This is a genomic window from Lysobacter sp. CA196 (assembly GCF_052078695.1).
Classification (GTDB): domain Bacteria; phylum Pseudomonadota; class Gammaproteobacteria; order Xanthomonadales; family Xanthomonadaceae; genus Lysobacter.
This window is the reverse complement of the sequence record NZ_JBQJIN010000006.1, coordinates 1-110899: the sequence shown is the minus strand read 5'-3', so window position 1 is coordinate 110899 and position 110899 is coordinate 1. Positions and strand designations below refer to the sequence as shown.

114 protein-coding genes, 2 tRNA genes and 1 other RNA gene (1 of these 117 cut by a window edge) are annotated in these 110899 nt (G+C 65.9%); 48 read left to right on the top strand and 69 right to left on the bottom strand.

What is annotated here, in order from left to right; all coding sequences use genetic code 11:
* A protein-coding gene (locus tag ACTOWK_RS08035; protein ID WP_441329659.1) for a galactose-binding domain-containing protein crosses the window boundary here: on the top strand, window positions 1-654 show its final stretch. 885 nt of this gene lie to the left of the window's left edge; only the last 654 of its 1539 coding nucleotides appear in the window; its start codon lies beyond the left edge, outside the window; it ends in the stop codon at window positions 652-654.
* 163 nt (window positions 655-817) lie between these two features.
* On the opposite strand, the gene ACTOWK_RS08030 is transcribed toward ACTOWK_RS08035, so the two are convergent.
* The 28 genes from ACTOWK_RS08030 to tpiA form a co-directional block, all read right to left on the bottom strand.
* Window positions 818-1813: a TraB/GumN family protein gene (locus ACTOWK_RS08030; RefSeq protein ID WP_441329750.1), complete on the bottom strand. Its 996-nt coding sequence runs from the start codon at window positions 1811-1813 to the stop codon at window positions 818-820.
* A gap of 279 nt (window positions 1814-2092) precedes the next feature.
* Window positions 2093-4201, bottom strand: coding sequence for a polyribonucleotide nucleotidyltransferase (gene pnp, locus ACTOWK_RS08025; protein ID WP_441329658.1), 2109 nt, complete (start codon window positions 4199-4201; stop codon window positions 2093-2095).
* A 256-nt stretch (window positions 4202-4457) separates the two neighbouring features.
* Window positions 4458-4718, bottom strand: a complete 261-nt coding sequence (gene rpsO, locus ACTOWK_RS08020) for a 30S ribosomal protein S15 (protein WP_031370860.1) — start codon at window positions 4716-4718, stop codon at window positions 4458-4460.
* A 225-nt stretch (window positions 4719-4943) separates the two neighbouring features.
* Entirely contained in the window at window positions 4944-5618 is a 675-nt protein-coding gene (locus ACTOWK_RS08015; RefSeq protein WP_441329657.1) for a hypothetical protein, read from the bottom strand.
* A gap of 58 nt (window positions 5619-5676) precedes the next feature.
* Window positions 5677-6609: a tRNA pseudouridine(55) synthase TruB gene (truB, locus tag ACTOWK_RS08010; protein ID WP_441329656.1), complete on the bottom strand. Its 933-nt coding sequence runs from the start codon at window positions 6607-6609 to the stop codon at window positions 5677-5679.
* Complete coding sequence (locus ACTOWK_RS08005) at window positions 6593-7177, bottom strand: GlcG/HbpS family heme-binding protein (RefSeq protein WP_441329655.1); 585 nt, start codon at window positions 7175-7177, stop codon at window positions 6593-6595. The genes truB and ACTOWK_RS08005 overlap by 17 nt, the downstream gene beginning before the upstream one ends.
* Window positions 7178-7253: 76 nt before the next feature.
* Window positions 7254-7670, bottom strand: a complete 417-nt coding sequence (rbfA, locus tag ACTOWK_RS08000; protein ID WP_441329654.1) for a 30S ribosome-binding factor RbfA — start codon at window positions 7668-7670, stop codon at window positions 7254-7256.
* A 184-nt stretch (window positions 7671-7854) separates the two neighbouring features.
* A complete protein-coding gene (infB, locus tag ACTOWK_RS07995; protein WP_441329653.1) occupies window positions 7855-10497 on the bottom strand; it encodes a translation initiation factor IF-2 in 2643 nt (880 codons plus the stop codon).
* A 207-nt stretch (window positions 10498-10704) separates the two neighbouring features.
* Window positions 10705-12192 (bottom strand): transcription termination factor NusA, encoded by a 1488-nt coding sequence (gene nusA / locus ACTOWK_RS07990; RefSeq protein WP_441329652.1) that lies wholly within the window; start codon window positions 12190-12192, stop codon window positions 10705-10707.
* Between the two features lie 76 nt (window positions 12193-12268).
* Window positions 12269-12865: a ribosome maturation factor RimP gene (rimP, locus tag ACTOWK_RS07985; protein WP_441329651.1), complete on the bottom strand. Its 597-nt coding sequence runs from the start codon at window positions 12863-12865 to the stop codon at window positions 12269-12271.
* Between the two features lie 282 nt (window positions 12866-13147).
* Window positions 13148-13224: transfer RNA gene (locus tag ACTOWK_RS07980), tRNA-Met, on the bottom strand.
* A gap of 751 nt (window positions 13225-13975) precedes the next feature.
* Window positions 13976-15421 (bottom strand): NADH-quinone oxidoreductase subunit NuoN, encoded by a 1446-nt coding sequence (gene nuoN / locus ACTOWK_RS07975; RefSeq protein WP_441329650.1) that lies wholly within the window; start codon window positions 15419-15421, stop codon window positions 13976-13978.
* A 157-nt stretch (window positions 15422-15578) separates the two neighbouring features.
* Entirely contained in the window at window positions 15579-17096 is a 1518-nt protein-coding gene (locus tag ACTOWK_RS07970; RefSeq protein ID WP_441329649.1) for an NADH-quinone oxidoreductase subunit M, read from the bottom strand.
* A 19-nt stretch (window positions 17097-17115) separates the two neighbouring features.
* The gene (gene nuoL / locus ACTOWK_RS07965) at window positions 17116-19257 is read right to left on the bottom strand and encodes an NADH-quinone oxidoreductase subunit L (RefSeq protein ID WP_441329648.1); all 2142 of its coding nucleotides are present in this window, start codon (window positions 19255-19257) and stop codon (window positions 17116-17118) included.
* A gap of 6 nt (window positions 19258-19263) precedes the next feature.
* Complete coding sequence (gene nuoK / locus ACTOWK_RS07960) at window positions 19264-19590, bottom strand: NADH-quinone oxidoreductase subunit NuoK (protein WP_441329647.1); 327 nt, start codon at window positions 19588-19590, stop codon at window positions 19264-19266.
* Complete coding sequence (locus ACTOWK_RS07955) at window positions 19587-20240, bottom strand: NADH-quinone oxidoreductase subunit J (RefSeq protein WP_441329646.1); 654 nt, start codon at window positions 20238-20240, stop codon at window positions 19587-19589. The genes nuoK and ACTOWK_RS07955 overlap by 4 nt, the downstream gene beginning before the upstream one ends.
* Window positions 20241-20251: 11 nt before the next feature.
* Entirely contained in the window at window positions 20252-20740 is a 489-nt protein-coding gene (gene nuoI, locus ACTOWK_RS07950) for an NADH-quinone oxidoreductase subunit NuoI (protein WP_031370873.1), read from the bottom strand.
* Window positions 20741-20753: 13 nt separating this feature from the next.
* Window positions 20754-21830, bottom strand: coding sequence for an NADH-quinone oxidoreductase subunit NuoH (gene nuoH / locus ACTOWK_RS07945; RefSeq protein ID WP_441329645.1), 1077 nt, complete (start codon window positions 21828-21830; stop codon window positions 20754-20756).
* Between the two features lie 5 nt (window positions 21831-21835).
* Complete coding sequence (nuoG, locus tag ACTOWK_RS07940; protein WP_441329644.1) at window positions 21836-24067, bottom strand: NADH-quinone oxidoreductase subunit NuoG; 2232 nt, start codon at window positions 24065-24067, stop codon at window positions 21836-21838.
* Between the two features lie 133 nt (window positions 24068-24200).
* Window positions 24201-25565, bottom strand: coding sequence for an NADH-quinone oxidoreductase subunit NuoF (gene nuoF, locus ACTOWK_RS07935; protein WP_441329643.1), 1365 nt, complete (start codon window positions 25563-25565; stop codon window positions 24201-24203).
* An 11-nt stretch (window positions 25566-25576) separates the two neighbouring features.
* A complete protein-coding gene (gene nuoE, locus ACTOWK_RS07930; protein ID WP_057970500.1) occupies window positions 25577-26104 on the bottom strand; it encodes an NADH-quinone oxidoreductase subunit NuoE in 528 nt (175 codons plus the stop codon).
* 157 nt (window positions 26105-26261) lie between these two features.
* Complete coding sequence (locus ACTOWK_RS07925; RefSeq protein WP_441329642.1) at window positions 26262-27572, bottom strand: NADH-quinone oxidoreductase subunit D; 1311 nt, start codon at window positions 27570-27572, stop codon at window positions 26262-26264.
* Window positions 27572-28291: an NADH-quinone oxidoreductase subunit C gene (locus ACTOWK_RS07920; protein ID WP_441329641.1), complete on the bottom strand. Its 720-nt coding sequence runs from the start codon at window positions 28289-28291 to the stop codon at window positions 27572-27574. Before ACTOWK_RS07920 ends, ACTOWK_RS07925 begins: the two co-directional genes overlap by 1 nt.
* Window positions 28288-28875, bottom strand: coding sequence for a NuoB/complex I 20 kDa subunit family protein (locus ACTOWK_RS07915; protein ID WP_435395773.1), 588 nt, complete (start codon window positions 28873-28875; stop codon window positions 28288-28290). The genes ACTOWK_RS07920 and ACTOWK_RS07915 overlap by 4 nt, the downstream gene beginning before the upstream one ends.
* Entirely contained in the window at window positions 28866-29222 is a 357-nt protein-coding gene (locus ACTOWK_RS07910; RefSeq protein WP_031370881.1) for an NADH-quinone oxidoreductase subunit A, read from the bottom strand. The genes ACTOWK_RS07915 and ACTOWK_RS07910 overlap by 10 nt, the downstream gene beginning before the upstream one ends.
* Window positions 29223-29400: 178 nt before the next feature.
* Window positions 29401-29485: transfer RNA gene (locus ACTOWK_RS07905), tRNA-Leu, on the bottom strand.
* Between the two features lie 123 nt (window positions 29486-29608).
* Window positions 29609-30103 (bottom strand): preprotein translocase subunit SecG, encoded by a 495-nt coding sequence (gene secG, locus ACTOWK_RS07900; protein ID WP_441329640.1) that lies wholly within the window; start codon window positions 30101-30103, stop codon window positions 29609-29611.
* Between the two features lie 73 nt (window positions 30104-30176).
* A complete protein-coding gene (gene tpiA / locus ACTOWK_RS07895; protein ID WP_441329639.1) occupies window positions 30177-30929 on the bottom strand; it encodes a triose-phosphate isomerase in 753 nt (250 codons plus the stop codon).
* A 174-nt stretch (window positions 30930-31103) separates the two neighbouring features.
* Between tpiA and ACTOWK_RS07890 the strand changes: the two genes are divergently transcribed.
* A complete protein-coding gene (locus tag ACTOWK_RS07890; protein WP_441329638.1) occupies window positions 31104-31646 on the top strand; it encodes a DNA-deoxyinosine glycosylase in 543 nt (180 codons plus the stop codon).
* 538 nt (window positions 31647-32184) lie between these two features.
* On the top strand, window positions 32185-33333 hold the full coding sequence (locus ACTOWK_RS07885) for a trypsin-like serine peptidase (RefSeq protein ID WP_441329637.1): 1149 nt from the start codon (window positions 32185-32187) through the stop codon (window positions 33331-33333).
* 383 nt (window positions 33334-33716) lie between these two features.
* Here the strand turns inward: ACTOWK_RS07885 and ACTOWK_RS07880 are convergent, their stop codons facing one another.
* Window positions 33717-34652: an isopenicillin N synthase family dioxygenase gene (locus ACTOWK_RS07880; protein WP_441329636.1), complete on the bottom strand. Its 936-nt coding sequence runs from the start codon at window positions 34650-34652 to the stop codon at window positions 33717-33719.
* 470 nt (window positions 34653-35122) lie between these two features.
* Between ACTOWK_RS07880 and ACTOWK_RS07875 the strand changes: the two genes are divergently transcribed.
* A complete protein-coding gene (locus ACTOWK_RS07875; RefSeq protein WP_441329635.1) occupies window positions 35123-36982 on the top strand; it encodes a DUF3413 domain-containing protein in 1860 nt (619 codons plus the stop codon).
* Between the two features lie 1296 nt (window positions 36983-38278).
* Here ACTOWK_RS07875 and glmM read toward each other — a convergent pair.
* The 30 genes from glmM to ACTOWK_RS07725 form a co-directional block, all read right to left on the bottom strand.
* Window positions 38279-39619, bottom strand: a complete 1341-nt coding sequence (glmM, locus tag ACTOWK_RS07870) for a phosphoglucosamine mutase (RefSeq protein WP_441329634.1) — start codon at window positions 39617-39619, stop codon at window positions 38279-38281.
* Window positions 39620-39826: 207 nt separating this feature from the next.
* Window positions 39827-40717: an acetyl-CoA carboxylase, carboxyltransferase subunit beta gene (gene accD, locus ACTOWK_RS07865; RefSeq protein ID WP_441329633.1), complete on the bottom strand. Its 891-nt coding sequence runs from the start codon at window positions 40715-40717 to the stop codon at window positions 39827-39829.
* Between the two features lie 116 nt (window positions 40718-40833).
* Window positions 40834-41634, bottom strand: a complete 801-nt coding sequence (gene trpA / locus ACTOWK_RS07860) for a tryptophan synthase subunit alpha (protein WP_441329632.1) — start codon at window positions 41632-41634, stop codon at window positions 40834-40836.
* A 234-nt stretch (window positions 41635-41868) separates the two neighbouring features.
* Window positions 41869-43083: a tryptophan synthase subunit beta gene (gene trpB, locus ACTOWK_RS07855; RefSeq protein ID WP_441329631.1), complete on the bottom strand. Its 1215-nt coding sequence runs from the start codon at window positions 43081-43083 to the stop codon at window positions 41869-41871.
* 156 nt (window positions 43084-43239) lie between these two features.
* Complete coding sequence (locus ACTOWK_RS07850; protein WP_441329630.1) at window positions 43240-43908, bottom strand: phosphoribosylanthranilate isomerase; 669 nt, start codon at window positions 43906-43908, stop codon at window positions 43240-43242.
* Entirely contained in the window at window positions 43905-44732 is an 828-nt protein-coding gene (gene truA, locus ACTOWK_RS07845; protein ID WP_441329629.1) for a tRNA pseudouridine(38-40) synthase TruA, read from the bottom strand. The genes ACTOWK_RS07850 and truA overlap by 4 nt, the downstream gene beginning before the upstream one ends.
* 94 nt (window positions 44733-44826) lie before the next feature.
* Window positions 44827-46845: a FimV/HubP family polar landmark protein gene (locus tag ACTOWK_RS07840; protein WP_441329628.1), complete on the bottom strand. Its 2019-nt coding sequence runs from the start codon at window positions 46843-46845 to the stop codon at window positions 44827-44829.
* A gap of 340 nt (window positions 46846-47185) precedes the next feature.
* Complete coding sequence (locus tag ACTOWK_RS07835; protein ID WP_441329627.1) at window positions 47186-48208, bottom strand: aspartate-semialdehyde dehydrogenase; 1023 nt, start codon at window positions 48206-48208, stop codon at window positions 47186-47188.
* Between the two features lie 106 nt (window positions 48209-48314).
* Window positions 48315-49355: a 2-hydroxyacid dehydrogenase gene (locus tag ACTOWK_RS07830; protein WP_441329626.1), complete on the bottom strand. Its 1041-nt coding sequence runs from the start codon at window positions 49353-49355 to the stop codon at window positions 48315-48317.
* A complete protein-coding gene (aroC, locus tag ACTOWK_RS07825; protein WP_441329625.1) occupies window positions 49342-50457 on the bottom strand; it encodes a chorismate synthase in 1116 nt (371 codons plus the stop codon). Before aroC ends, ACTOWK_RS07830 begins: the two co-directional genes overlap by 14 nt.
* A gap of 651 nt (window positions 50458-51108) precedes the next feature.
* Window positions 51109-52038, bottom strand: coding sequence for a 50S ribosomal protein L3 N(5)-glutamine methyltransferase (gene prmB / locus ACTOWK_RS07820; RefSeq protein WP_441329624.1), 930 nt, complete (start codon window positions 52036-52038; stop codon window positions 51109-51111).
* A gap of 535 nt (window positions 52039-52573) precedes the next feature.
* Window positions 52574-53338 carry a competence protein CoiA gene (locus ACTOWK_RS07815; protein WP_441329623.1) on the bottom strand — a complete coding sequence of 255 codons (765 nt, stop codon included), beginning with the start codon at window positions 53336-53338 and terminating at the stop codon, window positions 52574-52576.
* A 91-nt stretch (window positions 53339-53429) separates the two neighbouring features.
* Window positions 53430-53798 (bottom strand): Mor transcription activator family protein, encoded by a 369-nt coding sequence (locus ACTOWK_RS07810; RefSeq protein WP_441329622.1) that lies wholly within the window; start codon window positions 53796-53798, stop codon window positions 53430-53432.
* Complete coding sequence (locus ACTOWK_RS07805; protein WP_441329621.1) at window positions 53785-54234, bottom strand: gp16 family protein; 450 nt, start codon at window positions 54232-54234, stop codon at window positions 53785-53787. Before ACTOWK_RS07805 ends, ACTOWK_RS07810 begins: the two co-directional genes overlap by 14 nt.
* An RNA gene (locus ACTOWK_RS07800) (hammerhead ribozyme type II) lies at window positions 54232-54304 on the bottom strand. The genes ACTOWK_RS07805 and ACTOWK_RS07800 overlap by 3 nt, the downstream gene beginning before the upstream one ends.
* Window positions 54305-54577: an HU family DNA-binding protein gene (locus tag ACTOWK_RS07795; RefSeq protein ID WP_441329620.1), complete on the bottom strand. Its 273-nt coding sequence runs from the start codon at window positions 54575-54577 to the stop codon at window positions 54305-54307. It lies immediately after the preceding RNA gene.
* Between the two features lie 70 nt (window positions 54578-54647).
* Window positions 54648-55244, bottom strand: coding sequence for a hypothetical protein (locus tag ACTOWK_RS07790; protein WP_441329619.1), 597 nt, complete (start codon window positions 55242-55244; stop codon window positions 54648-54650).
* Window positions 55244-55474: a hypothetical protein gene (locus tag ACTOWK_RS07785; RefSeq protein ID WP_441329618.1), complete on the bottom strand. Its 231-nt coding sequence runs from the start codon at window positions 55472-55474 to the stop codon at window positions 55244-55246. Before ACTOWK_RS07785 ends, ACTOWK_RS07790 begins: the two co-directional genes overlap by 1 nt.
* Window positions 55471-55836 carry a hypothetical protein gene (locus ACTOWK_RS07780; RefSeq protein WP_441329617.1) on the bottom strand — a complete coding sequence of 122 codons (366 nt, stop codon included), beginning with the start codon at window positions 55834-55836 and terminating at the stop codon, window positions 55471-55473. The genes ACTOWK_RS07785 and ACTOWK_RS07780 overlap by 4 nt, the downstream gene beginning before the upstream one ends.
* A complete protein-coding gene (locus ACTOWK_RS07775; RefSeq protein ID WP_441329616.1) occupies window positions 55833-56243 on the bottom strand; it encodes a hypothetical protein in 411 nt (136 codons plus the stop codon). Before ACTOWK_RS07775 ends, ACTOWK_RS07780 begins: the two co-directional genes overlap by 4 nt.
* Entirely contained in the window at window positions 56230-56430 is a 201-nt protein-coding gene (gene csrA, locus ACTOWK_RS07770; RefSeq protein ID WP_441329615.1) for a carbon storage regulator CsrA, read from the bottom strand. Before csrA ends, ACTOWK_RS07775 begins: the two co-directional genes overlap by 14 nt.
* Complete coding sequence (locus tag ACTOWK_RS07765) at window positions 56424-56954, bottom strand: host-nuclease inhibitor Gam family protein (RefSeq protein WP_441329614.1); 531 nt, start codon at window positions 56952-56954, stop codon at window positions 56424-56426. Before ACTOWK_RS07765 ends, csrA begins: the two co-directional genes overlap by 7 nt.
* Complete coding sequence (locus ACTOWK_RS07760; RefSeq protein WP_441329613.1) at window positions 56951-57739, bottom strand: hypothetical protein; 789 nt, start codon at window positions 57737-57739, stop codon at window positions 56951-56953. Before ACTOWK_RS07760 ends, ACTOWK_RS07765 begins: the two co-directional genes overlap by 4 nt.
* Window positions 57732-57938 (bottom strand): hypothetical protein, encoded by a 207-nt coding sequence (locus tag ACTOWK_RS07755; RefSeq protein WP_441329612.1) that lies wholly within the window; start codon window positions 57936-57938, stop codon window positions 57732-57734. Before ACTOWK_RS07755 ends, ACTOWK_RS07760 begins: the two co-directional genes overlap by 8 nt.
* On the bottom strand, window positions 57931-58212 hold the full coding sequence (locus ACTOWK_RS07750) for a hypothetical protein (RefSeq protein WP_441329611.1): 282 nt from the start codon (window positions 58210-58212) through the stop codon (window positions 57931-57933). Before ACTOWK_RS07750 ends, ACTOWK_RS07755 begins: the two co-directional genes overlap by 8 nt.
* Window positions 58213-58286: 74 nt before the next feature.
* Complete coding sequence (locus tag ACTOWK_RS07745; protein ID WP_441329610.1) at window positions 58287-59462, bottom strand: ExeA family protein; 1176 nt, start codon at window positions 59460-59462, stop codon at window positions 58287-58289.
* Window positions 59456-61243, bottom strand: a complete 1788-nt coding sequence (locus ACTOWK_RS07740; protein ID WP_441329609.1) for a hypothetical protein — start codon at window positions 61241-61243, stop codon at window positions 59456-59458. The genes ACTOWK_RS07745 and ACTOWK_RS07740 overlap by 7 nt, the downstream gene beginning before the upstream one ends.
* A gap of 4 nt (window positions 61244-61247) precedes the next feature.
* A complete protein-coding gene (locus ACTOWK_RS07735) occupies window positions 61248-62183 on the bottom strand; it encodes a DUF3102 domain-containing protein (RefSeq protein WP_441329608.1) in 936 nt (311 codons plus the stop codon).
* A gap of 11 nt (window positions 62184-62194) precedes the next feature.
* Window positions 62195-62518, bottom strand: a complete 324-nt coding sequence (locus ACTOWK_RS07730; RefSeq protein ID WP_441329607.1) for a hypothetical protein — start codon at window positions 62516-62518, stop codon at window positions 62195-62197.
* 26 nt (window positions 62519-62544) lie between these two features.
* A complete protein-coding gene (locus ACTOWK_RS07725) occupies window positions 62545-62736 on the bottom strand; it encodes a DNA-binding protein (protein ID WP_441329606.1) in 192 nt (63 codons plus the stop codon).
* Between the two features lie 86 nt (window positions 62737-62822).
* Between ACTOWK_RS07725 and ACTOWK_RS07720 the strand changes: the two genes are divergently transcribed.
* From ACTOWK_RS07720 to ACTOWK_RS07660, 13 genes are all read left to right on the top strand, one after another.
* The gene (locus ACTOWK_RS07720; protein ID WP_441329605.1) at window positions 62823-63287 is read left to right on the top strand and encodes a hypothetical protein; all 465 of its coding nucleotides are present in this window, start codon (window positions 62823-62825) and stop codon (window positions 63285-63287) included.
* 202 nt (window positions 63288-63489) lie between these two features.
* Window positions 63490-64005 carry a hypothetical protein gene (locus ACTOWK_RS07715; RefSeq protein ID WP_441329604.1) on the top strand — a complete coding sequence of 172 codons (516 nt, stop codon included), beginning with the start codon at window positions 63490-63492 and terminating at the stop codon, window positions 64003-64005.
* Window positions 64006-64079: 74 nt separating this feature from the next.
* Window positions 64080-64637: an N-acetylmuramoyl-L-alanine amidase gene (locus tag ACTOWK_RS07710; protein WP_441329603.1), complete on the top strand. Its 558-nt coding sequence runs from the start codon at window positions 64080-64082 to the stop codon at window positions 64635-64637.
* On the top strand, window positions 64634-64912 hold the full coding sequence (locus tag ACTOWK_RS07705; RefSeq protein WP_441329602.1) for a DUF7940 domain-containing protein: 279 nt from the start codon (window positions 64634-64636) through the stop codon (window positions 64910-64912). The genes ACTOWK_RS07710 and ACTOWK_RS07705 overlap by 4 nt, the downstream gene beginning before the upstream one ends.
* Window positions 64909-65583: a hypothetical protein gene (locus ACTOWK_RS07700; RefSeq protein WP_441329601.1), complete on the top strand. Its 675-nt coding sequence runs from the start codon at window positions 64909-64911 to the stop codon at window positions 65581-65583. The genes ACTOWK_RS07705 and ACTOWK_RS07700 overlap by 4 nt, the downstream gene beginning before the upstream one ends.
* Window positions 65580-65939 (top strand): hypothetical protein, encoded by a 360-nt coding sequence (locus ACTOWK_RS07695; RefSeq protein ID WP_441329600.1) that lies wholly within the window; start codon window positions 65580-65582, stop codon window positions 65937-65939. The genes ACTOWK_RS07700 and ACTOWK_RS07695 overlap by 4 nt, the downstream gene beginning before the upstream one ends.
* Window positions 65936-66316 carry a hypothetical protein gene (locus tag ACTOWK_RS07690; RefSeq protein WP_441329599.1) on the top strand — a complete coding sequence of 127 codons (381 nt, stop codon included), beginning with the start codon at window positions 65936-65938 and terminating at the stop codon, window positions 66314-66316. Before ACTOWK_RS07695 ends, ACTOWK_RS07690 begins: the two co-directional genes overlap by 4 nt.
* Window positions 66306-66620, top strand: coding sequence for a hypothetical protein (locus ACTOWK_RS07685; RefSeq protein ID WP_441329598.1), 315 nt, complete (start codon window positions 66306-66308; stop codon window positions 66618-66620). The genes ACTOWK_RS07690 and ACTOWK_RS07685 overlap by 11 nt, the downstream gene beginning before the upstream one ends.
* Window positions 66621-66623: 3 nt before the next feature.
* Window positions 66624-67148, top strand: coding sequence for a DUF3486 family protein (locus ACTOWK_RS07680; protein WP_441329597.1), 525 nt, complete (start codon window positions 66624-66626; stop codon window positions 67146-67148).
* A complete protein-coding gene (locus tag ACTOWK_RS07675; RefSeq protein WP_441329596.1) occupies window positions 67148-68761 on the top strand; it encodes a hypothetical protein in 1614 nt (537 codons plus the stop codon). The genes ACTOWK_RS07680 and ACTOWK_RS07675 overlap by 1 nt, the downstream gene beginning before the upstream one ends.
* Window positions 68758-70257, top strand: a complete 1500-nt coding sequence (locus ACTOWK_RS07670; RefSeq protein ID WP_441329595.1) for a DUF935 domain-containing protein — start codon at window positions 68758-68760, stop codon at window positions 70255-70257. The genes ACTOWK_RS07675 and ACTOWK_RS07670 overlap by 4 nt, the downstream gene beginning before the upstream one ends.
* A gap of 3 nt (window positions 70258-70260) precedes the next feature.
* Window positions 70261-71094 (top strand): phage head morphogenesis protein, encoded by an 834-nt coding sequence (locus ACTOWK_RS07665; RefSeq protein ID WP_441329594.1) that lies wholly within the window; start codon window positions 70261-70263, stop codon window positions 71092-71094.
* Entirely contained in the window at window positions 71091-71618 is a 528-nt protein-coding gene (locus ACTOWK_RS07660; RefSeq protein WP_441329593.1) for a phage virion morphogenesis protein, read from the top strand. Before ACTOWK_RS07665 ends, ACTOWK_RS07660 begins: the two co-directional genes overlap by 4 nt.
* A gap of 172 nt (window positions 71619-71790) precedes the next feature.
* Here the strand turns inward: ACTOWK_RS07660 and ACTOWK_RS07655 are convergent, their stop codons facing one another.
* From ACTOWK_RS07655 to ACTOWK_RS07645, 3 genes are read right to left on the bottom strand one after another with little or no spacing between them, the layout of a single operon-like run.
* A complete protein-coding gene (locus ACTOWK_RS07655) occupies window positions 71791-72669 on the bottom strand; it encodes a hypothetical protein (RefSeq protein WP_441329592.1) in 879 nt (292 codons plus the stop codon).
* An 11-nt stretch (window positions 72670-72680) separates the two neighbouring features.
* Window positions 72681-73595, bottom strand: coding sequence for a hypothetical protein (locus ACTOWK_RS07650; RefSeq protein ID WP_441329591.1), 915 nt, complete (start codon window positions 73593-73595; stop codon window positions 72681-72683).
* Window positions 73595-75763, bottom strand: coding sequence for an XVIPCD domain-containing protein (locus ACTOWK_RS07645; protein ID WP_441329590.1), 2169 nt, complete (start codon window positions 75761-75763; stop codon window positions 73595-73597). The genes ACTOWK_RS07650 and ACTOWK_RS07645 overlap by 1 nt, the downstream gene beginning before the upstream one ends.
* Window positions 75764-75992: 229 nt before the next feature.
* Here ACTOWK_RS07645 and ACTOWK_RS07640 point away from each other — a divergent pair, with 229 nt between their 5' ends.
* The 25 genes from ACTOWK_RS07640 (at window position 75993) to ACTOWK_RS07520 (ending at window position 97972) form a co-directional block, all read left to right on the top strand.
* Window positions 75993-77048, top strand: coding sequence for a hypothetical protein (locus ACTOWK_RS07640; RefSeq protein ID WP_441329589.1), 1056 nt, complete (start codon window positions 75993-75995; stop codon window positions 77046-77048).
* An 11-nt stretch (window positions 77049-77059) separates the two neighbouring features.
* The gene (locus ACTOWK_RS07635) at window positions 77060-77431 is read left to right on the top strand and encodes a head decoration protein (RefSeq protein WP_441329588.1); all 372 of its coding nucleotides are present in this window, start codon (window positions 77060-77062) and stop codon (window positions 77429-77431) included.
* 12 nt (window positions 77432-77443) lie between these two features.
* Entirely contained in the window at window positions 77444-78424 is a 981-nt protein-coding gene (locus ACTOWK_RS07630) for a major capsid protein (RefSeq protein ID WP_441329587.1), read from the top strand.
* A gap of 6 nt (window positions 78425-78430) precedes the next feature.
* Complete coding sequence (locus ACTOWK_RS07625; RefSeq protein ID WP_441329586.1) at window positions 78431-78868, top strand: gp436 family protein; 438 nt, start codon at window positions 78431-78433, stop codon at window positions 78866-78868.
* Window positions 78868-79332: a Gp37 family protein gene (locus tag ACTOWK_RS07620; RefSeq protein WP_441329585.1), complete on the top strand. Its 465-nt coding sequence runs from the start codon at window positions 78868-78870 to the stop codon at window positions 79330-79332. Before ACTOWK_RS07625 ends, ACTOWK_RS07620 begins: the two co-directional genes overlap by 1 nt.
* Window positions 79329-79532 (top strand): hypothetical protein, encoded by a 204-nt coding sequence (locus tag ACTOWK_RS07615; RefSeq protein ID WP_441329584.1) that lies wholly within the window; start codon window positions 79329-79331, stop codon window positions 79530-79532. The genes ACTOWK_RS07620 and ACTOWK_RS07615 overlap by 4 nt, the downstream gene beginning before the upstream one ends.
* Window positions 79532-80956: a phage tail sheath subtilisin-like domain-containing protein gene (locus ACTOWK_RS07610; protein ID WP_441329583.1), complete on the top strand. Its 1425-nt coding sequence runs from the start codon at window positions 79532-79534 to the stop codon at window positions 80954-80956. The genes ACTOWK_RS07615 and ACTOWK_RS07610 overlap by 1 nt, the downstream gene beginning before the upstream one ends.
* A gap of 2 nt (window positions 80957-80958) precedes the next feature.
* Window positions 80959-81483 carry a phage major tail tube protein gene (locus tag ACTOWK_RS07605; protein WP_441329582.1) on the top strand — a complete coding sequence of 175 codons (525 nt, stop codon included), beginning with the start codon at window positions 80959-80961 and terminating at the stop codon, window positions 81481-81483.
* 140 nt (window positions 81484-81623) lie between these two features.
* Window positions 81624-81935, top strand: a complete 312-nt coding sequence (locus ACTOWK_RS07600; RefSeq protein ID WP_441329581.1) for a phage tail assembly protein — start codon at window positions 81624-81626, stop codon at window positions 81933-81935.
* A 151-nt stretch (window positions 81936-82086) separates the two neighbouring features.
* Window positions 82087-84882, top strand: a complete 2796-nt coding sequence (locus ACTOWK_RS07595; protein WP_441329580.1) for a phage tail tape measure protein — start codon at window positions 82087-82089, stop codon at window positions 84880-84882.
* Window positions 84882-85790: a phage tail protein gene (locus ACTOWK_RS07590; protein ID WP_441329579.1), complete on the top strand. Its 909-nt coding sequence runs from the start codon at window positions 84882-84884 to the stop codon at window positions 85788-85790. Before ACTOWK_RS07595 ends, ACTOWK_RS07590 begins: the two co-directional genes overlap by 1 nt.
* Entirely contained in the window at window positions 85790-85996 is a 207-nt protein-coding gene (locus tag ACTOWK_RS07585) for a tail protein X (RefSeq protein ID WP_441329578.1), read from the top strand. Before ACTOWK_RS07590 ends, ACTOWK_RS07585 begins: the two co-directional genes overlap by 1 nt.
* A 32-nt stretch (window positions 85997-86028) precedes the next feature.
* Window positions 86029-87000 carry a phage late control D family protein gene (locus ACTOWK_RS07580; protein ID WP_441329577.1) on the top strand — a complete coding sequence of 324 codons (972 nt, stop codon included), beginning with the start codon at window positions 86029-86031 and terminating at the stop codon, window positions 86998-87000.
* On the top strand, window positions 86997-87548 hold the full coding sequence (locus ACTOWK_RS07575) for a phage baseplate assembly protein V (RefSeq protein ID WP_441329576.1): 552 nt from the start codon (window positions 86997-86999) through the stop codon (window positions 87546-87548). The genes ACTOWK_RS07580 and ACTOWK_RS07575 overlap by 4 nt, the downstream gene beginning before the upstream one ends.
* Before the next feature lie 121 nt (window positions 87549-87669).
* On the top strand, window positions 87670-87963 hold the full coding sequence (locus tag ACTOWK_RS07570) for a GPW/gp25 family protein (protein ID WP_441329575.1): 294 nt from the start codon (window positions 87670-87672) through the stop codon (window positions 87961-87963).
* Window positions 87960-89069 (top strand): baseplate assembly protein, encoded by a 1110-nt coding sequence (locus ACTOWK_RS07565; RefSeq protein ID WP_441329574.1) that lies wholly within the window; start codon window positions 87960-87962, stop codon window positions 89067-89069. Before ACTOWK_RS07570 ends, ACTOWK_RS07565 begins: the two co-directional genes overlap by 4 nt.
* 7 nt (window positions 89070-89076) lie before the next feature.
* Window positions 89077-89697 carry a phage tail protein I gene (locus tag ACTOWK_RS07560; protein ID WP_441329573.1) on the top strand — a complete coding sequence of 207 codons (621 nt, stop codon included), beginning with the start codon at window positions 89077-89079 and terminating at the stop codon, window positions 89695-89697.
* A 2-nt stretch (window positions 89698-89699) separates the two neighbouring features.
* Window positions 89700-92195 (top strand): phage tail-collar fiber domain-containing protein, encoded by a 2496-nt coding sequence (locus ACTOWK_RS07555; RefSeq protein WP_441329572.1) that lies wholly within the window; start codon window positions 89700-89702, stop codon window positions 92193-92195.
* Entirely contained in the window at window positions 92195-92983 is a 789-nt protein-coding gene (locus tag ACTOWK_RS07550) for a Hint domain-containing protein (RefSeq protein ID WP_441329571.1), read from the top strand. The genes ACTOWK_RS07555 and ACTOWK_RS07550 overlap by 1 nt, the downstream gene beginning before the upstream one ends.
* Before the next feature lie 165 nt (window positions 92984-93148).
* On the top strand, window positions 93149-93328 hold the full coding sequence (locus ACTOWK_RS07545) for a hypothetical protein (protein WP_441329570.1): 180 nt from the start codon (window positions 93149-93151) through the stop codon (window positions 93326-93328).
* Window positions 93325-94473 (top strand): hypothetical protein, encoded by a 1149-nt coding sequence (locus ACTOWK_RS07540; RefSeq protein WP_441329569.1) that lies wholly within the window; start codon window positions 93325-93327, stop codon window positions 94471-94473. Before ACTOWK_RS07545 ends, ACTOWK_RS07540 begins: the two co-directional genes overlap by 4 nt.
* Entirely contained in the window at window positions 94464-95069 is a 606-nt protein-coding gene (locus ACTOWK_RS07535; protein WP_441329568.1) for a formyltransferase family protein, read from the top strand. Before ACTOWK_RS07540 ends, ACTOWK_RS07535 begins: the two co-directional genes overlap by 10 nt.
* Window positions 95070-95430: 361 nt before the next feature.
* Window positions 95431-96078 (top strand): SCO family protein, encoded by a 648-nt coding sequence (locus ACTOWK_RS07530; RefSeq protein ID WP_441329567.1) that lies wholly within the window; start codon window positions 95431-95433, stop codon window positions 96076-96078.
* Window positions 96075-96923: an archaetidylserine decarboxylase gene (asd, locus tag ACTOWK_RS07525; RefSeq protein ID WP_441329566.1), complete on the top strand. Its 849-nt coding sequence runs from the start codon at window positions 96075-96077 to the stop codon at window positions 96921-96923. Before ACTOWK_RS07530 ends, asd begins: the two co-directional genes overlap by 4 nt.
* A gap of 41 nt (window positions 96924-96964) precedes the next feature.
* Complete coding sequence (locus ACTOWK_RS07520) at window positions 96965-97972, top strand: hypothetical protein (RefSeq protein WP_441329565.1); 1008 nt, start codon at window positions 96965-96967, stop codon at window positions 97970-97972.
* Between the two features lie 57 nt (window positions 97973-98029).
* Here ACTOWK_RS07520 and ACTOWK_RS07515 read toward each other — a convergent pair whose 3' ends face one another.
* The 5 genes from ACTOWK_RS07515 to ACTOWK_RS07495 form a co-directional block, all read right to left on the bottom strand.
* Complete coding sequence (locus ACTOWK_RS07515; protein WP_441329564.1) at window positions 98030-99814, bottom strand: XVIPCD domain-containing protein; 1785 nt, start codon at window positions 99812-99814, stop codon at window positions 98030-98032.
* A 76-nt stretch (window positions 99815-99890) separates the two neighbouring features.
* On the bottom strand, window positions 99891-100355 hold the full coding sequence (locus tag ACTOWK_RS07510) for a hypothetical protein (RefSeq protein ID WP_441329563.1): 465 nt from the start codon (window positions 100353-100355) through the stop codon (window positions 99891-99893).
* 121 nt (window positions 100356-100476) lie between these two features.
* Window positions 100477-101166, bottom strand: a complete 690-nt coding sequence (locus tag ACTOWK_RS07505) for a lysoplasmalogenase (protein ID WP_441329562.1) — start codon at window positions 101164-101166, stop codon at window positions 100477-100479.
* Window positions 101163-102374, bottom strand: a complete 1212-nt coding sequence (locus ACTOWK_RS07500) for a site-2 protease family protein (protein ID WP_441329561.1) — start codon at window positions 102372-102374, stop codon at window positions 101163-101165. Before ACTOWK_RS07500 ends, ACTOWK_RS07505 begins: the two co-directional genes overlap by 4 nt.
* Before the next feature lie 21 nt (window positions 102375-102395).
* The gene (locus ACTOWK_RS07495) at window positions 102396-103976 is read right to left on the bottom strand and encodes a transglycosylase SLT domain-containing protein (protein ID WP_441329560.1); all 1581 of its coding nucleotides are present in this window, start codon (window positions 103974-103976) and stop codon (window positions 102396-102398) included.
* A 240-nt stretch (window positions 103977-104216) separates the two neighbouring features.
* On the opposite strand from ACTOWK_RS07495, the gene ACTOWK_RS07490 reads away from it, so the two are divergent.
* From ACTOWK_RS07490 to ACTOWK_RS07475, 4 genes are all read left to right on the top strand, one after another.
* Window positions 104217-105752: a helicase HerA-like domain-containing protein gene (locus ACTOWK_RS07490; RefSeq protein ID WP_441329559.1), complete on the top strand. Its 1536-nt coding sequence runs from the start codon at window positions 104217-104219 to the stop codon at window positions 105750-105752.
* Window positions 105753-105887: 135 nt separating this feature from the next.
* Window positions 105888-106385: a copper resistance protein NlpE gene (locus ACTOWK_RS07485; RefSeq protein ID WP_441329558.1), complete on the top strand. Its 498-nt coding sequence runs from the start codon at window positions 105888-105890 to the stop codon at window positions 106383-106385.
* A 10-nt stretch (window positions 106386-106395) separates the two neighbouring features.
* Window positions 106396-106911, top strand: coding sequence for a transcription elongation factor GreB (greB, locus tag ACTOWK_RS07480; protein ID WP_441329557.1), 516 nt, complete (start codon window positions 106396-106398; stop codon window positions 106909-106911).
* 7 nt (window positions 106912-106918) lie between these two features.
* Entirely contained in the window at window positions 106919-107398 is a 480-nt protein-coding gene (locus ACTOWK_RS07475) for a GNAT family N-acetyltransferase (protein ID WP_441329556.1), read from the top strand.
* 72 nt (window positions 107399-107470) lie between these two features.
* Here the strand turns inward: ACTOWK_RS07475 and ACTOWK_RS07470 are convergent, their stop codons facing one another.
* Both ACTOWK_RS07470 and ACTOWK_RS07465 read right to left on the bottom strand, forming a co-directional pair.
* On the bottom strand, window positions 107471-108115 hold the full coding sequence (locus tag ACTOWK_RS07470; RefSeq protein ID WP_441329555.1) for a hypothetical protein: 645 nt from the start codon (window positions 108113-108115) through the stop codon (window positions 107471-107473).
* Between the two features lie 220 nt (window positions 108116-108335).
* Entirely contained in the window at window positions 108336-108740 is a 405-nt protein-coding gene (locus ACTOWK_RS07465) for a hypothetical protein (protein WP_441329554.1), read from the bottom strand.
* A gap of 129 nt (window positions 108741-108869) precedes the next feature.
* On the opposite strand from ACTOWK_RS07465, the gene ACTOWK_RS07460 reads away from it, so the two are divergent.
* The gene (locus ACTOWK_RS07460; protein WP_441329553.1) at window positions 108870-109688 is read left to right on the top strand and encodes a helix-turn-helix domain-containing protein; all 819 of its coding nucleotides are present in this window, start codon (window positions 108870-108872) and stop codon (window positions 109686-109688) included.
* 239 nt (window positions 109689-109927) lie between these two features.
* Window positions 109928-110350: an FKBP-type peptidyl-prolyl cis-trans isomerase gene (locus ACTOWK_RS07455; RefSeq protein ID WP_441329749.1), complete on the top strand. Its 423-nt coding sequence runs from the start codon at window positions 109928-109930 to the stop codon at window positions 110348-110350.
* Window positions 110351-110899: the final 549 nt, after the last annotated feature.

Genomic DNA, 110899 nt, shown 5'->3' with positions numbered 1-110899 from the left:
CGCGTCTACCCCGATGCGCCGATGAACCCGTATGCGGCGGCACTGGCCAACCCCGACCGCGACATCTGGGTCGGCATCAGCGGCGGCGCCAACCCGCAATACGGCGGCGATGCCTGCGAACAGCACGGCGTGACCGATCCGGCGATCGCCGAAGTCGGTTTCAAGTATTCGCTGGCACTGGTCTCGACCCAGGCGCTTACGCCCGGCAGCGACCCCGACGTGATCGGCCTGCTGTCGCGCTCGTCGGAAACCGACGACAGCATCAGCACCGCCACCGTCTCGCATACCGCCAACCTGGGCATCGCCACCCTCGCCGTCAGCATCGCCGGCTACGGCGCTTCCAGCGGCGGGCAGGAGTACACCAACACCAACATCGCGGTGAAGCTCAACGGCGCGCAGATCGCGACCTTCAGCACCAAGATCGACTGCGCGAGCTATGAGCAGTTCAGCCCGCGCGGCAACCCCGGCATCTTCCGCAACAACACCACCACCAACCCGCGCAGCTGGTGCCCGGGCGCGCTGGTGCCGATGCGTTACTTCGATCTCGGCAACATCGCCGGCAAGACCCTGCAGGTCGGTCTGGGCGTCGGCAATCCCTCGCCGTGGACCGCCGACTCGCAGTACGTGACCAGCGTGAGCGTGCTCGAACACTGATCGGCATGCGGGATGCCGGCGCTGTCCGGCCGGCATCCTTCCGGGTCGATGAGATCGGTTTCGAATCGGCCTCGAATCGGCCTCGGATTGGTCTCGGATCGGCCTCGGTATCAGCGCAGTGGACAGACCTGTCCCGGCGCCGGCATGCACCGCTTGCTACCGCTTACGGCGCCTCGACCTCAAAGCCCTTGGCCTGCAGTTTGGCGACCACGCCGTCGGTCTTGAGCAACTGCGATATCGGCAGGATGGTGAAGACCACCCGCTGTTCCTTCAGCGCGCCGTCGACGCTGCGATACCAATGCTCGGCCATCTGCGCCTGGACATCGTCGATGCCGAGCTTCTGCGAGAAGCCCGAACCGGTCAGTGCGCTCAGGCAAGCCTCCTGCTGGTCCTCGTAAGGCAGCGCGCGCAGGGCGTCGATGTCGCCGGTGGCCCAGGCATTGGCGCGCGTGGTCATGATCGCCAGATCGGTTTCGAGCCGGTCCAGGGTCTTGCGGAAGCAGGCCACGTCGTCGAGTGTGGAGGCGTTGAAGGCCTTGAGGGTCTTTTTCGGATCATCGAGCTTGATCGGCAGGCTGGTGGAGCGCGTCTCGATACCGGCCGCCTCGACCGCCTTGCGGATCGCCGGCCCGACGATGCCGGTTTCGTCGAGACCGCTTTTCTTCAGCGCCGCACGATACAGCTCGCTCGCCGCGAACAGCGGCCGCCAGCTCTCGACGCTGTTGTCGCGGCCGATGTACTTGAGCTTCAACACTTGCCAACGCGCGTACAAGTCCGCCGGCAGCACGTCCTGCAATTTCGCGCCGTCCGGGTTCTTGCGCAGTTTCAGCATCGAAGGCAATAGCGACAAGCGAGCGAACAGACCGATATCGGCGCTGACCGACAGTCGCGGCGGCTGCAATGCGAGCTGGGATTGCGCTATCGCCGCGTCCATGTCGCGCGACAGCCAGGTGATGTCCTTGGGCAGCGGCGACAGCGTCCCCAGGATCCACAACACGCGGTCGCCCTTGTGGAATTTCCACAGGCCGGGCCCCGGCTGCACGCCGGAAACCACCACCACGTCCATGTCGACGATGGGCGGCGCCGCTACGGCCCCGACGATGGGCGTTGCGCCGCCTTGCGTTGATGAGGACTGCGCCGCCGCGGGCGCGGCCAGCATCGCGATCGTCAGGCCTAGCAGCAGCTTCCTTCGCATCTTGGCGCTCTCCTGTGGTCGAACCGCAGTCGATGCAGGGTCCGGCCACGATGGAAACCTATCCGCAGGCCCGGTGCAAGTCGATCCGCCGCGGCTCGTCCCAGGCGATGCCTGCCGGTATGTCGCCGGCTGCTTCCGCCGCAGGCGCGAAGCTAAACGACGCGCAAAAGAAAAGCGGGCCGAAGCCCGCTTTCTCGAATCTAACGCTGTGTCTGCCGATTATTCGGCGGCTACGTCTACCGATTACTCGGCGACGACGCCCTCGCCTTCTTCGACGGCCTTCATCGACAGGCGGATGCGGCCCTGCTTGTCGACTTCCAGCACCTTGACCTTGACCACGTCGCCTTCCTTGAGCTTGTCGCTGACCTTCTCGACGCGCTCGTTGGAGATCTGCGAAACGTGAACCAGACCGTCCTTGCCCGGCAGGATCGTCACGAAGGCGCCGAAGTCCATGATCTTGGCGACCTTGCCTTCGTAGATGCGGCCCGGCTCGACGTCGGACACGATCTGGTCGATGCGCGCCTTCGCGGCCTGCGCGGCGGCGGCATTGACCGAAGCGATGACGATGGTGCCGTCGTCCTGGATATCGATCTGGGTGCCGGTTTCCTTGGTGATCGCCTGGATGGTCGAGCCGCCCTTGCCGATCACTTCGCGGATCTTGTCCGGGTGGATCTTCATGGTCAACAGACGCGGCGCGTACTCGGACAGCTCGGTGCGCGACTCGGTGAGGGCGTGAGCCATCTCGCCGAGGATGTGCAGACGGCCGGCCTTCGCCTGGCCCAGCGCGACCTTCATGATCTCTTCGGTGATGCCCTGGATCTTGATGTCCATCTGCAGCGCCGAGATGCCCGTGGAAGTGCCGGCCACCTTGAAGTCCATGTCGCCGAGGTGATCTTCATCGCCCAGGATGTCCGACAGGACGACGAAATTGTCGCCTTCCTTGACCAAGCCCATCGCGATGCCGGCGACCGGCGCCTTGATCGGCACGCCTGCATCCATCAGCGCCAGCGAGCTGCCGCAGACCGAAGCCATCGAGGACGAACCGTTCGACTCGGTGATTTCCGAGACGATGCGGATGGTGTACGGGAACTCTTCCATCGTCGGCATCACGGCGAGCACGCCGCGCTTGGCGAGGCGGCCGTGGCCGATTTCGCGACGCTTCGGGCCCATCATGCGGCCGGCTTCGCCGACCGAGTAAGGCGGGAAGTTGTAATGGAACAGGAAGTGTTCCTTGTACTCGCCCGAGACGGCGTCGATGATCTGACCGTCGCGCGCGGTGCCGAGGGTGGCGACCACGATGGCCTGGGTCTCGCCGCGGGTGAACAGCGAGGAGCCGTGGGTACGCGGCAGCACGCCGACGCGCGAGGCGATCGGACGCACGGTATCGAGGGCGCGGCCGTCGATGCGGACCTTGGTGTCGAGCACCGAGTTGCGCATGGTCTGGTACTCGAGCTCGCCGAATTCCTTCGACAGCTCCGAGGTGCTCCAGCCGTCGGCTTCGGCGCGGCCGGCCAGGCGCTGCAGCACGTCCTTCTTGATCGCGCCGATGGCGTCGCGGCGCTGCAGCTTGTCGCGGACCATGAAGGCCTGCGCAAGTTGCCCGCCGACCGCTTCCGTCAGCGCAGCGATCAGCGCGTCGTTCTTGACCGGAGCTTCCCACGTCGACGGCTTGGTGCCGGCTTCGACGACGAGCTCGTTGATGATGTTGATGACCTTCTGCATTTCGCGATGGCCGAACATCACCGCGCCGAGCATGACGTCCTCGGACAGCATCTTGGCTTCGGATTCGACCATCAGCACCGCGTTCGAGGTGCCGGCGACGACAAGCTCGAGCTCGGACTCGGCCAGCTCGGCCGCGGTCGGGTTGAGCAGGTACTGGCCGTTCTTGTAACCAACCTTGGCCGCGCCGATCGGGCCCTGGAACGGGGTGCCGGCCAGCGCGAGCGCGGCCGAGGCACCGATCAGGGCCGGGATGTCGCCGTCGATTTCCGGATTCATCGACATGACCGTGGCGATGATCTGGACTTCGTTACGGTAGTCCTCCGGGAACAGCGGACGGATCGGACGGTCGATCAGGCGCGAGATCAGCGTTTCCTTCTCGGTCGCACGGCCTTCGCGCTTGAAGAAGCCGCCCGGGATGCGACCGCCGGCGTAGAACTTCTCCTGGTAATCCACGGTGAGCGGGAAGAAGTCCTGGCCTTCGCGCGCGCTCTTGGCGGCGACGGCCGTCACCAGCAACACGGTGTCCTCCATCTTCACGATGACGGCGCCGCCGGCCTGACGGGCGATTTCGCCGGTCTCCAGGGTCACCTGATGGTTGCCGTATTGGAAGGTCTTGGTAATTTTTGCCACGGGTGGGTTCCTTCGGTATCTATGCGTTCCGGTCGGGGCCCTTGCCCCGCTCCGGTCGGTCGCCGGCGCCGGCGACCGATAGGTGGGTGTGCGTTGCGCCGGTCCGACCGGCCGCGTTGCACGTGACCCGGTTTCGCCAGGTCGAAGCCATGCGCTCATCAAGCGCAGGCGGCGTTGCGTCCTGCAGCGCCACGCGGGTTTTCATGCCCGCCAAAACAAACCGCGGCGCATCGCTGCGCCGCGGTTGGGTGTCCGGTTAGCGGCGCAGACCGAGCTTTTCGATCAGAGCCTTGTAACGATCGCCGTCTTTGCGCTTGAGATAGTCAAGCAGGCTGCGACGACGGTTGACCATCATCAGCAGGCCGCGGCGGCTGTGGTGATCCTGTTTGTGCTGCTTGAAGTGGCCGGTGAGCAACTCGATGCGAGCGGTGAGCAGGGCGACCTGGACTTCCGGCGAACCGGTGTCGGCGGCGCCGCGCTTGTTGTCTTCAATGATCTTGCTGGTGTCGATCGACATGACTTATGTTCTCTATAGATGCGGGGCCCGCAGAAGCGAATCGGTCGCGAAAAAAACGCTCCGACGCACCGCCTGGCCCGCCGCTTGCTTAAGTAAGGATTGCCGCCCAAGCAGGTCCCGTTTGGAAGTGCTTGAAAAGCGGCGGGATTGTACCAGCCTGCGGCGGCGAATGCGACCCGTGGGCCACTGCGCGGGACCGGCCGGACCGCCACGACACCCGTTCAGTTAACGACCGCCGGCTCGCGTCGGCGGCGCCTGCGCGGCCTCTTCCGCCGCCGGCTCGGCCGCCTGCGGGGCCCAGGGACTGTCTGGCCGCGAATCCGGCCGCGAACGCAGTCGTTTCAGCATGTGGCGTATTTGCTGGAAATCCTTGGGCGGCTGCAGCCGCCAACGCCCGTCGACCTTGCCCAGACTGATGACCCGCATTTCCCAGGCCGGGTCGTCCCCACCGCGTGCGTCATAAGTCGCCCGGCCCAGCACGTGATACAGCTCGTCCCCCTCGTAGAGGCCTCCGATGAGATTCAGACTCTTCACCCGCTGCATCCCAGGCTGCCGGGTGAGGCCCGCCAGGAAGGTCGCGAAGAATTGGGCATCGTCCAGCGTCTTCAGTTCCCCAGGCGTCTTGTCGCCCAACACCTCCAGGAACACCGAGGGGATGAATTCGGGTTCGACCCGCTCGAACACCTCCGTGAACACCTCACGGATGTCCCTGAGCACCGCTGGATCGGCGAGATAGGCGGCGCACAGCGCGTCGTTGGAGACGGCGCATTGGCGCGCCTGTTCGGCGACCGTTTCCGGGCGGCTGCGGTCGAGACGCTGCAGCCATTCGGGCTCACCGGCGAATACCGGAGTAGCGATCGCCAGCAAACCGGCAAGCCACCCAAAAACGATTGATTTCATGGCCGCCCCTGCCGGTTCCGATTCGGTTCTGTGGAAGCTGCCGCCCCGCGGCAGGCACTCAGCCGCCTTGCGCCGCCCAGCGAAACAGCCGTTGCGGCTGCAGTCGCCCTTCGGCCTGGCGCAGGCCCAGCCCAAGGCAGCGCCCGGCTTCGCCGAACACCGCCACCAAGCCCGGCTCGCCCGGCTCGCAGTTGACCGCCTGACCATGGCCGAGGCGCTCGGCCGCGGTCGAATCCAGGCTGACCCGGCCGAAGCCGGTCAAACCGGCCTCGATCGGCAGCAGGCAGGCGTCGAGGGCGGGGTCGCTGCCCTGCTCGGCCAGTTCGCGCAGCGCGTCGAGGGTGATCATGCGCGGCTGCATGAACGGCTCGACCCACAGTCGACGCAGGGTCGCGACGTGAGCGCCGCAACCGAGGACTTCGCCGAGGTCGCGGACCAGGCTGCGCACGTAGGTGCCGGAACCGCATTCGATATGCAGTTCCAGGCGCGGGCCGTCGCGGCCGGTCACGGTCAAGGAGTGGACGACGACGTCGCGCTCCGGCGCTTCGATGATTTCGCCGCGACGGGCCTTTGCGTACAGCGGTTCGCCGCCCTGCTTGAGCGCCGAGTAGATCGGCGCGCGCTGGCGGATCGGGCCGCGCAAGGGCACCAGGGCGGCCTCGATCGCGGCGTCGTCGAATTCGGGCACGGGACGTTCGAGCAGGGGCGCGCCGTCGGCGTCGTCGCTGTCGGTGGTCAGGCCCAGCACCGCGGTCGCGCTGTAGGCCTTGCGTGCGCCGAGCAGCAGCCCGGCGATCTTGGTCGCTTCGCCGAAGCACAGCGGCAACAGGCCGGTCGCGAGCGGGTCGAGGCTGCCGGTGTGGCCGCCCTTTTCCGCACGAAACAAATGCCGTGCATGCTGCAGCGCCTGGTTGGAGCTGATGCCGGGGGGCTTGTCGAGCAGCAGCAAGCCGTCGACGTTGCGCCAATTGCGTTTACGCGTGGTGTTCAAGCAAGCCGTCCGCCCCTGCCTGCGCGATTTGCGCGTCCTGAACCGCCTGCATCCCGGACACGCCGATCGCACCGATCAACTCGCCGCCCACGATCAGGGGCAGCCCGCCATCCAACGGCAACAGACCATCGATTCCGAGCAGTCGCAAGCCCAATCCGCCGGCGGCGACCGCATCTTCGAACGCCTTGGTCGGACGGCGGAACTTGACCGCCGTCTCGGCCTTGGCCTGGGCCACGGGAATGCTGCCATATTGCGCCTGATCGAGCTTGTGCAACATCACCAGATGGCCGCCGCTGTCGACGATCGCGATGACCATCGGCCATTGCAGGCGTTCGGCCTCGGCCTGCGCGGCGCGCATGACCCGGCCCGCGGTCGCTAACGAGATCGGCGCGCCGTAACGCGGCGGTGGCTGCGACATGCGATGGCTCCTGCTCGGGCAAGAAAGAAGGGAAAAAAACCACCGCGCGAAGGGGCGGCCGGGGCGCCGGCGGGAGGCGCCGGAGGTATTCGTTGCAGCGGCATCGCCGCGGGAAACTCGTCTGCGATTGCGGCCGGACGGCAGCGCCATGACGGCACGCCGCAGGCCCAGCCCCTCGGTGGCGGCGCTCCGATCGAGCGAGCGGGCCCGCGAACGAGGCCCGCGCTTACTCGGGCTTGTCGTCGCCGTCGGCGTCGCTGGCGGCGGCTGGTTCGCCCTCGGCTTCGGCTTCCAGCGGCGGCAGATCGCGCAGCAGGATGCCGATGCGTTCGCCGCGATCGACCGAATCGTCGTAATGGAAATGCAGTTCGGGCACGTGGCGCAGCTTCATCGCCCGGCCCAATTGGTAACGCAGCTCGCGCGAGAGCTCCTTGAGCGCCTTGACGGCCTCCTTGGAACGTTCGGCCTGCAGCGCAGTCACGAACACCTTGGCGTGGGCCAGGTCGCGCGAGACCTCGACGTCGGAGACGCTCACCGACGGCAGGTTGTGCTCGCGCACGGCCTCATGCACCAGCGTCCCGAGCTCGCGGCGGAGCTGGGCGGAAACGCGGTCGGTACGGTGGAACGATTTGCTGCTAGGCATAAAGCGAGAAAAGAGTCTGGAGGAGTGAAGAGCGGGTAAAGCGAGAAAGCGGAGAGTCGCGATGACGAGTGTTGGCTCGCTCTCGCTGGTCTCCGCTTACTCCTGCTTTTTTAGAGCGAAAAATCGGGGAGTTGCGACAAAGAGCCTTGCTCGTTTCTCACTTCTCCCCACTCGCTCCTGGCTTTTACAGCGTGCGCTGCACTTCGATTCGCTCGAAGCACTCGATCTGGTCGCCCGGCTTGACGTCGTTGTACGCCTTCACGCCGATACCGCATTCGGTGCCGTTGCGGACTTCGTCGACGTTTTCCTTGAAGCGGCGCAGCGATTCCAGCTCGCCCTCGAACACCACGGCGTTGTCGCGCAACACGCGGATCGGCTTGCTGCGCTTGACCACGCCTTCGACCACCATGCAACCGGCGACCGCGCCGAACTTGGAGCTGCGGAACACGTCGCGCACTTCGGCGATACCGATGATCTCTTCGCGGATTTCCACGCCGAGGATGCCGGAAGCCACCTGCTTCACCTGGTCGATCACGTCATAGATGATCGAGAAGTAACGCAGGTCGACGCCGTTGCCTTCGATGATGCGGCGCGCGGAGGCGTCGGCACGGACGTTGAAGCCGATCACCGTGGCCTTGGCCGTGGCCGCCGCGTTCGCGTCGGACTCGGTGATGCCGCCGACGCCGGAGCTGATCACGTTGATACGGATCTGATCGTTGGACAACGCCATCAGCGACTGGCGCAGCGCTTCGACCGAACCCTGCACGTCGGCCTTGATGACCAGGTTGAGGCTCAGCTGGCCCTCGCCCTTGCCCATCTGGGCCATGATGTCTTCCATGCGGTTGCCGGCAGCGGCGACCAGGCGCGACTCGCGGCGCTTGGCGTCGCGCTGCTGGGCGACGTCCTTGGCCAGACGCTCGTCCTCGACGACCACGAAGTCGTCGCCGGCATCCGGCACGCCGGACAGGCCGAGCACCTGCACCGGGATAGACGGACCGGCGAACTCCACTTGCGTACCGGTCTCGTCGAACAACGCACGCACGCGGCCGTACTGCACGCCGCAGACGAGGTAGTCGCCCTTCTTGAGCTGACCCTGCTGGACCAGCACGGTCGCGACCGGGCCGCGGCCCTTGTCGAGCGCGGACTCGATCACCGTACCGGTGGCGCGGCCGATCGGCACCGCACGCAGTTCCAGCACTTCGGCCTGCAGCGAGATCGCGTCGAGCAGATCGTCGACGCCGTCGCCGGTCTTGGCCGACAGCTCGACCATCTGGGTCTCGCCGCCGAAATCTTCGGCGACGATGCCCTCGGCGAGCAGTTCGTTCTTGACCCGCAGCGGGTCGGCGCCGGACTTGTCGATCTTGTTGATCGCCACGATCAGCGGCACGCCGGCCGCCTTGGCGTGCTGCACGGCTTCCTTGGTCTGCGGCATGACGCCGTCGTCGGCGGCGACCACCAGCACCACGATGTCGGTCAGCTTGGCGCCGCGCGCACGCATCGAGGTGAAGGCGGAGTGGCCCGGGGTGTCCAGGAAGCTGATCACGCCGCGCGCGGTTTCGACGTGGTAAGCGCCGATATGCTGGGTGATGCCGCCGGCTTCGCCCGAGGCGACCTTGGTACGGCGGATGTAGTCGAGCAGCGAGGTCTTGCCGTGGTCGACGTGACCCATGATCGTCACCACCGGCGGACGCGCGACCTTGTCGCCCTGCACTTCCTCGGCATGCGCGATCAGCGCGTCCTCGGCGGCATTGGCGTTGGTGCGCACGACGGTATGGCCGAGTTCTTCGGTCACCAACGCGGCGGTGTCGTGGTCGATGCTCTGGTTGATAGTCGCCATGACGCCCATCTTGAACAGCGCCTTGACCACATCGCCGCCCTTGAGGGCGAGCTTCTGGGCCAGATCGGCGACCGTGATGGTCTCGCCGATCGCGACTTCGCGCACGATCGGTGCGGTCGGACGCGAGAAGCCGTGCTGGCCGCCGCCGGAACGCGACTGCTCGGACTGGCGGCGCGGCTGCGGCCGCGACTTGCCGCGCGAGCTGCTGGTGCGGCGGGCGCGGTCGGAAGCGCTCAGGTGCAGCTGGCCGGCGAAGCGGTTGGCCGCATCGTCGTCCTCGACGCCGGCGACCATCGCGTGCGAGCCGCGGGTCTTGTGGCGCGGCGCGTTGTGGTCGACCCGGGCCGGAGCCGGCGCGGCCGGCTTCGGATGGCCGTGACCGTGGGTCGCCGGCGGCTTGCGTACGGCCGTGGTCGTCTCTGCAGCCGCCTCGGCGGCCGCGACGACGACGCTGGCGTCGGCGAGCTTGGTCTTCTGCTCTTCCTCGGCCTGCTCGGCCTTGGCGCGCGCGGCCTCCTCGGCGGCGCGACGCACCGCATCGGCCGCGTCGGCGCGACGCTGGTCGTCGGCGGCCAGGCGCTGCTGTTCGGCGAGGTTGCGCTGCTTGGACTCTTCGAGCTTGCGCAGGATCTCGGCGCGCTCGTCGTCCGGCGAGATGGATTGGCCGGATTCGTTCGGCTTCACCAGCGTCACCTTCTTGCGCACGACCACGTCGACGGTGGTGCGGTTCTTGCCGCCACCGACGGTGATTTCCTGCTTGCGGCTGCGATTGAGCGTGATCTTCTTCGCCGCCTCGTCGGTCTCGGCCGGCTTGTCGACCTTGCCGTGAGCGCGCTTGAGGAAGCCGAGCAGCTTGACTTTTTCGATGCTGGTCACGACCTGGTCGGGGCCGCTGAACTTCATGCCGGCCTCGGCCAGCTGTTCCAGCAACTTCTCGACCGGCGTGTTCACCAGTTCGGCCAGCTTGCGGATGGTGGTTTGCTGCGACATTCGGTTTCCGTGTCCTCGTGGCGCGGGACGAGTCCCGCGCGTGATGGCGCCATTCTAGCTCCGCGCGCGCCGCACGACCGGCTCGCACAGACCTTTTTGGCCTGCCCGCGGACCGGGCCGATGCCCGATCCTGCGAATCCGAGGCCGGCCAGGCCGGTCTCGGTGTGCCGCAAGACGCTCTTTGAGCCTCTTGCGACGTGTGTCACCTCATTCGAACCAGTGCTTGCGCGCTTCCATGATCAGGGCGGCGGCACGTTCCTCGTCGACGCCTTCGATATCGGTCAGCTCGTCGGTCGCCAGGTCGGCCAGGTCGTCGCGCGTGACCACGCCGCGCGAGGCGAGCGTGAAGGCCAGCGATTCGTCCATGCCGGCCAGCGACAGCAGGTCGGCGGCGGGCTGGTGCTCGTCGAGCTCTTCCTCGGCGGCCAGCGCCTCGTTGAGCAGGGCGTCGCGGGCGCGGGCGCGCAGTTCCTCGACGATGTCCTCGTCGAAGCCCTCCACCGCCAGCAGCTCGCCGACCGGCACGTAGGCGATTTCCTCGACCGTGCTGAAGCCTTCCGAGACCAGGATGCCGGCGATTTCCTCGTCGACCTCGAGCTTGTCCTGGAACAGCTGGCGGGCCGAGGACTGTTCGGCCTCGGACTTCGCCGTGACCTGGTCCTGGGTCATGACGTTGAGCTGCCAGCCCGACAGGCGACTGGCGAGGCGCACGTTCTGGCCGCCCTTGCCGATCGCCTGGGCCAGGCGGTCTTCAGCCACGGCCAGGTCCATCGAATGCTTTTCTTCGTCGACGATGATCGACTGCACTTCCGCCGGCGCCATCGCGTTGATGACGAACTGGGCCGGGTTGTCCGACCACAGCACGATGTCGACGCGCTCGCCGTTGAGTTCGTTGGACACCGCCTGCACGCGCGAACCGCGCATGCCGATGCAGGCGCCGATCGGATCGGTGCGGTTGTCGTGGGCGAGCACGGCGATCTTGGCGCGGTCGCCCGGATCGCGTGCGCAGGCCTTGATCGAGACCAGGCCCTGGCCGACTTCCGGCACTTCGAGCTTGAACAGTTCCATCATGAATTCGGGTGCGGCGCGGCTGATGAACAACTGCGGGCCGCGCGGCTCGGTGCGCACGTCGAACAGGAAGCCGCGCACGCGGTCGCCGGCGCGCAGCACGTCGCGCGGGATGCCCTTGTCCTTCGGGATGATCGCCTCGGCGTTGCCGCCCAGGTCGACGTAGATGTTGCCGCGCTCCACGCGCTTGACGATGCCGGTGACCAGCTCGCCGACGCGGTCCTTCCACTGGTCCACGACCTGGGCGCGCTCGGCTTCGCGCACGCGCTGGACGATGACCTGCTTGGCGGCCTGGGCGGCAATGCGGCCGAAATCCGGGTTTTCGATCTGTTCTTCGATGTAGTCGCCGACTTCCACGCCTTCGACTTCGTCGATCGCGTCCATCAGGCGGATCTGGCGGTCCGGCGATTCCATGACCACGTCGTCGGCGACGACTTCCATGCGGCGGAAGGTCTCGTAGCTGCCGTCCTTCTGGTCGATGCTGACGCGGACCAGCACGTCCTCATCGTGGTAGCGCTTCTTCGCGGCCGAAGCCAACGCGGCCTCGATGGCCTCGAAGATCACTTCGCGCGGCACGCCCTTCTCGTTGGCCACCGCGTCCACTACCAGCAACAGTTCCTTGCTCATTTCGTCACTCCGCACGGGTCGGCTCGCAGCCGCCGGCTATTGGGATTGGTAATTGGCTGAATCTGAATCGTTCCGATCACTTCTTCTTCGGAGGCTTGGCCTTCGAGGACTTGTTCTTGGGTCGGCCCTTGGCCGGCGCGCCTTGCGGCTCGCCCTTGCTCGGAGCCAGGCCGAGCGCGGCCCAATCCGGCACCAGGCGGCCTTTGTCGATGTTCGAGAACGGCACGGTGAACGTCGCGGCCTCGACCGTGAACACGACCTGCTCGCCCTCGATGGCGACGATCTGGCCCTGCAGACGACGGCGGCCTTCGTGCGGCAGCTTGAGGGCGACCTTGACCGTTTCGCCGATCAGGCGACGGTAATGCTCGAGCGTGAACAGCGGGCGGTCGATGCCCGGCGACGACACTTCGAGGGTGTAGTTGCTGCTGATCGGATCTTCGACATCGAGCTGCGCCGACACTTCGCGGCTCACCGCTTCGCAGTCTTCGATCGAAACCGAACGCGGCTCGGCGCCATCGGCGCCAGCGACCGCTTCATCGGCGGGCACATCGATATAGATGCGCAGCACGGCATTGCCGGCGGCCGGCAGATATTCCACGCCGAGCAATTCCACGCCCAACGACTCCACCGTCGGGGCGAGCAATGCAGCGATTTGCGTTGCCTTGTCCGTCACGCGCTGACTCCTGACTCGGGGGTTGCGACTGGTGTAACCAATCTTCGATACGCAATGTTTCCGCTTTCATCCCGCCGCGCGGTCCGCAAGCGCAAGACCGGCGCGGGACGGCGCTTCGAACGAAGCTTCCGGAAACCCAAAAACAACAAGGGGCCCATCGGGCCCCTTGTCCGTACAACTGGATTTCGGTGTGTTCGCGCGAGCAGAGCGCGATCACAAAGCCCGAGCTTCGCGGCCAAAAAAGAAAGCCTCAAGTGAGGCTTTCGATTCGCCAGCCGAAGCTGGTAGCGGGGGCAGGATTTGAACCTGCGACCTTCGGGTTATGAGCCCGACGAGCTGCCAGACTGCTCCACCCCGCATCAGGCCGACCATCATAACGGCCGGCGTTACTTTCTGCAAGCCTGCAATCAGATCTTCATGATTGCCGCTTACCGCTGCAATTAAACCGGCGGCATCCCTGGGGACTTCGCGGCGTTGGTGCAGGCCGCAATCTTAATGCGCATTCAAATATTTTCAAGTCTTTTTTGCGATGAGCGTTGCAATCGGTTCGGGCCGACGCAAAAACCTGTCGCAGATTTCAACGCCAGGCCATGCTGGGCTTGGTGGGCCTGTGCATTCAACGTCCTCGCAACGGGCGCCCAGTGGGCGTCTGTGACGAAGCCCCGTCGCTCTCTCCCAGTTCACCCAGCCCGTCGTCCCCGCGAACGCGGGGGTGAATGGATGCGCTTGCGAGCCATTGGCTCGCGCATCCATGAACGCCAGGGCGCATAGCGCCCTGGCCGGGCCGCAGAGACTTCAGAGCCATGTCGCGATAAAGCCCTGGATATTCGGCTCCGCCGAAGTAAGGCGGAGCCCGCCTGCGCGGGGATGACGGCAGAAAGCAGGGTCGAAAACCCAAACGAGTCCGGCGCAGCTGCTTTCGATGCCGTCTGCAGCTTCCCTAGCCTTCTCCCGCGAATCACAGGCCCGAATCCCGCGACACTCCCCGCTTCAGCCGGCGACGCGCTGAGACCGCCGCGCAGCCGCGAGAATCGCGCGCCACAAATGCATCGGGCCGGCGAAAGCCGGCCCGATGCTGAAACTATCGAAGGTTTCGAATGCCGCCGTCGATCAGGACGGGAACGCGCGCATGCACCAGTCCATGATCGGGTTCCAGGCCAGGCCCAGCGCCAGCAGCGCCAGCGCGTTGACGCCGAACACCACGCGCAGCGGGCGGTCGTCGCTCGGCGCCGGCATCTTGCCGTCGGGCTCGTCGAAGTACATCGCCTTGATCACGCGCAGGTAGTAGAACGCGCCGATCACCGCGAACACGATGCCCACGATCGCCAGCCACAGCATGTCGCCCTGCAGCGCGGCCTTCAGCACCGCCAACTTGGCCCAGAAGCCGAGGAACGGCGGCAGGCCGGCCAGCGAGGCCATCACGCACAGGACCATGCCGGCCAGCCACGGACTGCGCGCGTTGAGGCCCTTGTAGTCGTCGATCTTGTCGGCGTCGAAACCGCGCCCGGACATGACGATGATCGCCGCGAACGCCGCCGCCGACATCAGCGCATAGCTGATCGCATAGAACATCGCCGCGGCGAAGCCCTGCGAACCGCCGCCGGCCATGCCGAGGAACAGGAAGCCGACGTGCGAGACCGTCGAATACGCCAGCAGGCGCTTGAGGTTGGTCTGGACCAGCGCGCTGAGGTTGCCGATCGCCAGCGACAGCACGGCCAGGCCGGCCAGCAGCAGGCGCCAGTGGTCCTCCTGCCCCGCCGCGCCGACTTCGAGCAGACGGTAGGTCATGCCGAACGCGGCTAGCTTCGGCGCCGAACCGATGAACAAGGTGATCGGGGTCGGCGCGCCCTGGTAGACGTCGGGCAGCCACATGTGGAACGGCGCCGCGCCGAACTTGAAGGCGATGCCGGCGACCACGAACACCACGCCGGTGATCATCATCAGCGAGGACGGGCCGACCTGGGCCGCGATCGCGATCTGGTCGAGCATCAGGCTGCCGGTGGCGCCGTAGATCAGCGACAGGCCGTACAGCAGCAGGCCCGAGGCCAGCGCGCCGAGCACGAAGTACTTGATCGCCGCTTCCGAGGCCAAGGGGCTGTCGCGGTCCACCGCGACCAGCGCGTAGGAACACAGGGCCAGCATTTCCAGGCCGAGATAGACCATGACCAGGCTGCCGGCCGAGACCAGCAGCATCATGCCGGCGATGGCGAACAGCATCAGCACCGCGACTTCGCCCTTGTACAGGCCGCGCGAGCGCAGGTAGGGCCAGGTGTAGATCATCGACAGGATGCCGACCACGCCGATGCCGAGCTTGAGGCCGTCGGCGGCGGTATCGCGCACGAACATGCCGCTGAGCACCGTGCCCTGCCCGCCGACGTCGAAGGCGATCAGCGCCGTCGCCACCGCGACCACGACGATCGCGAACACGTGGGAAACGATGCGGTTGCGCTCCTCGATGAACAGATCGAGCATCAGCAGCGCGAACGCGCCGATGATCACCACCAGTTCGGGCAGCAGGGGCATCAGATCGGCGATGGTCCGTACGGGCATGTTCATTAGTGAATCTCTTGGCGGATCCGGCTCATTCGAGCCTTGCTCTAGGAGCGAGTGGAGAGGAGTGAGAAGTGAGCGGCGGACATTCGCGCTTCCCTCTCGTTCCTCACTACTCGCTGCTACTCACTTCTAGGAATGCGGGCCTGGGCCCGCGTTCCGCTTACAGCTTGCTGGCGACGATCTGGCTGGCCAGGTTCGCGATCGCGGGTTCCATCAGGTCGGTCAGCGGCTTCGGCCACAGGCCGAGCACCAGCACGCCGGCCGCGAACACGCCCAACACCAGCGCTTCGCGCGGGTTGATGTCCTCGAGCTCGGCGACGTGGGCGTTGCCGACATCGCCCCAGATCACCCGCTTGACCAGCCACAGGGTGTAGCCGGCGCCGACGATCAGAGTGGTGGCCGCGCCGAACGCGATCAGCGGATGCTGCTGGAAGCTGGCCACGATGACCATGAACTCGCCGACGAAACCCGAAGTGCCCGGCAGGCCGGAGTTGGCCATCGCGAACAGCACCACGAACGCGGCGAACCACGGCATCACGTTGGCGACGCCGCCGTAGTCTTTGATCATGCGGCTGTGCATGCGGTCGTAGAGCACGCCGACGCAGGTGAACATCGCGCCCGACACGAAGCCGTGGCTGATCATCTGCACCATCGCGCCCTGCAGGCCCAGGCGCGCGGCATCGGTGCCGTGCGCATCGCCGTTGTGGACCAGGGCGAAAGCGATGAAGGTGCCCAGGGTGACGAAGCCCATGTGCGAGACCGACGAATACGCGATCAGCTTCTTCATGTCGTCCTGGACCAGGGCGACCATGCCGACGTAGATGATCGCGATCAGGCTCAGCGCGATCACCAGCCAGGCCCACTCGTGGCCGGCGTCCGGCACGATCGGCAGGACGAAACGCAGGAAACCGTAGCCGCCGATCTTCAGCATGATCGCGGCCAGGATCACCGAACCGGCGGTCGGCGCCTCGACGTGCGCGTCTGGCAACCAGGTGTGGACCGGGAACATCGGCACCTTGACCGCGAAGGCGATCAGGAAGCCGAAGAAGATCCACATCTGCTCGGTCGCGTTGAGCTGCAGCGCGTACATGTCGGCCAACTGCCAGCTGCCGCCCTTCAGGTACAGGTAGATCAACCCGACCAGCATGAACACCGAGCCGAGGAAGGTGTACAGGAAAAACTTCACCGACGCGTAGACGCGGCGCGGGCCGCCCCAGACGCCGATGATGATGAACATCGGGATCAGCATGCCCTCGAAGAACACGTAGAACAGCATCGCGTCCAGGGCCGAGAACACACCGACCATCAGGCCTTCGAGGATCAGGAAGGCGGCGTAGTACTGGCTGACGCGCTTGTCGATCGAGGTCCAGGCGCTGATCAGCACCAGGGTCGAGGTCAAGGTGGTCAGCGCGATCAGCGCCGCCGAGATGCCGTCCGCGCCGAGGTGGTAGCGGATGGCGTAGGTCGGGATCCAGGCGTGGTCTTCGACCAACTGCATCGCCGCACTACCGAAATCGGCGTGGGTGAACATCATCACGCTCAGGCCGAGGGTGACGAGGGCCACCACCAGGGCGAACCAACGCGCGGCGTTGGCGCGCTCGTTGCCGAACGCGAGGGTGGCGAAACCGCCGAGGATCGGCAGCCAGATCAGAATGCTAAGCAAGGGCACGGGGCTCACGTCGGGTGTCCTTGTCGGATTAGTGCCAGAACCGGATGACGACGGCGAGCAATGCAATCAGGCCGAGGATCATCGCGAAGGCGTAGTGGTAGAGATAACCGGATTGGACGCGGCGGGTCAGGTTGGCGACGAAGCCGACCAGGCCCGCGCCGCCGTTGACGACGGCGCCGTCGATCAACTTGCTGTCGACCGCGCGCGAGGCCTTGCCGATGCCCACGCCGCCGGCGGCGAAGCCGTCGATCCAGAGATTGTCCATGCCGTACTTGTTCTCGAGGATGCGCACCGGCAGCGCGAACAGCTTGCGCGCCTTGGCCGGCAGTTCCGGCTTCCACCAGTACATGACCGTGGCCAGGGCGAAGCCCGAGAAGGCCAGCCAGAACGCCGGCGCCTGGAAGCCGTGCAGCGCGAACGCCACCGGGCCGTGCCAGGCCTCCTCGCCGACCATCGCGATGGTGTCGCGGGCGGCGTCGAGGTCGATCGCGCCGAGGAAGAACGGCAGCTGCTTGACCTTGTAGTCCAGCCAGTCGGTGCCGAACAGCATCGGGCCGGCGGTGAAGAAGCCGATCAGCACCGACGGGATCGCCAGCAGGATCAGCGGCACGGTGACCACCCACGGCGATTCGTGCGGCTCGTGCGGACCATGGTGGCCGTGGTCGTCGTGCGCGTGGTCGTCGTGTTTGCCGTGACCATGATCGTCATGGGCGTGCGCGGCGTGGTCGTCTTGGTGCGCGTCGTGACCGTGTTCGGCATGCGCGTCGCGGAAACGCTCCTTGCCGTGGAAGGTCATGTACAGCAAGCGGAAGCTGTAGAACGCGGTCACGAAGGCGCCGAGCAGCACCGCCCAATAGGCGTACTGGGCGACCCAGTTGGCGTGCTCGCCGTGCGCGGCGTGGTGCGCGGCCTCGATGATGGTGTCCTTCGAGTAGAAACCGGCGAAGAACGGCGTGCCGACCAGGGCCAGCGTGCCGAGCAGGCTGGTCCAGTAGGTGATCGGCATGTACTTGCGCAGGCCGCCCATCTTGCGCATGTCCTGCTCGTGGTGCATGCCGATGATGACCGAGCCGGCGGCGAGGAACAGCAGCGCCTTGAAGAAGGCGTGGGTCATCAGGTGATAGACCGCGGCCGAATACGCCGACACGCCGAGCGCGACGGTCATGTAGCCCAGCTGCGACAGGGTCGAGTACGCGACCACGCGCTTGATGTCGTTCTGGACGATGCCGATCAGGCCGGTCCAGAACGCGGTGGTCGCGCCGATGAAGAGCACGAAGTTCAGCGCCGTCTGCGACAGCTCGAACAGCGGCGACATGCGCGCGACCATGAAGATGCCGGCGGTGACCATCGTCGCGGCGTGGATCAGCGCCGAGATCGGGGTCGGGCCTTCCATCGAGTCGGGCAGCCACACGTGCAGCGGTACCTGCGCCGACTTGCCCATCGCGCCGATGAACAGACAGATGCAGATCACCGTCGGCAGCGACCAGACGATCGGGTGCTCGCCGCCCCAAATCTGAATGGTGCGGTCGGCCAGGGTCGGCGCGTTGGCGAACACGGTGCCGTAGTCGAGCGAACCCAGCGCCCACATCACCGCGCAGATGCCGAGCAGAAAGCCGAAGTCGCCGACCCGGTTGACCAGGAACGCCTTCATGTTGGCGAACACCGCAGTCGGCTTCTTGAACCAGAAACCGATCAGCAGGTACGACACCAGACCTACCGCTTCCCAGCCGAAGAACAGCTGCAGGAAGTTGTTGCTCATGACCAGCATGAGCATCGAGAAGGTGAACAGCGAGATGTAGCTGAAGAAGCGCTGATAACCCGGGTCGTCGGCCATGTAGCCGATGGTGTAGACATGGACCAACAGCGAGACGAAGGTGACGACCACCATCATCATCGCGGTCAGCTTGTCGATCATGAAGCCGACGTGGGCCTCATAGCCGCCGACCTGGAACCAGGTATAGACGTTCTCGTTGAACGGCGAGGCGCCCTGCCCGGCCAGCTGCCAGAGCACGTACACCGACATCGCGCAGCTCGCGGCGACGCCGAGGATAGTGATCGTGTGCGAGCCGGCGCGGCCGACCTTGCGTCCGAACAGGCCGGCGATGATCGAGCCGAGCAGCGGCGCGAGCACGATCGCCAGCAGGATGGACTTGGAGATTGCGGGTTCCATGCCGGATCAGCCTTTCATCGTGTCGATTTCAGCGACGTTGATCGTGCGCCGGTTGCGGAACAGCGTGACCAGGATCGCCAGGCCGATGGCGGCCTCGGCGGCGGCGACGGTCAGGATGAAGAACACGAACACCTGACCGGCCGGATCGGCCAGCTGACGCGAGAACGCGACGAAGTTGATGTTGACCGCGAGCAGCATCAGCTCGATCGACATCAGCAACACGATCACGTTCTTGCGGTTGAGGAAGATGCCGGCGACGCTGATGCAGAACAGCACCGCGCCGAGGGCGAGGTAATGGCCTAAGGCGAGACCGGCCCCGAAGAATTCGTTCATGGCTTGGCCTCCTGTGCGACGGGCTCGGCGGGCGCCGGCACCACCGGTTTGACCGCATCCCTGCCTTCAGCGGGCATTTTGACGATGCGGATGCGGTCGCTGGCGCGGACGCGGGCCTGGGCGCTCGGGTTCTGGTGCTTGGCGCCCGGGCGGCGGCGCAGGGTCAGCATGACCGCCGCGATCACCGCCACCGTCAGGATCACCGCAGCGATCTCGAACGGCAGCAGGAAATCGGTGAACAGCGCGTGCGCCAGCCACTTGGTGTTGGAGGCGCCGGCAACGTCCGCGGTCAGCGGCGTGGCCAGGTTGGCCTTGACCCCGATCAGGGTCAGCATCTCGGCCAGCATCACCACCGCGACCAGCAGGCCGAACGGCAGATAGCGGACATAGCCTTCGCGCAGCGGCGCCACGTCGATGTCGAGCATCATGACCACGAACAGGAACAGCACCATCACTGCGCCGACGTAGACCAGAATCAAGGCCACACCGAGGAACTCGGCGCCGGCGATGATCCACACGCAGGCCACCGAGAAGAAGGTCAGCACCAGGCTGAGCGCAGCGTGGACCGGGTTCTTGACGCTGATCACGGCCGCGGCCGCAAGCGTGGCCGCGGTGGCGAAGACGAAGAAAGCGATCTGGGCGAGATCCATATCGTGTGTACTCAGCGGAAGGCGGCGTCGGCAGCGCGGCGCTCGGCGATCTCGGTTTCGAGACGGTCGCCGATGGCCAGCAGCTGCTGCTTGTTGACGATGTTCTGTCCGCGTTGGTCGAAGTGATACTCGTGGATGTGGGTTTCCACGATCGAGTCGACCGGGCAGGACTCTTCGCAGAAACCGCAGAAGATGCACTTGAACAGATCGATGTCGTAGCGCGTGGTGCGGCGGGTGCCGTCGGCGCGCTTCTCCGAGTCGATGGTGATCGCCAGCGCCGGGCACACCGCTTCGCACAGCTTGCAGGCGATGCAGCGCTCTTCGCCGTTGGGATAACGGCGCAGCGCGTGCACGCCGCGGAAGCGCGGCGATTGCGGGGTCTTCTCCATCGGGTACATCAGCGTGTACTTGGGCTTGAACAGGTACTTGAGCGTCAGCCCAAGGCCCTGCGCAAGCTCGATCAGGAGCAGGCTCTTGAAATAGGAAACGATGCGGTTCATTAGGATGCCTGTCTCACTGTCCCGGCTGGAACACGCCGTAGTACGCCATCACCGCGACCACGCAGATCCAGGCGATGGTCAAGGGGATGAAGACCTTCCAGCCCAGACGCATGATCTGGTCGTAGCGATAGCGCGGGAACGAAGCGCGGAACCAGATGAAGCAACTGGCGAAGAAGAACACCTTGACGAGCAGCCACCACCAGCCGTCGACCGACAGCAGCGGAATGCCCAGGCCCTGGAACGGGCTCAACCAGCCGCCGAGGAAGAACAGCGCGGTCAGGAAGCTGATCAGGATCATGTTGGCGTATTCGGCCAGGAAGAACAGCGCGAACGCCGACCCCGAATACTCCACCATGTGGCCGGCGACGATTTCCGACTCGCCTTCGACCACGTCGAACGGCGCGCGGTTGGTTTCGGCCACGCCGGAGATGAAATAGACCACGAACAACGGCAGCATCGGCAGCGCGAACCACTCCAGCGCGCCGGCGTTGCCGGACTGCGCCATCACGATGTCGGTGAGGTTCAGGCTGCCGGCGCCGACCATCACGCCGACCATGGCGAAACCCATGGCGATTTCGTAGGAAACCACCTGGGCCGCGGCGCGCATCGCGCCGAGGAAGGCGTACTTCGAGTTCGACGCCCAACCGGCCAGGATGATGCCGTACACGCCGAGCGAGGTCATCGCCAGCAGGTACAGCAGGCCGGCGTTGGCGTTGGACAACACCAGCTTGGTGTCGAACGGCACCACCGCCCAGGCCGCGAACGCCGGCGCCAGGGTCAGCAGCGGCGCGAGCTTGTACAGGAAAGACTCGGCCTTGGTCGGCTGGATCACTTCTTTGAACAGCAGCTTGAACACGTCGGCGAAGGCCTGGAGGATGCCCATGCCGACATACATCGGGCCGCGGCGCACGTGCATCCAGCCGATCAGCTTGCGTTCCCAGACCACGTAAAACGCGACGGTGATGATCACCGGCATCGCGATCAGCAGGATCTTCAACACGATCCAGGCGACCGTGCCGAGCATGCCGAACGACTCCAGCCAGGCGTGGAAGGGATCGACCACTTGGGCGATTGCGGTGGCAGTGTTCATCGCGCTCATGCCTTCACCACGTTGACGCGGGCGGTGCCGAGCGGCGCGGTGGCGCCGTGCCCGCTTTCGATCCAGACCGTGCCCGGCGCGACCTTGTCGCTGATCGCGACCGGCAGCGTGGCGGTGCCGGCGCCGGCGCTGAACTTGCCCACCGCGCCCTCGGAGAAACCGAGCGCGGCGGCATCGCTGGAATGCAGCACTGCGCGCGGCTCAAGATTAAGCGGGTGCGACTGCAACGCGGGCGCACGGCGCACGGTGGCGTCGCTGCGGTAGATCGCCGTCGAGACCGCGACTTCCATGCCCTCGCCCGCCGCCGTCGGCGCGCGGCCGTCGGCCGGCACGACGTTGCGGGTTTCCAGACCGGCGCGCAGGCCGTCGAGATCGGTGAACTCGAAGCCCTTCGCGGCTAGTTCGCCGCCGAGCGCGCGCAATACGCGCCAACCCGGACGCGCTTCGCCCGGCAGCTTGCCGCCGGAGACCGCGCGTTGCTCGATGCCGTCGAGATTGGTCAGGGTGGCATCGACTTCAGGTAGCAGGCCGATCGGCAGGATCACGTCGGCCACGGCCTTGGTCGAACGGCAGGCGTAATGGCTGAAGGCCACGACCTGGGCCGCGCCGAGCGCGCGCAGCGCACTGGCGGTGTCGGCGAAATCCAGGCCCGGCTCGATGCCGTAGAGAAGGTAGGCGCCGCGCGCTTCGTCGAGCATGCCGCGCGCATCGCGTGCGCTCGGCAGCACACCCTGGCGGGCCAGGCCGACCGCGTTCGCGCCCTGCGGAATGCGGCACAGACGCGCGCCGGTGGCGTCGGCGAAGGCCTTCGCGGCGGCGCGGATGGCAGCGGCGTAGGGGCCGTTCTCGGCCAGCGCGCCGACGATGATCGCGGCGTGCGTGGCGTTCTTGGCGACTTCGCGCAGCGCCTCGTCGCCGAGCGCGGCGGCGAGCTGCGACGGCGCGACGATGCGCTTGCCGGCGATGTCGAAGGTGAAATCGAAGTCGACCGGATTGACCACGTGCACCTTGGCGCCGCGGTTGAAGGCCTTGCGCACGCGCTGATGCACCAGCGGCAGTTCGTGGCGCAGGTTGCTGCCGACGATCACCACCAGGTCGGCCTTGTCGATCTCGGCGACCGGCATGGCGAAGGTCTCGGCCACGGCGGCGTCGGACAGGTCGTGCTGGGAGATGCGGTGATCGAGGTTGCCTGTACCCAGGGCCTCGGCCAGGCGCGCGAGCAGCGCGCCCTCTTCGTTCGAGGTCGCCGGATGCGCGAGGACGCCGAGGTTGTCGCCGCCGTTGTCGCCCAGGATCTTCGCGGCACGGGCCATGGCCTCGTCCCACGAGGCTTCGCGCCACTCGCCGTTATCTTTGACCAGGGGACGCTGAGCGCGGTCTTCCGCGTACAGGCCCTGGTGCGAATAACGGTCGCGGTCCGACAGCCAGCATTCGTTGACTGCTTCGTTGTCGCGCGGCACGGTGCGCAGCACGTCGCCGCGGCGCACGTGCAGGAACAGGTTGCTGCCGAGGGCATCGTGGTAGCCAAGCGACTCGCGCGCGGTCAGTTCCCACGGACGCGCCTTGAACTGGAACACCTTGTTGGTCAGCGCGCCCACCGGGCACACGTCGATGACGTTGCCCGACAGCTCGGTGGTCAGGGGCTTGCCGTCGAAGGTGCCGATCTGCAGGTTTTCGCCGCGGTACATGCCGCCGAGCTCGTAGGTACCGGCGATCTCGGCGGTGAAGCGCACGCAGCGCGTGCACTGGATGCAGCGGGTCATCTCGGTGGCGACCAGCGGGCCGATGTCCTCGTCGGGCACCACGCGCTTGCGCTCGGAGAAGCGGCTGACCGAACGGCCGTAGCCCATCGACAGATCTTGCAGTTCGCACTCACCGCCCTGATCGCAGATCGGGCAGTCGAGCGGATGGTTGACCAGCAGGAACTCCATCACGTTGCGCTGCGACTTCAGCGCCTTCTCGCTGCGCGTGACGACCTTCATGCCGTCCATGACCGGCGTGGCGCAGGCCGGCGCAGGCTTCGGCATCTTCTCGACTTCGACCAGGCACATGCGGCAGTTCGCCGCGATCGCCAGCTTGTCGTGGTAGCAGAAACGCGGGATCGCGATGCCGGCCTTGTCGGCGGCCTGGATGATCATCGAACCCTTCGGCGCGGCCATCTCGACGCCGTCGATGAAGACGGTGACGTGGTCCGGCGGCAGGTTCGGATTGACGGGCTGGGCGCTCATGCTGGCTCTCCCGGGACTCGGGACTCGGGACTCGGGACTCGAAACAGCGGGAACTGCGACACTCGAACGACCGGGTTCGGCTTCACGCCGAGGCCCGATTCCCGAGCTCCGAGTCCCACCAGCGACACCTGGCTCATGCCGCCATCTCCACGTTGCCGGCGGCCTGATCGTCGACCAGGAAACGCTTGTTGACGATCGCGTACTCGAACTCGCTCCAGAAGTGATGCAGGAAGCCCTGCACCGGCCACGCGGCGGCTTCGCCGAACGCGCAGATGGTGTGGCCTTCGATCTGGCCCGCGGCGGCGCGCAGCATCTGCAGATCGTCCAGCGTGGCTTGCTTCTCGACGATCCGGGTCAGCATGCGGTACATCCAGCCGGTGCCTTCGCGGCACGGCGTGCACTGGCCGCAGCTTTCCTTGAAATAGAACCGGGCGATACGCTGGCAGGCGCGGACCATGCAGGCGGTCTCGTCCATCACGATCACCGCACCCGAGCCGAGGCCGGAACCGGCCTTCTGCAGCGAGTCGTAGTCCATCGTGCAAGCCATCATCGCCTCGGCCGGCAGCACCTTCATCGAGGAACCGCCGGGGATCACCGCCTTGAGCTTGCGACCGTCGCGCACGCCGCCGGCGAGCTCGAGCAGGTCGGCGAACGAGGTGCCCAGGCGGATCTCGTAATTGCCCGGCTTATTGACGTGACCGGAGACCGAGAAGATCTTCGGGCCGCCGTTATTGGGCTTGCCGAGGTTGAGGAACCACTCCGCGCCGTTGCGCAGGATCGCCGGCACCGAAGCGTAGGTCTCGGTGTTGTTGATCGTGGTCGGCTTGCCGTACAGGCCGAAGTTGGCCGGGAACGGCGGCTTGTAGCGCGGCTGGCCCTTCTTGCCTTCCAGCGACTCCATCAGCGCGGTTTCTTCGCCGCAGATGTAGGCGCCGGCGCCGAGCGCGCCATAGATGTCGATGTCCACGCCGCTGCCGAGCACGTTCTTGCCCAGCCAGCCGTGTTCGTAGGCTTCCTTCAGCGCTTGCTCGAAATGCTCGAACGGCTCGTGATGGAATTCGCCGCGCAGGTAGTTGTAGGCGACGGTCGAGCCGGTCGCGTAGCAGGCGATCGCCATGCCCTCGACCACCGCATGCGGGTTGAAGCGCAGGATGTCGCGGTCCTTGGCGGTACCCGGCTCGGATTCGTCCGAGTTGCACAGGATGTACTTCTGGGTGCCGCTGCCCTTGGGCATGAAGCTCCACTTCAGGCCGGTCGGAAAGCCCGCGCCGCCGCGGCCGCGCAGGCCCGAGGCCTTGACCATGTCGACGATCTGCGCCGGGTCGGTCTTCTCGCTGAGGATCTTGCGCAACGCGCTGTAACCGCCGGTCTTGAGATAGTTCTCGTACGACCAGGGGGTTTCGTAATGCAGCGTCGTATAGACGACCTGATGCTCCTGCGGAGCCGGGCCGACCGGGCCGTAGCCCTTGGAATAATCGTGGTGTCCGTGATGCGCCATCGGGGCCGACCTCACTTCAAACCGTCGAGCAGCGCGTCGACCTGGGTCGCGTCGAGCTTCTCGTGGTAATGACCATTGACGACGACCACCGGCGCGCCGCAGCACGCGGCCAGGCACTCTTCCTCGCGCTTGAGGAAGACCCGGCCGTCGGCGGTGGATTCGCCGAGCTTGCAGCCGAGCTTCTTCTCGGCGTGCCGGACCAGGTCCTCGGCGCCGTTGAGCCAGCAGCTGATGTTGGTGCAGAAAGCGACGTTGTTGCGGCCGACTTTCTCGGTCTCGAACATCGAGTAGAAGCTCGCGACCTCGTAGGCCCACACCGGCGGCAGGCTCAGGTACTTGGCGACCGCGGCGATCAACTCGTCGGTCAACCAACCGCCGTTCTGCTCCTGCGCCGCGTGCAGGCCCTGCAGCACCGCCGAGCGCTTACGGTCCGGCGGAAACTTGCTCAGCCAGTGATCGATGTGCGCACGCGTCTGGTCCGACAGCGCGAGCATCGGATCGACGTGCTGGGTGGCTTCGAAATTGCCTGTCGCTTTCATGCTTGAACCTCCGGGACTCGGGACTTGGGACTCGGGACTCGCAAGGCCCGGCAGTCCGATTTCCGAAGATCGCGGAAAAAAAATAAAGAGAGTGCTGCAGCACCGAGCGCAGAGCCGGCTTCTACGAGTCCCGAGTCCCGAGTCCCGAGCCCCCGCTTCATCGATCGATCTCGCCGAACACGATGTCGTAGGTGCCGATCATCGCCACCACGTCGGCGAGCATGTGGCCCTTGACGACCTCGTCCATCGACGACAGGTGGGCGAAGCCCGGCGCGCGCAGCTTGACCCGGAACGGCTTGTTGGCGCCGTCGGAGACCAGGTAGCAGGCGAACTCGCCCTTCGGCGCCTCGACTGCGGCATAGGTCTCGCCGGCCGGCACGCAATAGCCTTCGGAGAACAGCTTGAAGTGATGGATCAAGGCTTCCATGTCGTCCTTCATCTCCTCGCGCTTGGGCGGGGCGACCTTGAAGTTGTCGACGATCACGGGGCCGGGATTGGCGCGCAGCCACTTCACGCACTGCTTGACGATGCGGGTGGATTCGCGCATTTCCGCGACGCGCACCAGGTAACGGTCGTAGCAGTCGCCGTTGACGCCGACCGGGATGTCGAAATCGACCTCGGCGTACTTGGCGTAAGGCTGCTTCTTGCGCAGGTCCCAGGCGATGCCGGAGCCGCGGATCATCGGACCGGTCATGCCCCAGGCCAGGGCCTGTTCCGGCGAGATCACGCCCACGCCCACGGTGCGCTGTTTCCAGATGCGGTTATCGGTCAGCAGCGTCTCGTACTCGTCGACGCGCTTGGGGAAATCGTCGGTGAACGCATCCAGGTAGTCGAGCATCGAACCTTCGCGCCACTCGTTGAAGCGCTTGAGGCTGCTGCCCTTCTTCCACGGCGATTCCTTGTACTTCGGCATCCGCTCGGGCAGATCGCGATAGACGCCGCCGGGACGGTAGTAGGCCGCGTGCATGCGCGCGCCGCTGACCGCCTCGTAGCAGTCCATGAGTTCTTCGCGCTCGCGGAAGGCGTACAGGAACACCGCCATCGCGCCCAGGTCGAGCGCGTTGGAACCGACCCACATCAGGTGGTTCAGGATGCGGGTGATTTCGTCGAACATGGTGCGGATGTACTGCGCGCGTTCCGGCGCCTCGATCCCCATCAGGGTTTCGATCGCGCGCACGTAGGCGTGCTCGTTGCACATCATCGACACGTAATCCAGGCGATCCATGTAGCCGATCGACTGGTTGAAAGGCTTGGACTCGGCCAGCTTCTCGGTACCGCGGTGCAGCAGGCCGATATGCGGGTCGGCGCGCTGCACGACTTCGCCGTCCATTTCCAGGATCAGGCGCAGCACGCCGTGCGCGGCCGGATGCTGGGGGCCGAAGTTGAGCGTGTAGTTGCGGATCTCGGCGTTGTTGAGGCCCGAGGTGGCGCTGTTGACGAACGGCGTCGTGGTGGCGGGGTTGGACATCACTTCACCTCGCCGCGCTGGGCGGCTTCGCCGACGGCGGTCTGGTAGCGCGCATCGTCGCGGATTACGCGCGGCACGCCGACGCGCGGCTCGATCGAAACCGGTTCGTAGACCACGCGCTTCTTTTCGGCGTCGTAACGCACTTCGACGTTGCCGATCAGCGGGAAGTCCTTGCGGAACGGATAGCCGACGAAACCGTAGTCGGTCAGGATGCGGCGCAGGTCCGGATGGCCTTCGAAGATGATGCCGTACAGATCGAAGGCTTCGCGCTCGAACCAATTAGTGCCGGGCCAAACGGTGCTCAGAGAAGCAACCACGGGTAGGTCGTCGTTCTGGGCGAAGGTCTTCAGCCGCAAGCGCAGATTGTGCTGATACGACAGCAAATGAGCGACCGCGGCGAAGCGGCGCTCCGGCGTCGAGGCGTCGCCATTGGGCGACTCGCCCCAACGGAAACGGCCGGCGCTCTTGCCTTCGACGCCGCGCGAGAAACCTTCCGACGAAACGTCGGTGTCCCACTCGTCGCCGCCATAGCTGAGGTAGTCGACGCCGCTGACGTCGACGCATTGCTCGAAACCGAACTCGTCGCGCAAGGCGCGCGCCGCGGCCAGCCAGGCGGCCGGCGAGACTTCGAGGGTCAGTTCGCCGCGCGGTTCGGCCACGACGACCAGAGCGTCGGCGAAGCGTTCGCGCAGACGCTCGGCAAGGTTCGCAGTGCTCATTCGCGGACGCCCTGCTTGTGCTCGCCGAAATTGGTGCCGCGGCGGATCTTGCGCTGCAACTGCAGGATGCCGTAGACCAGCGCTTCGGCGGTCGGCGGGCAGCCGGGCACGTAGACGTCGACCGGCACCACGCGGTCGCAGCCGCGCACGACCGCATAGGAATAGTGGTAGTAGCCGCCGCCGTTGGCGCAGCTGCCCATCGAGATCACCCACTTGGGGTCGGGCATCTGGTCGTAGACCTTGCGCAACGCCGGGGCCATCTTGTTGACCAGGGTGCCGGCGACGATCATCACGTCGGACTGGCGCGGCGACGGGCGGAACACCACGCCGTAGCGGTCCAGGTCCAGGCGCGAGGCGCCGGCGTGCATCATCTCGACCGCGCAGCAGGCCAGACCGAAGGTCATCGGCCACATCGAGCCGGTGCGCGCCCAGTTCCAGAGAGTGTCCAGATTGGTCGTGACGAAACCCTGCTGCAGCAGCGGATTTTCGCCTTCCGGGCGCAGGATGTCGTCGAGGCGGCCTTCCGGGATCGGGTTGTGCATCAAGCCCGAAACCTTGTCGCCAACGGTTTGGATCACTCCCATTCGAGCGCTCCCTTCTTCCAGACGTAAACGAAGCCGAGCAGGAGCATGCTGGCGAAAATGCCCATCTCGATCAGGCCGATCGGTCCGAGGTCTCGGAACACCGTGGCCCAAGGCACGATGAAGATGATTTCCAGGTCGAAGATGATGAACTGGATGGCGATCAGGTAGTAGCGCACGTCGAATTGCATGCGCGCGTCTTCGAAGGCTTCGAAGCCGCATTCGTACGGAGACAGTTTCTCCGCAGTCGGACGCTTGGGTCCGAGCGTATTGCCTACTACCAACAGGGCGACGCCAATGACGCTGGCGACGATCAGGAACAACAGAGTCGGCAGGTATTCGGCCAGCACGCGGTGTTCTCTCGGCTACTTGTTCGGCTACATGGGCGCGTTTCCGCGACCTTGGCTTGGCGCCCGGGCGCCCAGTCGTTGGGACGGCGGGTCGCGGCCCGCCGTGCGTGCCGCACCTGCGTACCGTGGTGCGAGTTGCGAATTGCTTGGAGCTAGGAGTGTGAAGCTAGGAATGGAATGGTGCCCAAAGGGGGACTCGAACCCCCACGACCTAAGTCGCTACCACCTCAAGGTAGTGCGTCTACCAATTCCGCCATCTGGGCACTGTATCCAACCAAGCCATCCTGGCTTCGACTTCGTAAGGGTCTCGCGAAGTCGCTCGGTCATCGCTGACCGGCCCCGCCATCCGATGCGGGGCGCTGGAACTCTATTTTAACCTGTTTAGCTCAGCCGCCAGTAGTCGGCTGCTTTGCCGGGGCTGCCTGCTCGGCCGGAACCTGCGCCGGCGCGGTGGCCGGAGCCGCCGGAACCTGGGTCGCGGGCGCCGGAGCCGTTGCCGGAACGGCCTGCCCGGTCGGTGCCTGCGGCACGCTGGTGGCCGGAGCCGCCGGGGTGCTTGCCGCGGGAGCGGCGCTCGCCGACGGGGCCGGAGCCGTCGCCTGCGGGGCGCTGCCCATGAGACCGACGCTGGGCTTGTCCGGGGTGACCGAGGTGCGGCTCGCCTGCCAGGCCATGAAGAGGCTGATCACGAAAAACGCGATCGCCAGCCATTTGGTGGCCTTGGACAGGAAGTTCGACGAACCGCGGGCGCCGAACACGGTCGCCGACGCACCGCCGCCGAAGCCCGAGCCCGCCTGCGCACCCGCGCCGCGCTGCATCAGGATCAGCGCGATCATCGCGATCGCGATCAGCACGTAGATGACGTTGAGGAACAACAGCATCGTTAAGGATTCTTCGATTCGGACTGCTTGTTACGACCGTGCCGGGCCCGCGTGGTTCATCGGGCCGGTTCGATCAGGGTGCCGCCGCGACTGCGATGGCGTTGAAGTCCGCTGCGACCAAAGAGGCGCCGCCGACCAGGCCGCCATCGACGTCCGGCTGGGAAAACAGCGCGGCGGCGTTGTCGGCTTTCACGCTTCCGCCGTAAAGGATCGGTAGCGAGCCAGCGATTGTAGCATCGTGTGAAGCGATTTCGCTACGGATGAATGCGTGGACCTCCTGGGCCTGTTCCGGCGATGCGGTCTTGCCGGTACCGATGGCCCAGACCGGTTCGTAGGCGACGATCGCGCCGTCCAGCGCGGCCACGCCGAGCAGCTCGAAAATCGGGGCCAATTGCTCCTGGATACGCCACTGGGTCTTGCCGTCTTCGCGCTCGGACAGGGTCTCGCCGACGCACAGGATCGGCACCAGCCCCGCGGCCTTGGCGGCGGCGAACTTGCGCGCGACCAACTCGCTGCTTTCGGCGTGGTACTGGCGGCGCTCGGAGTGGCCGACCAGGCCGTAGCCGGCGCCGACGTCCTTGAGCATCGCGGCCGAGACCTCGCCGGTGTAGGCGCCCTTCTCGTTGCTGCTGACGTCCTGGGCGCCGAAGCTCAGGCCACGCTCGCCGTAGTGTTCGATCAGCTCGCCCAGGTAGGGCAGCGGCGGTAGGATCAGGCGTTCGACCCCGGCCGGCGGCGTCTGCGCCGCGACTTCGTCGAGCAAGGCGAAAGCGAACTCGCGGCTGCCATGCAGCTTCCAGTTTCCGGCGACGATTCTGCGGCGCATGGCGACTCCCTTGATGCTGAGGCGCGCAGTTTACATTGGAGCGAGGAGCGAGGAACGAGGAATAAGAAGTGAGCCCAAGCGGCCCGCGCCGCTCGCCTCCGATGCTCTCCCAATCCAGCCGCCCCCCACTCGTTCCTCACCCCTCTTCACTCGTTACTCGCCCCACATCCCCGCATGCCCCCCAACCCCAGCCCCAACCCCACCCTGCACAGCTTCGCGCCGATCGAGGCGCCCGACGCCAAGGTACTGGTGCTCGGCAGCATGCCCGGGGTCGCCTCGCTGACCGCCGGGCGCTATTACGCGCATCCGCAGAACCGGTTCTGGCCGATCATGGGCAGCCTCGTCGGGGCGGCGCCGGAGCTCGACTATCCACGCAGGCTCGACATCCTTCGCGCGGCTGGAGTTGCGTTGTGGGACGTGTTCGCCGAGTGCGAACGCGAGGGCAGCCTGGACTCGGCGATTCGCGACGACACCGCGGTCGTCAACGACTTCGCCGGTTTTCTCGCCCGCCATCGGCAGGTACGGACCGTGCTGTTCAACGGCGCCAAGGCCGAGCATGCCTTCCGCCGCTTCGTCCTCGAGCCGCTGGCCCGCCCCGACCTGATCCTGCGCCGCCTGCCCTCGACCAGCCCGGCCAACGCCTCGCAGCGCAACGAGACGAAGTGGTCGGCCTGGCGCGAGGCCCTGCGCGAAGCGGGCATCGCCGTCCTGGACTGAGTTTCCAGGCCGAGCTTTCGGGCTGAACTCCCGGCCGATCGGCGCCCTGGCCCCCGCCATCCGGCCGCGGAACCCGCGTCGCCGCAGTCCATCGCCGCTCGGCGACAGTCTGCGGACCGCGCCTTGCGGTGTTTCACGTCCGCAACATCCGAGGTTCCGGCCCGAACCGGGCCCGGACGGCGGAAACCCCGCCGCAGCGAGCTTTGAGCCGCTTCGAATGGCCCTTTGCCCAGCTTGCGCGCCGTCGCGACGGCCACTTTTTTTCGCCCGGCCCTGTCCTGCGCCCCAGGGCACCGCCGTTTGTTGGGGGTAACCGCCCAGCAGGGGCCACCACCATCACTCGATCGCTTGCGGCCCTCCGGGCGCCGCGGGACGCGGAGCCTTTCGTCCGCACCAACAGGAAGTCGCTGCGCCGTCGTCGTGAACGACACCTGCAGCGCCGAAACGCCGTTCGCGCCGCCCGGGTCGGAGCGCGAGCGGTCACACAGGGACCGACCCGTTCATCCCTCAGGGAAGCGCTACCACAAGGAGCTCCACCATGAAGACCCATCGCCACCGTTCCACCCTGCAGCTCGCCGCGTTCAGCGCGCTCGTACTGCTCTCCTCCACCGCTTCGGCCATCGCCGGCGAGAGCGTGATCCGCACCGCGCAGGGCGACATCGCCGCGATCGACGCACCGAAGTCGCAGCAGCTCAATGCCAAGAACGCCCACGCCCATCCGTTCGCGACCGAACGCCAGCGTGCGGCGGCCAGGCCGATGATCTGGAACGACCGCGGCAACGACGCAGCGCCGCAGGCCGCGGCCCTGACCGACAAACTCGTGCGTGCTGCCGGCAGCGCCCCGGGCGGCAGCGCCCCGGCCTTCGGCAATTACCTGGCCCGCAGCCATTTCCGCGCCAGTTGGGACAAGCTCGATGCGCTCGACGCACGCCAGGGCGCCGCGCCGGACGCCTCGATCTCTTCGGAGAAAGACGGCGCCCACTACCCGTACACGCGCTTCCTCGGCAACTACTACACCACCCAGTGGCAGGCCTCGCCGTGGAACAAGATCGGCAAGCTGTATTTCACCAAGCCCAACGGCAGCACCTCGTACTGCACCGCCAACGTCGCCAGCGGCAATTCGGTGCTGGTGACCGCCGCGCATTGCGTGTACTCGTTCGGCCAGGGCTGGAATTCGAACTTCCTGTTCGTGCCGGCCGAGCGCTACGGCGTGGCGCCGTACGGCAAGTTCGGCTGGAGCGCCGCGCGCGTGCCGACCAACTGGATCAGCTCGGGCACCCGCCGCTGGGACGTGGCGGTGATCAAACTGACCGGTGAGCAGACCAGCGGCCTGCCGGTGACCAGCTACGTCGGCTGGCTCGGCCGCGCCTGGAACCAGCCCTACTCGCTGTACACCTACTCGCACGGCTACGCGAGCAACCTGAGCACGCAATACACCAACATCTGCGCCGGCCAGACCTACGACTCGCCGACCGAAGGCACCAACGTCCTGGTCCAGGGTTGCGACATGACCTACGGCGCCAGCGGCGGCGGTTGGCTGATCAACTACACGCCGAATTCGAGCAGCGGCAACCACGTCAACAGCGTGGTCAGCGGCCCGCACATCGGCGCCTTCGGCACCGCCTGGGTCGGCGCGCGCTTCAACGACGACAACATCGTGCCGCTGTGCACGGCGATCGGGTGCTGAGACTTATCGGGACTCGGGACTGGGGACTCGGGACTCGGGACTCGGGACTCGGGATTCGGGATTCGGGATTCGGGATTCGGGACCTGAGTTTCCGGTTTAGGGATTCGGAGAGGGAACTCCGGCTCGAACGCGTTTAAAGAAAAGCCCGCCGGATGGCGGGCTTTTTCTTTTCAAGGCAGGACAGGAAATCGAATGGCGAGTCCTCCCCCAGCTCGTCATTCCCGCGTAGGCGGGCTCCGCTTTATTTCGGCGTGGCTCGCAAGCGCATCCATTCACCCCCGCCTTCGCGGGGATGACGAGCAACAGCTCAAACAGGTCGGCGTCGCCGAGATTCCGAAACTCCCGGCTTCTCGAGTCCCGAGTCCCGAGTCCCGAAACCCGCCCTACTTGAGCTTGATCTCGCGCAGTCGCTCTTCCAGATAGCCCTGAGCGGTGATCGGCTCGGGGTAGCGGCTCGGGTTGTCCGGGGTGATCGTCGAGGGCAGCACGTCGATCAGGAAATCCGGATTCGGGTGCAGGAAGAACGGCGTCGAGTAACGCGGCTGGCGCGCCTTCTCGCCCGGGGGGTTGACCACGCGGTGGGTGGTGGACGGGTATACGTGGTTGGTCAGGCGCTGCAGCATGTCGCCGATGTTGACCACGATGGTGTCGGCGTCGGCGGTGAACGGCACCCACTCGCCCTTGCGCGACTTCACTTCCAGGCCGGCCGAACTCGCGCCGACCAGCAGGGTGATCAGGTTGATGTCCTCGTGCGCTCCAGCGCGCACGTTCGGGATGTCGTCGGTGGTGATCGGCGGATAGTGGATCGGGCGCAGGATCGAGTTGCCCGAATCGGTCTTGTCGGCGAAATACTGCTCCGGCAGGTCGATGTGCAGGGCCAGCGCGCTGAGCACGCGCGAACCGAGACGGTCGAGCGACTGGTACAAGCCATAGGCCTGTTCGCGGAAATCGGGGATCTCCTCCGGCCACAGGTTCGGCGGCATGTCGGCGGCGTACTTGGAGTCGCGCGGGATCTCGCGGCCGACGTGCCAGAACTCCTTGAGGTCGAAATGCTTGGAGTCCTTGGCGGTCTCCACGCCGAACGGGGTGTAGCCGCGCGCGCCGCCGCCGCCGGCGACGTGATACTTGCGCTTGACCTCTTCGGGCAGGGCGAAGAAGCGCTTGAACACGTCGTAGGAGCGGTCGATCTGCTGGTCCGAGATGTCGTGACCGCGAATGCCGGCGAAGCCCCATTCGCGATAGGCCGCACCGAGCTCGGCGACGAAGGCGTCGCGATCCGTATCGAAGCGGCGGATGTCCAGGGTGGGAATCTGACTCACGTTGACGTTCCTGTTGATGTTTCTTCCGGGCAGAGCGCTATCTTCGCTCAAAGCCGAGGGCTGCGCGCAAGGCCCGCTGCGCGGGCCGCTCGTATCGACACAAACCCGCTGCGCGGGCCGCCCGTATCGACACAACCCGCTGCGCGGGCCGCCGGTATCGACACAACCCGCTGCGCAGGCCGCCCGTATCGACACAACCCGCTGCGCAGGCCGCCCGTATCGACACAACCCGCCGCGCGGGCCGCCCGTACGGACACAAACCCGCCGCGCGGGCCGCCGGTATGGACACAAGGCCCGCCGCACGGGTCCTCCGTATGGACAGCCGGACCCTACCCAGGATGAACGCCTCCATGCGCAGCGCCCGCCCCCTCCTCCCGGCGGTTCTCCACGGCTTTGTTACACGATAAAGTCGCGCCCCGACCCGGCGTTGTTGACCGGCAGCGCCACCGACCGCCCGAGACGCTTCTTAGATGGATGACCTAGCCGCCCGCCAAACCTTCACGGTGCGTCGCGCCCTGGCCTGGCTGACGGGGTTCACCCTGACCAATGCGGCGGCGGCGATCGCGATCGCCGGCTTCAACATCCCCTTCGGCCACCTGGCCGAGCATTGGAAGGCGGCTGCGTTCCTGACTGTGGCCCTGCCCGGGCATTTCCTGTTCTTCGGCGCCCTGCTCGGCGTGGTGCCGCTGTTGCTGGGCTGGGTCGGCCGGCGCATGCGCTGGATGACCATCGCCGCGGTGATCCTGCAGGCGGCCTGGATCTGCCTGCTCGTAGCCGACGCCAAGGTCTTCGCCCTGTACCGGTTCCACCTCAACGCCATGGTCGCCAACATGGTGTTCGGCGGCGCGATGCAGGATCAGGTGGTGTTTTCCGGTGCGGTGTGGGGGCTGATCGCGCTCGCGGTCGGCTCGGTGCTGATGCTGGAGATCCTCGCCGCCTGGCTGTGGTGGCGGGCGCTGGCGCGTTGCCCCGGCACGATCCGCATCGTCAAGGCGTGGTGGATCGCGGCCGCGGTGATGCTGTTCGGACAGGGCATGGTCGCCTACGCCGACGCTCGCGGCGACCGCGCGGTGATGTCGCAACTGCCCTACATCCCGTGGGCGCAACCGATCACCTTGAAGGACGCCCTGCACCGCTTCGGCGTCGGCAACGACGAGTCCGCGCGTCTGCCGAGCGAGGGCGAAGGCCTGTTGGCCTATCCGCGCCGGCCGCTGCAATGCGAGGCCCAGCCCAAGCTCAACGTGGTGGTGATCCTGCTCGAATCGCTGCGCTACGACGTGCTCACCCCCGAGGTGATGCCGAACACCTGGCGCTATGCGCAGCAGTCGCTGAACTTCGAAGATCACTACAGCGCCGGCAACGCCACCCGCTTCGGCGTGTTCGGCCTGCTCTACGGCCTGCCCGGCGGCTACTGGCACAAGATGCTCGCCGAACAGCGCGGCTCGGCCCTGATCGGCCAGATGAAACGCGACGGCTACGGCATGCATATCTACGGCAGCGCGCCGCTGTACAACCCGGAGTTCGACCGCACCGCATTCTCGGAAGTGCGCGAGCACATCGTCAACGGCCCGCGCGAACGCAAGAGCGCCGAACGCGACCAGGCCATCCTGCAGCGGTTGCAGGCCGACATCGTCGCGACCCCGGCCGATAAGCGCTTCTTCGGTTTCGTGTTCCTGGATTCGCCGCACCAGCCCTATTACATGCCCAAGGGCTATGTCTCGCCGTTCCAGCCGATGGCGAAAGAGATCAACGTGTTCGAATTCGGGCCCGATCACGACCCGACCCCGGAGTTCAATCGCTACCGCGCCTCGGTGCATTACAGCGACCAGCTGATCGGCCGTTTCCTCGCCCAGCTACAGGCCAGCCCGTTCGCCGACAACACGGTAGTGGTGATCACCGGCGACCACGGCGAGGAATTCAACGACCTCAAGCAGAACTACTGGGGCCACAACGGCAATTTCTCCGACTATCAGTTGCGCACGCCGTTCGTGCTGCATTGGCCGGGCAAGGCGCCGCGGAAGATCGCCCACACCACCTCGCACGAAGACCTGGTGCCGACCCTGATGCGGCATGCGCTCGGCTGCCGCAACGACAGCGCCGACTACAGCACCGGCCGCGATCTGTTCGGCCCGGGCCAGCCCTCGCGACCGTTGTTGGTCGAAAGTTGGTCGCAGCGCGGTATCCGCCAGGGCGATCGGATCTACCTGTTCGACAATTACGGCGCCGCCACGGTGGTCGACCGCCAGTACCGCCCCCTGCCCGACGCCAAGGTCGACCCGGCCGCAGTCAAGCAGTCGTGGGAAATGCTGACGCGGTTTCAGCAGCGTTGAGGAAAAGCCGCGCTGCTCTTGGGTAGGAGCGGCGCGAGCCGCGACCGCGGGGCGGCCGATGGCTGCGAAGGTTCGGATGCATGGCGGTCGCGACTTGCGTCGCTCCTACTCCAAAGCCGCGTGCTCTTGGGTAGGAGCGGCGCGAGCCGCGACCGCGGGGGCGCCGATGGCGGCGCAGGCTCGGACGCATGGCAGTCGCGACTTGCGTCGCTCCTACTCCAAAGCCGCGTGCTCTTGGGTAGGAGCGGCGCGAGCCGCGACGCGGAGCGGCCGATGGCTGCGAAGGCTCGGATGCATGGCGGTCGCGACTTGCGTCGCTCCTACTCCAAAGCCGCGCTGCTCTTGGGTAGGAGCGGCGTGAGCCTCGACCGCGGGGGCGCCGATGGCGGCGCAGGCTCGGATGCATGGCAGTCGCGACTTGCGTCGCTCCTACTCCAAAGCCGCGTGCTCTTGGGTAGGAGCGGCGCGAGCCGCGACCGCGGGGCGGCCGATGGCGGCGCAGGCTCGGATGCATGGCAGTCGCGACTTGCGTCGCTCCTACTCCAAAGCCGCGTGCTCTTGGGTAGGAGCGGCGCGAGCCGCGACCGCGGGGCGGCCGATGGCTGCGAAGGTTCGGATGCATGGCAGTCGCGACTTGCGTCGCTCCTACTCCAAAGCCGCGTGCTCTTGGGTAGGAGCGGCGCGAGCCGCTACCGCGGGGCGGCCGATAGCTGCGAAGGTTCGGATGCATGGCGGTCGCGACTTGCGTCGCTCCTACTCCAAAGCCACGTGCTCTTGGATAGGAGCGGCGCGAGCCGCGACCGCGGGGCGGCCGATGGCTGCGAAGGCTCGGACGCATGGCAGTCGCGACTTGCGTCGCTCCTACTCCAAAGCCGCGTGCTCTTGGGTAGGAGCGGCGTGAGCCGCGACCGCGGGGCGGCCGATGGCTGCGCAGGTTCGGATGCATGGCGGTCGCGACTTGCGTCGCTCCTACTCCAAAGCCGCGTGCTCTTGGGTAGGAGCGGCGCGAGCCGCGACCGCGGGGGCGCCGATTGCGGCGCCGGTTCGGATGCATGGCGGTCGCGACTTGCGTCGCTCCTACTCCAAAGCCGCGTGCTCTTGGGTAGGAGCGGCGCGAGCCGCGACCGCGGGGGCGCCGATGGCGGCGCAGGCTCGGATGCATGGCGGTCGCGACTTGCGTCGCTCCTACTCCAAAGCCGCGTGCTCTTGTAGGAGCGGCGTGAGCCGCTTGCAACCAGACAAAAAAAATCGCACCGGCGCCTGCGCGTCGGTGCGATCGTCATCCGGCTCGCTACGTCAGACGGCCGCGCGTACGGCGTTGGCCAGCGTGTCGAGCGTGGTCTGCATCAGGGTCGCTTCGTCGGCTTCGACGGTCACGCGCACCACCGGTTCGGTACCGGAGGGACGCAGGAAGGCGCGGCCGCGGCCGGCCACGGCGGCTTCGGCCAGGGCCAGGGCCTGTTGCACCGAGGCCGCTTCGGTCGGCTTGTTGGTGCCTTCGTAGCGGACGTTGATGGTCTTTTGCGGCACGCGGCTCAAACCTTCGAGCGCAGTGCGCAGGGTCAGGCCGCGACGGCCCAGCACTTCCAGCACCTGCAGCGCACTGACGATGCCGTCGCCGGTGCTGGTGCGGTCCAGGCACAGCAGATGGCCGGAGGCTTCGCCGCCCAGCACGCCGCCATGGGCGATCAGTTGCTGGTGGACGTAGCGGTCGCCGACCTTGGCGCGCAGGAACGAGATGCCGCGCTGTTCGAAGGCGCGCTCCAGGCCGTAGTTGGTCATCAGGGTGCCGACCACCGGGCCCTGCAGACGGCCGCTGTCCTGCCAGTCGGTGGCGAGCACGTACAACAGGTCGTCGCCGTCGCAGATGCGGCCTTCGCCGTCGACGAACAGCACGCGGTCGCCGTCGCCGTCGAAGGCGATGCCGAGGTCGGCGCCGGTCGCGCGCACGCGCTCGACCAGGGTCTGCGGGTGGGTCGAGCCCACGCCGTCGTTGATGTTGAGGCCGTTCGGCTCGATCCCGATGGCATCGACGCGGGCGCCGAGTTCGCTCAGCACCAGCGGGCCGCTCTGGTAAGTCGCACCGTTGGCGCAATCCATGGCGATGCGCATGCCGCTGAGGTCGAAACCGCGCGGCACCGAGTTCTTGCAGGCTTCCAGGTAACGGCCGATGGCGTCGCGGGTGCGCACGGCCTTGCCGAGGCGTTCGGATTCGACGGTCTGGAACGGTTCCTCGAGCGCGGCTTCGATCGCCAGCTCGGTTTCGTCGTCGAGCTTCTCGCCCTCGGCCGAGAAGAACTTGATGCCGTTGTCGTAATGCGGGTTGTGCGAGGCCGAGATGACGATGCCGCCATCGGCGCGCAGCGAACGGGTCAGATGAGCGACCGCCGGCGTCGGCATGGGACCCATCAACTGCACGTCGACGCCGGCGGCGACCAGGCCGGCTTCGAGCGCCGCCTCGAACATGTAGTTGGAGATGCGCGTGTCCTTGCCGATGATGACCATCGGATTGCGCCAACCGCGCCGGATCAGCGCGTGGCCGTAGGCGTTGCCCAGGCGCAGGACGAAATCGGCCGAGATCGGGCCCTCGCCGACCCGGCCGCGGATGCCGTCGGTGCCGAAGTACTTACGTGCCATACAGTTCAACCTCCAGGTAGCGCGACGCGTCGCACCTGGACGCGCGCGCTGGATGTGATCGGGAAAGGAACGAAGACATCGCCGACGATCGGCGCCCCCAGGCCATCCAGCCCGCCGTCGTGTGCAGAGTCGTTGGAGCTGTCTCGACAGCCCCACCCGGGACTGTCTCGACAGTCCCGTAGTGATCGAGCGGATGCACCGCTGCGATCAAGCCGCTGCCTCGGCGTCGTCTTCGGGTTGAGATTGTTTCATCATCATCGCCAAAAGATGGGCGAGACGATCACGCATTTCGCGACGGTCGCAAATCTGGTCGACCGCGCCGTGCTCGACGAGGAACTCGCTGCGCTGGAAACCTTCCGGCAATTTTTCGCGCACGGTCTGTTCGATCACGCGCGGGCCGGCGAAGCCGATCAGCGCTTCGGGTTCGGCCATGTTGATGTCGCCGAGCATCGCGAACGAGGCCGACACGCCGCCGGTGGTCGGATGCGTCATCACCGAGATGTACGGCAGGCCGGCCGCGCGCAGGCGGCCGAGCGCGGCCGAGGTCTTGGCCATCTGCATCAGCGAGAACAGGCTTTCCTGCATGCGCGCGCCGCCGCTGGCGGAGAAGCACACGAAGGGGCTGCCGATCTCCAGCGCGGTTTCGGCGCCGCGGGCGAAGCGCTCGCCGACCACCGAGCCCATCGAACCGCCCATGAAGGCAAAGTCGAACGAACACGCCACCAACGGCCGCTGCTTGAGCGTGCCGCGCATCGTGATCAGGGCGTCGCGTTCGCCGGTGGCTTTCTGCGCCGCCTTGATGCGCTCGGAGTACTTCTTCTGGTCCTTGAACTTGAGCACGTCGGTCGGGCCAAGTTCGGCCCCGATCTCGACCGTGCTGCCGGCGTCGAACAACGCAGTCAGGCGCGCGCGCGCACGGATCGGCATGTGGAAACTGCACTTCGGGCAGACCTCGAGGTTTTCCTCGAGCTCGGGGCGGTACAGCACCGCGCCGCAGCGCTCGCACTTCTCCCACAGCCCCTCGGGCACGCTGCGTCGTTTCGCCGCGCCGGATTCGGTGCGGATGCCGGACGGCATGAGTTTCTTGAGCCACGACATACGATGGAACCTTCTGTTCAGACAGCTAAATAGAGGACCGGACCGGCGACGGTGAGGCCACCGCCGCCGCCAGCCTAGCGGGTCAGTTTAACGCAGCGAACCATACGGTCCGCGGCTCAGCCGTCCAGGGCCTGGCGCAGCGGCGTCAGGAAGCGCCGCGCAGCCTCGGCCGCGGCCTGCGCATCGGCGGCCTCGGCGAGCTCCGCCACCAGGGCGCTGCCGACCACCACGCCGTCGGCCTCGCGGGCCATGGTGGCGGCGCTGGCGGCGTCCTTGATGCCGAAACCGGCCACCACCGGCACCCGGCTGCGGGCGCGGATGGTGTGCAGGCGGTCGTTGGCGGCGCCGGTGTCGAGGCGGTCGGCGCCGGTCACTCCGGCGAAGCTGACGTAGTACAGGTAACCCTGGGCGTCGTCGCAGAGCAGCGCCAGACGCGCGTCGGTGGTGGTCGGCGAGGCCAGCAGGATCAAGGCCAGGCCGGTCTCGTTGAAGGCCGCGCGCAGGTCTCCGGCTTCCTCCGGCGGCAGGTCGACCAGCAGCACGCCGTCGACGCCGGCCGCGACCGCGTCGCGGGCGAAGCGCGCATTGCCGCGGATCTCGATCGGGTTCAGATAGCCCATCAACACCACCGGGGTGTCGGCGTCGCGGCTACGGAACTCGCGCACCGCTTCGAGCACCCAGCTCAGGCCGGCGCCGCGCGCGATCGCGCGCTCCGAACTGCGTTGGATGGTCGGACCGTCGGCCATCGGATCGGAAAACGGCACCCCGAGTTCGAGCACGTCGGCGCCGGCCTCGACCAGCGCGTGCATCACCGGCACGGTCGCCTCCAGCGAGGGATCGCCCGCGGTGACGAACGGGATCAGGGCCTTGCGACCGGCGGCCTGCAGTTGTTGGAACTTGGCGTCGATTCGGTTCATTAGGCAAAGGCTTTTGCTTTGAGCCCCTCTCCCGCGCGCGGGAGAGGGGTTGGGGTGAGGGCCATCGAGTGCGGGAGCAGGCGTCGGATCGAGGCGTTCGCTGCCCTCATCCGCCCTTCGGGCACCTTCTCCCGCTAGCGGGAGAAGGAGAAACACACCCTCCCGCTAGCGGGAGAAGGAGAAACACACCCTCCCGCTAGCGGGAGAAGGAGGAATACGAGGCGCTCGCGCGGCTCAAAAATGCAGCCCTTCGCGGCCGGCGATCGTATGCACGTCCTTGTCGCCGCGGCCGGACAGGTTGCACAACACGATCTGGTCCTTCGGCATCGAGCGCGCGAGCTTGATCGCCTGGGCGATCGCATGGCTGGACTCCAGCGCGGCCAGGATGCCCTCGGTGCGCGCCAGGGTGTGGAAGGCGTCGAGCGCTTCGTCGTCGGTCACCCCGACGTATTCGGCGCGGCCGGCGTCCTTGAGGAAAGCATGCTCGGGGCCGACGCCGGGATAGTCGAGGCCGGCGGACACCGAATGGGTCTCGATGATCTGGCCGTCGTCGTCGCACAGGACATAAGTGCGGTTGCCGTGCAGCACGCCCGGGCGCCCGGCCGCGAGCGATGCCGCGTGACGGCCGGTGTCGATGCCGTCGCCGGCCGCTTCGGCGCCGACGATGCGCACCGAGGGGTCGTTGAGAAAGGCATGGAACAGGCCGATCGCATTGCTGCCGCCGCCGACGCAGGCGGTGATCGCATCAGGCAGGCGGCCGTACTCGGCCATCATCTGCGCCCTCGCCTCGCGCCCCACCACGGCGTTGAAATCGCGGACCATGCGCGGATATGGATCCGGGCCGGCCACGGTGCCGATGATGTAGAAGGTGTCGCGCACGTTGGTGACCCAGTCGCGCATCGCTTCGTTGAGCGCGTCCTTGAGGGTCTGCGAGCCGCTGGTCACCGGCACCACCGTCGCGCCGAGCAACTTCATGCGGTAGACGTTGATCTTCTGCCGCTCGATGTCGGTCGCGCCCATGTAGACCACGCATTCCAGGCCCAGGCGCGCGGCCACGGTGGCGCTGGCGACGCCGTGCTGGCCGGCGCCGGTCTCGGCGATGATGCGGGTCTTGCCCATGCGGCTGGCCAACAGGGCCTGGCCGATGGTGTTGTTGATCTTGTGCGCGCCGGTGTGGTTGAGGTCTTCGCGCTTGAGCAGGATCTGCGCGCCGCCGACTTCGTCGCTGAGGCGCTGCGCGTGGTAGATCGGGCTCGGCCGGCCGACGTAGTGGGCCAGGTCTCGCTCGAACTCGGCGATGAAGGCCGGATCGACGCGGGCCGCGTCGTAGGCCGCGGCCAGCTCTTCGAGCGGCGCGATCAGGGTCTCGGCGACGAAGCGGCCGCCGAAACGGCCGAAGTGACCGGAAGCGTCCGGATAGGCGTGAAAATCGATGGGGTCTGCGGACATCGGCTCGGGCGCGTTCTGCATCAGGGCGGACGTCGCCGTGGCGGCGACGGGAACGGGTGAGTTTAGGGCATCGCGGCGATCACCGTACGCACGAGCTGATCGCAGAATGGCGCCGCCGGACGCCGGCGGCCTTGCACCGCCGGCTTGCGCAAAGCCTCAATCGGCGTGGCAGTCGGCGCGCCGCACTTCTTCGACGAAGTGGCGCATCTTGTCGCCGTCCTTGAGCCCGGGCGCGCTTTCGATGCCGCTGGACACGTCCACGCCCCAGGGCAAGGTCGCCTGGATCGCCTCGAACACGTTCTCCGGGGTGATGCCCCCGGCCAGCACGAAGGGCTTCTGCACGCCGACCGGAATCCGGGTCCAGTCGAAGGTCTTGCCGCTGCCGCCGCCGCTGCCCTGGGCATGGCTGTCGAACAGGAAGCCGGCCGCGCCGGGGTAACGCACGTGCAAGGCCGAGGGATGCTGGTCGGCGAGCTCGCCGCCCATCGCGATCGCTTTCAGGTAAGGCACGCCGAAGGCGCGGCAAAAGGCGTCGTCTTCGTTGCCGTGGAACTGCAGCAGGCTCGGGCGCACCTGGCGCACCACTTCGCGCACCTCGTCGACCGGGTTGTCCATGAACAAGGCGACCGCGTCGACCAGCGGCGCCAGGGCCTGGCGCATGGCGCGCGCCTCCTCGGCGGCGACGCGGCGCGAGCTGCCGGCGGCGAATACGAAGCCGATGGCGTCGGCGCCGAGCTCGCAGGCCAGGCGGACATCGCCCGGACGGGTGAAACCGCAGAACTTGATGCGGGTACGGAACAGGGTGCGGTGGGATGGCTGGCTCAAAACGTAACCTCGGCAGGCAGCTGGCAATCGGCGGGATAACGCGGGCCGACGAACACCAGACCCGAAGACGGTGCGGTCGGGCCAGCGACGGTACGGTCGCGCCCGGCCAACAGCTCCCCGATCCATGCCTCAGGTTGTTCGCCCCGGCCCACTAGCAGCAAGCTTCCGACAATGTTGCGCACCATATGGTGAAGAAAGGCGTTGGCCTGGACTTCCATCTCGACCACGTCGCCGTCGCGGCGCACGCCGATGTACTGCAGGTCGCGCCGCGCGTGCGGGGCCTGGCAGTGCACGGTGCGGAACGCCGAGAAGTCGTTTTCGCCCAGCAGGGCCTGGGCGGCGCGATGCATGGCGTCGGCATCGAGCGGGCGGCGCTCCCAGGTCAGGTACTGGCGTTGCAGGGCCGGCCGCACCGAGCGGTTGAGGATGCGGTAGCGGTAGCGGCGCGCCCGGGCCGAGAAGCGGGCGTGGAAATCCGCCGCGACCGGCACGCACCAGCGCACGCACACCGACGCCGGCAGGCGCGAGGTGGTGCCGAGCACCCAGCCGCGCAGGTCGCGCTGGGCGCTGCTGTCGAAGTGCACGACCTGGCAGGAGGCATGCACGCCGGCGTCGGTGCGCCCGGCGCAGGTCACGTCGACGCGGCCGCCGGCCACGAACGACAGAGCTTCCTCCAATGTGCTCTGGACGGTGGCTTCGCCGCGCAGGTCCGGCTCGCCCGGGCGCACCAGGCGTTGCCAACCGGAAAATTCGCCGCCGTCGTACTCCACGCCCAGGGCGTAGCGGCGCAGCGGCGCCGTCACTGCGGAGGGGGCCTCCAGCATGGAAGGAGCCGCCACTGTGGAGGCAAGGGCGTCCATCTCGAAAACTTCGGTCATACCTGGTTCGGTCGCGTGCTGGCGCGGCTCAACTCAACGCTCAGGATTCCAGTTCGCGCAGCAGGCGCGCGGCCTGCTGGCGTGCGGCGTGATCGCCGTTGATCAGCACCTCGCCGAGCAATTGACGGGCACTGCTCTCGTCGCCGAGGTCGAGGTAGGCGCGGGCCAACTCGATGCGTTCCTGCCCGGGCGCGGTCACGGCCTGGGCGTTGACCCCGGCCTGGGCCGGTTCTTGCAGGCCCGGCCGGGCGAATTCGGTTGCCGGTGCCGGCCCGGCCTGCGGCGTGCTCGCGCCAGCGACCGGGGCAGGCGCGGTGCTGACCTCGGCGGCGTGCCAGGTCGGCACCTTGGCGCGCGAACGCGCCTCGGTCTTGGGCGCGGTCCAGAACGGCGCAGCGATCGGTTCGGCGCTCTCGGCGGGCTCGGGTTCGCCGATCAATTGCGCGACCGGGTCGACCAGGGCCGCAGGGGCGTCCGGGCGGCGGCGCAGCGAATCGGCCAAACCGGCCGAATCGGCCGAATCAGCGGAATTGGCCGAACTGGCCGAATCGCCGGAACCGGCATCGGCCGCGGTGCGGTCCCGGCTGCCGCCGCGGAGCGGAGCGTCCGTCGCCGAAGCCGGCGCGCGGAAACTCGGTTTCCTGGGTTCGCGACGGCTCAGCACCCAGCCGCCGATCAACAAGGCCAGCACGCCGAGGCTGCCGAACACCCACGGCAGCGGCGAGCCGCCCTCGCTGCGGGCCTGGTTCTCGGCCAGACGCTGCTGGCTCGTGGCCAGCTCGCTGTCCTTCATCGCAATGAGCTTCTGCTGCTGCGTCTGCAACTGCTCCAGCTCGGCGACCCGGCTCTTGAGGTCGGCCAGTTCGGCATCGCGCGCGGCGATGACCTCGTTGGCCTGCTGAATCTCCTGTCGAACCATGCTGCCCTCGCCTCCGGCGCTGATGCCGGACTGTGCGCCCGCCCGGGTGGCTTGGCTGGCCCCCGGCGGGACGATTTCAAGACGCGCGTCGTTGCCGCGCGAGGCTGCACCGCTCTGCGCGGCCGGCGCCACCGGCGTTTTCGCGACGGCGTCGGACTCCAGGCTGATCGGTTGCGGCACCGGCTGGCGCGCCTGGCGCCACTGCTGGACCTGCACCCGCACCAGTTCGCTGGCTTCGCGCGGATCGATCGCGTCGAGTTGGTTGCCCGGCGGCAGGCGCAATACCGCGCCCTGCTTGAGGCGGTTGATGTTGCCGCCGATGAAGGCCTCGGGATTGGCCCGCAACAGCGCGATCATGGTCTGGTTGAGGGTGTTGTCGCCGGCCACGCCGGCGGCGATCGCCGACAGGGTCTGGCCGCGCTCGACGGTGATGTCGCCATCGGCACCGACGCTCGGCACGGCCGCGACCGGGCGCGGCTCGCGCGGCGCCTGCGGGATGCGGCCGGTGTTCGCAGGCTCGGCCTGCGGCACCGGGTCGGGCTGGACCGGGATGGGCTGAACCGGAATGGGCTCGGGCGCGGCTTGCGGCGGTGCCGCGGTGATCGCGCTACCCGGGTCGTAACGGTCGAGCTGGTTCTCCACCGCCAGCGGGTCGCTCGCCTGCGGCTGCGCACCGAACGGCAGCGGCGCATCCAGCGGACGCTCGATGGTGTTGGCGGCGGCGCCGGTCGGGGCCTGGATCGGCGGCTGCATCGGTGCGGACACCGTGCGCGGCGCGTCGAGCAAGGCCGAGTATTCGCGGGTCAGGCGGCCCTGCCCCCAATCGACTTCGATCAGGAAGGTCAGCAGCGGCTGATTGACCGGCTGGGTGCTGGTGACCCGGATCACCGGCTTGCCGGCGTTGTCCAGGGCGAGCACGAAACGCAGGTCGGTGACGATGCCTTGCGGCGGCTGCAGGCCGATGCGCTGGAAGGTCTCCGGCGAGGCCAGCCCGGCGCGCAACTGCGCCAACTCGTTGCTGTCGCTGGAAATGACCGGGATCTCGGCCAGCAACGGCTGGCCCGCGCGCGATTTGACCTCGATCTGTCCCAGACCGAGCGCACCGGCCGCCCCACTGGCCAGGGCCAACGCGAGAGCCAATGCTGTGCGTGCGAAACCTGATCTCACAGACGATCCCATTACCCTTGTCAGGCGGCGACTCTAGCGGTCGGCGGGCGGAATGCGCAACGCGGCGATGAAGGTCGGCCTTCGATTCGGCGTTCGATCGGCATCCGATCGCCTGAACCGACTCGACCCGATGCCTGGCGCATCGCCGTCGACCCGTGTCTGCGCAGAGTGCACCACATCGGCCGGTCGACGCCAGCAGCCCGGCTCATATCCGGCGATACCGGCCCACGGCACGGCCCCAACCGTGCGCATTGCGCAAAAAAATCGGGCCCCGCAGGGCCCGATCCGTACTTCAATCATTGCGCCGCGGGGCTCAACCTTCGTTCCAGACCAGCTCCGCCAGTTGCACGGCGTTGGTCGCCGCGCCCTTGCGGATGTTGTCGGATACCACCCACAGCGACAAACCGCGCGGATGCGAAATGTCGTCGCGGATACGGCCGACGAAAACCGGATCCTGTCCCGAAGCGTGCGTGACCGGCGTCGGATATCCGCCGCCGACCGGGTCGTCGACCACGACCAGGCCCGGGGCCTGTTCGAGCAGCGCGCGCGCATCGGCGGCGCTGAGCTTGTCGCGGGTCTCGATGTGCACCGCCTCGGAGTGGCCGTAGAACACCGGCACCCGCACCACCGTCGCGTTCACGCCGATGCTGTCGTCGCCGAGAATCTTGCGGGTCTCCCAGACCAGCTTCATCTCTTCGGTGGTGTAGCCGTTGTCGGTGAAGTCGCCGCCGTGCGGGATCACGTTGAAGGCGATCTGCACCGGATAGACCTCGGCCTTGGCTTCCTGGAAGTTCAGCAGCGCCGCAGTCTGCTTGCCAAGCTCTTCCATCGCGCGCTTGCCGGTGCCCGAGACCGACTGGTAGGTGGCGATGTTGATGCGTTCGAGCTTCGCCTTGCGATGGATCGGCGCCAACGCGACCATCAACTGCATGGTCGAGCAGTTCGGATTGGCGATGATGCCGAGCGGACGATGCTTGGCCGCTTCCGGATTGACCTCGCTGACCACCAGCGGCACGTCGTCCTGGTAGCGGAACGCGGACGAGTTGTCGATCACCACCGCACCGGCCGCGGCGAACTTCGGCGCGTACTCCTTGGACACCGAACCGCCGGCCGAGAACAGCGCGATGTCGACGCCGCTCGGGTCGAATTTCGCCAGGTCCTGGACCACGATGGTTTTGCCGTCGAACTGGATTTTCTCGCCCGCCGAGCGTTCGCTCGCCAACACATGCAGCTGACCGATCGGGAATTTGCGCTCGGCCAGCACCTTCAGCATGGTTTCACCGACTGCGCCGGTGGCACCGACGACAGCGACATTGCAGGACGTCTTGGCGTTCATCTGTTCCTATTTACCTGACTTGTGGGGGCCGCCGGACCCATTTCCGGCGGATGTTGCTCGGGTCGGCGCGCGGGGCGCCGGAAAAGCCTGGTCGCGGGCGGCGCCTTCATCGCGCGCCCTGCATGCCTATTGTGCGGCCGCCGGCGCGCTCGGCGAGCTGCGCGGCGTTCAGCGGCGACGGCGGGCGGCCGGCATCGGCGCCGTAGCCCAACGCCGCGATCAGATTGTCCACCGCCAGCGCGACCATGGCGCGGCGGGTGGCCAGGCTGCCGCTGGCGATATGCGGGGTCAACACGACGTTGCGCAGCGCGAGCAGGCGCGGGTTGAGCGCCGGCTCGCCCTCGAACACGTCCAGACCGGCCGCGGCCAGGCGCCCGTGTTCGAGCGCATCGGCCAGCGCGTCCTCGTCGACGATGCCGCCGCGGGCGATGTTGGTCAGGGTCGCGTGCGGCTGCATCCGCGCCAGCGCGGCGGCGTCGATCAGATGATGCGACTGGGGCGAGTACGGCAGCACCAGGACCAGGTGATCGGCGCGTGTCAGCAGTTCCTCGAAGCCGACGTAGCTCGCGGCCGACTCGCGTTCGACCGCTTCGGGCAGGCGGCTGCGGTTGTGGTACAGCACGCGCATGCGGAAACCGGCGGCGCGGCGCGCGATGGCCTGGCCGATCCGGCCCATGCCGAGGATGCCCAGGGTGGTGCCGTGCACGTCGCCGCCGAGCAGCGAATCGAAACTCCACTGCCGCCACTGGCCGTCGCGCAACCAATGCTCGGCTTCGCTGATCCGCCGAGCCGCGGCCATCATCAAGGCCCAACCGAAGTCGGCCGTGGTTTCGGTCAGCACGTCCGGCGTGTTGGTGACCAATACGCCGGCCGCGGTCAGCTCCGGCAGGTCGAGGTTGTTGTAGCCCACCCCGACGTTGGCGATCGCACGCAGGCGGGTGGCGCCGGCGACCTGGGCCGCACCGATCGGGTCGTTGAGCGTGACCAAGGCGCCGTCGGCTTCGCGCAGCGCGGCGGCGATCGCTTCGGGGCCGTGCTGGGTCACGCGCGCGGTCGCGACGACGTCGAAATGCTCGCGCAAGCGCGCCACGACGTCGTCGAACAAGGGTTGCGAAACCCAGACCCGCGGCCGCTCAGGCATCGGCATCGCTCTCCAGTTCCAGCGGGATGCGCGGGCTGACCACGCCGACGTCGCCGCACTGGGCGCGGTGACGCAGGGCCTGGTCGATCAGCACCAGCGCGACCATGGCCTCGCAGATCGGGGTGGCGCGGATGCCGACGCAGGGGTCGTGGCGGCCGGTGGTGATCACTTCGACTTCGTTGCCGTGGATGTCGACGCTGCGAACCGGCAGGCGCAGGCTCGAGGTCGGCTTGAACGCGGTCGAGCAACGCAACTGCTGGCCGGTGCTGATGCCGCCGAGGATGCCGCCGGCGTGGTTGCTGGCGAAGCCGGAGCGCGACAGCTCGTCGCGATGCTCGCTGCCCTTGGAAGCGACGACCGCGAAGCCGTCGCCGATCTCCACGCCCTTGACTGCGTTGATGCTCATCAGGGCCGCGGCGAGGTCGCCGTCGAGCTTGCCGTAGATCGGCTCGCCCCAACCCGGCGGCAGACCGTCGGCGATCACGTCGACGCGCGCGCCGACCGAGTCGCCGGACTTGCGCAGCGCGTCCATGTAGGTCTCGAGCTCCCCGACCTGAGTCGCGGCGGGCCAGAAGAACGGGTTCTCTTCGACAGCGGACAGATCGTAAGCGGTCGGCACGATTTCGCCGATCTGCGACATGAAACCCTGCACGGTCACGCCGTAGCGTTCGGCCAACCACTTCTTGGCGATCACCCCGGCGGCCACGCGCATGGTGGTTTCGCGCGCCGACGAACGCCCACCGCCGCGCGGATCGCGCAGGCCGTACTTCTGCCAATAGCTGTAGTCGGCGTGGCCGGGTCGGAACTGCTCGGCGATCGAACCGTAGTCCTTGCTGCGCGCGTCGGTGTTGCGGATCAACAGTGCGATAGGGGTGCCGGTGGTGCGGCCCTGGTAGACGCCGCTGAGGATTTCGATGTCGTCGCTTTCCTGACGCTGCGAGGTGTGGCGGGTGCGCCCGGTGGCGCGACGGTCGAGGTCGCGGCGGAATTCCTCCGGCGCGATCTCCAGGCCCGGAGGGCAACCGTCGATCACGCAGCCGATCGCCGGACCGTGGCTCTCGCCGAAGGTCGTCACCGTGAAAAGCTTTCCAAAGCTGTTGCTGGCCACTGATCGAAGTCCTGATGCGTGCCGGTCACGTCCGGCGTGGGGGTTGCGCGAGCCCGGTGCGGGCCTCGCCGATGCGATGCCCGTGCCGATGCGCGGCGGCATGGTGCGTCATGCGCCGACGCCATCGCGACGCGCACCGAACGCAGCCACCTGCCTACGCCGATGGTATGACGCAGCGGTGACGCGGCTTCGCGCATCGCGGGCGGCGGCGATCGAGGACAGCGGATTCTATGCCGGCCGACCGCGCGGGCATGCGACGGCGACACGCATCGTCTGCGACATCAGTCTCATCCGACATCTGCCTCATCTCGAATTTCCCCGAATGTGAGGAAAAACCGATCGAGAGGCTAATGTGCCGCAGACACCGATCTCGCGCGAACTGCCGACGCGACCTACGTCGTCCACCATAGCCGACGGCGCAGGTTTCCGCTGCAACGATGAGCGATGCCGCGATGCGACGAGGTGATCGACGAGGTGTCCGGCGGCGTGGACGGCGACCCTACGCCGGGGTATCCGCGAGTCTGCGAACCGATGCAGACGCCGCGGGGCGCTTGCGGATTCCGGTCGGTCTGGCGCCTGGCGCGTGCTGGATCAGCGTTCAGGCGCTGCGGGGACGCGACGCGTCGCCCGCCACCGGCCGCCGACGCACGCTCAACCGCGCGCGTCGGCGAGTCGTTTGATTTCGTCGTGGTGTTCGACGAGGTCGTGGCGCTCGGCCACGAAAATGCCCATCTGGCCGACCTTGAACTCGACCCAGGCCAGCGGCAGTTGCGGCAGCAGCTCGACCAGGGCGCGTTCGGCTTCGCCGACTTCGCAGATCAGCAGACCGTGCTCGCTGAGGTGATCGGGCGCATCGCGCAGGATCTTCAACGCCAGGTCCAGGCCGTCGTCGCCGGCGCGCAGGCCGAGCTCGGGCTCGTAGGAATATTCCTTCGGCAGCGCGTCGGTCTCGTCGTTGGTGACGTAGGGCGGATTGGTCACGATCAGATCGAAGACCTCGCCCTGCAGTCCCTTGAACAGGTCCGACTTGCGCAACTCGACGTTGTCGGCGTGCAGGCGCGCCTTGTTCTCGCTGGCCAGCGACAGCGCGTCGTCGTTGATGTCGGCGCCGACCACCTGCCAATCGGGGTGGTAATGCCCGGTAGCGATGGCGATGCAGCCCGAACCGGTGCACAGGTCCAGGGCGCGCTCGACCTCGCGGCCGCCGAGCCAGGGCTCGAAGCCCGACTCGATCAGTTCGGCGATCGGCGAACGCGGCACCAGGGCGCGACGGTCGCTCTTGAAGCTCAACCCGGCGAACCAGGCCTCGCCGGTCAGGTAGGCGGCCGGGATGCGCTCATTGACGCGGCGCTCGAACAGTTCCAGCACCTTGGCCTTTTCTTCGCTGGTCACACGGCCGGCGCCGTACACCGGGCTCAGGTCGTGCGGCAGGTGCAGCGTGTGCAGGACCAACTGGGTGGCCTCGTCCAGCGCGTTGTCGTAGCTGTGGCCGAAGGTCAGCCCGGCCGCGCCGAAGCGGCTGGCGCCGTAGCGGATCAGGTCGACGAGGGTCAGCTGTTCGAAGGAGGCGGAAGCGGGCACGGCGGGTCCAGGGCAAAACAAGGCGCGCAGTATAGCGGGTGATGTAGTTCGGGACTCGGGACTCGGGACTCGGGACTCGGGACTCGGGACTCGGGAGTCGGGAGTCGGGGTTCGGGGTTCGGGGTTCGGGGTTCGGGACTCGGGACTCGGGGTTCGGCAACTGATCCCCTTCGGGATAAATGGAAGGGAAAGTAAGAGATAAATCGGACTAAGCCGGATGAAACTGGAAGAGAACGGAGGGCAAATTGCAACGGCTTTACAGGATGTGATAAGGCGCCCCGGGGCTACTCGCCGCCTTCCGAACCCTTCGGGGGCACCCGCTGCCCGCCTCGCTTCGCCCACCAGTACCCGATAGCAAACCCGAGCCCGAAGATGGCCAAAGCGCCTAGGGCGTCTGCGCGAAGGGCATCATCCGCCCGTCGAGACAAGGGCACGACGATGAAGCTACAGGCCACCGCGAGCGCCGCAAGTTGCCCCAACAACTTCAACCAATACCGCATTGTCCATTCCCTCACCCCGCCGATAGGGGCCGTGGTTAGTTCTTCTTATTGCTGGCGTAAAGCGTGCATCGGGGGACGGACACCGATCCGCCCCGGAATCCATCATTTAGCCGACGAACGAAGTCACCGGAGATACGGTGATCCGTTCCCCGTCTAGGGGTGCGAAACGCCTTTGACCGCTTTGAATACCCGCCCGCGCTCTGTTCGTAACCACCGGACTCGTACCAAGTTCGCTCCTCGACATAAGTTGAGAATGGAGCGAATTGAACTGGGCGAATGGTTTCCCCCCCGGCCCAGTAGAAGACACGGCCGAAGTATGCGGCGTGGCACCAGCGCTCCCAGGCCTTGGGCCGGTACTTCAAGCTTCCAAGTTCAGGGTTCCAAAGTCCCAGCCAAAGTACCGCGATGCCGAGCCGATGGTAGTTCAGAGTTCGCGCGGTGATATCGGCGACGCTGAGATTGCTCTTCTGAATTTCGATCGCGACCGGGACGCCCGAGATGCGCGCATAGACATCCGCCACCGAAACACCGAAGTCCTTTTCGAGCTCCAAATCCGCGACGCCGGCTTGCACCAGCAGGGCATCGTAAATAGCTTGCTTCGCGGCAAGATGCTGCTGTGACTCACCCCGGCCCCGGTAGCAAGTGACCGGAGGTTTGTGTCTAAAGTGATGGATGCGAATGAGCCCCTTACTGACGATCACGTCCTTGCGGCACGTGGGGCAGATAAACGGGCCGTCGGCTTTCGATACGTTCCGAGCTTCGACCTTCGTTTGGCCGGGCTGACAAATCGCGGTGAGCACCTTCTGACCTCCATGTGATCGGGCTTTCCCGACCAAAATAACATGGGCTCAGGCGCATCAAGCGGAGCGCCTTCGGTACACCACTAGGCGGTCAGAGAAGGCCGGCATCGGTCCCGTCGAACAGGTCCGGCTGCGTCCGATCCCGTCGGCGCATGCGCTTGATGACGACGTACACCCATTGAATCGACAGCCCGTATTCGCGGGCTAGTTCCGGGGCGTTGCGCCCGTTGAACCGCTGGTAGATTTCCGCATGGATCGGCAACACGCGCAGGGAAACGCCCTGGGGAATGTATAGGCTCTGGCCGCCCCATAGATCGGCCAGCCGCTGGCCCAGCTCATGGCCGATCAGTCGCGCCGCCTCAGGCGTGCAGACATCGTGCTCCAGCAGCAAGCCTTGTGCCTGCCCGGCCACTTCGGAAAAGAAGTCCAGTGAATTGGGGCCGCGCTCACCCTTGGCCATTGGGGTCTCCGCCGGTTCGGCGCAACCACGCCTTCAGTTCCTCGATCACCCGGCTGGCCTGTTGGGTGCTCAGCCAGTCCAGGGCATCCACCCCGGTCATCCGCTTAACGAACGCAGCTAGGGCGGCCTCGGAGGCATTCCGGACAGCGCTGACCGCATTGAGCTGCAACCACAGGGACCGGATTTTGCGCGATTGTGGATCATCGGCAGGGCGACGGGTGGCTTGAGACCGCCCGCCAGTGCTGACGAATCCGATCGTCCGAAAGTGTTTCAGGGTGCGCTGGAGGGCCGCATCGCTCATGGCCGCGCAGGACGCGGCGCCCCCGCCGGCGACCAGCGCCATGCGATAGGTGTCGTCATCCATGTCCAGCGCGCGCTTGGCCACATGGATCAGCTTGATCAGGTGGGCGCGGTTGGGCGGGGCTTTTCGGGTCATGGGCTGCTCATCAGTACCGGACCACCACGCCCGGCAGACACCAGGGGCCGAAGCCCCCAGCGTTTCGCAATCAGGCGACAGCGTCCTTCAAGCCCTTGGCGGCCGAGAACACCGGCACCGTCTTCGCGGCGATCGCCACGCTTTCGCCGGTCTGCGGGTTGCGGCCCTGGCGGGCGCCCCGCTGCTTGACGGCGAACTTACCGACGCCCGGCAGCGACACCTCGCCGCCGCGGTTGAGGGTGTCGTGGAGCACGACCACCAATCCGTCGAGCAGGCGGCCGCAATCGGTCTTGGTGAGGTCGGTCTGGTCGGACAGAGCGTTGATCAGGTCTTGCTTGGTCATCATGGGTTCCTAGGAAGATGGTGCTGGGATTCGTATGGCCGACGGCGCAGCACCCCGCTGCCGGTTGGGTTCAAAAGCCGTATTTCTTTCGGGCCTCATCGCGAAGCCGCTTGGCCTCGTCTTCGGTGATCTGCTCGAAACGGAGCCGGTGGGTGATGTCGTAAATAACGTTCTGAAACGCTTCCCTGCGCTCGGTGTCATCCGAGCCGTCGTGATTGCGCGGCGTGCTTGATTCCAAATGCCGGCCTTCGCGTGTGCGTTGTTCGCGTGTGCGCTCTTGCTCCGCATCGGCCCGATCGGCCAGCGCGAATACCACCTCCAGCAGATAGCCATGACCCTTCAGCGGCAGCCGGAGATTGGCGCGCCCCTCGCTCATCTGCTCGATCGCCTGCGACCAGATCGCCAGTGGCGCCGGCCGCGATACGCCGTTTCGACGTACTTCACCGCTGGTCACCCACTCGGTGAACTCGTTCGCGAGATTCAGCGCTTTGTGCTGCGACAGCGCACGCTGCGCGGGCTTGTGCAACCGCAGGTAGGAAAACAAAGCGCGCACCAAGTCCGGATTGAGGACGCCGAGTGCGGCCGCCAATCGCTTACCGTCCGCCTCCGCAAGACCCGCTTCCACCGGAAATTCCGTGAAGCAGCAGGGGCACGTCATCTGCACCATCAGCGCGGTCCCGTTTCGCTCGCCTGCATCTGGCGGTAACCATCGAGCCACGCACCGCGCAGACTGCGGTGCAAGCGATTGCCGGCACCGAACGGGGCGCGTTCGGGCCGTCCCTCGCAGCGGGCAACGGCACCGCTGCGAAACGCCTGTCGGTGGCCCCGGGTCGAATAGCCGATGCGGAACGTCCGGTCGGCTACACGCAACAGGTAGTGCGCGGTGTCCACCGTCATTCCGGCACCCCCGGGAAGGCCACGGTCCCGCTGTGGATGGAATGGACACGTACCGCGCATCGGAGCTGCAAATAGCGCCGCGCCGTGTGGATCATCTCGGGGTCACAACCCGGCGCCAGATACTCGGTGTCGTACCAGACCACCCCAGCCGAATCGACGGAGTAGCTACAGTTCAGCTCGATATCGCTTCGCGCGGCAGCATCCGCGATGGCAACCGCCAAGCGATTGAGTTCAGCCAATATGGCGGCATCGGGGGCTGCTACCGCACGAGCCCCGTTCTGCGTCTCGACAGCCGCGTGGGTCGAAGGGCCGGGCGATGCCGGCCGGTTATCCGTAGGGGTAATGGCGTGGCGCAATTTCAACGCGCGCCCCTCAGCACCTGGAGCGCATCGCAAACGGCGGTCACGTCCCTGTCAATCTCCACGGGCGACTCCTCGGGCCAACGTTCCGCCAACGCCGCGCGGATGGCGCTGCGCTGCGCATCGCTGATCGGGGGCGCCAAACGATCCGCCGCCTCGCGCAGGAGCCGGGCGGCCGTGTCCAGGTTAGATGCCTCCCGGGCCATCCGGCCGGCGGCCATGCGCGCCGGTCCGATCCGCTTTGCTCGCGCCGCGAGTGCGTTGGCTTGCAGCGTGACCTTGGTCGCGTAGACGCCAAGCAACTTCACGAAAGAGCGGCGGGCATCGGCCTGGGCGTTACGACCCGCGCGATGACGATCAGCCCGGGGAACCGATGCCGCCGGCGGGCTTACCTCATTACTGACCGCCATGCTGGCCGCCCTCCTTCGCGTTTCCTTGGGGTTGAGTGCGCCGATACACTTCCTCGCGGTGAACAGACACATTCTTCGGCGCAGTGGTGCCGATCCGGACTTGATTCCCGCACACGGACAGCACCGTCAGGGTGATGTCATCGCCGATGATCAGGGTTTCGCCAACACGTCGCGTCAGAACTAGCATTCGGAACTCTCCTCGGTCAGGCCGGCGTCGCCGCGCAGCGCTTTGATGTATTTGTCCAGGTCGGTGTCGGTCGCGCGGATGACGACGTCGTCGGTGGCGCTGACGATCTCGACGCCGATCTTCTTGAGCGTCACCGCCTCCAACTGCTGCAGGGCGTCCTTGACCGGTTTCTCCGTCACTCGGATCAGGGCATCCGCTTGGTCGTGCAGGTGTTTACGGATCAGCGCTACCGTGCGGGTTTCGTCCTTGATCGCGAGGCCGCCTTTGCCCTTCTGAAATCCGACCTTGACGCCGTGGAACACGCGCGTTCTCGGCTTCGCGAACAACTCCGACGCGCGCAGAAGCAACGCATGCAGCTCGTCCTCGGCGGTGTTGAAATCGCGCAGCGCGGCGCGCACACGGTCCAGGTGCTCGGTCTTGATCGCTTCGAACGCGATGTTCATGGTGTTGATGGCGGCGCCGAGGTCATCGCGCATTGCCGCGTAGCGGCGTGCGGTTTCCTCGATTTGCGTCATGTTGGTCATGCGGGGCGGGTTCCTTCCGAAGGGAGACGACGGTGTGCACGCGCCAAGTCAAAGGCGGCGGCGGTGAGGTGCTTCAACACGGTGGCCGGGAAACCGGCATCGAACGCGTCGGTGACCAGCGCCTCGACGTCATCGATGACGGCGTCGAAACGCGCAGCCAAACCGAGCGGGTCGGCGATAACCGCCGTGGCTGCCGCCAGCGGTACGGGCGGCGGCGGGGGCAGAAGGCGATCGACAGCGGCTGTCTGCTCGGGTCTGGATTCAGCGGCGGGCATCGCGCGGACGACCTCAATTGGCGCCGCCGGCGCCGTGCGCCAATACGCCCACCGGCCGGTGGCGTCCGCTTCGCGCTCGGCCTCGCCGCTGCCGAACAACTGCAGCAGCGCGGCACTGACCCGTGTCGCCGACGCCTTCACCTGGACCCGTTCACGCACCCTGGCGGCCGTCAGGCGCTCGCCCGAGGCGAGAACGCGACGGACTTCTCCCGCCAGCGTTGCCGCCTTGAGTGCCGGGGCGCGCACAACCTCGATTGGCGGTGCGGTGATCGGTTCGCAAGAGGCCGAACCAGCGGCATCCGGCGCCGCGACGCAATAGTTCACCTTGCCACTATCCAGCCGAGACACGACGGCGCCGCTGTCCCACAACTTGGTCAGGCAACTGGAGACCTCGGCGCGGGCCGCGCCGGGATAGTCCAGTACATCCATGATCTCGGCCAAGGTGGCCGACGAAGTGCCAAATCCGGCCAGCGCGTGGAGGACCGCGTCGGACAGCGCAGACTTAGTCATGAGCCGGCACCTCCAGGCAGGTTGCCGCTTGCGGCAGTTGAACAACGCGTCGTTCGCTCGACACTTCCAGGACCAAATAGGTTTTGCGCTCGGCAGTCGCCCGCGCTTCGGCGTACTGCATTGCCCCGAGCTCGGCGACAAACACTTCGGCGTCGTTGAGCAGTTCGGCGCGCACAACCACGAAATCAGGCTTAGACATACAGCCCTCCTTTTCGGCCGAAACGCGGTTCGACCCACTGGACCCGGCAACCGGCCAGTTCGAAGCCGCGTTTCACACCGAAAATCCGGTAGCGGCGATAGGTGAAGCCGAACGCAGCGGACGGCGTGCGCTGCGGGCGCGCGTGCAAAATGATCAGCGGTCGCTCGGCGGTGATTTCGATGCGCGACACATCGGCGTTCGCGTCGTTGAGCGCGAACAATGCGCCGATGACGTCGCGGGTCTTCTCGTAGACCCGGTGGGTGTTGGGATTCATGCGGTCTTCCGGGTAGTGAGCGGCGGGCCGCCCGGTGATGGGGGCGCCGAAGGCGCGGCGATTGGGATACGGGCTCATACTTCGCGGACCACGTCGGCGGTGACACGCGGTGCGCCCAACTCGGCGGCGAGGTTCATGCTGGCGGCCAACAGGTTGTTGATGGCGAGTGGGTACAGCAGCGAGGTGCTGTCTTGCCCGTGACCACTGCGGCGCCCGTTCGAAACAGTCAGCCGATCGCGCAGCGCGCCCAGGCCAGACTCGTCAACGACATCCGCGAGCGGCTTACCGAGGCGGTCGAACTTGAACTTGAGGTAGTCCTCCATGCGCGCGCCTAGCGGCGCGAGTTCGATCAATTCGCAGCGCTGCACGACCTCGCGCACCTGCGGGTTGCGTTCGTCCAGCTTCAGCCGCAGTTCGTTCTGGCCGATCAGGATGACGCCGAGCAGTCGCTTGAATCCGTCCTCCAGTTCGAAGAACCGCTTCAAGTGCTTGATGGTCAAGATCGGCAGGCTGTGCGCTTCTTCGATGATCAGCACATGCGACTTGCCTGCGCGACCGGAATCACGCAGCACGCGATGAATCTGGTCGAAGCGCGCCTCGGGACTGGACTTCGGTCCTTCCAACGGCGCGGCCGCCCGCAGCACGGCTTCGGCGATATGCGTGGACTTCAAGGTTTTTCCCTTGATGTCGTTGTCTTCCATGCCCAGCACATACGGCTCGATGGCGACGATATCCAACTGCTCGCGGGCGATTCGATCGAGCAAGTCGCGGCGCAGCGTGCTTTTACCGGCGCCGCTTTCGCCGTAGATCGCGACGAAGCCGCCGTGCTTTGCCGTCTGGAACATCGCCTCGCGAACGTAGCGGATGTCCGGGCTCGCGAACACGTCGTCGTGCGAGTTGATGTCGCCATTGAATGGGTCGCGAAAGAGACCGAAATACCGCTTGGCGGCAGGGTTGAGCGATTGGTGACGAATCAACATCGGGGGTTCCTCCTCGGTGGGGGCGTCCGTGGCTACGCTGGGTTGCGTTACGACGGCGGTCTTGAAGGCGGTACGCAGGTCGGCATCCGTCGCGCCGTTGCTCCGCAGGAAATGGTTGGCGCGATCCACTAGCACCTCGCGCTCGGTGCGCTTGGGCCAGATTTCGTGATTGACGATCTGAGCGAGGGTGCCGCCGGATAGCTTCATTGCGTCGGCCAGCTTCTGCTGGGACAGACCCAGGCGTTCAACAAGCGCTTTGACGTTCAGCACGACTCACCCCCTGCTTTGACCACGCGCAACGGCGCAACGATCCGGGTCGGTTTGGAAAGTTCGGACGCGATCTGTGCGATTGCATCCACGGGTACACCATCGGGATAGCGCTGTTGCAGCCAGCCGAAGTGCTCTCGCGTCCAGGCGTCGCCCAGCGCGGCTTTAAGCTGTTTAGCAGCGTCGACGTGATTGAGCGGCACCAGTTCGCGGTGCCGACTGTCGAGCCCGAGATCGCGACCACGGCGGGGCAAGTAGTCCGGCAGCGGCGCCTGTTCCACGTCGGCCATGACGTTGAACTGGCCTTCGAACGCGGGCGTGCGTGCCTTGCGTGCCGCATCCACCTCCCGTTCGGTATCGACGCCGTAGGCGTCTCGGTTGATGAGGGTCCGGCTGTGATCGGAATCCGATTCGGGCATGGCGCGGAATCGTTCTCCGATCACTGGCGCCGACAGCGGGAAATGGTGATCGTCCTGGGCCATCGGTTCGACGGTGTAGAGGCTTTCCTGGCCCTTGCCGTCGGTGACCACGACGTCGATCGCCGGCGCCCGATAGGGGTTCACCACCACCTGCACCTTCTGTTTCGGCATGACGCCCGGAATGAAGCGCAAGTCGTAGCGGTTGCGGCCGAACCGTTTGAGGGACTGGGCGACCGTCAGATCGCCGCGCACGGTCGCCTCCACCGGATGGGTCGTAACCAGATCGCGGCACAGCTCCGGTGCGGGCGCCAGACGCAGCTGATCCTCGCGGATGGTCATCCACACCGCATTGCGCGTGCGCCCGTGGCGGGAATGCACCGCCGAGCCGCAGAAGTATTTGCGCCAGCCGGTGGCTTGCGTGTTCAACTGCTCCAGCGAATCCACGCGCTGGAAGGCTAAGCGACCTTCGAACGATCGCTCGATGATGTCCTGGTGCTTTTCGACCTGCCCGTTGGCGCGAGGATTGCCCGGCAAGTGCGCGATATCCATCACCTTCAAGCGCTTGAGCAGATTGCGAAAGAGGCCGCTGGTATTGGCCGCGCCCATGTCCATCATGAGAATCAGCGGGACGCCGTGGAACGGATCGTCAGTGCCGCGATATTGAATCGCGTTGAGAAACACCTGGATCAGGTTCTCGGCGGTCTCGGCGCCGAGGACGTACTCCAAGTAGAAGTTGCCGCTGGTGTGGTCCGTGATGACGTAGCGGATGACGCGGTCGCGTTCGACACGGGCAAGATTCTTCGGCTTGTTCTTGTAGAACTCCTTTTCTTCCATGATCTGCATGCCGCCGCGCGGCAAATAGAAGATCACGCACACCGAGGCGTCGATCTGCCAAACGTGGTTCGGGTGGAGACTGCGCTGAACGGTGTGCGCGCTCGGCACCGCGAGTTGTTTGGGATGGCAGTCATACACGCGCATGGCGCGAGCCAACGTCGTGGGCGAAACGTCGACCGGCGTAACCTCACCCGTGCTCGTATCGACGGCGCCGTAGCCATTGGCCTGCAGGATCGATAACGAATCCTTGATGGTCAGCGTCTGTTTTCCATTGGCGCGCTGCGCCATGCGCACCATGCCGGCGGCCTTGCGCGCCACATCCTCCGGCACGCTGGTGGTGCCTCGATCCGAACGCGGCTTGCGCTCGGACGCACAACCAACGCGTTTCAGCTTTCGATACACGTCGTTCACGCTGCACCCCAAGAAGTTGGCGGCGGTCTCGACCACCGTGCGCTTCGATCCATGACGGGCCTCGCTCAAGCGCTCGGCCAGTCCCCGCAGATAGTCCAGTTCGGCGAGGTTCGCGCTCATGGTTTTAGACCCCCGTGTCCGCACGGTTCGCGGACACCGCGTCCCGCATCCACGACGGGGTCACCATCTCGGCGAAATCGACCGGAATCGTATGCGCGAGAGCAACTTCGTTGATCCGCTGGAACAGCCACTGCACGGTCGTGGTCACGGCGGTGCTGGACGAGTCAGAGGGCGCGCCTTCCAAGCAATCGGCCACGTCCTGCGCAAACGGCGCAATCTCGCCGTACAGCTTCATCGCGCTGTTCTGGAGTTTGGCGAGCAGGGCCGCTTCGGCGTCCTGGCGCTCGGCTTCGCGGCGATTCGGGGCTTGCTTTGCAGTCTCGGCCTCGGCGAGCTTGCGATCCAGCTGATTGATTCGCTCGTCCTTCTTGGCGAGCAGGCGGCCGTGCGTCTCGCGGTCCTCGGCCCGTTCCTGCTTGGCCTTGCGAAGCGCTTCGCGCAGTTCCCGCGACGACATGCGGTCGATCTCGTCCTGGCGCAGGCCCGCCACCGTGCCACCGTCTGCCAGGGCGTCGAGCTCCTCGTCATCGAGGACCATCAGTTCGTACAGCTTCGTCTTCCCCAAAACGGACAGCGCTGACCGTTTTGCGGCTCCGGCGACATCCGCGCCCAGGTACTTCACGGCGGCCTGCATCATTCGGCGCGCGACGCGCGCCTCGATTCCGAGACTGCCTTCCACGATGCCAACGAATTCGCCGTGCGGTTCGTTCTCCTTGATCTGGATTAGCCGCTTTCCGACCTCCAGCATGGCCTCGCAGCTTTGCGCGATATAGAACCGGGTTTCGTTGACGATCCGACCGCGCTCGTAAGGCATGCCATCGCCGAACTGTTCGGCGATCTGCCCGGTGATGACGGCCATTTGATTCTGTTGCTGCGTGGTGTCCGCCGAGACGACGGGAGTTTCGATAGCGTTTGCTGGCTGGTTTTTTGCGCGGGCCATACGGGGTTCCTTCAACGATGAACGCCGGCAGCGAGGCGCTGCTGGAGTTCGGAGACGCGGGCTTGGATGCGATCGACCGCCGCGGCATGGGCGAATGCGATCTGGAGGGTTTGAACGGAATGCGCGAAGCGGCCGTTTTCCAGCTTGATGGCGAGGCCTTCCTCGATCAGCGTGGCCAGGGCGCGGGTAACGTTGGCGGGGCTATCACTCAGGCCCCGGGCAAGATCGCCGTTACTGACGCCTTCGATGGAATAGCCTTTGAGCGCCTTGAACACGCGTAGAACACGCTGGCCGGCGCTGGAAATTGCAGAAGTGCTGTTCTGTGTCTTCGGCACGGTTGCGAACTCCTAATGAGGGGTGGTCAGATGGCGGCTTCGGACTTGGGTTTCAGGCCCAGGGCGACAGCGATCTGGTGCGCCTTGCCGTAGTTGGCTGGCGACCGACCGTTGATGACGCGGCTGACTTGGTCCGGCTTGAAGCCGTTCTCGCGGGCCCAGTCGGTAAAGGTCCGGCCCTCACGGCGGAACTTTGCCTTGAGTTGCGAAGGGGTCATTTCGTTACCTCATATGTTCAATTAATCCCGATATGGTAATTTAATTACCATAAAGGGAAGTGTCAAGGGGTCTTATGGAAGATTTTTTGAGCCAGCTGCTGCGGTTAAAGCAGCAGTTGTCCGTCCGATCCGATAAAGAGGTCGCCGAGGCGCTCGGTCTCTCCGCACGGGCATTCCACGGGCGGAAGGAGCGCGGCTCCTTCCCGAAGGAGGAGCTTCTGGCGCTGAAACAGCGCGCACCGCAGTTAGACGTGGACTACGTGCTCTATGGAACGACGGCGGTTGAACGGGCAGGTAACACCGAGCGACTGCTGGACTTCGTCAAGCTCGCGACAGATACCGTCGTCAGCCTTGATCTGCCAATAGACGACCAACGTGCGCTGCAACTGCTCCTGTTCGGTATCGCCACGAAGAACGCAGTCATGGTTCGCGACGAATTGCAGCGACTACGCTCGGAAGGGAGCAGCGCCGTCCCGCAGGTCTTTCAACAGGAAGTAGGCCAAGCGGTCGGAAGAGAGTTATCCAACAAGGAACGAGGAAGCAAAAAGTGATGCAGATTTTCAATGCGCTTGCGGCCCACGCCGTGGGACACCACATAGACAAGGCCGACGTCTATTACCGCTCATTTGACGAACTGCACGGCCGGCAGATCGGACGCTTGCGTGGGAGGAACGGCGTATGAGGTCGGCGTTCTTCGGAGTGGCAGTGGCATGCGTCACCGCTTGCGGCAGCCCTTCACCCGGGAATGGTTCTGTGAAAGGCATGGAAGAGAGCCCTCAGCCGGTCGAAGCGCCCGCGCCCCACGATGAGGTCAGGGCCGTAAGTAATGACATCGTGTCTGTAACGGTCAACGCTGATGGGCCGGAAGCGGTCTGGGCGGTAGGAATCAAGCCGTCAGTGAGTTTCAGCGGTTCGGCGCTCATGTTCGATGGCGCGGATACAGCCTTTAAGGCCGCGCGCGATCTGCAAAAACGAAAGGTCTTCATCGCGTCAGAGCAGGTTGTCTTCAACGTGATCGTTCCGCTGGCGGATCAATACGGAAACGCTTCTGAGGGTCCCGCTGTTGCCCTAAGGTATGACGCTGCAGAGATTCGACGCATGAATTTCGATGGTGGCGCATTCACCGCCTGGGACTTCATGAATTTGGCATCGTCAATTGACTATCCGGAAAAGCGAGCAGGTACAACTATTGTTCGTGAGTTCTGCGCAGACGGCGACAATGCCACCGAAGCGGCTGCGTTCTGTGCACGAGCGATCACCGAGTCGTAGTCTCTAAAGCGCTTTAGCGGAAACCGCCCCCGGTTCCCTGCATCGTTGCAGGGAACTTGAAACCAGGGGCGGTCATGCCGCGCAAGATCGATCACATCGTAATTCACTGTTCGGCCACGCCGAACGGACATCCGCTGTTCCGGGGACTGCCCGGCCAACCCGGATACATGGCGGCCGTCGATGTCATCGACGAGATGCACCGAACTCGAAAGCCGCCGTTCAAGCGCAACCTGGATTGGCGGCGCCGGCAGAACTCGCGCCTCGGTGCGATCGGCTACCACTATCTCGTCTATACGACTGGCGCCGTCGCCACGGGTCGCCACCTCGATGAGGTCGGCGCGCATGCTGTCGGCCACAACGCGAATTCCGTGGGCATTTGCCTGATCGGGACGGACCGGTACAGCCCGGAACAATGGGTGGCGCTGGTCGAACTGGTCGTGACTCTACGCCGCAAGTACCCGGCTGCTCGCGTCTGTGGTCACCGCGATCTGTCGCCCGACAAGAACGGCGACGGCCGCATCACATCGATCGACTGGCTGAAGACGTGCCCGGGTTTCGATGTGTCGCGGTGGCTGTCTCAAGGCATGACACCGGACGCGCTCAACATCCTGAACGGAGGCCGCGAAGGATGACGGCCGGAACAACCGCCACGGCGCCCAACAAGAAGCCGTGGCATCGCAGCTGGACGTTGTGGGTGAATCTGTTGGCAGCAGTGCTGGTGGCTTTGGAATCCGGTTTGGATGTACTGCGCCAGATCGTGCCCGGTGATTTCTATCTCTACGTTGCGCTGGTGCTGCCGCTGGTGAACGCCGCGCTGCGGGTCGTGACGTCCCAAGGGTTGCACCTTCCGCAAACGGTCGACGCCTGGGTGTCGCGTCTGTCCGGCCGATCGGAGGATGCACCGTGATCGGGGCCGCCTCCACCGCTTATCGCGCGCTGCCGGCCAGCGTGCGCATGCGTATCCGCCGCGCCCTGGTCGCTCTCGCCGTCGTGTTGCTGTCCGCTCTGCTGCTCGGCGCCGGCTATCTGATCGCCTTCCGCGACGGTCAAGCCGCCGGTCGTCGCGAGAGACAGCCTGAAATCGACGGTCTTCGCACCGAACAAGCGACCCGCGCCACCGCCCAGGCGCGGGCGCTGGTTGAGGCACAGGCGGCCGCACTGCGCGCCTACGCCGCTCAGGTGCAACGCGGGCACGCGTTGACCACGCAACTCCAGAACCAGAAAGACCTCGCTGCACGCGAGCGCTCGCAACTACTCCAGAGGATCGACCGTGTCACCCGTGACTATCTCCCGATACCGGGCGGCACGCCTGTGCCTGCTCCCGTTGCTGTGTTCACTGCTGGCTTCGTGCGCGACTACAACCTTGCCCTCGGCATTCCCGCCGCCCCGGCCTTCGCTGCCGCCGGCCTTGACCCAGCGGCCATCACCGCCGCCGGCGCTGACGCCGAACTATTGGCGACGGGTCTCGCACCCGCCGACATCCTCGCCCACATCGCCGACTACGGCGAACGATGCCGCGCCCTCGAAGCCCAGGTCACCGCACTGATCGACGTTCAGACCCCGGAGGCCTCGCCGTGACCGTGGCCGACGTTCTCATTGTTCTTGTCTCGGGTCTGTTGATTGCCGCCGTGTTGGCCGCCTGGGCGATCACCGCGTCCCGCCCGCTGCCGCGCCCCATCCGCCGTCGTGCCCCAGCCGATTCGACCCACCAAGAAGGTGGTTATCGCTGGGAACCTGGATCGCTCGCCGGGTTTGATCGGCATGCCGCTGTTCCATCGGACGGCCGCTCGAACTTCCCGGTAGATGTCTGGCCCCCATCGATGCAGCTGCCGGGCGTGAGCGTGCCCGACAACAGCACACCCGCGCCGTGTTGCCCTTCGTACAACGAGTGTTCCACTGCCGATTCGCCGACCTATTCGGGGTGCGAATCGTGAAGGTCGAATTCGACATCGGGCATTTGATCAGCCTGCTGGTTTTCATCATCGGCTCCTTCGGCGCGATCGCCATGATCGCGCTCAAGCAGGCCGAGCGATGGTTGGCCACGCGCCTGGGCGCCATCGACGAAAAGATGGGCGACCGCTTCGACACGCTGTCCGACCGCATGGATGGATTCGAGCAGCAAACCAACCGCGACCGCGAGGAATGGCGCCAGATCGAACGCACCTTCCTGGAGTTCAAAGCGGATTTGCCGATGCGCTACACGCAGCGCGAGGACTTCATACGCGGACAAGTCGTGATCGAACACAAGCTCGATGCAGTGATGCAGCGGGTGGAACAGCTACAGATACAGGGGGCAAGGAATGGCAATTGATCACGCGAAGGTTCGGCGCGAGGGTTTGCGCTGGCTGATTCTCTCGGTGTTGGACCGAGGGCGACCGGTGGGCGCGCCGGAGGAAATGATTTTCGATATCGCCCGCGACATGTACTCGGATACGAGCCAGATGGAAGTCCGGCGCGAACTGGACTACCTGGAAGATCGCGGGTTGGTTGAGATCGAGCGCAAGCCGATCGGACGCTGGCATGCCGCGCTGACTCACCAAGGCGTGGACTGCGTCGAGTACGCGTCCGAATGCGGCCCGGGCATTGCGCGTCCGCCCAAGTATTGGGTGAGCTAAGCCGTGCCGCCGCGTAAGAAAGTGCTGGCTTGGCCCAAGGAGGTCAAGGAATGGCTGGACTCGGCGCTGATCGGTAACAACTTCAGCCGCTATCAGGAACTGTGCGACGAGTTGACCGCGCGCGGCTACCAGATCAGTAAATCCGCTTTGGCCGAGTACGGCAGCGACTTCCAGCACAAGTTGGAAGCGGTAAAGCTGGCGACGGATCAGGCTAAGGCGTTTATCGAGGCCAGCCCCGACGACGAGGGTGCGCTGGATGCCGGCTTGGTTCGGATGCTCCAGACCGAACTGTTCACGATCCTGCGGGAAATGAAGGGCGTGGACCGAAAGAACGTCAATCTCGCCTCCATCACCAAGGCCGTGGCGCAGTTGGTGCGGGCGTCGATGGAACAGAAGAAGCACGCCCGGCAGGCGCGCGAGCAGGCGTTGCGTGATGCCGCCGACGCGGTAGGCAATGCCGCCCGCGCCCAAGGGATGGATGAGGCTCAGGTCGAGTTCTGGCGCGCCAAGGTGCTGGGCGTCGGCTGATGACGACGGTCGCGCCGCTCAAAAGCACTTTACGGGTGGTCGAGTGGGAAGAACTTCCCGCGAGTGCCCGCGAAGTCCCGTTCAACCTCAACCCGCTGGCCGACGGTGTGCTGATGGCGCACCAGCGCGAATGGCTGGCATTGCGCGCGGGTTTGAAGGTCAGCGCGAAAGGACGGCGCACCGGCATCACCTTCGCCGAAGCGCTGGACGACACGCTCCTGGCAGCGTCGCGGAAGTCCGCCGGCGGCCAGAACGTGTTCTATATCGGCGATACCAAAGAAAAGGGCCTGGAGTTCATCGGCTACTGCGCAAAGTTCGCCCGCGTTATCGCGCAGGCGCAGGGCCAGGGCGTATCGCAGATCGAGGAATTCTTGTTCGAGGATCAGGACGAGAACGGCCGGACCCGCCATATCACCGCCCATCGCATCCGTTTTTCGTCCGGGTTTCAGATCTCGTCGCTGTCGTCGCGGCCGGCGAACCTGCGCGGCTTGCAGGGCAAGGTCGTGATCGACGAAGCCGCGTTCCACCCGGATGTAGAGGGCGTGCTCGACGCAGCGTCGGCGTTGTCGATCTGGGGGGGCGAGATCGTGGTGATCTCATCGCACAACGGAAAGAACAATCCGTTCAACCAGCTGGTCAAGGACATCGAAGCCGGTCTCTACGGCGACGACGCGGCGGTGTACACGGTAGGCTTCGACCAAGCGGTGGCCAACGGCTTGTACGAGCGCGTTTGTCTCATGACCGGCAAGCCGGCCACGACCGAAGGTAAGGAGTCCTGGTACAAGGACATTCGGGCCAAGTACGGCCCGCGCAAGGCTGCGATGCGGGAGGAACTGGACGTCATTCCCCGCGACGGTGGCGGCGTATGCATTCCCGGCGTCTGGATCGACGATGCGATGCTGGAAGACCGCCCGGTGTTGCGCCTGGTGCTGGACGACAGCTTCGTGGAGCGGTCCGAATCCTGGCGCCGAGCGTGGTGCGATGAATGGATTAGGTTGCATGTGCATCCGGTGCTGGCCGCGCTGAACCACGATCACCGGCATGGACTCGGCCAGGACTTCGCCCGCCACCGGGACTTCAGTGTTATCTGCCCGATCGAAGTGCTGCCGGACCGCCGTCGCCGCGTGCCGTTCGTGGTGGAGATGCACAACGTGCCGACCCGACAACAGGAGCAAATCCTGTGGGCGGTGCTGGAACGGCTGCCGCGCTGGATAGGCGCCGCGATGGACGCCGGCGGCAACGGCGAAACCTTGGCCGAGTACACCGCTGACCGCTACGGGCGCGGCCGGGTTCATCAGATCAAACTGAGCCGGACGTGGTACGGACAGTTCATGCCGCGCCTAATTGGGGCATTCGAGGACGGTGTGCTTGATCTTCCACGCGACGACAACCACGCCGCCGATCTGCGGGACTTGGTGGCGGTCGACGGCGTGCCGATGGTGCCGACCTTGCGGCGGGATGACTTGAAAGACCCGGACATTCAGCGCCACGGCGACTTCGTCATTGCGTTGGCGCTAGCGTGGTACGTCACGCTCGAATTGAACAAAGGACCGGTGAAGGTGCGCTCGCGTCGGCGACGCCAGTCGGTCCAGCTAATGAAGGGATACGCATGACCACGAAAGGGCTGTTCGTGTCGCCCCGCGACTTTGTCAGCTTCGCCGATCTGAAGCGCCCCGAGGCCGGCGAACTAGCGCTGCGCAGTCGCGGCGCCGCTGCAATTGGTGGCGGGATGTACCTGCCAAATCCCGACCCGGTGCTGAAGAAGCTGGGCCGCGACGTGACGGTGTACCGCGACCTGTTGGCGGATGCCGCTATCGGTGGATGCGTGCGCCGCCGTAAGTCGGCGGTGCGATCGCTGGAGCGCGGCATCGAGCGGGCGGGCACTCAGGCCCGGGTAGCCAAGGTCATCGATCAGATGCTGGAACGGTTGAAGTTGACCAAGCTCATCCCGGAGATTCTGGACGCGACCCTATACGGCTATCAGCCGCTGGAAGTCGTGTGGGCGACCGAGGGCGGATTGTGGCTGCCCGCGCGTGTTGTCGGTAAGCCGCCCGAGTGGTTCGCCTTCGGCCGCGACAACGAGCTTCGTTTGCGCACGCCGCGCGAGCCCACCGCCGGCGAGACGGTGCCGGCCCGCAAGTTCCTGGTGGCGACGCAGGAAGCCAGCTACGCGAATCCCTACGGCTTCCCCGACTTGTCGCGCGTGTTCTGGCCGGCCGTGTTCAAGAAGGGCGGTTTGAAATTTTGGGTGGCGTTTACCGAGAAATACGGGTCGCCCTTCCTGGTCGGCAAGCAACCGCGCGGGACGAACGACGAGGAAACCGACGCGTTCCTGGATCGGTTGGCCGACATGGTCCAGGACGCGATCGCCGTCATTCCCGACGACAGTTCTGTGGAGATTCTGGACGCGGGCGGCAAAGGCGCCAGCGCCGGCGTCTATCGGGAACTGCTGGAGTTCTGCCGGGCCGAGATCGCGATCGCTTTGCTGGGACAGAACCAATCCACCGAGAAGGACAGCACGCGCGCGTCAGCCACGGCGGGCTTGGAAGTCACCGAGGATATCCGCGACGGCGACGCCGAGATCGTGTGCGAGGTCGTCAACGAATTGATCGACTGGGTTGTCGATGTCAATTTCGGCGACGCGCAGCGTCCGCGCTTCAATCTGTGGCAGCAGGAAGACGTCGATGTACGTTTGGCTGAGCGTGATGAGAAGCTGACCAAAGCGGGGGCGAAGCTGACCAAGGTCTATTTCCAGCGCCGGTACAAGCTGGCCGACGACGAAGTCGAGGTTGGCGGCAGCCCCGTCCTTCCACCGAGCCCCGGGCTGGAGTTCGCCGAGGGTACGGAATTCGCAGACCAGGACGCGCTGGATGCCGCACTCGACAAAGCTAACGAATCCGCAGCCTTTACGGAGGCCGTTGAACCGATGCTTCGCCCGCTATTCGACGCGGTGCGCGATGGGCTGACCGCCGTCGAGGTGCAAGCGCGCTTGGTTCGCTGGTTTCCGCTGATGGATGCAGGCGCGTTGCAGGAACGCGTGGCGCGCATCATCTTCGTCGCCAACGTGTGGGGCCGAATCTCGGCTGACACCGACGCCAGCGGAGCGTGATCGATGGCCGATGCCACCACGCTGGCCGCTTGCATGGCGTTGCCTCCGAAAGAGGCCATCGCGATGCTGCGGAAGAAAGGGTTCAAGATCAGCTTTGATTGGGAAGAGGTTTGGCAGGATGCCCATGCGCAGGCGTTCACGGTGGCCAAGGTGGGGCGATTGGACATCCTGCAAGACATCCGCGATGCGGTGACCGAAGCCGTCGAGTCCGGGCAAAGCTTCCGCTGGTTTGAAAAAGAATTGGCTCCGGTCCTTCAGCGCAAGGGCTGGTGGGGGCGCAAGACCGTTACCGCCCCCAACGGCGAGGAGCGCAGCGTGCAACTCGGCAGCCCATGGCGGCTGTGGACGATCTACCGCACTAACTTACAAACCGCCTATCAGGCCGGGCGCTATCAGCAGCAGTTGGCCAATGCCGATGATCGGCCCTACGGCCGCTATGTCGCGGTCATGGATGCGCAGACGCGACCGGAACATCGCAGCTTGCACGGTACGGTGGCCCCGATCGACGGCGACTTCTTCCGCAGTTACTACCCGCCCAACGACTTCGGCTGCCGCTGCCGGGTGCAGGCGATGACCCGTGTCGAAGCCGAAGCCGCCGGTGTGACCGACACGCAAGGCCGGCTCGGCACCGCAAAGAAACTGGTTTCGCGACGCACCGGTGAGTTGCGCGAGGTCGCCACATTCCGCACCCGTGATCCGTTAACGGGACGGGATACGGTGATATCGCCGGGCGTGGGTTGGAGCTACAACCCCGGCGCTACCGGCGCATGGTCAGCAAGCGCGGCACGCTATACCGGCGACCTTGGGGCATTGGCCGAGCGCGAGCTCGCGCCGTGACGGATAAATGGCTAGACGCCCGCATCGACGACGGGCGAGTGATCCAGGCCCTGGATCGATTGGAACGTGCGGGTTTGGATCGCACCCCAGCCATGCGCAAGATCGCCGGCACCCTGGCGGCTGAAACCGAAAAGAACTTCGAAGCGCAAGGGCGGCCGGACTGGACGCCCTTGGCCGAGGTGACGCTGCAGCGGCGCGCGGATCGGATTAACAGCGGCTTGGATGGCAAGCGAAAGCGCCGGAAGCCGATTGAGGCCGCCGCCGGCAACTTCACCCTGCTGCAGGACAGCGGCCAGCTTGCCGCCTCGGTTACCACCGACTTCGACGCCCACACGGCGGTCATCGGCAGCAACAAGGTCTATGCGGCCATCCAGCAACTCGGCGGCAAGGCTGGGCGTGGCCGCAAGGTCGAACTGCCGGCCCGTCCGTATCTACCGCTCCAAGCCGATGGCACGTTACAGCCCGAGACCGAGCGTGCCGTGCTCGACACGTTGCTTCGGCACCTGACGACCGCGATCGAATAGGACGCGCGCTAAGCGGCGTCCACGCGCACATCGCGGCAACGCCACCACGACGGGGTGGCGATGCGCTCAAAAACGCTTTGCAAAGCTTTTCATGAGCATTCCGAACGCAGCAGTGCCACGGCACAGGCCGAGGACCGCACAAGTTCTCGATGGTGTGGGTTACAGCGAACGCTCAAGCCTTCGATTTGCCAAGGAGCAACTCCAGCGCTCTGAGCGACTTGCCGTATTTCACACGGCGTTCGGCCGGCTCCAGACGAACGACAAGCTCCACGCCAACGATGCCCGCGAAACCACCGAGAAAATCGCGTTCGCTGCCTTTCGCCCGCGCCTCGGTCAAGCCGATCTTCAACATATCCAAGGCATCTGAGGCGGCTTGCCCGCGCTCACTAAGCGGTTTGCCTCGCTCGTCTGCCGCCTCGATCGCGTCCAGTTTGGCCAGCCCGACGATCATCTTGTACCAGTCGGGGCACGTCGCGATCCGGAAAGCAATCCGAGCGAGATCGTCGAAGCCACCGATTGCTCGAGCGGCTTCATTGAGATCGACCACGCTCTGCAACGTTTCTTGCTCCCCAAGCACTGATAGCGCGGCGTCGGCCGCATTACGTTCGGCGCGACTGACATCGGCATTGTTCGCGATGACACGCAAGCACTCTCGGCCCGTATTGCTCCATGTGTTGAGCGCCTGCTCGAATTTTTCGGCGCTGTAATCGCTGGCGTCCGCTTCTTCAGACGCGGCACCATCGTGGAGCTTCACAGAAGCATCGCTGATTCCCGCCGCTGATAGCGCCGCAGCTAGACGGCGCTTCTCGGAGGAGGTTTCCAGCCGGTCAAAAATGGCCTCCAGCAAGTCCGCGCGCTCAGGCGTTTGGAAGATGGCGGCCGCCTGCAATTCGTCAGTCATAGCGACAGCGTCGATGCCGCCAACTCGGTGGTTCCTGAGTATCAGCCGCTCGGCCTCGAACTCGATGGGATCGACGTTCCCCTGGTCGTCCGTGGCCGCAAGTAGCGCCGCGACATCGCGGGTGTCGACTCGATCTGCGGATTTGCTCATGGGTAAGTCCTTTACCGAAAATCGGGGCGGTCTCTACGAAGCATCGCTTCAGTCTCCACGACCAGCGGATGCGGAACGCTTGACTCTATATCCCGGATCATTGACCAGGGCTTATCGATCAGCAGGTGGCCGGTTTCGAACTCCGGCAGGCCGTCCCGCCGGCGAATCGCTTGCACGGCAAGTAGTTCGGCCGGATAAATTCGATCAAACGTGTAGTCAAATTCGTACTCTGTTCGATCGGTACTGTCCCCGCTTCTGAGGATGTGGAACTCAGCGGCTACGCTCATTACCTTACGAAAGTTGGCAGCGTCTTCGGTTCGCCAGTGTTGGAGAAGCTCAGCGTATTCAGGCACGATCGGGTTCATCGACTCAAACGAAGTCGGCAAAGAAAATGCCTCGGACAACAGGTGCACTAGAAAAGCATCGTGTGTCCCTCTCTGCCATTTCGTCTTCTTAGAAGGACTGACTTTTAGCTCCTTTTCGGCAACGGATATCAGCAGCTTGGCCAGAATTTCAGCCGTAGACCACTGAGATAGAAGCGCGGGGCCTACCGCCTTCATGCTGGCGGAAAAAGCAAAAACCGGTTGATGTGCGTGCGGAAGCGAGAGGCTCGCCAGCTTGCGAAAGTCGAGCGCTCGGAAGTTTATGGCGTTATTAAAGGCGGCGGACCAAACGCTAGGGTCAACCACCGAAGCCCTCGCGCAAGACTGCGCCGCATAAGCGTGTGCGATAACAAGCAGTGTCGAAATGGCGGGAATAAAAGGGCGAGTCGTATCAAGTTCGTGCCGCAGCGTGGCGAGACCCTCCCCCAATCGATCCTTAGTGACCATGTAGTTCTGACACCAAAGATCAGCATCGTTGAATGCCTTCTTGAGTGATGGATGCCAGCCGAGCGGCACCGGAAGCTTGCCGTTTCTTGTTGCCATTAGATCGTCATCCTGGGGCCGCCTTGGCCCGGGCTGTCGGGCCCGAGCTGCTGGGCCTGCTGTTGAGCCAAAGCCTGTTGTTGATTCAGCTGCTCCACCTGCGCCAAGTTCTTTTCTGCCGGCTCCTGCGCGGCCTGCGCAGCGTTAACCCTTACTTCGAAATGGGGGCCGCGATCACCATGTGGAGAGTAAACCGAAAAAACGGTCGTCTCTCCGGTAGCTGGTGAAGTCGCAATTGCCACGCGATCAACGCTCTTCGTGAGGGTGTCTGAGGCGTACTCGCGCAACAGCGCAGCGGACATATTGTCGGTCTCGCGCTTATCCCATCGTCCATCCGCCGCGATCGCTTCGTGATATTTCTGGAACTCTTGAGAATTGCGTAGGTAGTCGAAATCCGGCCCCAGTTCTGCCTGCTTGGCATCCTTCTTCACCCACGGATCGGTCTGGTGACTATCGATACGAAGCTTGTGCGAACCAGGTTCGTTGCTGAGATTTATTCGAACCCAGGATGCCTGCGCTTTGAACTCTCCGGTCGCTTGGTCGAAAACCTCCTTCTGGATGGCCGTCGCGAGTTGCGGCAATCCTTCGATGGTCCGATGCGGCGCCCATTGCCCGTCAGCAATGATGGCTTTTTCAAGTCTTTCGCCAATGAACTTCCCGGGGTCATCGATGTTTTGAGCGACGGCCTTGCCCTTGGCCGAGGTCTTCACCTCGAAAAATTCAAGGCTTTGACTTTCGGGATTACGACCGACGACATCGATGCCCTGGCCAGACTTATTCTTGATCGAAACAATCTCGGTGTAGCCCTGTTCGACCATCTTGTAGGTCTGAATGGCCTCGCCGATGTCGCCTAGGTGTTTCTGCTTGAGGGTGCTGAGGTCTACGCCCTTCAGGCTGTAGTTCATGGCCTCTTGAAAGTGGGCCTCGTTTTTGAAGATGGTTGCGTCGAGCTTTGCGACCTCGCCCAGTTCCTTCGGGCTGAGTTGACCACTTCGCAGCAGACCATCCATGTTGTCCGTCATCTGCGCGGCTTTGACGAACGATTCAAGGTCGCCGTTCCGGCGGGCCATGCCGGTCAAACCTTCTGCGATATCTTCGGCAGCGGCTGCTTCACTACCGCCGCGCTTCAGCCCTTTGGATATCTGCTGTAACGGCTCTGCGATTTTCTGAAGGGCCTCGGCCGTTTCAGCGGCTCGCGCGGTGTCGCCCGCCAGTTCGCGCCCCCCGCGCGCCAACTCGCCGGCCTTACCCAGGACCTGCATGTCCGGGCCGTTGACGCGCACGACCTCACCGAGCCGGGACAGTTCGACCGCGTGTTCGGCGGGCAACAGCGTATCGACGGCTTTGGCGGCCTTGCCGAATTTGCCCAGCGCACCGCCCGGCACGACATTAGCCAAGATTTCCACGCCGACCACGCCGGCGGCACCACCCAGATACTCGGCCTGGGTGCCTCTGGCCTCCGCTTCCCGAAAGCCTTTGTCCCACTTCTCCATCGCGTCCGTGGCCGCTGCTTGCGCGTCCGTCAACGGCTTCTTCGGATCGTCCATGACCTCGGCGGCATACATGCGCGCCATGCCGACGATAACCTTTCGGTAATCCGGGTCTTTCGACAGACGGTCGGCCATCTGCGCCAAGTCAACGAAGTCGCCGACCGTGCGGGCCGCATGGCTCAGCGCGCCGCGCGCCATACCCGTCTGGTACTGATGAAATCCGAGCATGACGGACGCCGCGCCGGCCGCCGCGCGCTCGCCACTGCTGGCGTCGGGGTCGGAGGCGATGCCGCGCAGATGCTGCTGCCCCTCTCCGCGAAGGTTTTCGAGCGCTTGGTCCGCCGCCTTGAACCGCTTGGCCGCTTCGTCACGAAGCACCGTTGCAGCCTCGGCCAGCCGTTCGCCCTGGCGCTCCAAATAGCTGTCGGTGATGTTGGCCGCGTCGAGTGCGCCGGCGAACCGCTGTTTCTCCGCCGGAGTTTCCAGGCGGCTATCAATCGCGCCCAAGAAGGCGTCGCGGTCGAACTGCCGGAAGCCGGGCGAGCGTTGCAGGTCGTTGACCAGGCCGGCGGCGTCGACGCCGCCGACGCGGCGGTTGTGAAGGATCAGGCGCTCGGCTTCGTACGCGAGCTGGTCGACGCGGCCTTGTTCATCGGTGGCCGCCAGCAGTGCGGCCAAATCGCGGGTATCGACCCGTCCTGGGGTTGTCGCCATTGGAATGTCCCTATTCGGTAAGCCTCGGGCTGAGGATATCAGGGGGCTCGTTTTCTTGGCGTGGCGGGGTGCTCGACTTAGAAATGTGACTTATCGCCGCATTTTCTGAGCCCGCCGCGCTACGTGGGTGCCCGGCGCAATCTCTAAATCAGTTTAGGGGAAAGGCGGAAGCCGGCCCGGGAACATAGCGGCCATGAGCAAGCTGCTACAGATCATGACCCCCGGCCTGAAGACCGACATGCACGGGCAGGCCGCCCAATTCACCGCCGACGACCTGCGCCGGTCGGCCGAGGCCTATGACCCGAAGAAGTATCGGGCCCCCTTGGTGATCGGCCACCCCAAGCACGACGATCTGGCCTACGGCCACATCGCCGGCCTGTCGTTCATCGACGGGGCGCTGGAAGGGTTGCCCGCCCAGGTGGACCCGCAGTTCGCGGACGCCGTCGAGGCCGGCCGCCTGCTTTCGCTCAGCGGCAGCTTCTATCACCCGGATTCGCCCAGCAATCCGGTGCCGGGCACGTACTACCTGCGCCACGTCGGCTTTCTCGGCGCGGCCGCGCCGGGCAACAAGGGCATGCGAGCCCCCGACCTCAGCGCATTCGCGCAGGGCCGCGTGGAGTTTGCCGACGACGAATCGGGCGTTCTGCACTTCGGCGATTACGCCCACGGCTACAGCGCCGATCTGTTCCGTCGCTTGCGCGATTGGATGCTGACCAAATTCGGCGCCGAGGAAGCCGACGCGACCGCGCCGAACTGGCTGATCGAGTCTCTGCGCGAAGCCGCCCAATCCCAAACCGGCGACGTCGCGTTCTGCGATCCGCCCACCATCACACCAACGGAGACCACCGTGACCCCAGCAGAAAAGGCCGCGATCGAGGCCGAGAACACGCGGTTGAAATCCCGCGTCGCCGAACTCGAACGCGGCACCGCCGCCACCGCGAAGCAGACCCAACACGCCCAACACCTCAACTACGCCGACGGGCTGATCACCGGCGGCCGGTTGGCGCCCAAGCACAAGGACACCGTCATCGCGCTGTTGGACCACGCGACCGGCGGCGAGCAGCCGCTGGAGTTCGGCGAAGGCGAGGCCAAGCAACCGCTGGCCGACGCGCTCAAGGCGTTGCTGTCCGATCTGCCGCAAAGCCTGAGCTTCGGCGAGACCGCGACGGCGGCCGCCGCCGTCAAAGACGCCGCCCTCAATCCCCTGGTCGCCGACGCACAGCGTCGTAGCGAACACCGCACGCGCTGACTGGAGCCAACATGACCGCGTTCACGCAACCCAAAAACCTGTCCGATCTGCTGCTGACCGAGGTCGCAGTCGGCTGGACCAAGCAAATCGGCCGATTCGCCTCCGGCGCGGAAGTGCCACTCGGCGCAGTCCTCGCGCTGGTCGATGGCGTGTTTCAGCCGCTCGATCCGGGATCGGCCAACGCGGCCGCCAAAAAGGCGTATGGCGTTCTGGCCGAGACACTCCGCGCCAGCGAATCCACCCGGAAAGGCACCGTCGTGGCGCGCGGCGCGACCGTCAACGAGGCGGCGCTGGTCTGGCCGGGCGCGATCACTGCGCCGCAGAAGGCGGCCGCCACCGCCGAACTCGAAGCGCGCGGCATCGTCGCGCGTGCTGTCCTCTAAGGAACCGAATCCATGACCCTGCAAGACCTGTTCACCACGGCGTCGTTGACCGACGCCATCAACCGCCTGCCGCCGGTACCGACGAAGGTGGGCGCGAGCGGCCTATTCGAAGACAAGGGCATCAAGGACACCACGGTCGTCATCGATGAGCGCGATGGCCGGCTGGTGCTGGTGCCGAACATCTCGCGCAACGCCGATCCCGAACCCGCCGGCAAGAACAGCCGCACGCGCCGCACCTTCCAGACTCTGCATCTGCCGCTGTCGGGCAACGTACAGCCGGTGGACTTGCAGAGCATCGCCTCGTTCGGCTCCGAGAATCCGGTCGAAGCCCAGGCCGCCGTGATCAACGACGAACTCGAACGGCTGAAGAACAGCATCGACGCCACCCGCGAGTTCCAGCGCGTGGGCGCATTGCGCGGCAAGATTCTGGATGCGGACGGTTCGACGGTCCTCGATCTGTTCGATGAGTTCGGCGTGGCCAAGAAGTCGATCACCGTCGCGCTCGCCAACGAAGCAACCGACGTGCGCAAGGCGTGCCTGGACGCCAAGCGCTATTCGGAGAAAAAAGTCGGCGCGACGCTGGTGACCGGGTTCCGCGCGTATTGCGGCCCGGCGTGGTTCGATGCGTTGACCTCGCACAAGAACGTCAAGGCGGCCTTCGAGGGTTGGCAGGCGGCGCAGGATCGCCTCGGCGGCGATCAGCGTTCCGGCTTCACCTTTGGCGGTATCGAATTCATCGAATACGACGTCACCGTGGGCAACCAGCGCTTCATCCCCGAAGACGTGGCGCAGTTGTTCCCGGTCGCGCGCGGGCTCTACAAGATGTACAACGCGCCGGCCAACTACAACGAAGCCGTCAACACTCTGGGCAAGGCGTTCTATGCCAAGGCCGAGGAACGTCGGCTGGGCAAGGGCTGGGAATTGGAAGCCCAGGCCAATCCGCTCGCGCTGTGCCTCGCGCCGGGCGCACTGATCGAGCTCAAGGTGGGCTGAGCCCAGATGCGCTATTGCACCGTCGCCGATCTGCAGCGGGCCATTCCGCCGCGCACGCTGATCGAGTTGTCCAACGACGACCCGGTCGCGGAAGCACCCGATCTGAGCGTCGTGGAGAGCAAAATCGACGCGGCGGAGGAATTGGTCGACGCCTACCTACGTGGTCGCTATGTGTTGCCGCTGGCGCCGGTGCCTACCGTCATCAAGGACGTGGTGATCCATCTGGCGCGGCACGATCTGTACGCGCGCCGCCCGGAAGGTAATGACTTGCCCGACGCGGTGGTGCGCACCTACAAGGGCGGGATGGACCTGCTCAAGGACATTCGCGACGGCAAGGTCACGATTGGGCACCCGGACACGCAAGCCGCCGCGCCGGAGCCGGGGCAAACGAAGGTGCGCGCACGCCGGCAAACCTTTCCCGCATCAGTGCTGGATCGGTACTGATGGCCAGCACCCGGGACATCCTGGACGCCTACCTTCAACGGTTGCGCAGCGGCTTGCCCGGCTATGCCGCTGAGTTGTTCCCGGAATCAGTCAGCGCGTACCGGCTGAACCATCCGGCCGGTGCGTTCCTGGTGGCCTACGCCGGCAGTCAGTTCCATCCAACGAACGACACCGAGTTCGTAGCTCAGCCGCGCGATCTGCGCGTCACTGTTTCCCTGGTGTTCCGCCAATTGAACGGCCGCGACGGCGCGATCGATGCACTCGACCAGGCGCGCAGGTGCCTGATCGGCTACCGCCCGCCGGACTGCCGGAAAACCCGCGCGATCGGAGAAAAGTTCGCCGGTCAGATCGAGGGCAATTGGAGCTACGCCCTCGATCTGGCCACCCACACCCTGTCGGTCGAAGACGCCACCCCGGAGTCCGGGCCACGACTGATTCGCCCTTACTACGAGGAAACCCGATGAAATACCGCTACAGCGGCCCGACCAGCGGCGTGACGCTGATAATCGATGGCCAACCGCGCGAGGTCATGCTGTTCGATCAGCGCGACGTCGAACTGCCGGAGACCCACGAATACACGCTGGCATTGATTGCGCAGCAGCGCTTGACGCCGGCGCCCAAGGCTCCGATCGCCAAGACCGAACCGAAGAAGGACACGCCCTGATGGCCGCAAACTTTCTGCACGGCGTCGAGACCATCGAGATTGAGCGCGGCCCGCGCCCAGTCCGCCAGATCAAGAGCGCTGTCATCGGCTTGGTCGGCACCGCTCCCGCCGGCCCCGTGGGTGCACTGACGTTGACGCTCAACGAGCGCGATGCGGCGCAGTTCGGCGCGCAATGGCCGGGCTTCACCATCCCGCAAGCGCTGGACGCGGTCTATGACCATGGCGTCGGTACGGTGCTGGTGGTGAACGTCCTCGATCCGACGATTCACAAGTCCAGCATCGTGGCCGAGGCCAAACGCTTCGATGCCCGTGACCGCCTGTCCACCGCGCATCCCGCGCTGATCACCGTGGCGGTCAAGAGCAAGAACGGTCAGACCACGTATGCCGCTGGCGTGGACTATACGGTCGATCGCGCCTCGGGTGCGATTACCCGCATCAAGAACGGCACCATCGCGGCTGGCGCGGACGTGGCGATCGACTACGAGTTCGCCGATCCGGCCCGGGTGACGGCGGCCGACATCATCGGCGCGGTCAACGCCGCCGGCCTGCGCACCGGTTTGCTGGCGCTGAAAGATGCCTATCAGACCTTCGGTTTCAGCCCCAAGATTCTGATCGCACCGGCCTACGGCACCCAGGCCAGCGTCGCGACCGAACTGGACGGACTGGCGCGGCAGTTGGAAGCGGTCGCGTATGTGGACGCGCCGATCGGTACGACCTTCGAGCAGGCGATCGCCGGGCGCGGCCCCAACGGCACCATCAACTTCAACACGGCGAGCGATCGACTGCGCCTGTGCTATCCGCATGTGAAGGTCTATGACCCGGCGACCAACACCGAACGCCTGGAGCCGATGTCCCAGCGTGCTGCCGGACTGCGTGCCTGGGTAGACCAGGAGTTCGGCTTCTGGCGGTCCAGTTCCAATCAGCCGCTGGCGGGAGTCATAGGGCTCGAACGGCCGTTGTCTGCGTTGCTCTCCGATCCGCAGTCGGAGGTCAATCTGTTGAACGAGGTCGGCATCACGACTGTCTTCAACAGCTTCGGCACCGGCTTCTTGCTGTGGGGCAACCGCACCGCCGCATTCCCGACCGTCACCCACCTGCGCAATTTCGAGAACGTGCGCCGCACCGGCGACCTGATCAACGAGTCGTTGCGATTGGCGGCGCAGCAGTTCATCGACATGCCGATCACCCAGGCACTGATCGATAGCTTGACCGAATCCGCGAACGGCTACGGCCGCAAGCTGATCGGCGACGGTGCGCTGTTGGGCTTCCAGTGCTGGTTCGATCCGGCGCGTAACCCGGACACCGAACTGGCGGCCGGCCATCTGTTGCTGAGCTACCGCTATACCCCGCCGCCGCCGATGGAACGTCTCACCTACGAGACCGAGATCACCGGCGAGTTCCTCGCTAACTTCAAGGGCAGCTGACCATGCCGGGCAAGATTCAAATCAACCGCATCACCAACGCCAATCTGTACGTCAATGGCAATTCGCTGCTGGGACGCGCGGAAGAGGTCAAGCTGCCGGACATCTCGGCGCTCATGCAGGAGCACAAGGGCCTGGGCATGATCGGCAAGGTGGAACTACCGTCCGGCTTCGACAAACTCGAAGGCGAGGTCAAATGGAACTCGTTCTACGAGGACGTCGGCCGCACCGTGGCGAACCCGTTTAAGGCCGCCCAGCTGCAAATTCGCTCCAACGTCGAGAGCTATAACTCTCAAGGGCGGCTTGAACAATCCGCGCTCGTTACTTTCCTAACGGTGATGTTCAAGAAGCTGCCGTTGGGCACGTTCAAGCAACATGAGAACGCGGAATTCAGTAGCGCGTTCACGGCTACCTATGTCAAGCAAGTCATCAACGGCCGAGAAGTGCTGGAACTGGACTATTTCGCCAATATCTTCCGCGTCGCCGGCGTCGACCAACTCGCCGAATACCGAGCCAACATCGGCGGCTGATCGCGCCAAACACTCCGAACCACAACGGCCCGCATTGCGGGCCGTTTTCGTTGGCGCGCCCGCAGAGTTCTAAAGCGGTTTAGCGGACTTGCTGGCCGGCCGGCGAGACAGTAGCCGCCTATTCCCGCTGAGGTTCCGCCATGACGTCCAACGACACCACGCCGCCCACCACCGCGCCGGCAGAGCCGACCACGGCCCCCGCCGCGCTGACGCTGCGGTTTCCGTTCCGAACCGCCGCCGGCGCCCCGGTGTCGGTACTGACCCCGCGCCGACTCAAGGTCCGGGACATGAAGCAAGCCCAGCGCGACGCCAAGACCGCCAGCGAGGTCGAACTGGCAGCCATCGCCTTGGCCTGCGGGCTGACGCCGGAAGACCTGGACGACATGGATATGGCCGACTACGAGGATTTGCAGGACCGATTTCGGCAGATGCGCGTGCCCTCCGCCGGCTGAACTATTCGACGGCGCCGAGTTGTTGGTCCTGGTTTACCGCTTTCAGCCGAGTGAGATCGACGCGCTGGAACTTCAGGACTTCAAGGAGTGGTGCGAACGCGCCATCCGGGAAATAGAACGCAGGGCGAAGGCCCAGGGGAGTTAGAAACCAATGGCGACACGCGAACTGGCGATCGGCGTCATCATCGGGGCGACCGTGAACGGCGCGTTCCGCTCGGCCTTCGCCGGCGCGAAGACGGTCGTCGGCAGTTTGGGACGCGAGGTCGAAGCCCTGACCCGCAAGCAGAACGATCTGGGCGCGTCGATGCAGCGCGGCATGCGGTTCCTGTCTGACGGATCGCTGGCAACCCTGAATCGCGAATACGCGCGGATTGGCCGCACCATCGATGAAGTTCGTGCGAAGCAAGAACGGCTGGCCGCGTCGATCGCACGCGGTCAGCAATTGGGCGAACAACGGCGGGAGTTAGGCGCGAGTTGGGTCGGCCTGGGCGCACAGTCGGTCGCTTTTGCCGCACCGGTCTGGAAATCTCTTGGCATCTCTGGCGCATTCCAAGAGCAACTGCGGGACATTCGAATCACCGGGCAGATGACGGCCGCTGAGGAGCAACACGTCGGCGGCCTGATCCGTCAGTCCGCACGTCGTTGGATTCAGACGCAGGAAGAAGTAGCCCGGGGAACTGGCGTCCTTGTTGCGAACAATATCCAGAACGTCAAAGACTTGGAGTTCTACATTCCGCTGCTTGGCAAGGCCGCCACGGCAACTAGCGCCGGCATGGATGACCTGGGCCGGGTCATCGTCGCTTCAAAGAACAGCCTCAAAATTGAGGCTAAAGACATGGAAGCAACGCTCAATATTCTTGCGTTTGCGGGCAAGGCGGGATCGTTTGAAATCCGCGACATGGCGAATTGGCTGCCAAAGCTTGCGCCGGCCATTGCTAACGTCGGCATGACCGGCAAAAAAGCTGTGGCCGAACTCGGGGCTTCACTCCAGGTCGCGATGATGGGCGCTGGCAGCGCCGATGAGGCAGCCAACAACTTCATGAACTTCCTCAACAAGATTTTCTCGCCCGACGCGTTGAAGGATTTCGACAAGGCCGGCATCGATCTCAAAGGTCAGGTCAACAAGCTGGTAGCGACCGGAATGTCGCCTATCCAGGCGATGCTCGAGATCATCGACAAATATCTAAAGGCAAAGGGCCCCGGCGCGACAGCAGGTCTGCGCAAGGCGATGTCCATTGAGGATGCAGCGCAGCGCGAGCAGGCGCTTCAAAGCATCGGGCAGTCCTTCAAACTCGGATCGCTCTTTCAGGACATGCAGGTACTCGCATTCCTGCGTCCGGCATTGGCGAATCGAAGCCGCATCGGCGATATCCAGCGAGGGGCGTTAGGAGCCGCGGATTCGGACATGCTAGGCAAGGACTGGAAGAGCCGAGCAGAGCTGTCCAAGCAAGAATGGAAGCGCTTCAAAATCGGTATGGCGGATATCGGAATTACCATCGGTAACGCACTACTTCCGGCATTCAACGACTTGGTCCGATCGGTGCAGCCGGCGATCGCGAAATTTGGCGAATGGGCCGAGAAGAACCCTGGACTGGTGCGCGGCTTGGTCACGCTCGGCGGCGGCCTGCTGGCAGCGAAGGGTGCGGTGCTGGCGCTACGGACCGTGTGGACCTTCGGTATTTTGTCGCCGCTCAATGCGGCCAATACGTTATTCACCTCGATCAGCGGCAAGATCACGTTGTTTCGGCTGGCCCTGGCCAGCAGCGGCAGCGGTACGACGGCGTTCTTCCGCGTGTTGGGCTTTGGCGAGGGCGCGGCGGCGCGTTTGGGCGCCAGCATCGGCCGTATTGGCGCATTCCTGCGCGGCCCGCTGCTGGCCGGGCTGCGCCAAGCCATTCCGTGGATCGGTCGCCTGTTCCTCGGCAGCAATCCGGTCGGCTGGATCATCGGCGCGGTCATCACGGTAGCGGCGGTGGTCTACAAGTACTGGCAGCCGATCAAGGCTTTCATGATCGGTGTTTGGCAGGGCGCCAGCACGGCGCTGCGTCCGGTGTTCGCCGAGTTCGCGGCCACGGGTCGGGTGTTGGCGGACGCCGCCGCGCCGCTCAAACCCTTGTGGACTGCGATTGGCGGCGCGCTGGCGGCGGCATGGCGCTGGGTTTCTGAGCTGTTTACGCCGGTGAAGTCGAGCGCGGCCGAACTGCGCGGGGCGACGCAGGCTGGCCAGCGGTTCGGGCAGGTGCTGGGCGCGGCGATCGGCTACGTCCTCGCTCCCATTCGCCTGTTTGTTCGCGGCATCGGCTGGGTGGTCGAGGCAACCGGCGGGATGCGCAGCGCCGCCGTTGCGATGGTCGGCGAAGTGCAGCAGGCGTTTGCCGGCGGCCTTGGCGGCGTGGCCCGATTATTCTTGCGGTGGTCGCCGCTGGGCCTGTTTGCTCGCGCCTTCCAACCGGTGCTGGGCTGGTTGGGCGCGCTGTGGCAGCGGTTCGCCGAGTTCGGGCGTCGGTTGGTGGACGGTTTGGTGAGCGGTATTACGCAAAAGGCCGGCGCCTTGAAGGACAGCATCACGCGGCTCGGCAACAGCGTGACCGGATGGTTCACTCAGCGGCTTGGCATTCGCTCGCCCTCCCGTGTGTTCATGGGGTACGGCGCCAACATCGCCGAGGGCGCCGCGCTCGGCATTCGCGAGCGTAGCGCCCAGGCCGCCAGCGCCGCCGATGCGCTGGCGAAGCGCGTCGCGGCTGCGGCCGCCAAGGCGCGGGCGATGGCGGCCCCGGCATCAGCGGCTGGCGGCTGGCAATTGACCTACAGCCCGCAAATCCATGTCCCGGCCGGTACGCCCGCGCAGATGCGCGGCGATCTGGACGGTGCGTTGCGAATGTCGTTCGAGCAGTTCGAGCGCTGGTTCCAGCGTGTCGAACGCGATCGCACGCGGCGGGGATTCTGATGTACGCGGTCCTCGGTGATATCGCCTTTGAAGCGCCGGCCACCGTGCAGGCATTGGATACCCAGGCCGGAGCGGAGTTTGCTGAGCACGCGCTGATCGGCGGCAAGCCGCGCCTGCAGCACACCGGTGCCCGCCTGGACGAACAGGCGCTGCGTATGGCCTTCCACGCGCATTTCTGCGACCCGGCCGCCGAGCTGGTGAAGCTGCGCGCGGCACTGACCGCGCATGAGGCGTTGGCGCTGGTGCTCGGAAGCGGCGAGTTCATGGGCTGGTACGTGCTGACCGACCTACGGATAACGCGGCAACACGCCCTGGGCGATGGAACGCTTGTGTCGGCCGACGCGGAGGCGACCTTGCGGGAGTTCACCGGCGATCCCGCGCGGCCGCTTCAACCCCCAGCGGTGCGCCCGTCGCTGCCGCCGACGACGGCAGTGCAGGCGGCCACCGCTCCGCTGGTGCAGGGCGCTACCGGCGTTACCGCTGTTCGACAGGCGATGACCTCGGCGGTCTCGCTGGCCACGCAGGCCCGTTCGGCGCTGCGAGTGGCCGGCGATGCCGCGCGCTTCGCCAGTTCGCTTCGTTCGAACCCGCTCGCCGCACTCGGTCAGCTACCGGGCTTGTCCCGGGCGCTGCAGCAAGCGGAGCCGGCTTTGGCCGGTGGGGCCAATGCGTTTGGTCGGTTGACCGACGCCACCACCGACGCCGCGCCGGTTTTGTCGGCCCTCCAGGTCGCGCAGGCGGCGGTCCAAAACGCGCGGTCGGCCCTGGACGGGCGCATCGACGTCGGCAATGTCGCCGGAACGGTGGACGTCGCTGTGGGTCTTTTGGGTTCGGCAAGCGCCGCGATGGACGGCGCGGCGCCGAATCTCAATGCGATCGCGGCCCGCCTCATTGTGCGGGGGCCGTGATGTTTCTGACCCATGTCACCACCGAGGGTGAGCGCTGGGATCAGCTCGCGTATTGGTACTACGGCGATCCGCTTCAGTACGAACGCATCATTGCGGCCAATCCCAATGTCGCCATCACCGCCACCTTGCCGGCCGGTGTGCCGCTCTCGATTCCGGTGGTGACCCAAGCGCCGCTGCAAACGGAGTTGCCGCCGTGGATGCGCTAAGTGGAGCCATGACAGCGGCGGTGCCGACCCCGATGTTCCGTCTGACCTACGGGCAAAAGGACATCACGTCCGACGTGTCGCCGTACTGTCTGCGCGTGGCCTTTATCGACCAGCTCAGCGGCGAGTCCGACGAGCTCGAGGTCGAACTGGAAGACACCGACGGGCGTTGGCTCGGGCCTTGGTATCCCGGCAAGGGCGACCGTCTGACCTTGGAATTGGGCTATGAGGGCGCGCCGCTGTTGCCGTGCGGTGTGTTCGAGATCGATGAGATCGAGGCGCGACAACCGCCGGCGACGCTGCGCATCCGGGCGTTGGGCGCCGGTGTGTCGAAACCGATTCGCACCCGTGCCAGCCGCGCCTTCGAGGGCATGACCCTGGCGCAGATTGCCGAGCGGATCGCCCGTAAGAACGGTTTGACCGTGGTCGGCGACATTCGGCCTGTGCAGATCGATCGCGTCACTCAATACCACGAGCGGGATCTACAGTTTCTCGATCGGTTGGCGCGTGAGTTCGGTTACGCCTTCAAGGTCAAAGGGGACCGGTTGGTCTTTACCGCCCTGGCCGCGTTGCAGGGGCCGAAGGTCGCGCGGACACTGGCGCCGGCCGATCTGATCGACGTGTCGATCCGCGACAAGATTCAAGGCGTGTACGTCGCCGCGCGCAATCGTTACCACGACCCAAAACGCCGGCGTCTGGTCAGCGATACCGCCGCAAACCAGGGCGGCACCAGCGCCGACACGCTGGAACTCTCCCGCCGCTCGGTCAACCGCGACACCGCGAAGGCCCGCTCGGAGGCCGCCCTATTGGATTCGAACGCCGACCGCACGACGGCGACGGCGACGTTGCCCGGCGATCCGGTGCTGGTGGCCGGTAGCGGCGTGGCGTTGACCGGTCTCGGCAAGCTGTCGGGCGTCTACCTCATCACGACCGCGCGCCACACGATCGAACGCAGCGCGGGCTACACCTGCGCGCTGGACTTGCGCCGGGTCAAGGATTCCGTATGAGGCTCGATGAGACTTTGCGCGAAGGGCTGGCGACCCTGCGTTACGGCATCGTGACCCAGGCGGACGCAGGCGCAGTACGCGTGCGCGTGCGGTTGCCGGAGTACGACGACCTGGAAACGGCATGGCTGCCAATGCTGGCGACGAAGTCGTTGCGCGATAAGCACTACGCGTTGCCCGACCCCGGCGAACACGTCGCGGTGCTGCTCGATCTGCGCGGCGAGGATGGACTGTGCTTGGGCGCGATCTACTCCGACGCCGATACGCCGCCAGTGCAAAGCGCGGACAAACATCACATCCGCTTTGATGATGGCAGCACCGTCGAATACGACCGCGCCGAACACCGGCTGACGATTCGCGCCGTCGGTGACGTGTGGGTGGAATCGGCTACGCGGGCCACGCTCAAAGCGCCCCGCGTCGTCATCGACAGTCCCGATAGCCAGTTCACCGGGGATGTTGCCGTGACCGGCAAATTGCACTGCGCCAGCGATATCACCAGCGACGGTAAAGTCATGGACGCTGGCGGCAACTCCAACCATCACACGCACTGACGTGACGCGGTTTCCCTAAACCGCTTTCGTGGGATAGGCGCGGTCGGGTGGGCACGCTACGCCTATGCCGCTCGTGCCCACCACCTCCGTTCATTGGCAGCCGGCCCTACGCGGGGTCGGCTTGGCCGAGGGCATCGCCGACGTCGATCAGGCGATCCGTATCCTGCTCGGCACGCCACGCGGTAGCGATCCCCATCGGCCGGAATTCGGCTCCGATCTGCACCGCTACCTGGACTGGCCGGTGCAACGCGCGCTGCCGCACCTGATCCGCGAAACGGTCACCGCGATTCGGCGATGGGAGCCGCGCTGCCAGTTGCTGCGCGTGACCCATGCGGCCGAAGGCGCCCGCGTCGTCCTGACCGTGGTGTGGAAAGCGGTGGACGGGCTCGAACAACGCACCGAGTTCCGTCCGTGAGCGCGGCCGAGCCGAACTTCATCCAGCGTGACCCGGCGGTCATCACCGCCGAGTTGGTCGCGGACTACGAGCGCATTACCGGCAAGACGCTTTATCCGGCGCAGATCGAACGCATTTGGGTCGATCTGCTCGCCTATCGCGAAACGCTGGTGCGCGTCGGCATCCAAGAGGCGGCCAAGCAAAATCTGGTGGCGTTTGCGCGCGCGCCGATTCTGGACTACCTCGGGGAACTCGTGGGCGTGGTTCGCTTGCCGGCTCAGGCCGCGCGCACCGTGCTTCGGTTCACGTTCGCCGCGCCGCTAACCGCGCCGCGTCTGGTGCCGGCCGGCGTGCGGGTGGAATCCGACGGCGGCGACGTCACCTTCGCGACCGACACCGACGTTACCGCGCCCGTCGGCGCAGCGTTCGTGGATTGCGGCGCGACGTGTCTGCAAGCCGGCGCGGCAGGCAACGGTTGGGGCGCGGGCAAACTCAACGAGTGGTTGGATGCGCCCCTGAGCGGCGTGGCATCCGTTGCCAACCTGAGCGCCAGCAACGGCGGCGTTGATGAGGAATCCGACGACCGCCTGCGCGAACGCATCAAATTGGGTCCGGAATCCTTCAGCAATGCCGGCAGCCGCTTGGCTTACCGCTTCCATGCCCTCAAGGCGAGCCAAGCGATCGTTGATGTCGCGGTGCTGTCGCCGGTGCCGGGCGAGGTAAAGCTGTATCCGTTGACGGAGACCGGCTTGCCCGACGCCACGCTGCTGAGTCTGGTCGAGGCGATCTGCTCGGCAGACAAGGTGCGGCCGCTGACCGATCACGTACAGGCGCGGGCACCGGTGCCGGTGGACTACACCATCGCGGCCGCATTGACGCTGTACGCCCATACCGACGCCGCGACCGTCCAGGCGCAGGCCCGCGCGGCCGCTGAGCGGTACGCCGCCGATCGCGCGGCAGGACTCGGCCGCGACATCGTGCCCACCCAGGTTATCGCCGCGCTGTCGGTGCCTGGGGTTTACGAGGTGCGGTTGGCCGAACCCGCCGCGCTGCGCGTGCTGTCCGAGAACGAATGGGCGCGTTGCAGCGGCATCGCCTTGACGTTGGCGGGTTCGGTCAATGGCTGATTCGTTGTTGCCGCCGCCGCTGGCACAGGACGAGCGCTCGATCGCCATCGCTCAATTGGCCGCGCGCCTGCAAGGTATCGATCTGACGCCGGTGTTGGTCTACCTGATCGACACCGTCGACGCATCTGCATTGCCGGCGTTGGGCGAGCAGTTCCACGTCATGGGCTACGAAGGCTGGCTGTTTGCCGACACCGATACCGCGCGCCGCCGACTGCTCAAACGCGCGATCGAACTGCACCGATACAAAGGCACCCGCTGGGCGCTTGACCAAGTGCTGGTCACGCTCGGCCTGGACGGTCGAATTCGCGAATGGTTCGAGTACGGCGGCCAGCCGTACCGGTTCCGTGTCGAGGTCGACCTAGTCGGACGCGGCATCGACGAAGCCGCCTACAACGCCTTGCTCGCGTTGATCGATGAATACAAGAACGTTCGCTCGCATCTGGACGCGCTGCGTCTGTTTCTCACCAACCGATCGCCGATCCCGACCCTGGCCAGTGCCACGTTCGGCGGCGAGGTCACCACCGTTCTGCCGTATGAACTGACCGTGCTTGAGCAGCGCCAGCCGTTGTGGCTTGGCGCCGCTCAGTGGGCTGTGGAAACGGCGACCGTCTATCCGTTTCAGGAGTAATCATGCCCAGCGAGTTCTACACCCTCGCCACCGCCGCCGGCCGCGCCAAGATCGCAGCCGCAATCGCCAACCGCACGTCGCTGCAGCTGACCCACATGGCGGTCGGCGACGGCTTGAACGGCGCCTACTACAACCCGTCCGAAGCGCAGTCCTCGCTGAAGCATGAGGTGTACCGCGCACCACTCAATGGGCTGGACCGCGACACCGCGAATCCCGCGTGGATCGTGGCCGAGTTGGTGATCCCGGACGATGTGGGCGGCTTCTACGTCCGCGAGGTCGGCATCTTCGACGCAGACGGCGACCTGATCTTCGTCGGCAAGTACCCGGAGAGCTTCAAGCCGACGCTGTCGAGCGGCTCCAATAAACAGCTTTACGTTCGCGCGGTGTGCGAGGTCGGCAATGCCGCCAACGTCACGTTGCTGATCGATCCGAGCGTGGTTCTGGCCACGCGCACCTACGTCGACACCCGGATCATGGCGGAGATCGGCCGCCTGGACGCGAAGCTGTCGGCGCGGGTAGCCACGATCGGGCAAACGGCCTTGACCGGCCTGCCGACGATCGACGGTGTCGCCCTGGCGGCCGGAGACCGCATCCTGGTCCGCGCGCAGACCAACCCCGTGCAGAACGGCCTGTATGTTGCGGCCGCCGGCGCGTGGGCGCGTGCCGCCGACGCCGACGCCGCGATCGAAGTCACGCCCGGCCTGTTCGTCACGATCGAGGAAGGCACCGCCAACGGCGATTCGTTGTGGCAGTTGGTCACGGACGGCGCGATCGCGCCCGGCGTGACCGCGCTGGCGTTCGAAATGGCAGCCGGCCGGACTGGCGTGTCGCCAGCGGCGTACACCAAGGTCACGGTGAACGCGCGCGGCCAAGTGACCGCCGGCGTGAACCCCAGCACCTTGGCCGGCTACGGCATCACCGACGCGATTCCGGTCGCGGGCGGCATCACCGCCGGCCAGTTCAGTCTGGCAGCCGCGCCAACGCAGGGCGGGCACGTCGCGACCAAGAGCTATGTCGACGGCAAAATTCAGGGTCTGGACCCGAAGGAATCGGTACGCGTGGCCAGCACGGCCAATCTCGCGCTCACCGGCCTGCAGACAGTCGACGGCGTGGTCTTGGTGGCCGGCGACCGCATCCTGGCCAAGGACCAGACCGCCGCCACCGAGAACGGCTTGTATGTCGTCACCGCCGGCGCCTGGGCGCGCTCGGCCGACGCCGACAACGCGGACAAGGTGACCTCGCGGCTGTACGTCGCCGTCGAAGCCGGCACGCTCAATGGCGGCACCAGCTGGACGCTGTTGACCACCGGCGCGATTGTGTTGGGCACCACCGCATTGAACTTCGGCTTCTTCGGCCGGGCCGGTGACCTGATCGCGGGCGGCGGTTTGGTCAAGAACGGCAATCAGATCGACGTGGTCGGCGCCCCCGGCCGCATCGTGGTCAACGGCGACAACATCGACCTGGGCCAGATGCACGCGGCGGCGCCGGGCTGGTGGGCGAAGTGCCGCGTCGACCAATGGGGCCGCGTGATTGAGGTGCAGGCGCTCGGCGCCGGTGATCTGCCGGATCACAGCCACAAAATTGCCGACGTCGGCGGCCTGCAATCCGCGCTTGATGCGAAGGCGCCCACGACCAATCCGCGTCTATTCGGCACGGTTGAGGTGAAGAACGGTGACGTCGGCTGGATGACGTTCAACCAAGGCAACGACAGCTGCGCCGGTTATGTCGCGTTCTTCACCAAGGAGGGCGTGCGACGTGGCTACATCGGCTGGGGCGACGGCGCGAATCTGTCGTTGTTTGCAGAGTCCGGTTGGGGATGGTCGATCACGGGCAATGTGCTGGCGAAGGGCAACCTGACCGCCGCCAATCTGATCGCGGGCGGCGCCGGCAACGGTGCCTATGTGCAGATCGGCGATGACTGCCGTCTGGTCGACGTCGGCGAGGTCCACGTCATCGGCGTGCAAAGCACGACGAATGGCAACGTCGGTTTTTTCCGGTTCGGCAGTAACGGCAACCGGTTCGGTTGGGACGGCGGCAATTTGGTGTGGGGCGGCGCTGTGTTGTGGCACAGCGGTCACTTCGATCCGAACGGCAAGGCCAACCTGTCGGGCGCGAGCTTCTGGGGCGATGTCTACGCCCCGACCTTCCGGCGTAACTCCAGTCGGCGGGTCAAGCGCGGCATTCGCTTGCTGGAAAAGGACATCGACACCGGCGCGATCATCGATCAGTTCCGGGGCGTGTCCTTTATCTACAAGCAGGGCGATGGCCAGCGTCACCTGGGCGGCATCGCCGAGGAAGTAGTCGAATACCTGCCGCAGGCGGTGGGCCGGGACGAGAAAGGCCGGCCGGATGGCGTGGATTACACCGAGTTCGTGCCGGTGTTGTTGGTCGATGCACGCAAGGAACGTAAAGCCCGCCGCAAGGATCGCGAAGACCTGCTCAAGCAGATCGCCGAACTCAATCGCCGGTTGGCCCGTCTGGAACGGAGTGCGCGCTGATGCCGACCGGGATGATGACCGAGGTCAACGGGCTGGTGGTCGCCGGCACGACCTATTGGGGCCATGTGGACGTGGAGAACCTGTTCCATGCGCGCGGTGCGGCTGCCCCGATCGCAGACGTGGGCTTTTATGGCGACGGTGGCCGCTCGCTGTCGGACTATTTCTATCCGCGCTCGCTGGGTGGCACCACGCTGGAGGTCGACGTCGGTTTTGTAGACGCCGACGGCGTGGACCTGAGGCACAAGTTCGCCAAGCGAGGCAGCGTAAGCACCGGCGGCGGTGGCGGGGGCGGCGGTTGCTTGCCGATCGACACGCCCGTGTTGCTGTGGGATCAGGGCAGCAAGCCGCTGGGCGATATTCGCCCCGGTGACGTGGTGATGGGCTGGTATGTGCCCGGCATGGTGGACGAGTCCGAACCCGGCTGGCGCGACTGGCAATTGCCGCGCGATCAGACCGGACAGGGCGTGTTGATCCCGGTCACCGTGCGCATGGCCCTGCAAAGCACGTACCCGCGCCACTACGTCATCAACGAATCCCTGCGCGCGACGTATGAGCACGTCTTCCTGGTGCTTCGCGGCGCGCAGTGGGGATGGCGGGCGGCGGCCGATCTACGGCCGGGCGACGCGTTCCTGGCCGACGACCACCGGGAAATCCGCATCGAGTCGGTGCGGTTGATCGAAGAACCGCTTGCGGTGGCCAACATCGACGTTGAGGAAGTGGACAACTTTTTCTTCGTGGCGTTCGGCGGTGTCTGCGTACTGAGCCACAACCCCGAACAGAAGAACTAACCGCTTCGTGCGGCAGTAAAGAGGGCGGCGCCGGGGTGTTGAAGCACCCCGACGCCACCGCAACCCGCAGCTGGAGCTGCGAGTCTTGGCCAAGACCCCCTGCCGTGTGCGCACGGGCGGGTCGAAGGCTACCGATATCTCATCCTTCGTAAAAGACTTGCAGCAATGGAAAAAATCAGCTCCACCGCCGATGCACCGCGTCGGCGTAAGACCCCGGGCGCCAACGGTTTCCGCTACCGCCCCAAATACGGCGTCATCGTCGTATGCCGCGATGAAGCCCACCAGCAGCGCCTCTATGCCGAACTCAAGGCGCAGGGCCTGAAACTGCGGGTGGTGTGCGTATGAAGCTCGCCATCCGCCATTCCTGCGCCGACTTCGACAGCTATCGGGCCGCGCGCGTCAAATCGTTGTTCAACTGCGAAGACGCGGCCGCATTCCACCTGGACGCCGACCTGCCTATCGAGGATGAGGCGTGGTCGATCGGCGTAATCGTCGGCCCGTCCGGCAGCGGCAAGAGCAGCCTGGGCACCGCGCTGTGGGGCGACGACGCGCTGTGGCGGCCTCGTTGGCCGGCCAACGCTCCGATCATCGACGCGATCGACCCGGCCGGTGACTTCAACGCCGCGACAGCCGCGTTGGCCGCCGTAGGCCTGGGCAGCGTGCCGGCGTGGCTGCGCCCTTACGATGTTCTATCCAACGGCGAGCGGTTCCGCGCCGATCTGGCGCGACTGATCGCCGAGGCGCCGCTGCGCGCGGTCGTCGATGAGTTCAGCAGCGTGGTCGATCGCCAGATTGCCCGCATCGGCGCGATGGCGTTTGCCAAAGCGTGGCGACGCACGCAGGGCCAAGCCGTGCTGCTGTCCTGCCACCACGACATCCTGGATTGGATCGAGCCCGATTGGGTGTTCGACACGGCCACCGCTCAGTTCGAGCGGGCTGCGGCCGGGAGCCGGCTTCGGCGACGCCCCACGTTCGACCTGGAAATCGCCGAGACCGGTTGGGAGCATTGGCCGGCCTTTGAGCCGCATCACTATCTAAAGCTGCCCCGGATGATCGCGGCCAAATGCTACGTCGGGACCGTCAACGGCGCGCCGGTGGCGCATGTCGCGTTCTCGACGCGTCCGGGGCTAGTGGAAGCCCGCGCTTGCCGCTTGGTGGTCATGCCCGAATGGCAGGGCGCCGGCGTGGGCTTGCGCTTCCTAAACGCCATCTGCGAGCGCTGGCGCCTGGGCGAAAACCGCTTCGGGTTGCCGATGCCCACTCTGTTCCATACCAGCCATCCGGGCCTGTGCGAGGCGCTGCGCCGCGATCAGCGTTGGACCCAGGTCAGCGCCGCGCTGTTCGGTGACAACAAGCAACGCAGCATCGAGTCGATGCGATTGGCGAGCCAGCGCGGGCGAATGGCCGTCACCGGGGCGGGCTTCGGTGGCCACTTCCGGGCGGTGCAGGGATTCCGCTACATCGGCCGGGAGATTGGCGCATGCGCGTGATGCTCGTGGGACAGAAGTGGTTCGGCGCGCAGGTGTTGGCATTGCTCCGTGAGGACGGCGTCGAGGTCGTCCAGGTCGCCGCGCCGGCAGGCGATCGGCTGGCCATCGACGCGGCCGACGCCGGTATTCCCTGCGCCGACCCGGGCCGGGCATTGCCGGCCGCCTGGGTGCCCGAAGGCACCGATCTGATCCTGGCCGCGCACGCCCATTGCTTCGTCACCGCCGGCGCCCGAGCACGCGCCCGGTGGGGCGCGTTGGGCTATCACCCGAGCCTGCTGCCCCGACACCGAGGCCGGGACGCGGTGCGGTGGGCGATCCACATGGGAGAACGCGTGACCGGCGGCAGCGTGTATTGGATGGATGACAGGGCCGACGGCGGCCCGATTGCCGCGCAGGACTGGTGCTTCGTCCGACCCGGTGACGATGCCGCTTCGCTGTGGCGCCGCGATCTGGCCCCGATGGGGCTTCGTCTGATCCGGGACGTGTTGGCCGACCTGCGGGCAGGAGTCGCCCGGCGAGAAGAACAGGACGAAGCCCTGGCGACTTGGGAGCCGGCATTCGATCGGCCGGCACTCCGGGCATCCGGAAAACGGTAATTCCTTTACGCTATGCGTAACGCGCCGAGGGGCGATTTATCACCAAACTTCGGCGCGATTTATCGCGGCGCGCATCAGGCAACGGCAACGGCAAGAGCAAATCCCCCCTGCCCCCCTTTTTCAAAGGGGGGACTCGTCTGGTGGGTTTCCGGGGAACCGGGAGCGCGTCCACGCCCGACCATCTTCAAGCCGTACGCAAGCCGTACGAAACCGACCCGAAGACTTCCCCCCTTTGAAAAAGGGGGCCCGGGGGGATTTGCTTTTGCTCCAAGCTCCAAGCCCCTCGCCCAATCCACCCACGCCAAACAAGCGCCCGCCTCCGCGCCCGGTATCATGCCCCGGCGCAATAAACGGAATCGCCATGTTCAATCGCACCACCGCCATCGTCCTGGTCGCCGCGCTCGCCGCCGCGGCCGGCCTGTGGGCCTCCAGGCAGTACTTCGGCAGCGTCCGCCATTCGCCCTGGCCGCAGACCAAGGCGGTGCGCCTGTTCGAGCCGCCGCGCACCCTGCCGGCGTTCTCGCTGCGCCAGTCCGACGGCACCCAGCTCATTCCCGGCGAACTCAAGGGCCACTGGACCCTCGTCTTCCTCGGCTTCACTCACTGCCCCGACGTCTGCCCGACCACCCTGGCCGAGCTGTCGGTGGCGCAGAAGCAGTGGGACTCGATCCCCGAATCGACCCGCCCGCGGGTGCTGTTCGTCTCGGTCGACCCCGAGCGCGACCCGCCCGACCGCATCGGCGAGTACGCGCACGGCTTCCACAAGGACACCCTGGCCGCGACCGCCGACATCCCGGCGCTGGAAACCTTCACCAAATCGCTCGGCATGGTGTTCGGCAAGGTGCCGGCGCCCGAGGGCGCACCCGCCGACCAATACACGATGGACCACAGCGCCAGCATGGCCGTGCTCGATCCCCAGGGCCGCATGGCCGGGCTGATCCGACCGCCGCTGGACCCGAACGCCATCGCCGCCGACCTCGCCGCACTGACCGAAGCCAAGACCCCGTGAGTCTCGTCACCACCCTGACCTATGCCCTGCCGCACCGTGCGCTGTCCTCGATCGCGCGCGCGCTGGCCTATTCCGACCACCCGCGCGTCAAGCAATGGCTGATCGATACGGTCACGCGCAAGTTCGGCGTGAATCTCGGCGAAGCCGCCGAGCCCGATGCGCAGGCCTATCCGACCTTCAACGCCTTCTTCACCCGCGCGCTCAAGCCCGGCGCGCGCGTGCCCGAGGCCGATCCGCGCACCTTGTTGATGCCGGCCGACGGCCGCATCAGCCAGTGCGGCCCGATCCGCGCCGGCGAGATCTTCCAGGCCAAGGGCCAGTCCTTCACCGCCACCGAACTGCTCGGCGGCGACGAAGCCGCAGCCGCGCCGTTCCGCGACGGCGTGTTCGCCACGGTGTATCTGTCGCCGAAGGACTATCACCGCGTGCACATGCCGTGGGCCGGCACCCTGCGCGAAACCGTGCACGTGCCGGGCCGCTTGTTCAGCGTCGGCCCGGACGCGGTGCGCAACGTGCCGCGCCTGTTCGCGCGCAACGAGCGCCTGGTCTGCCACTTCGACACCGACTTCGGGCCGATGGCGATGGTCATGGTCGGCGCGTTGCTGGTCTCGGGCGTGGAAACGGTGTGGAGCGGAATCGAGATCCCGCGCTACGGCGACCGCGTCCAGCACAAGGACTACCGCGGCAAGGGCATTGCGCTCGAACGTTTCGCCGAAATGGCCCGCTTCAACTACGGCTCGACCGTGATCGTGCTGTTGCCGCCGGGCGTCGCCGCCCTGGCCGACGGCCTGGGCGCGGAAACCGCGGTGCGCCTCGGCGAAGCCCTGGCCCGACGCAACGACTGAAGCGCTGCCGCCTACCCGATAACCACCCAAGGAGGGGAACCATGCCGTTCCATTACCGCCCGGCCATCCGCCGGGCGTCGTGCTTGTTGTTGATCGCCGTGCTCGCCGCTTGCGGCAGCAAGAGCGAAAACGAACAACTGCTCGAACTGCGCGACAGCCTGACCTATACCCAGTACAAGCACTTGTCGGAAAGCGGCCTGCCGGGCGCGATCGGCGCCTATCGCAAGGGCATGGAATGGAGCGGCAAGGCGCCGCCGGTCGAGTTCGACGACGCCGACTACTGCGCGATGCACGTACTGCTCGCCTACGGCGCGCTGGTCGCCGACAAGAGCACGATCGCCTTGGCCGAAAGCGACATCGTCGAGGCGCGCGGCTGCGGCAGTTTCGACCGCGTCGCTGCGAACTCGTTGCGCTCGGTAGTGTTCCAGCGCCTGGAATGGCCGCAACTGGCCCAGACCGAAAGCGACAAGGTGTGGGCAGCACCGCAGAGCCCGGGCGCCGAGCAACCGCCGGTCGCGCACGTCATCACCCTGCACGCCGCGCTGACCTATCTGGCGGTGACCGAGAAGCGCTGGGACCGCGCCCAGGTGCATATCGATGCACTGGGACAGTTGTTGAAGCAGCCGTGGATGAGCGACTTGCCGCGCGCCGGCCTGGCGTTCCAGGAAGGCCGCACCCGCGACGGCCTGGTCACGCTCAAGCGCATGAGCCAGGACCCGAGCGCGCCCGAGCCGGTGCGCCAGGAACTCGCGCGCTTCATCGCCAAGGTCGAAGCCAAGGGCGGCGACGTCGACTCCTTCGCCTTCATGCCGCGCTTGATCGCGGTGCTGACCTGGGAAGCGGTCAAGCAACAAGGCCCGGACGTGCTGAGCACCACCACGCGCTTTGCCGAGGAGCAGGCCTGGAAGCCTTTGAACGAGTCGGTCAAGCACGGCGCCGGCAAGGCGCGCGAAGTCGCCGGCGGGCTGTGGGACAAGGCCCGCGAAGCGGTTTCCAAGGATGCCAAGGCCGCGCCCGGAGTCGCACCCGAGGCGGCGCCGCCGCGGTAAGCGCGCAACGATAAGTGGGGCCGCCGTCGCCGTGGGCGACGGCGGCACATCAGGCGCTTACATGCCGCGCGCGTGCGGCGGCAGCGCCTGTTGCTGGGTCTGCTGTTGCTGCTCGTGTTGCGCCGCCTGCTGCGGACCGAGCTGGCTCAGGCGCTGCTGTGAATCCTGCACCGGCGTATTGGTCGCATCGGCGGTCGGCATGTGCGCGCGCAGGCTGGCCGGGTCGTTGGCCGCGCCCTGCACCACGAACACGTTCTGCCCGGCGCGCTGAGTCTCGGTCTGCTGGCTCAGGAACACCCCGTCGATGCGCTCCAGGCCGTTCTGCCGGGCAAGACAGGCGACGCTGAAGATCATGCATTCGCTGGACTGGTCCGGCGTGCGTCCGAGCCGCGCGTCGAGCTGATTGACCTGGGCCCGCGCCTGCTGCACCAAGGGGTCTTCCGGCCCGACACGTCCGGTCGCGTTCGCATGCGGCTGCGTTGCCTGCGGCTGGACCTCCGGAACCTGCACGCCTGGCGTCTGGGTGGCTGGCGTCTGAGTGGCTGGCGTCTGCGGCTGTGTCGCGGGTTGCTGCGCGGCCGGCTGCAGCGCCGGATCCGGCGTGGTGCGCAGCACCGGCGCATGCGGATCGACGTGCAGCAAGCGCGTGGTGGTGCCGTTATGAGTCTGGCTGAGGTCGGTGGTGCCGTCGCGATTGCGCACCCGCGACAGGTCGTTGCGATCGACGTCGGCCCATACCCCGCCGATATTGGAGTGACCGCTGCCGTCGCGGTTCCAGACCACGAAGTCGTTGCCGGACGCGTACAAGCCGGCGGTCGGACGCCCCGCCCGGCCCTGGCCTTCCTGTTGCGGACGGCCATAGGCATAGGCGCCGCCCTGGTCGAGCGCATGGATCAGGGCCGGCGCCTCGACCTTCTGCAGGAACAGGTTCTTGGCGGTGTCGTATTCGGCGGCCAGATGCGGGCGCGCCGGGTCCTGGCCGGTCTGGCTGGGATTGACCAGGGGATTGGCCATCACGTCCTGCCAGGTCTGGCGCATCGGGCTGCGCGAGTCGGCGTTGCGCAGCGCGATCATCACCTCGGCGCCCTGCAGCGCGGCGTCGCGTCCGGTTTCCATGTAGTCGCGGTCGCCGCTGGTCCGCGGCAGCAGGCGATCGATCGCGCCGCTGACGTCGGCGACGTTGTTGTGGGTGCCGTTGTTCATGTCGCGCAACAAGGCCGGGGTCCAGCGCGTGCCGCTCTGGTTCTCGACCTTGGCCACCATCGTGGTCAGGCGCACCTGGTCGTCGGGCGTCGAATTGCGGTACAGCGCGGTCTGGCTGACCTGAGCCATGACGCCGTTGACCAGCTCGTTGGCCTGGGCGACGTCGCGGTTGTGGATGTAGGTGACGCCGGCGTCGGAACGCAGGAATTCGTTGAGATTGCCTTCGATGCGCGCGTCCATCGCGCGCCCGCCCTGGGCGGTGATGGTGTTGCCGTTGCGGCCGAGGTCGGCGATGGTCTGGGTGCGTTCGGCGGCGCTGAGCACGCGCTCGGGATGGTTGGCGCGCGCCCAGCCCTGATAAGCGTCGACCAGCGACGGCACCACTTCGGGGTGCTGGCCGAGGTCGGTCTGCAAGGTACCGATCGAATAGCCGCTGTTGCCGACCGGCTGCATCACCCCGTTGACGGTGTTGCCGGCGAAGGACAGGTGATTGGAGACGTCGCGGCCGCCGATGCTGCCCTCCGAGCCCACGCCGATGGCGAAATAGGCGATCGCGCGGCGTTCGTCGTCGGTCATGACGCGAGGCGGCGGAGCCGCAGGCGGCGTCGCCGCGGCGTCGTTCTGTGCGGGTTGGTTCATGGTCTAGCCTCCTTGCTGCGTCGCGGACCGGATCGCCCGCGGGTTCACTGTCTGTTCGGACCCGATGGTCCGCGGCTCAGTTGTCTTTGGGTTCGTCGTCTTTGGCTTCGTCGTCGGCGCACTGGTCGTCGCTCGGCACCTTCTGCCCGGCCTTGGCCTCGTGCAAGGTCAGATACGGCTTGTAGTCGTTGCCGAACTTGCGGTACCAGACCACCGTCGCCTTATCGCGCACGAGATAAGCCGAAGCCTCGCCGTAGCTCGGGCAGGCCGGCGTGCCGGTGTCGCTGCAGAACTGCAGGAACAACTTGTCGTCGCGCAGCTCGCCCTTGAGCTTGCCGCTGTCGCCGCCGACGCGAGTGCCGTCGTCCCAACTGCCGGTATAGGACTTGCCGGAGCCGGCGAGGTCCAGGTTGGCGGTGTGGTTCCAGCCGCAGCTCTGCTGATAGCTCCATTGACCGTCGAAACGCACCCCGGCCGACGCGCAGGAACACAACAACAAGGTCAGCAACGCCGCGGCGGCGCGGTTACATCCTGTAAGCATGACGTACTCCAAGACGGTCTATGCGCAGCCATTTAGCATGCGCCCTGGCTTAAGTAAACCGATTCCGAGACGCAAGTCCGGTTCCGGGGCGATAATCCGGGGCGATAAAGCGCAGGCGCGGTCAGCCGCGCCGCACCGACAAGGCGATCAGGGTCTGGGCGATCCAGTAGGTCGCCAGCACCAGCGCCGAGGCCGCCGCGAACGGCGCGGCGAAGCGGTCGATCGCCAGGGTCGCATCGGAAGCGACGAAGAAGGCCCCGCCCAAGGCGGCGAGCGCAGTCGCGCGCGTGGCGCGACGACGCCACACCGCGGCGGCCTGCGCCGCCATCGCCGCGAGCACGACCACGTAGACGATCACCGGAACCCGCAGTTCCCCCGGCAGATGCGGCCACAGCACCGACAGCACCAGAGCGGCGAGCGCCGCATAAGCTGGATACGGCCACAGCGCCGCGAACCACGGCGCGCGCCGGGTCAGAGCGACCAGATACGCGATATGGGCGCAGAGAAAACTGCCGAGCCCGAACACGAACCAATCCCCCGGCAACATCAGAAACACGTCGCCCAAGGTCGACAGCAGCAGACCGATCAGGATCGCGCGCCGGTATCCGGGACCGCGGTCCTCTTCGACCTCCGCTTCACCGCCGCGGCGCAGCAGCATCGCCACGATCAACAGCGTGGTCAGCGGCTTGAATACGTAGTGCAGCCACGGCGACAGATAGCTGCCGGCAATCGCCAGCACGGCCGACAGCGCGATCGCTGCGAGCCATGGGTTTCCACGCGAAGACGAGGTCGTTGCGATGCGCTTATTCATGCCGTCGCCACTGTCTCACGATCCTGGCGCATCGAACCGGGACCGGTGTCGATCAAGGCTTCGATCTCGCCGCGAAGGCGCGCTTCGTAAGCCGGCAGCGACGACTCGATGGCCGCGTCGGCATAACGCTGAGATACGGCCAACAACGCGCGGGCGCCGTCGCGATCGCCGCGCAGCGCAGCGGCCAAGGCGCGCAGACGCGGTATCAGATGCGGCGCATACCAGAATGTCCCCGAACTCAGGTCGGCCGTGTCGATCAGCGATGGATCCCGATCCACCCAAGCATGCGTATACAGTTCCTCGGCCCAGATCAGAACCAGCAGATCGACGAGTTCGGCTCGCATCGACGCGTCGTAGGCGTCGAAGCAGGTGCGTATCCGTGCCGACAATCGCATCGCTTCGTCGAGATCGCGCCGCTGCAGCGCGCTCTGACACAGCAACCAATCGTGGAGCAACGGCATCGGCGCGGGCTGCCCGGCCAAGCGCTGCAGAAGCTCGGCCGGAAAATCGTCGAACGATTCGCCGTGCACGATCTGTCCATTCAATGCAGTGAAGGTGGCGCCCGGCAAAGTGTCTGAACTGTTCCGCCAGGCGCGCAGCCAGGTCAGACCATCGGTAGCGAAAACGCCGACCGTCGACGGCATCAGATTGAGCAACCCGGCGGAGAGGTGCAGCAGCGCCCACAACATCCAGAACGCCTGCGCATTGGAGCGTCCAAGCGAGATCGCGATCAGTCCGCAGAACGCCGCTGCCAGCAGGTTCATCGAGGGACCGCCGAGCGCCAGTTGCATCATCGATCGGCGCAGGTCGCGTTTCGGATCGGGATAGGCGATCACATAGCCGCCTATGCCGCGCGGCCGCTTACGCCAGCGCATGCGCGCGCCACGACGGCGCAGTTGAAACTCCAGCCATCCGAGCCCGATCGACAGAGTCTTCATGCCCGCCAGGCGCGCCGCCAGCCAGTGGCCGCCTTCGTGCAGAATCAGCACGCACAACAACCCGGGCACCAGCATGCCCAGGATCACCAGCGGAAAACCGAGTTCGCGTTGCGAGCCGAGCCCGAGGATCAACAGGAAGATCCCCAAGGTCATCAGCCCGCCGACGACCGCAGTCAGACCGCGGAAGAACTTCAGCCACCGCGGCGACAAATCCCAGGCGGACGCTACCGCCCGGGTCGTTGCAAGCTCATCGTCGGCGGGCGCGTCCATGCGTTCGCTTCCAAACCAGTGTTACGGCCCGCAGCCGTTGAGCTTGAGCTTCTGTCCCGGCTTGACCATATAACGCGGGGCCTTGATGCCGTTGGCCTTGGCGAGCTGCTTGGTGTCGCACTGGAACTTCTGCGCGACGTCGGTCAGGGTCTCGCCGCGCTGGACGCGGTAGTCGCGCGGTGTCGCCGGCTTCTTCTTAGGCGCCGGCTTCGGCGTCGCCAGACCGGCCAGTTCGCCGGCGGCGATGGTGGTCGGCACGGTGCCGTCGATGGAGCCGTCGGAGGACGGCAACACCGTCAGCGGGCCGGTGCGCACGATAGCGTTGCTCGGGTCGCTCATGACCAGGGTATGGGCGAGCTCGGCGCGCTTGCCCTGGGTGCACCAGCGGTTGTACAGGCCGACCATCTTGACCGTGGCGTTGAGGCTGGTGCCGGCCGCCAGGTAGCTGCTGGGCTGGTAACGCGGGTTGAGATTGCGCAGCGCGCGCATATAGCCCTCGCGGGTGCCGCCGTTGCCGAGGCAGATCGTCAGCTCGTAGATCGAAGTGGCCTTGCTCAAGCGCAGCGGCGCCGGCTTGGCGTCGATGCGGGGGAAACGCAGGCCGTACTCGCGCGGATGCAGGTACAGCCAGGCGGCGGCGACCACCATCGGCACGTAGTCGCGGGTCTCGGCCGGGAACTGGTTGTAGACCGACTCGTCCCAGAAATTGCGCCCGCCGCTGGCGTTGTTGATGCGCAGCGCGCGGCCTTCGCCGCCGTTGTAGGCCGCCAGCGACATCTCGATGCTGTTGTTGAGCTGGCCCAGGCGTTCGTTCAAGTACGAGGCCGCGGCCTCGGAGGACGCGCGCGGGTCGTAGCGGGTGTCGAAGCCGCTGCCGTCGTCGCCGAGGCCGAAGCGCTTGCCGGTGGCGAACATGAACTGCAACGGGCCGGCGGCGCCGGCGCGCGAGGTCACGTGGACCTTGCCGTTGGACTCCTTGGCCATGATCCCGAACAGCAGCGCTTCCGGCAGGCCGGCGCGCTCGAACTGCGGCCACATCATCTGGCGCATGTACTGGTAGTTCTCGTGGGTCTGGATCAACGAACCGCGCATGTCGGTGAGCCAGCGGCGGATGCCGGCCTGCACCGCCGGGTTGTACTGGACCATCTTGACGAAGCGCTGGCCGTCGTCGCTGAGCAGCGCGGCGGCGCGCGCCGCTTCTGGCACGTCGGCGCCGAGGCCTTCGCTGTCGAGCGTGCCGCCCTCGTCGAATTCTTCGTCGCCGGCGGCGGTGGAGGCATCGGCGTTCGCCTTGAGCAGGCGCTTGTAGCCGGCGAGCATCGTGGTCAGCTGGCAGCCCTTCTGCTTCATGCAGGCCGCGATCACGTCCTCCATGTCCTCGAGCGCGGCGTCGCTCTCGCGGCGGCCGGCCGGGTCGGCGTTACGGATCTTGACCAGGGCCGACTGATAGCGGGCCTCGCCGGATTGCATGCGCTGGGTCAGGGCATCGACGGCAGCCTGGTCGCGCTTGGACAGCGCGGCCGCATCGGGCGAAAGACAGGACAGCGCGAGCGCGGCGGCGAGCGGCGCAAGCGCGCCGGGGATGCGGAGGGAAGCAGGCATGTGGCGTGCGGCAGGTCCTTGTAGCGGGGGCCCAGGGTAACGGCGGGGTACGGGCGCGGCAAGAAAACACGACCTTGCCGGCTTTTCCGTGTTTGCCGGGTTCATTCCGGCGCCGTCTGCGGCGAATCGCGACCCCGGTCGCGCGGGCGCATGAGCCGGCCCCAGTCACGGTTCACGAACCTCACCACGCTGCCGCTAGAATCGGCCCCTCGCTTCTCTTCATGGATCACGGACGCGGATATGGCTTCGACCCCCGGCGCAACCCAGAACGACATCCTGATCGGCAAAGCCGTGACCACGCCCGACAGCGGCCAGGTATTCCTGCACACCAAGCTCGGCAACCGCCACGGCCTCGTCGCCGGCGCCACCGGCACCGGCAAGACCGTGACCTTGATGACACTGGCCGAAGGCTTCTCGCGCCAGGGCGTGCCGGTGTTCCTGGCCGATGTGAAGGGCGACGTCGCCGGCCTGGCCCTGCCCGGCACCCTCAACGACAAGCTGCAGGCCCGCCTGGGCGAGATCGGCATCAGCGACTTCACCCCGGCCGGCAACCCGACCGTGTTCTGGGATCTGTTCGGCAAGCTCGGCCACCCGGTGCGCACCACGGTCAGCGAAATGGGCCCGACCCTGCTCGCGCGCATCCTCGAACTCAACGACACCCAGTCCGGCGTGCTCGACATCGTGTTCAAGCTCGCCGACGACCGCGGCCTGCTGCTGCTCGACCTGGAAGACCTGCGCGCCCTGCTCGGCCTGGTCGCCGACGAGCGCAAGGACATCTCGACCAGCTACGGCCTGGTCAGCACCCAGTCGGTCGGCGCGATCCAGCGCTCGCTGCTGCGCCTGGAACAGGAAGGCGGCGCGCATTTCTTCGGCGAACCGGCGCTGGAACTGAACGACCTGATGCGCACCACCAGCGACGGCCGCGGCGTCATCAACATCCTCGCCGCCGATTCGCTGATCCTCAAGCCGCGCCTGTATTCGAGCTTCCTGCTGTGGCTGCTGTCGGAGCTGTTCGAGCAACTGCCCGAAGTCGGCGACCTCGACCGGCCCAAGCTGGTGTTCGTGTTCGACGAGGCCCACCTGCTGTTCGACGATGCGCCGCCGGCGCTGCAGCAACGCGTCGAACAGGTCGTGCGCATCATCCGCTCCAAGGGCGTCGGCGTGTATTTCTGCTCGCAGTTCCCCGACGACATCCCCGACAACATCCTCGGCCAGCTCGGCAACCGTGTGCAGCACGCGCTGCGCGCGTTCACCCCGCGCGACCAGAAGGCGGTCAAGACCGCGGCCGAAACCTTCGTGCCCAATCCGGCGCTGAAGGTCGCCGAGGTGATCTCCCAGCTCGGCACCGGCGAGGCGCTGGTCTCGACCCTGCAGGACAAGGGCGTGCCGATGCCGGTCGAACGCACCCTGGTGGCGCCGCCGCGCTGCCGCATGGGTGCGATCACCGAGGCCGAACGTGCGCAGTTGCGTGCGAGCAGCCCGATCGGGCCGAAGTACGACACCTCGGTCGATCGCGAATCGGCCGCCGAGATGCTGGCCAAGCGCGCCGAGACCGCCGCCGTGCAGGCCGACGCGCCCGCCGCCAAGACCCGCGAGCAGGACGACCAGGAAGAAGGCGGCATCGGCCAGTCGATCAAGGACGCGGTGTTCGGCACCAAACGCCGCCAGGGCATGGTCGAGACCATGGCCAAGCAGACCGCGCGCACGGTCGGCAACCAGATCGGCCGGCAGATCCTGCGCGGCCTGCTCGGCGGCATCTTCGGCGGCAAGCGCTAGTCGTTCGGCCCGGCCCGCCGCGACCGCGTTGCGCGGCCGCCCGGGCCGGCCGCGCCCAGGTTTTCATCCGTCTTCGCTGTGCCTTGGTAGTTTCCGTTTCATCGATCGTTTCCACATTCCAACCAGGAGTCGCTCATGACCAAGCAATCGCTCGCTCTCGCCTGCCTCGCCGCGCTCGCCCTGAGCGCCTGCAATAAGCCAACCGGAGAGACGTCCGCTCCCGCCGAAACTCCCAAGGCCGCGGAAGCCGCTCCCGTCGCCGCTCTTGAACCGGCCCCGGCCGAAGCGCCCAAGGCCGGCTTCGACATTGCCGCCTTCGCCGGCAGCTTCAGCGGCACCCTGCCCTGCGCCGACTGCGCCGGCATCGACACCAAGCTCGAGTTCAAGAGCGACGGCACCTACGCCATCGACGAGAGCTACCAGGGCAAGAAGGACGGCAACGCCAAGGGCGACGGCACCTGGACCGCCGAGGAAGAAGGCAAGCGCCTGCGCCTGGACCCCAACAGCAAGACCGACCCGGACCGTCTGTTCGAAGTCGTCTCAAACGAAGAGATCCGTCTGCTCGACCAGGAAGGCAAGGCGATCGACTCGCAGCTCAACTACAACCTCAAGCGCGTCAGCGCGGCGCAGTAAGCGAGCACCCATGGCCCGCTGGCGACCTCCTGCCGAACACAGCACCGCGCTGATCACGCGCGAGGGCCACGCGCGCCTCAAGCACGAACTCGACGACCTATGGCGGGTGCGCCGCCCGGAAGTCGTCAAAGCCCTGGCCGCCGCGGCGGCCGAGGGCGATCGTTCGGAAAACGCCGAATACATCTACCGCAAGAAGCAACTCGGCGAGATCGACCGGCGCGTACGCTATCTGAGCAAGCGCCTGCCGCTGCTGCACGTCATCGAAACCACGCCGAGCGACCCGCGCTCGGTGTTCTTCGGCGCCTGGGTCGAGGTCGAAAGCATCGCCAACGGCGAACTGGCGCGTTATCGCATCGTCGGTCCGGACGAGACCGACGCCAAGCTCGGCTACATCAGCATCGACTCGCCGCTGGCGCGGGCCATGCTCAAGCGCCGCATCGACGACGAGTTCGAGGCGATGCTGCCGGCCGGTCCGCAGCGTTTCGCCATCGTCGAAGTGTCGTACGGCGCATCCGCCGGCGGGTGAGCGGCCGATGAGCGACGACGTCGGCCTGCGAGCCGCCACGGCGGCCGACGCCGAGGCCATCAGCGCCCTGGTCCTGGCCTCGGCGCAGCGTTGGATCTTTCCGCTTTGCAACGACGACGGCCGCGCCGTCCTAGCCGCCTCGATGGGTGCCGAAGCCACCCGCGAGCGCCTGCTCGCCGGGCATGCCTACCTCGTCGCCGAAGCCGAAGGCCGCATCGTCGGCGTGGCCGCGCTGCGCCTGCCGGCGCATCTCTATAACTTATTCGTCGACGACCGCTTTCAACGCCGCGGCATCGCGCGTCGGCTCTGGTCCGGCCTGCGCACGCATCCTTTATTGAAGGAGGCTTGGCCCGCGCAGGTCACCGTCAACGCATCGCGCCACTCGACCGGCGTCTATCTGCGCCTGGGCTTCGAGGCTCAGGCCGAGGAGCAGACCCACGGCGGCATACCGGCGACACCGATGCTGTGGCGGGCGCCGCAGGCCTGATCGAATCGGTGGCGCGACCGCTCTGACCCTCGGCGCAGAACGGTCGGCGCGGCGACACGATTCCTGGCCGCCTTACAAAGATTCCAGCAGCGAATCCGGATTCGGCGTGGTTTCCATGTACAGCGGCTTGTTCGGTTTTTTCTCGCGCTTGGCCGGCGCGTAATTAATCGCCTGATCGCCCTGTCCCGAGTCGTTGACCTCGCCGCGTTCGACGATGCGGTCGCCGGTCAGCAGATTCCAACTCAGCTTGACCGTGCCGTGGCTGTTGGTGCGGCTGTAACTCTGCGCGTCCAGGCCGATCAGACGCATGCGTTCGGCCTTGGCGTCGTAGCGATAGCGATAGGTCGACTGGGTCGCGGTGGTGCCGCCGGTCAGGTCTTCGATCACCAACACGCCCTTGCGGATCGACAGGCCGGCGTCGCCCAGCGGATAGGGGTCGAGTTGCAAGGTGCCGACCGGCTGATGGCCGACGTCGACTTCGCTGCGATAGGCCAGCCACACCGTCAGGCTGCGTTGATCCTCGCCGCGGCCGAGCAGAACCGTGTCGATCTCACCGTCGCCGTTGAGGTCGCCGTCGATACGCTTTTCCAGGCGGGTACCGCCGTCGAGCATGCCGGCGACCTGCTCGGCGCTCATCGCCGGAATCGGCACCGGTTGCGCCATTGCGGGCGCACCGGTCAGCAACGCCGCCGCGCATAGACACATAATCGGTTTCATCGCGTTTTCCCCAAGGCCGGTGCAGGTCGGCACCCGACCATTCGCGCCCAACGATTCATCTGACGTCCAATCTACCGCGTCCAGGCCACGACCGTGACGGGTCGCGAGCCACCGCAGTCGGGTATGGGGGCTGAACCGACAACGGCCCTCGCCAGGGCGAGAGCCGTCGATGCGACAGATCGGTTGCAGCCCTGCCCGCGGCAGGTCCTTGGGTCCGCCCTCAGCCACGCGACTGCCTGCGCAGACCGAAGAACTGCAACTCGGCGAAGATCGCCACCACCGCCGCCTGCGCCAGCACGTACCCCATGCCCAGGGTGTTCGGCGCGATCGCGCCTTCGACGAGAATCAGGATCGAGGCCGCGACCCAGGCCAGGTTGACCGCGATCACCGTCCACGCCAGCGCCGGCGAGACCGCCTTGCGGGTCAGCACCCAGCCGAGGAAAGCGGTCCATACGAACAGGAGCATACCGCTGCGCTGCAGCCAGGCCGCGTCGATCGCGAGCAGGCCGGACAGCGGCCCGGTCGCGGCCACCTGCAGCGCGCCGGCGGCACCGGAGACGAGGGCGTCGGCGACCAGCGCACGACGTAACAGAGAAGAGGGACGAGCTTGAGTGGCGATGGCCATGGTCGACTCCGGAAGATTTGCGGTGAATGGATCGTTGAAGTTCGGAAGCCATCACACCGCCGCGGCCGCGGCGGGTCGATTACCTGCCAGGTAATGCCGCCGACCGATGCCTCGGGCTATGGTGAGCGCATGAACGATCTCCGCCCCGTAGGCGAGCTGCTGCGCAACTGGCGCCAGCGTCGCCGCCTGACCCAGTTCGACCTGGCCGAGATGGCCGAGGTCTCGACCCGCCACGTCAGCTTCATCGAGACCGGACGCTCGCTGCCGAGCCGCGCCTTGCTGCTGCGCCTGGCCGACCGCCTCGACGTGCCGCTGCGCGAAAGGAACCAGCTGATGACCGCCGCCGGTCTCGCGCCGATGTACGCCGAACGCTCCCTCGACGACCCCGCCCTGCGCGAAGCCCAAGCCGCCATCGAAATGGTGCTGTACGGGCACGAACCGCATCCGGCGCTGGCGGTCGACCGGCATTGGAACCTGATCATGCACAACCGTGCGGTCGCCCCCCTGCTGGCCGGCATCCCCGACTTCCTGCTCGCCCGGCCGTCGAACGTATTGCGGGTCAGCCTGCACCCCGAAGGCCTGGCGCCGCGCATCATCAACCTGGGCGAATGGCGTGCGCACCTGCTGCACCGGCTGCGCCATCTGGCCGACACCACCCGCGATCCGGTCCTGTCGACGCTGTACGACGAGCTGGTCGGTTACCCCTGCGACGATCATTACGACGAAACCGAACTGACCGCCGCGGCGCACGTCGCGGTGCCGTTCCGCCTGCGCAGCGAGTTAGGCGACCTCGCCTTCATCAGCACCATCACCGTGTTCGGCACCCCGCTCGAAGTCACCCTGTCGGAGCTGGCGATCGAATCCTTCTTCCCCGCCGACGCCGCCACCGCGCAGGCCATGCGCGCCTTCGGCGCCAGCCTCGAGGCGACCCAGTTCGCCGGGCATTGACCGTCGCGGCGCCGATGCCGCCGGTCGGCGCGCGGCGCCTCCCCGCGTCCCGAGCGCGCGCCGCCGCACGGGGTTCGCCGACAGCGGCTAAGCTTGGCTTCCTGTCGGCGAAAACTCAGAGGTCGCGCGTGTCCATCGGTCGTTCCACATCCTCGTCCGCGAATGTCGTTCCGTCGCGTCTGTACCGTTGCGCACGCGCCCTGCCCCTTGCGCTGGCCTTGCTTTCGACCGTCGTCGCGGTGAGCGCCTGCCGCAAGCCGGCGGCGCAGGAAGAAGCGGCGGCGCCGAAAGTGTTCAGCGGCCGCATCGCCCAGTTCCAGACCATCGACGAGCGCGTCGGCACCTGCGAGGTCGCCCAATCCGGTCAGGACGTGATCGTCCACTACACCGGCTGGCTGTACGACGAGAAGGCCGCCGATAAACACGGCAGCAAGTTCGACAGCTCGCTCGATCGCGGCAAACCCTTCGACTTCCTGCTGGGCGCCGGCCGCGTGATCCGCGGCTGGGACGACGGCGTCGCCGGTATGAAGGTGGGCGGCAAGCGCATCCTGATGGTGCCGCCGGAGATGGGCTACGGCCGCGAAGGCGCCGGCGGCGGCGTGATTCCGCCGGATGCGTCGTTGGTGTTCGAGGTGGAGTTGTTACGGGTGGAGAAGCACTGAGGCGCGTAGCGCGGTTTCTGCCGTTGCCGTTGCCGTTGCCGTTGCCGTTGCCGTTGCCGTTGCCGTTGCCGTTGCCGAGATTTTGATCTGCTTTGCTTTATGGCTTTGCCGGTCAATCGAAGACCCGAAGGGCGGCCCGCATGGATGCGGGTCGTGCGCAAGCAGGCCATGGATGGCCTGTCTGGAGCATCCCTGCGTATGCATCGATCGCGCGGGCTTGTGCCCTTGCAAGGCAGGCCTCCCTTTGGTTAGCTTTGACCGAAGGAACTCCCTGTGGGACTTTTGGGCCAGCAAAAGAAAGTAACCCGGCCGCGTCAGCGGACGGAAGCTCTGCTCTTGATTGTGGTTTCTTAAGAAACAAGATCAAACGCCAAAAGCTTCCGCCACTAAAGCGGCGGGTTACTTTCTTTTGTCTAAAGCAACAAAAGAAAGGTAAGGCGGTCTCTAAGCTCAAGTGCAACACCTGAGGTGAGACGTCGTGAATGGGAAGAAACTACAGTCAGCTGAGCGCTGAAGAACGCGGCGCGATCATGTCGTTGGTGGCCCAAG

Excerpts from the sequence above, each read along its gene's own strand:
- ACTOWK_RS07485 (WP_441329558.1), top strand. The coding sequence starts at position 105,888 with ATGACCAAGCAATCGCTCGCTCTCGCCTGCCTCGCCGCGCTCGCCCTG.
- trpB (WP_441329631.1), bottom strand. The coding sequence starts at position 43,083 with ATGTCCGCAGACCCCATCGATTTTCACGCCTATCCGGACGCTTCCGGT.
- ACTOWK_RS07510 (WP_441329563.1), bottom strand. The coding sequence starts at position 100,355 with ATGCTTACAGGATGTAACCGCGCCGCCGCGGCGTTGCTGACCTTGTTG.
- ACTOWK_RS07755 (WP_441329612.1), bottom strand. The coding sequence starts at position 57,938 with ATGTCTAAGCCTGATTTCGTGGTTGTGCGCGCCGAACTGCTCAACGAC.
- ACTOWK_RS07915 (WP_435395773.1), bottom strand. The coding sequence starts at position 28,875 with ATGGGAGTGATCCAAACCGTTGGCGACAAGGTTTCGGGCTTGATGCAC.
- ACTOWK_RS07750 (WP_441329611.1), bottom strand. The coding sequence starts at position 58,212 with ATGAATCCCAACACCCACCGGGTCTACGAGAAGACCCGCGACGTCATC.
- ACTOWK_RS07545 (WP_441329570.1), top strand. The coding sequence starts at position 93,149 with ATGGAAAAAATCAGCTCCACCGCCGATGCACCGCGTCGGCGTAAGACC.
- nuoN (WP_441329650.1), bottom strand. The coding sequence starts at position 15,421 with ATGAACATGCCCGTACGGACCATCGCCGATCTGATGCCCCTGCTGCCC.
- ACTOWK_RS07740 (WP_441329609.1), bottom strand. The coding sequence starts at position 61,243 with ATGAGCGCGAACCTCGCCGAACTGGACTATCTGCGGGGACTGGCCGAG.
- ACTOWK_RS07890 (WP_441329638.1), top strand. The coding sequence starts at position 31,104 with ATGCCCCCCAACCCCAGCCCCAACCCCACCCTGCACAGCTTCGCGCCG.
- ACTOWK_RS07665 (WP_441329594.1), top strand. The coding sequence starts at position 70,261 with ATGGCCGATGCCACCACGCTGGCCGCTTGCATGGCGTTGCCTCCGAAA.
- ACTOWK_RS07600 (WP_441329581.1), top strand. The coding sequence starts at position 81,624 with ATGACGTCCAACGACACCACGCCGCCCACCACCGCGCCGGCAGAGCCG.
- ACTOWK_RS07475 (WP_441329556.1), top strand. The coding sequence starts at position 106,919 with ATGAGCGACGACGTCGGCCTGCGAGCCGCCACGGCGGCCGACGCCGAG.
- truA (WP_441329629.1), bottom strand. The coding sequence starts at position 44,732 with ATGCTGGAGGCCCCCTCCGCAGTGACGGCGCCGCTGCGCCGCTACGCC.
- ACTOWK_RS07500 (WP_441329561.1), bottom strand. The coding sequence starts at position 102,374 with ATGGACGCGCCCGCCGACGATGAGCTTGCAACGACCCGGGCGGTAGCG.
- ACTOWK_RS07835 (WP_441329627.1), bottom strand. The coding sequence starts at position 48,208 with ATGAACGCCAAGACGTCCTGCAATGTCGCTGTCGTCGGTGCCACCGGC.
- trpA (WP_441329632.1), bottom strand. The coding sequence starts at position 41,634 with ATGAACCGAATCGACGCCAAGTTCCAACAACTGCAGGCCGCCGGTCGC.
- greB (WP_441329557.1), top strand. The coding sequence starts at position 106,396 with ATGGCCCGCTGGCGACCTCCTGCCGAACACAGCACCGCGCTGATCACG.
- ACTOWK_RS07805 (WP_441329621.1), bottom strand. The coding sequence starts at position 54,234 with ATGACCCGAAAAGCCCCGCCCAACCGCGCCCACCTGATCAAGCTGATC.
- glmM (WP_441329634.1), bottom strand. The coding sequence starts at position 39,619 with ATGGCACGTAAGTACTTCGGCACCGACGGCATCCGCGGCCGGGTCGGC.
- ACTOWK_RS07735 (WP_441329608.1), bottom strand. The coding sequence starts at position 62,183 with ATGGCCCGCGCAAAAAACCAGCCAGCAAACGCTATCGAAACTCCCGTC.
- ACTOWK_RS07675 (WP_441329596.1), top strand. The coding sequence starts at position 67,148 with ATGACGACGGTCGCGCCGCTCAAAAGCACTTTACGGGTGGTCGAGTGG.
- tpiA (WP_441329639.1), bottom strand. The coding sequence starts at position 30,929 with ATGCGCCGCAGAATCGTCGCCGGAAACTGGAAGCTGCATGGCAGCCGC.
- ACTOWK_RS07460 (WP_441329553.1), top strand. The coding sequence starts at position 108,870 with ATGAACGATCTCCGCCCCGTAGGCGAGCTGCTGCGCAACTGGCGCCAG.
- ACTOWK_RS07465 (WP_441329554.1), bottom strand. The coding sequence starts at position 108,740 with ATGGCCATCGCCACTCAAGCTCGTCCCTCTTCTCTGTTACGTCGTGCG.
- ACTOWK_RS07925 (WP_441329642.1), bottom strand. The coding sequence starts at position 27,572 with ATGTCCAACCCCGCCACCACGACGCCGTTCGTCAACAGCGCCACCTCG.
- infB (WP_441329653.1), bottom strand. The coding sequence starts at position 10,497 with ATGTCGCAGCAAACCACCATCCGCAAGCTGGCCGAACTGGTGAACACG.
- nuoK (WP_441329647.1), bottom strand. The coding sequence starts at position 19,590 with ATGAACGAATTCTTCGGGGCCGGTCTCGCCTTAGGCCATTACCTCGCC.
- ACTOWK_RS07810 (WP_441329622.1), bottom strand. The coding sequence starts at position 53,798 with ATGGCCAAGGGTGAGCGCGGCCCCAATTCACTGGACTTCTTTTCCGAA.
- ACTOWK_RS07790 (WP_441329619.1), bottom strand. The coding sequence starts at position 55,244 with ATGGTGCAGATGACGTGCCCCTGCTGCTTCACGGAATTTCCGGTGGAA.
- ACTOWK_RS08005 (WP_441329655.1), bottom strand. The coding sequence starts at position 7,177 with ATGGCGCTGCCGTCCGGCCGCAATCGCAGACGAGTTTCCCGCGGCGAT.
- secG (WP_441329640.1), bottom strand. The coding sequence starts at position 30,103 with ATGCTGTTGTTCCTCAACGTCATCTACGTGCTGATCGCGATCGCGATG.
- ACTOWK_RS07635 (WP_441329588.1), top strand. The coding sequence starts at position 77,060 with ATGACCGCGTTCACGCAACCCAAAAACCTGTCCGATCTGCTGCTGACC.
- nuoE (WP_057970500.1), bottom strand. The coding sequence starts at position 26,104 with ATGAAAGCGACAGGCAATTTCGAAGCCACCCAGCACGTCGATCCGATG.
- ACTOWK_RS07920 (WP_441329641.1), bottom strand. The coding sequence starts at position 28,291 with ATGAGCACTGCGAACCTTGCCGAGCGTCTGCGCGAACGCTTCGCCGAC.
- ACTOWK_RS07585 (WP_441329578.1), top strand. The coding sequence starts at position 85,790 with ATGTTTCTGACCCATGTCACCACCGAGGGTGAGCGCTGGGATCAGCTC.
- ACTOWK_RS07530 (WP_441329567.1), top strand. The coding sequence starts at position 95,431 with ATGTTCAATCGCACCACCGCCATCGTCCTGGTCGCCGCGCTCGCCGCC.
- ACTOWK_RS07765 (WP_441329614.1), bottom strand. The coding sequence starts at position 56,954 with ATGACCAACATGACGCAAATCGAGGAAACCGCACGCCGCTACGCGGCA.
- ACTOWK_RS07605 (WP_441329582.1), top strand. The coding sequence starts at position 80,959 with ATGCCGGGCAAGATTCAAATCAACCGCATCACCAACGCCAATCTGTAC.
- ACTOWK_RS07705 (WP_441329602.1), top strand. The coding sequence starts at position 64,634 with ATGACGGCCGGAACAACCGCCACGGCGCCCAACAAGAAGCCGTGGCAT.
- ACTOWK_RS07655 (WP_441329592.1), bottom strand. The coding sequence starts at position 72,669 with ATGAGCAAATCCGCAGATCGAGTCGACACCCGCGATGTCGCGGCGCTA.
- nuoG (WP_441329644.1), bottom strand. The coding sequence starts at position 24,067 with ATGAGCGCCCAGCCCGTCAATCCGAACCTGCCGCCGGACCACGTCACC.
- rpsO (WP_031370860.1), bottom strand. The coding sequence starts at position 4,718 with ATGTCGATCGACACCAGCAAGATCATTGAAGACAACAAGCGCGGCGCC.
- ACTOWK_RS07555 (WP_441329572.1), top strand. The coding sequence starts at position 89,700 with ATGCCCAGCGAGTTCTACACCCTCGCCACCGCCGCCGGCCGCGCCAAG.
- ACTOWK_RS07495 (WP_441329560.1), bottom strand. The coding sequence starts at position 103,976 with ATGCCTGCTTCCCTCCGCATCCCCGGCGCGCTTGCGCCGCTCGCCGCC.
- accD (WP_441329633.1), bottom strand. The coding sequence starts at position 40,717 with ATGTCGTGGCTCAAGAAACTCATGCCGTCCGGCATCCGCACCGAATCC.
- ACTOWK_RS07610 (WP_441329583.1), top strand. The coding sequence starts at position 79,532 with ATGGCCGCAAACTTTCTGCACGGCGTCGAGACCATCGAGATTGAGCGC.
- nusA (WP_441329652.1), bottom strand. The coding sequence starts at position 12,192 with ATGAGCAAGGAACTGTTGCTGGTAGTGGACGCGGTGGCCAACGAGAAG.
- ACTOWK_RS07550 (WP_441329571.1), top strand. The coding sequence starts at position 92,195 with ATGCCGACCGGGATGATGACCGAGGTCAACGGGCTGGTGGTCGCCGGC.
- ACTOWK_RS07885 (WP_441329637.1), top strand. The coding sequence starts at position 32,185 with ATGAAGACCCATCGCCACCGTTCCACCCTGCAGCTCGCCGCGTTCAGC.
- ACTOWK_RS07775 (WP_441329616.1), bottom strand. The coding sequence starts at position 56,243 with ATGGCGGTCAGTAATGAGGTAAGCCCGCCGGCGGCATCGGTTCCCCGG.
- ACTOWK_RS07540 (WP_441329569.1), top strand. The coding sequence starts at position 93,325 with ATGAAGCTCGCCATCCGCCATTCCTGCGCCGACTTCGACAGCTATCGG.
- ACTOWK_RS07725 (WP_441329606.1), bottom strand. The coding sequence starts at position 62,736 with ATGACCCCTTCGCAACTCAAGGCAAAGTTCCGCCGTGAGGGCCGGACC.
- ACTOWK_RS07520 (WP_441329565.1), top strand. The coding sequence starts at position 96,965 with ATGCCGTTCCATTACCGCCCGGCCATCCGCCGGGCGTCGTGCTTGTTG.
- ACTOWK_RS07580 (WP_441329577.1), top strand. The coding sequence starts at position 86,029 with ATGTTCCGTCTGACCTACGGGCAAAAGGACATCACGTCCGACGTGTCG.
- ACTOWK_RS07710 (WP_441329603.1), top strand. The coding sequence starts at position 64,080 with ATGCCGCGCAAGATCGATCACATCGTAATTCACTGTTCGGCCACGCCG.
- ACTOWK_RS07505 (WP_441329562.1), bottom strand. The coding sequence starts at position 101,166 with ATGAATAAGCGCATCGCAACGACCTCGTCTTCGCGTGGAAACCCATGG.
- ACTOWK_RS07615 (WP_441329584.1), top strand. The coding sequence starts at position 79,329 with ATGAAATACCGCTACAGCGGCCCGACCAGCGGCGTGACGCTGATAATC.
- nuoH (WP_441329645.1), bottom strand. The coding sequence starts at position 21,830 with ATGAACACTGCCACCGCAATCGCCCAAGTGGTCGATCCCTTCCACGCC.
- ACTOWK_RS07620 (WP_441329585.1), top strand. The coding sequence starts at position 78,868 with ATGGCCAGCACCCGGGACATCCTGGACGCCTACCTTCAACGGTTGCGC.
- ACTOWK_RS07490 (WP_441329559.1), top strand. The coding sequence starts at position 104,217 with ATGGCTTCGACCCCCGGCGCAACCCAGAACGACATCCTGATCGGCAAA.
- ACTOWK_RS07630 (WP_441329587.1), top strand. The coding sequence starts at position 77,444 with ATGACCCTGCAAGACCTGTTCACCACGGCGTCGTTGACCGACGCCATC.
- ACTOWK_RS07575 (WP_441329576.1), top strand. The coding sequence starts at position 86,997 with ATGAGGCTCGATGAGACTTTGCGCGAAGGGCTGGCGACCCTGCGTTAC.
- nuoF (WP_441329643.1), bottom strand. The coding sequence starts at position 25,565 with ATGGCGCATCACGGACACCACGATTATTCCAAGGGCTACGGCCCGGTC.
- ACTOWK_RS07515 (WP_441329564.1), bottom strand. The coding sequence starts at position 99,814 with ATGAACCAACCCGCACAGAACGACGCCGCGGCGACGCCGCCTGCGGCT.
- ACTOWK_RS07625 (WP_441329586.1), top strand. The coding sequence starts at position 78,431 with ATGCGCTATTGCACCGTCGCCGATCTGCAGCGGGCCATTCCGCCGCGC.
- ACTOWK_RS07670 (WP_441329595.1), top strand. The coding sequence starts at position 68,758 with ATGACCACGAAAGGGCTGTTCGTGTCGCCCCGCGACTTTGTCAGCTTC.
- ACTOWK_RS07640 (WP_441329589.1), top strand. The coding sequence starts at position 75,993 with ATGAGCAAGCTGCTACAGATCATGACCCCCGGCCTGAAGACCGACATG.
- ACTOWK_RS07875 (WP_441329635.1), top strand. The coding sequence starts at position 35,123 with ATGGATGACCTAGCCGCCCGCCAAACCTTCACGGTGCGTCGCGCCCTG.
- ACTOWK_RS07785 (WP_441329618.1), bottom strand. The coding sequence starts at position 55,474 with ATGACGGTGGACACCGCGCACTACCTGTTGCGTGTAGCCGACCGGACG.
- csrA (WP_441329615.1), bottom strand. The coding sequence starts at position 56,430 with ATGCTAGTTCTGACGCGACGTGTTGGCGAAACCCTGATCATCGGCGAT.
- ACTOWK_RS07685 (WP_441329598.1), top strand. The coding sequence starts at position 66,306 with ATGGCAATTGATCACGCGAAGGTTCGGCGCGAGGGTTTGCGCTGGCTG.
- ACTOWK_RS07830 (WP_441329626.1), bottom strand. The coding sequence starts at position 49,355 with ATGCCGATGCCTGAGCGGCCGCGGGTCTGGGTTTCGCAACCCTTGTTC.
- nuoI (WP_031370873.1), bottom strand. The coding sequence starts at position 20,740 with ATGAACCGCATCGTTTCCTATTTCAAGAGCCTGCTCCTGATCGAGCTT.
- ACTOWK_RS07795 (WP_441329620.1), bottom strand. The coding sequence starts at position 54,577 with ATGACCAAGCAAGACCTGATCAACGCTCTGTCCGACCAGACCGACCTC.
- ACTOWK_RS08015 (WP_441329657.1), bottom strand. The coding sequence starts at position 5,618 with ATGAAATCAATCGTTTTTGGGTGGCTTGCCGGTTTGCTGGCGATCGCT.
- rbfA (WP_441329654.1), bottom strand. The coding sequence starts at position 7,670 with ATGCCTAGCAGCAAATCGTTCCACCGTACCGACCGCGTTTCCGCCCAG.
- ACTOWK_RS07535 (WP_441329568.1), top strand. The coding sequence starts at position 94,464 with ATGCGCGTGATGCTCGTGGGACAGAAGTGGTTCGGCGCGCAGGTGTTG.
- ACTOWK_RS08030 (WP_441329750.1), bottom strand. The coding sequence starts at position 1,813 with ATGCTGGCCGCGCCCGCGGCGGCGCAGTCCTCATCAACGCAAGGCGGC.
- ACTOWK_RS07650 (WP_441329591.1), bottom strand. The coding sequence starts at position 73,595 with ATGGCAACAAGAAACGGCAAGCTTCCGGTGCCGCTCGGCTGGCATCCA.
- ACTOWK_RS07955 (WP_441329646.1), bottom strand. The coding sequence starts at position 20,240 with ATGGATCTCGCCCAGATCGCTTTCTTCGTCTTCGCCACCGCGGCCACG.
- ACTOWK_RS07470 (WP_441329555.1), bottom strand. The coding sequence starts at position 108,115 with ATGAAACCGATTATGTGTCTATGCGCGGCGGCGTTGCTGACCGGTGCG.
- ACTOWK_RS07590 (WP_441329579.1), top strand. The coding sequence starts at position 84,882 with ATGTACGCGGTCCTCGGTGATATCGCCTTTGAAGCGCCGGCCACCGTG.
- ACTOWK_RS07595 (WP_441329580.1), top strand. The coding sequence starts at position 82,087 with ATGGCGACACGCGAACTGGCGATCGGCGTCATCATCGGGGCGACCGTG.
- ACTOWK_RS07760 (WP_441329613.1), bottom strand. The coding sequence starts at position 57,739 with ATGACTAAGTCTGCGCTGTCCGACGCGGTCCTCCACGCGCTGGCCGGA.
- nuoL (WP_441329648.1), bottom strand. The coding sequence starts at position 19,257 with ATGGAACCCGCAATCTCCAAGTCCATCCTGCTGGCGATCGTGCTCGCG.